This window comes from Thermosporothrix hazakensis (assembly GCF_003253565.1).
Classification (GTDB): domain Bacteria; phylum Chloroflexota; class Ktedonobacteria; order Ktedonobacterales; family Ktedonobacteraceae; genus Thermosporothrix; species Thermosporothrix hazakensis.
Map to the genome: position 1 here is coordinate 205,867 of NZ_QKUF01000001.1, position 115,343 is coordinate 321,209.

Below are 115,343 nucleotides of genomic sequence, written 5' to 3' on the forward strand. Positions count from 1 at the left end.
AGCAACCTTCCAGCCCTTCATGGTCTGGCTTCGAGCAGCAACCTGTTCAGGAGCAGAAGCAACCTTCCAGCCCTTCATGGTCTGGCTTCGAGCAGGAGCAGCAGCCAAAACAGCCCTCTTCTCCTGTCTGGAAGCCCCTTCAGGAACAGCCAAAACAGCCAGTAGAGCCGCAGTGGGCCGCTTCCTTTAACCCTGCATCTCAACCAATGCAGGAACAGCAGCCAAAACAGCCCTCTTCTCCTGTCTGGCAGCCCCTTCAGGAACAGCCAAAACAGCCGACAGAATCTAAGAGGAACATACCAGCACAGGAACAACCAAAGCAGCAACCGCAAAGAGGCGACATCCGTCAGCCAGCAGCGAGATCAATACAGGATATCGAGGCGACTGTCAAAGCGTCACCGATTCAAGCAGCCCGCATGAAAGCGATGCAAGAGCAGCGTACTGGTAGCATGTCTGCAATCCCGTCACGACCGGGAGTGACAAAGCCTCAAGCCTCGCAGTATAATCCGATGCTCGACCAGCTTGAAGCGACCATGAAGCGCCCGGCGATCCGTATTCAGCCAACGCAGCAGCGCGGAACCCCAGCACCGCAGTCGAAGGGACGCTCACTGGCAAATCAGGGGAACGAGAACAACGGAGCGAAAGCGAAACTCCTGAAAGGCTACCAGCATCAGCTTGTCGGTGAATACGACTCAGCCATGAAAGAATATCGCTCTATCATCCGCAACTCACCAGAATTGTTAGATGAGGTGGTCAGCAACGTACGTGCGTTACTGAAACTGGCCCCGAAATACGCGCCAGGCTACCGCGTACTGGGTGATGCCTACATGCGACAGGGCGAATATCTCCAGGCAATGGAGGCCTATAATAAAGCCCTTATGTTAACAAACAGGCCTCGTCCCTAGTCGAAGGCAGCTAGCTGAAAACATCTACAAAGGAGTCACAGCGTGGAAACGATCCTACAACGGTTGACTGACCTCGATGAGGTATACAATGCGATTCTTGTTGCTAAGGAAGGCTTGATTGTTGCAGGTACGTTGCACAGCGAGGATGAAGAGGTCATCGGTGCAATGTCCGCTGCTGCTTTCGGTTCCATCACCCATTTTACTGGTCAGGTCAGTAATAGTATTGCAAAGCATATTATTATCGAAACCGAGCGCAATACGATCCAGATGGAAGAAGCTGGAGACCTTATCCTGATAGTGATCACCCAGCGCTCTGGCGGGAACATGGGTCGTGTACGCACCGAAATGAAAAAAGCCTGTCGGCAGCTCACAGAACTGGTCGCCTCAAGCTTTTAATCGGGTTACATCCTGAAGAAAGTACAGGCAGGTGCGCTCTTGTAGCGTATCTGCCCTTGCTTTTGCCCTTACAAGCGTAAACCGACTTTCCCCCTGCACAGCGGACCTCTCTCCGGTGTGTAGAGGAAAAGCCAGTTGCAGCGGCTCCCTGGGGTCGCTGGAGGTTGGAATAAACAAGCAAGCAAATAAACAAACAAGAAAACACAAAAAAGGAGAAAGTTATACAGATGGAACGCACACTCGTTCTACTCAAGCCCGACGCCATTCAGCGTGATCTCGTCGGCGAAATCCTGTCCCGCTTCGAGCGCAAAGGCCTGAAGATTGTTGGTCTCAAGATGATGCAGTTGTCAGATGAGCTGCTCAACGAGCACTACAGCCATCTGGTCGGGCGCGACTTCTTCCCCGAAGTCAAATCTTTCATGCAACTTACCCCGGTCATCGCATTGTGCCTTGAAGGCACCGACTGTGTGAACACCGTGCGCGCACTCTGTGGCGTGACCAAAGCCCGCGAGGCTGCACCTGGAACCATCCGCGGCGAGTTCGGCATGAGCGTTCAGGCTAACCTGATTCACTGCTCCGACTCCCTGGAAACCGCTCAGGTTGAGGTTCCGCGCTTCTTCAAGGCAGAGGAGCTCTTCGAGTATCCCGATGCCCTCATCAACTACGTCTACTCCGCTCGCGAGCAGGAATAAAGCCAGATCCATAAAAAAAGAAGGGGTACTCAGATTCTTCGAGTACCTCTTCTTTTGCTTTTTGAGAGACCGCTTCTAAAAGACAAATTTCGGGCATACGTTCCCAGCACTTTCGTGAATACAGGAAAAACACGAAGCTTCCATTCTTCTTTGAGCAGGAATCTGGAAAGAAAACAGAGAGGAATAGATTGTGTTTATTCCCTACTACATCCCGCCAGCAACAACACGGACCCACTGAATCAATTACTTGCTGTGTTCAGATGTGTGTCCTACTTTTTCAGCTTTCCGTCTGGTGCTTTCAGCCAGACGCCAGCAGCGGCTTTTACTGCGAAAGCATTTGTCCTGCTCTTCTAATGTGACCGGCGGCGTACCCTTCAAACAGAAAACCTGATACATTGGTTCACCCACAACATCGTTACAGGGAAACCAGCGCTCCCGATAAAAAGGGCAGGCGTTTTTATGTCGTCGCCAATTACAATTCTCCGCCGGATGTGTATGAATCTGGCCTGCCACGAGTCGTCCTTCCTAACTCTTCAGAGTAAACAACTAGATGCAACGATACAAGGTAGTATATTGTACGACACGAACAGGGGTCAATCTTCCCTCTCCGCTCATCTCCTCTTTTTACCACCATAGCCACCCTTGCAAGCCTGCTGAGATAGATACACTACACCCCTCTCACAAAGGAGACAAACACACTGGATAGGTATCCCTCGGCCCAGGTTGTACATAGAATACCTGAAAGAGCGGGGGAGATACATCGGTCATATGGACGGTGCATTTTGGAAGCAAACATGTTATAATAGAGGCAAGATTGAAGTTTAATCCTTTCCCTTGCATCCCCCCGAAAAAGTCCCCACCCGGTTCAGTCCTCCTGTATATCAAGCGAGATAGGCATTTCTAGCATTTCCTGTTCTATTTCTTGCCACACCCGCAACAGCGCCACCGGATAGGATAGCTTCTGATCGAACATCATTTGTGAGACCCGTTGCGAGAAGTTACGAAACAGCGCCATCTGAAGAGTATATGGAGGCAATACACGCAGTTCGATATCCTCCAATGCATAGAAGGCGTCCGACTCGAAGGCCAGCGCCAGCAGATTCGCATATTGCTCGATCAGGTTTAGATGGGCAACCGTGAAATACTTTGGCAGAGCGCTGGATACCAGTAAACAGCCAAAGATACGCGTTCGGCGCATGATGGGAAAGGCAGCCGCACTCTCCTCGTTCTCTGCCCAGATCGCAGGAAACAGCATAAACTGTTCCGCACGGCTCTGCACAAACACCAGCCGGCAATTCATCACCGCAGCGCCTGCTAGCGAATCCGCACCCAGAAACATCGTCTTCTGCCCGAGATCCCCCTTCCAGGGACCTGATCCTTTGCTCCCTATCTCGCGCAAGCTCCGCACCTTACCGCCCGGTTGCGCTGGCGGCAGGCAGGCCATCACACTGACAGAAAGCCCCAATCCGTCCGGATCCAGATGCTTCAGCGCCTGCTCTAGAATCACCCCTTGTAAATTGGTCGAGAGGGAATTCGCCGTATTGGCGTAGTTCTGCAACATCTGCGCATAAAACTCCGCCGGGATCTGTTGCACTATCGAAGATTGGGCGACCATATCCTGTAAACCAGGAAATTCTTTCGCTGCAAGCCAGGTAAACTCCTGTACATGACGGGAAGGAATGGCACGAAGTAACGCCCGTAGATTCTCTTCCTGGGGGCGTGTCCCGCCCTTAACCCACCGCACTAATGTCACCTCAGTGACCTCAACAGCCGAAGCGATCCGTTTCTTTTCTGCCTTATCCTGGATAATTGAGCCAAGCAATTCACGCCAGGTTCGTTCTTCATGCTCGTTGTGCATCTCTTTCTCTCAATCATCAAACTGTATCGCCTCAAGGGGCCCCGGGATTGAGCCGCAGGAAGGGAAGACACATTGCGGCCCTTTTCCCCAAACCTCCGCTTGCACACACAATAGCTGCCTTGTTCATGGCCTGGAGCGGTTCCCATAATCCACAGCGCTGACATTGACCCCTCTCCACCGCCTTTGGCTATGGACCCGTATCGTAGTGAGAACTGACAGGCGTCATCCCTCTACACGTGCTCTGAACGCAAGCCCGTAAACCGGTCAGGTTGAAACCGACTCCTGACTACAAGCTTTCACACCTATAATAACATTTATACAGAAAAATATCAATCTTCTTTTTCTCACACAAGAAACAAAACATATACAAATAACTTTCGTTCCCTATCAAAACAACAAACATGCATGTAACAGCGTGTCATCTTCCCTTGCCAGGCCGTATTACGTCTGTTTCGCTTTTCACAGGAATGCCGCATCACCGAACGTATCTTTCGGCTCCAGAAAACCGTTTCTACTAATAAGAGAGCATACTAAAATCAAAAGAATTGGAGCGATTCATTGCTACAACATCATCAAGACGAACACATCACCGTAAGCGAGCAACTCGCAGAGAAAGCCCCCTGGACCCTGAAGCAGACCATCGCGGGCATGGTTCTTACCCTGGTTCCGTGGTTTCTGCTCAATATCGCCTCTTCCCTCAGCAGTAGCGGAGCACCAACAACGCAGACGCCACTCTCGCCCGGAACGGACCTTGCCAATGCCATCGCCACGTTCATTGTGACGGGCTTCATTCAGAGTATATTTCTCCTGGTCCCGATTTACTTTGCCTTTTTCCGCACCAGGCCGACAGAAGTGCCACGCAGAGAATGGGGGACACAGGCGCTTGGCTTCAGGCGCTTTCAGCCGCGTGTCATTCTGACGGTTATCGGGCTACTCGTGCTTATCTATATCATCAATGTGCTCTATCAGCTTTTCCTGCAAGCCATGCACCTGGATCTCAAAACAAATGATCAGGTTATTCTCTCGTTGGGGAAACGAGCGCCGATCACATTCTATGTGACGCTGTTTTTGAGTGTTTTTGTTGCGCCCGTTTGTGAAGAAGTTTTTTTCCGGGGATTTGTCTTTAGCGGATTGCGGCGGGGTATGCCGGTCTTCTGGGCAATTCTACTCAGCGCAATCATCTTTGCCCTGACCCATTTCGACCCCGCCTCATTTCTGGTCCTTCTCTGTCTGGGAATTGCCTTTGCGTATCTACGCTGGCGTACCGGCTCAATCTGGCCGGGCATCTGCCTGCACTGGCTGAACAACACACTGGGAACGGTGTTGATACTGGTCAATCTCTATGGGCATCTCTCACTTTAATCAACGCAATGCATAGGCGGCTCTTCTGCCTATGCATCACTGCTTGAGCTCACCCTGGATCAGACGCAACTGGCCAAGCAACATTACAAGGTAGACGGTCTGCTGAAAGAAGAAGACCAGTTCTGGATGACTGTGAATCTTGCCAACCATCACGGTTAACACGGCAACCATTCCGAAAAGCAGCGCCGGGCCGGGCTGAAAACGCCAGCAGGAGGGCCGCAACCACCAGACACAGATAGAAAGATAGATGGCAAGTGTCGAGACAACCGCCTCCATATTCTCCAGCGTTCGCGCCTCCTCAGGAAACTTCCAGAAACGATAGAAGAACAGGAGAATACTTCCTATCAGCGCCAGCCCAAAAAAGATGGTGTCCCATCGACGGACAGGCACACGATTCAGCGAGAGACAGACAAAAGCCCCGAGCAGCGCAACCGAGGACATCGTGTCTAAATAGATACCGACCGATCCATCAACAGGGAGAACGAAATATTTGATCGCCGCGCCCGCAACAAGAAACGCGCTCCAGACAATTCCGAAAACAGCCGCCAGCTTCCCCCATGAGCGCCGCGACACAAAAAAGAAAACCGCCCAGACCACCAGCAATAGAGCGGTCTGCCCCAACAAAAAGCGATTGTCCGAACGAAAAAAACGATAGCCATTGAGCCAGCTATGCGCGATGACGCCTGCACAGCTCAACCAGAGAATAGCAATTACGCTAAAAGAGATAATAAAGCGCGGTGTCCAGATAATGCCCGTTCGACCTGAACCCCTTGAGGTCCCGCGCGACGCAGCATTCTCTTCCAACTGAGCCGCCGCTTCCTGTTGCTGATACCGATTGGAATCTAAAATACTATCAGCCATGCAGACACTTCCTCATAATAAAAAAATAGTGACAAACCAGGGCCGATACCCGAAGCATACGTTCAAGAGTAATGTGTTTTCCCTCACATACCAGGCATGCGTATTTTTCTTTTTCCCCTTCATTATACCAGGATATAACCAGAGAGGAAGTACAACAGTACCAGAGGCCTCTATCATGCACAGCGCAAGGAGGAGTTTCAGGGGAGAGAGGATGTGGGGAAAGACATCCTCTCTGCTTTTCGTCTAAGGCACATTCTTGCCAATTAACTGGGCCGCCTGCTTCCGCAGAGAGAGCAGCCCTTCGCTAAAGCGCACCGGGAATGGTCTCTCGGGCGAGAGTGCACGATACTCAGCAGGCAACTGCTCAAGGTTCTGCTGTGCCAGCTCGCGAATCTCAGACAGCGGAGGCAGGCTGCCAGGAATCACTTCACCATTCCGCATCACCGGACGCAACAGGCGATGATAGCCATCCGGGCGGGGCTCATGCGCCAGTTGAACAATATCTTCTTCCCAGTTTGGATGACGATAGATCTCCTTCTTGCCAGGCCAGGTACTCTTGGCGCCCGCAATCTTGATCTTGGGGTATTCCGTCCCCGAATCATCGACATACCAGACTTCTTTATAAACCGCGCCAAGCGAGCCGCCATTGATGCCGCGCTCAACCGAACCAGCTCCGCTACCCAGGGATGTACCAATACCAAAGGAATCAACCGCAGCGCCCTCAGCCAGTAACTCTTCAATTTTCCACTCATCCAGATCACCACTGACCAGAATCCGCACGCTATGCAGCCCCGCATTATCCAGTTGCTCACGAATATATTTGCTATCGGCAACCAGATCACCGCTATCAAGACGCACCGCCGCTAACGTATGGCCCAGTGTCTCCTGCGAGCGCAGCGCGACCTCAATCGCGGTATGAATAGCCGAGCGAACATCGTAGGTATCCAGGAGCAGTGTATAACGGTTGTACGCCTCCGCAACAGCCTCAAATGCCTCCTTCTCAGATGGATAAAGCTCTATCAGGGCATGAGGCACAGTGCCAGTAGCAGGAAGGCGATATTCATACGCCGCATTGAGCAAAGAGGTACTGGCGCATCCACCGATGTAGGAGGCCCGAGCGACGGTCATTGGCTCCTGCGCACGCCGGAAAGCAAACTCCGAGATTCGGCGCGTTCGTCCTTTATTGGCGGCATAGGTAATACGTGAGGCTTTTGTGGCAATCAAGGTTGACAGACTGATCGCCTGCAACAGCCCCGCCTCAAGTAGCAATGCCTCACGAAAGGGCGCTGTCACCCGCATAATTGGCTCGTTCGGAAACGCAATCGAGCCTTCCGGCAAGGCCAGAATCTCGCCAGTGAAACGCACTTCGGCCAACTCGTCGAGAAAAGCGGAATCATAGTCACGAATCCGCGCAAGGAATTTCAGATCTTCAGATGTATAGCGAAAGGATTGTACAAATTCAAGGGCCGATTCCAGACCTGCAACCAGCAAATACGCCCCACCGAAGGGAGCTGTCCGCGTGTATAAATCAAACGTGGTCAGACCGTTACGACCCGTCCGCCACGATACATAAGCAGCGTCAGGATGATACATATCCGTCATTAATCCTGGATGAAAGCTAGGCGCACGACGATTCATAAGTTTCTTCCTCTTTAGTCAAATTCGCCTCCATGTGAGTTAGTGTACATTGTACCATATTTAGGCAAGGAAAAGACAAGAGAAGGGAGAGTTTACCCGTGCTCTAGAGATAGAGTACAATAGAAGAAAGGGCAATTTTTCATATCGGCACCTACCTGAAAACAATCTCCTTATTTCATCGGGGAAATTCCCCACCTACACGAATAACAGAAAACCGACCTACAGGCACACAAGGGATGTTCTAAAGGAGGTTGCCATGTCCGGGCGACATCGTTGGGCCATTGGAGTTGCTACCAGTACCGGCATTCTGGGCCTCACCATGACCAGTGGTTTAGCCATGTTAGCCAACCATTTTGTGAAAGAGCTTTCTCGTCCGCATGCAGTGTTGAATGAAGCCGAATTTAGCTGGATCACCCCGGCTCCATTACCAGAACCACCGTATACACTTCAACGTCCGCTTCTTTTTCAAACCACCGATGGAGCGCTGATTAGCGGCGAGTTCTGGGCGCAGCCCGAGCCCGCACCAACCATCGTCCTCTGTCACGGTTATCGCATCTCCCGGCTTCACCTGCGCTCGGTCGCCAGCCTGGAATACGCACGCGGCTACAATGTTCTGTGTTTCGACTTTCGCGGCCACGGAACCAGCGATAGCGTGATTACCAGCGGAGGCAATGCCGAGGTGCGCGATCTGGAAGCCGCAATCATGGCCGCCAGCCGTCAACCAGAAACAATCCCCGGACGCATCATTCTGCACGGCTTCTCAATGGGGGCAGCCGTCGCGCTACTCACTCCACCGGGACCAGAAGTTGCAGCCATCATTGCCGACAGTCCCTATGCTCGCTCCGATGATATTATCCGCAGAATCGTTCAATTTCAGCTTATGGAGCATAGCAATCACTGGCCCACCCTTGCCCGAAGGCTGAACGCCCTGTTCTCTCCGCTGGCCTGGGCAACCGTCGCTATGAGCGCGGTCGTGTTTCGGCTCCGTTTTGGTTATGGCTTTGTGGCGCGTCCGCGTTTTAAGCGCTGGAAGGCTCTCCTCGAAGGCGCTACACAGCCGCGCACCACGCCCATTCTGCTGATCCATGCTCGCGGGGATCAATTAATCCCCATTCAACATGCCTATCGTCTCGCGACCGAGGCAAAAGCGAATGATATTCCACTGGAAACGTACTTCGTCGATGCAATCGGCCACTGTAGTGCGTATGGCTACAATCCAACACAGTATGACATGGTATTACGAACGTTTCTTGAAAGACATCTACAGAGTGATTTTCCTGCCAAACATCGGAATATGAAGATACCCGAATAGAAGAAAGACTTGCATCTTTCCACCTTGAAGTGCAATAATTTTGAATAGGAGATCAGGTAGCTGCGTTAACTGTATTGCCTGAAACACATTTTCGTGGCGCACAGAATATTGGAGGAGACCACGCCATCGGCCATCTGCTGCTGGTGGCGTGGGCAAGGAGTTTTTGCACTATCCCGAGGAGAAAGCATGATACAACGAGACGAGATCTCTCCTGCGACCGATGCACTGGAACGTCTGCCTCGTACAAGCGGACAGCGGAATGCGATCATTACTCGTAAAGCGAGTGGCCGTCTCAAACAGACAGATGCTCTTCCGTATTACGGCTCGGATGGCCCCGGCACTCGCGCCGCCTGGAAACAGGTCGCACAGCTTCGGGAAGAGAATCGCCATCTCCGCACTCTGCTGGAAGAGCAACGCACCACCTACCAACAGCTACAAGAGGAACACACTACCCTCAAAGCCGAATTTGAAAACCAGCTCGCTCAGCTACACAACGGCTATCAACAGGAACTGGAATACTATCAGCAGCATTTGCACGAGGCCACCACCGAACGGCAACGGCTTCAAGAGACCGTGGAGCTTCACACGCAGGAACTGCAAACAACAGCCCAGGAAGAGGCCCGCAAGCTGATTGCCGCCGCCACGCAAGAGCTGGCCCGTTCGCCAGAGAACCCCCCGGAGCTGTTGCAGGAGGTGAAAGCGACCATCGAAACCCAGATCAAGCAGCAGGAAGAAAAGCACCTGGTCGAACTGCTCTTGCTCAAACGCGAGGTGCAGCATATGGCTGATGTGCTGGACAAAGAGCGCAAGCAGCTCGCCGAGGAGCAGAAACGGGTGCTGACCCTTCAACGAAGCTCGCGTGAGCAGGCACACCTGCGCCAGCGCCTCCTGGAGCAGCGTATCAAAACGCGCTGGAAAGTGACTTCACTTCTGACAACTATTGTGTTCCTGTTTTGTATGATTGCCTTTCAATTTCTGTTTCTCCTGCTTTTCCACATTCCACTTACAGCCGGGATCTCATTCGCGCTTCTCACCCCCATCTTGCTCTGCATCCTCGGGGTATTTGCGTTGAATGGGCCTCTGGCAACGGCCTGGACCATCTATACAGGTGCCCCCCATAAGAAAAAAGTACAGGAATAGCCTCTCTGCCCGGATTTCCTCGCGTGAATCCGGGCACTCCTTTTTTGCCTCCAGCCGGAAACCTTTTTGCTTTTTCGCCAGTACCTAAATAAGAGCAAGCACAATCATAACCCATACACAACTTCTTTTTTGGGAGGCAGTATGCAACAACTCCAGCCCCATAAGCTCTGGGCAGAGGGAAGAGTACCCGATCCCAGTACCATTGTGATTTTCGGCGCAACCGGAGATCTGGCCCAACGAAAACTGTTACCCACGCTGGCCCACATTATGTACGAACATCCCATGCCAGAGCCATTCTGCATTGTGGCCTTCGCCCGCCGCCCGATGAGCGATGAGCAATGGCGCGAGATGGCTCTGAAGGCAATTGATACCTATCTGCCAGAAGATGACCGCCTCGATAGCCAGGCAAAAGAACAGTTCGCCAGCAGGCTCTTCTACTGTCAATCCACCTTTGAGGACAGCAGCGGCTATCAAAAGCTGAAAAGCCTGCTGGAGCGGCTGGATAAAGAGTATGGCACAGAGGGGAATCGCCTGTTCTATCTGGCAACGCCCCCTGATACCGATAACGAGATTGTCCGGCATCTCGGTGCAGCGGGTCTTGTCTACAAGCCGCTGGAAAACGGGGAGAAAGGGCCCTGGTCCCGCATCATTATTGAAAAGCCCTTCGGACATGATCTGGCGAGTGCCAGGCAGCTTAATCGCGATCTGGCGCGCGTCTTCCACGAGCAACAGATCTACCGTATTGACCACTATATGGGCAAAGAGACGGTTCAGAATATTCTGGCATTTCGCTTCGCCAACGGCATCATTGAGCCGCTCTGGAATCAACGCTTTATTGATAACGTACAGATCAGTGTTGCCGAAACATTGGGCATCGGCACGCGCGCCAAATTCTACGAGACAGAGGGAGCTCTGCGCGATATCGTTCAAAACCACATCATGCAAATCCTCTGCCTGACAACAATGGAGCCTCCCGTCAACTTTGAACCTGCGTCCCTGCATGATGAAAAGGCAAAGGTGCTCAAGGCAATTCAGCCCCTGACACCCGATGAGGTAGCCCAGCAGGTTGTGCGCGGACAATATACCGCCGGGCAAATCGACGGCCAGAAGGTGGTAGCCTATCATGAGGAAGAGCACGTTGCCCCCGATTCAACAACGGAGACCTTCGTTGCTCTGAAACTCTTCATTGAAAACTGGCGCTGGGAAGGAGTCCCGTTCTATATTCGCACAGGCAAGCGCCTCCCCGTTAGAAATTCAGAGGTCACCATCCAGTTCAAGCGTGTGCCGCATCAGCTCTATAAGCCAGCCGAAACGGTCGGCCTTGAGCCCAATACGATGACGCTGCGCATTCAGCCCGACGAGGGCATATCGCTCAAGATCGCGGCAAAGGTGCCGGGGGCGGCTCGTTACCTGAAATCGATGGATATGAGCTTCTCATACAGCGACTTCAAGATTGAGCTCCCTCGCGCCTACGAACGCCTGATCATTGATTGTATGCTCGGGGACTCAACACTCTTCATTCGGCGCGATGAGATTGAAGGCGCATGGCGCATCATTGACAGCATTGAGGAAGGCTGGCAACAGATGTCAGCAACCAGCGTGCATCCCTATGAGGCGGGAACCTGGGGGCCACCGGAGGCAGATCGCTTGCTGGCACGCGATGGCAAGAGCTGGCATAATCCCGAGTAGAAAAGAGAAAAAGCGCGGGGCGCCTCTCAAGGCTCCTCACGCTTTTCCAGTGGAGACACAGAAGACCCTATTCGGGCTCATTTTCTCGCTTTTCCTGCTCCTTCATACGTCCACGAATCACATCCGCCGCCTCATCAACCTTCTGCTTGCCCTTCCCTACCGTAGACTGCACAGAGCCGCCAAGCTCTTTCTCTTTGCCTTTGGCCTGCATCTCCTCGTTACCGGTCAGTTCGCCGACCTTGTCCTGTACTTTTCCGACGGCCTTCTTCATCTTGCCTTTGAGCGTATCGGCAGTTCCCTCTGCACCAAGATCTCTCTTATTCTCGTCCATACCATTCTATCCTTTCTTTATGAGAAACGCGTGATGCATACAAGACATCTCTCGTACTGAAGCCAGTATGTACTGTTGTGTCAATGAGAAGTTGTGCTATATCCTTCCCTGAACACTGGCCTCTGTATATGACACTGTCAAAAGCTCCTAAACGAATACAGCTAACCACAGCGATACATAAAAAAGATCGGACACCTCGCGAAGAGATGCCCGATGGATGCTACTTAGCCGAGCAGTTGTTCCATCTGCTCCAGATACGTCTCGAACAGCTTAAACGCTTGCTGGACCGGCTCGGGTTTCGTCATATCGACGCCCGCCTTCTTCAACAGTTCAATACTGTAGTCAGAGGAGCCAGAGCGCAGGAAGCCGAGGTAGCGATCAACGGCGGGCTGGCCCTCATTGAGAATCTGCTGCACCAGCGCTGAGGCGGCAGAAATGCCGGTCGCATACTGATACACATAGAAGCTCTCATAGAAGTGCGGAATACGCGCCCACTCGATCCCGATCAGATCATCAACCGTGGCAACGCCGCCATAGTACAGCTCGTTCAGATGCTTGTAGATCTCACTGAACACGTCGGCAGTCAGCGGTTCACCCTGCTCGGCCCGCGTGTGGACCTTCAGCTCGAACTCGGCAAACATCGTCTGACGATACAGCGTGCCGCGCATGTCTTCCAGCGCATGGTTCAGGATCGCCAGCCGGGTCGCGGTATCTGAGGTATGCTTCAGAAGATAGTTCGTCAGCAGGCCCTCGTTCAGCGTGGAAGCCACCTCGGCCACGAAGATCGTGTAGTCACCATAGGCATACGGCTGCGTGCTCCGCGTGAAGTACGAGTGCAGCGAGTGTCCGAGCTCGTGAGCCAGCGTGAACATGCTATCGCGGTTGTTCTGATAGTTCAGCAGAATGAAGGGGTTGGTGCCATACGCGCCACCACTATATGCGCCACTGCGTTTACCGGGCGTCTCATAGACATCGATCCAGCGCTGTGAGAGACCCTGCTTCAGCGTGCTGACGTAGTCATTGCCCAGAGGAGCGAGCGCCGAAACGACGATATCACACGCCTCCTGATAGGACACGCGATCCTCTTTCTCCTCAACAATCGGCACATATAAATCGTACATGTGCAGCTCGTTCAACTTCAACACCCGCTTGCGCAGCTCAAGATAGCGATTCATCAGCGGGATATTCTCGTGTACGGTCTGGATCAGGTTGTCATAGACGCTTACGGGAATATTGTAGCGAGACAGTGCCAGCTCGCGGCACGTCTCGAAATTGCGCTGACGAGCATAGAAGATGTTTGACTTGACCTGAGAGGACAGCGTAGCTGCGATGGTATTGCGCTGCCGATAGAACGAGCCATGCATCCCCTCAAAGGCATCCTTACGAACACGGCGATCCTTGTTACGAATATAGAGGATATAGTTTCCGTGTGTCAGCTCAACATCCCGGCCCTGCTCATCTTTGATAGTCGGCAGCTTCATATCCGCATTGTTAATCATGGCAAAGATGTTGTCCGGCGCATGGCTCATCTCACCGGCAGCAGCTAGAATTGCCTCGATCTCAGCGGAACGAATATGGGGACGCGTGCGGTTGATATCGTCCAGATGATGTTTGTAGAGGTCCAGGCCTGGAGTCTCGGCAACATAGCGGTCAAGCGTTTCCTGCGGAATTGAGAGAATTTCGGGGTCAATAAAGGAGACCGCCGTTGAGAACTGGACAAACAACTGTGTAGCCCGGTCCGCCAGCCCCTGATAGAAGCTGTTCGTCGTATCCTCATCCTTGCGCATCGACGCGTAGACATACAGGCGTTCCAGACGCTCGGCGACCGCATCATGCTTGCGCAGCACACTGAGCAGCGCTTCCCCACTGCGAGCGAGCGTGCCTTTCAAAGCAGCCAGCTCGGGAATACGCTTCTGAAGCTCCTGGTACTCCTGTTCCCATGCATCATTGCTTGTGAAAATGCTTTCGAGATTCCACTTATAGTCCTGGGGAATCTCGGTACGATTCTTGTATGTCTGTACCGTAGTCATGCTTCTCCCTTTCAGCGGAAAATAGAGCACAAAAGAAATAAAAGGTGTGGAGCCAGCCATAATGAATCGAGAGAGCTGAGAAGGCTCAGCTCATTCTGGCACCCGATAGAAGAGAGACGGTATCATATGCTCTCTTTAGAGATGATACCGCCTCGGGCAAAATCTATTCTTCTTCCTCTTCCTCTAGCAAGAGATCATCGCGCTCGCCCCACTTGCCCAGAAAGCGATAGAAGTTTCGCTTGGTCAGGCGGGCCTGCTCAGAGTCCGAAAAGCCGGAGTCAAGCTGTTCCGCATGATCCTTGAGGGGAAGATCTGACACAACAACAGCTTCAAGGCCCAAATCGCGAACCGCGAAGCTGAAGTCGATGTCCATATAGCGAGCAAAGCGATAGCGCTCGTCAAAGAAGCCGATCTCTCTGACCAGCTCACGACGGAACGCCATGCAGGAGCCGTCAACCGCTTCGACCTGCTCTTCCTGACTTGCTTCAAAATGGCGCAAATCATCGGTACGGAAGCCACGCGCCCCGACAATACCAACCTCTTCATCTTCCAACGCCCGGGCAAGCGGGGTGAAGATATCGCCGGTCAGTTCAAGCGTCGGGTCAAGCAACAGGATATAGCGTCCCCGACTCAACTTCAAGCAGGCGTTCTGTGCGTCCGCCGCCCCCATTGTGCGGGTGGCACGCAACACATGCAAACGGCTCTCCTGTTGCCGCGCAGCATCGGCCCAGAGATCCAGACCATCCTGCGAGGCATTGTCGAACAGCAATATTTCGATGCTCGCATCGCCCGCGTAGCGCAACACGCTTTCAACACAGCGCCGCGCCTCCTGAAAGGCGTTTCGAGCAAGAATATGTATCGAAAATGTGCAGGTATCCGGTGCCTCTACCTGTGATGGGATATCCCGGGCAACGCGATAGAGTCTACCATCCACCTCGACACCGGGCAGCATAATCAGGTACGCGCCGTGGGGGTTGTCCTTTACAACAAAGCCAGCCTCTTCAATACGTTGCTTGAGCAGGTCAGCACGAGCATACTGACCACGCCTTCGCAAGAGATCGCGTTCCTGAGAGAGGGCAAGAATTTCAGGTGGAATGGTTTGACGATATGGACGAGTAGACATGGTACGATCCTTCCTTCGCTACAAAAAACGCTACCCACAAACTCCCGCTACCAGCCAAGTGCGAGACCGTCGCACCGGGGATCGGCAGCACCAGCAAAAACGTGAGTTTCGGGGTGAATCGCGATCGCCTGCGCATGTCCCATACGATCCTCATACGGCCCCAGAACGGAGACATGATGACCGCGAAGATCAAGTGCAGTGGGAACATCAGCAGGGAAGCGTCTTTCAAGCTCGACAGCTTCGATTATAGAGTGATCCTGGTAGTCATCAACACCGCTTTGCCCTCCCAATTCGTATTCTTTGCCGGACTGATCCAACTGGAAACGTCCGCTTCTCCAACGAGGGGCCGCTATAGCCTGTTGGATATTCAACTGAAAGTCTATCACAGCGGTCAGCAATTGTACATGGATTTGCGGTTGTGCATCGCCACCCATAGAGCCGAACGCGAGATAGGGCTGTCCGTTCTGTAATACCATTGCAGGGGCCAGGGTATGCATGGTACGCTTCCCCGGCTGCAAATAGTTTGCGTGTCGCGGATCAAGCGAGAAGTAGGAACCGCGATTATGTAAAAGAATGCCGGTATCACCACCAACCACACCACTCCCAAAGCCATAATAGAGGCTTTGAATCAGCGAGACGACATTCCCGTAGCGGTCAGCGGCACAGAGATACGTCGTGTCTCCCGGCGGCTCAGGCGGGCCCGCGATTCGGGACGCCCGCTGGATGTCAATGCGTTGGCGTAACTCGGCTGCATATGCTTTACTCAGTAAACGTTCCAGTGGAATCTCTACAACATCAGGATCAGAAATAAAGCGATCACGATCGGCAAAAGCCAGCTTCTTTGCTTCGAGCAGAAGGTGAAGGTACTCGGGCGATTGATAGCCCAGAGCAGCAAGGTCATACCCTTCCAGAATATTCAACATCTCCAGCGCAGTCAGCCCCTGCGAGTTTGGCGGAAACTCATAAATCTCATAGCCGCGATACGTCGTCTTGATCGGCTCCACCCAGTTTGATTGATGCTTCGCCAGATCTTCCATACTCAACACGCCACCGCAGCGCTGGACATACTCTGTAATACTCTGTCCGAGTGGCCCCCGATAGAACACTTCTGGCCCCTCGTGCGCCAGCATCTTATAGGAACGGGCCAGGCGCGGCTGTCGAAGAATACTTCCAGCGGCAGGGGGAGCACCTCCCGTCAGATAGACCTCGGCGCTGCTACTCCACGGTCCAAGTACTCCTTCAGCGGCCTCAGTAAACCATGTATGCAGTTTGGGACTGACCGGCATGCCCTCTTCCGCAAGCTGAATAGCAGGCGAGAAAATCGCTTCAATGGAGGCCGAGCCAAAACGCTCCCAGGCCTCAAACCAGCCATCAACAGCGCCCGGAACATTGATCGAGAGCGGCCCCCGCAAGGGCAACTTCCGAAGCCGACGAGCGGCACACAGTTCCGGCGTCAACCCCCGTGGTGCCCGCCCGCTGGCATTGAGCGCATGAAGCTGTCGCGTCTTCGCATCCCAGATCAACAGGAACAGATCACCACCGGCAGAACAGGTAGAAGGATAGACGACCGTCATGGCAAGGTTGGCAGCAAGAGCGGCATCGAGTGCATTTCCTCCCTGTGCAAGGAGCTGTACACCAGCCTGAGTAGCAAGGTAATGAGCAGTCGCAACCATTCCCCGTGTAGCATAAACAGGACTATCGGAGAGCATTTCAGGAGACCCCGTTTCTATTGTTAAGGCACGGACGAACGTTACTGGTAATTATATCACAGGTCCCGATTCATCTATGCACGAGCGCTTTTTCGTTGCAGCCATTTTTGCCGACCTGCCTGTTTGCCAGATTGCGACAAAGGCATAAGAAAATCAGGACGGCTCTAGCGCTATTGAATGAAAAACATGCTACACTGAGAAGCAGGGGGAAGAACTCAGCAGCATTTGAGATGTCCGTCTGAATTCCACTAAATTCATTTATAAGCTTCGTTTAAGCTATAGAACGCTGGTGCAATGAAACAATGTATAGAACGCGCTTTCTACCATTTCAAAGCGTTCAAGAAGGCACAGCTCTATACAAGGTGGAACGATCAAAGGTATACCACAAGAGAAACAGGAAACTAAGAAGGAACGAAGGAGTACGTTGGAGGATGAACAAGGAAGACAGAAAGAAACACATTACCGTTCAGGCAGGACAGCATGTTCTCTATGAAGGCGAGAATATAGAAAAGGCACGCAAGATCTTTTTCGAGGCAGCCGATCAGCCAGAATATTACGGCGATCGAATTATCTTTCTTGTTGACGGCAAGGTCAGCGCTGAGTTCCGTGAACGCATCGGCTACCGGCAGCAGCAGGATGATCCTTCTACTTCAGATGCAGATCCCGACGCGGGGAACGCCTGAGCAAGAAGCAAGCCCGGTATACCAGCCGGTGGCACAGGATCGCAAAACGCGAGGCAGGCAGCCGGGCTTCCGTCTTTCCGCTTAGCAGTTTTTATGATGGTGTTCCGCCAGTTCTCTGACCCGCTGCACATCTTTCTTGTGACAGATCACGGTCATGTCATCCATCTCGACCACAATCAGGTCTTCGACTCCGATGGTATAAACCCGGCGTCCTGTATTGTTGTAGACCACAACATTCTGACTGCCAAAGCCCTGATGATGACCGACAGAACGCACGCCCTGCTCGTCTGCCGGGAAGAGCATTCCATACTGCTCCCAGTTCCCCACATCACACCAACCGAGATCGGCCGGAATCACAACCAGATTCCGAGTTTTCTCCAGAATACCATAGTCCACAGTGATATTCTGAAGCGTCGGCCAGAGTTCCTCAAGCACATGCTGCTCGTTTGCCGTGCCCATTGCATCAGCAATCGCTTCCAGCTTGCGAGCAGAATCGGGAAGGTGCTCATGCATCTCAGCCATAAACGTCGATGCTTTCCAGATAAAAATACCGGCATTCCAGACATAATGCCCGTCGGCAAGATAGCTTTTTGCCGTTTCGAGATCGGGCTTTTCAACAAAGCGTTCAGCTCGACAGGTCGTATGTCCATGCCCCTCGCCCAGTTTCTCGGCAAAGCGAATGTAGCCGTAGCCGGTCTCAGGCTTGGTCGGCGTAATGCCAATCGTAACCAGTGATCCCTGCAAGGCCCACTCATAAGCCAACTGCAACGACTGCCGGAAGGTCTCAACATTGGCAATAACATGATCGGCACTAAAAATAGCCAGCACCGCATCAGGATCTTGCCGTGCCAGCACCGCAGCAGCCCAGCCAATCGCAGCGGCCGAGCCACGGCCCATAGGCTCACGCAATACATGCTCTGGCGGAACGCTCGGGAGATGCTCCTGAGCCAGATCAGCCATACTCTGTCCGGTAACAATCCATGTCTGATCCGCGCAGGTCAGCGGCGCAACGCGTTCCAGCGTTTCCTGGATCATGCTGTTTCCATTCGGCAAAGGCAAAAACTGCTTGGGAAAACTAGGAGTACTGAGCGGCCAGAGTCTGGTTCCGCTTCCGCCGGCCAGAATGACGGCGTTAAAGTGTTCCATCAAGAAGACGCCTCCTCGCGATGTATCTCAAAGGTTTTTTTCGATTCGCCACAGTAACCGTCTTTGGTTCATTAATACAAATTGATTGTATCGGGGTTATGAGGTAGTGTCAAATAGGTAAGCTCGACACTGGCCCTTTCAGGCATATGCCAGCGACGATGAGAAGGCGTTCTTCGCAAAAAAAGAGCGAAAGGGAAACCCTCTCGCTCTTGATCTGCAACTACAGATCAGCAGTCACCGGAACCGGTGGCTGAGCCTCATCCTTTGAAACAGGGACAGACTTTGGAACAACCGGAGCAGTTGACACTGTCGCAACCGCTGTTTGACGCGCCAGACGCCGCTGCATCATCTCAGGCGAGACACGATAGACATCACGCACCAGCCCGACTTTCTCCATGAACGAAATGATATATCCAGAGATGTCAACCTGCCACCAGCGCAGCCCATGAAAAGCCGAGCGCGGGAAGGCATGATGATTGTTATGCCAGCCCTCACCAAAGCTCAGCAGGCCAATAACCCACTCGTTGCGACTCTCATCATTGGTGGCGAAATCGCGCCGTCCAAAGGTATGGCAGATTGAATTGACGCTCCATGTGACATGATGCGTCAGGAAGATACGCACCAGACCACCCCAGAGCAGGCCTGTCCAGCCCCCGATCAAGAACGGGATAACAAGCGAGAGAACCACCCAGACAAAAAAGGTACGACTGACGAAAACAATCACAGGATCCTTGAGCAGATGGCGGCAATACTGGTTTGGATCGGCCATACGATCTTTAAAGAGCCAACCGATATGTGCATGAAAAAAGCCTTCAACCGGGCTATGTGGGTCACCCTCCCGATCCGAAACTGAGTGGTGCTTGATGTGGGTCGCGGCCCATTCCAGTGCAGCCCCTTCAAGAGCCATCGATCCCAGGACCAGAAAGAGAAACTTCACCACCGGGTGCGGAGTAAAACTACGGTGCGTCAGCATCCGGTGATACCCCACTGTAATACCAAGCGCAGTCAGACTATAAAACGTCACCAGCAGCACAATATCGAGCCAGTTTACCGCCCGCTGCCAGAGTAGTACCATCGCGAAAATGGTCGCCACCAGCGGCACCACCACAACTATAAGAATACCTGCTTTGTAAAGAGGGCTATGTTTCAACGAAAACCTCCAAAACTTCTTCATTCGTCAGCCTGACCGCATGGTGGCAGATTCTGCATGCTCTCTCTGAGAGATGAATACATTCCTGGCACGGGTAAGAGTATCTTCTTTTGCTATCCCTGGCCCTGCACAGCCGATCGGTGTTACAGGCAAGCGGACGGCTACTTCTCAGTAGAACTCTTTCTGGGTCAGAAGGACTGCAATCCGGCTTTTTACCGGGTTTCTACTCGAATTTTTCCCATTCTGTGGGTACAGTTAATAAGAGAGAGGTTTTTGCATTTTTGTTTCACGACTTTGAGCACATTCTTTTTTTGTTGCTCTGTGTAGTCTGAAAACAGAGAAGCGAACCTCCCTCATCAGGAGGAGAGGAAACAGTTTATCCACCTGATTTTTACGCTGATTCCGACCAGAATACATGTGAGAAACAGGAGGAAGTGACCTGCATGGGTATCTCCCCCCCCTTTTCTCCCGGAAACGAAGGGGCTGGTGCAGAGCAACAAAACGAAGAATTTCAACGTATCATACAGTGAGTGCATCTCGACTAAACGCAAGCAGGGAGCCGCATGGTGCTCCCTGCCCGATCGACTGACTTAAAAAACTCTCTATGAAGTTATTTCTCTACTCTCTTTTTAGTGCCAGAAGGGCTATAGTGTATGAAGAAAAACAAGAAGAGACGCACAGAAAACGCGCAACTTCCGGTAGAAGATGAAGGCACACTGGGATATGGGCAGGGGCTGGAATATGGCAGCTTCCACTACACACAGCCGATCAAAATTCCTGAAGAATGGAGAGAAGAACGCCGCAGGAAGCTTGCCGCAGCACGGGAGCGTCGCCAACAGGCTCAGACTCAAGAGGCATCTGTCTCCAAAGCGGGCAGCATCGGACGCGCAACGATTATTCTCACGGTCACACTGATTGCCAGCCGCTGTCTGGGCCTGCTCCGTTCCTCCCTTTTTCTGGGTATTATTGGTGTCAATCTGTATTCTGACGCCTTTAATCTGGCCTTTAAACTTCCCGATCTGGTCTTTAATATCATTGCAGGTGGAGCACTGAGTTCAGCCTTTATCCCCGTTTTCAAGCTCTACTGGGGCCAGAACAAGCACAAAACGGCCTGGCACATTGCCAACACCGCGATCAACGTCGCGACCGCCGCCCTGATCCTGCTGGCCCTGCTTGGTATTCTTTTTGCCGAGCCCTTACTGCGCCTCTGGTCGCTCCCGCTCTCAAATGAGCAATTGCAGCTGACAGTGACATTGATGCGGATTATGTTTCTGCAATCGGTCATTATGGGTACGGGCGTCATTATCACCTCTATTTTGCAGGCCCACGAACAATTTTTGCTTCCGGCGCTCGGAAATGTGCTCTACCCGCTCGGGATCATTATCGGCCTTCTGCCCGGTTTTCTGCTCAACGTCACGCATCATCGCAATGACTATCTGGCGGTGCTCTGTGCGACCTGGGGGGTCGTTCTGGGCGCTCTGCTGATGGTGCTCGTACAGCTTCCCGGGCTGCATAAAGTGGGCATGCACTATCGCTTGAGCTTTGACTGGAAGCACCCCGGCATTCGTCAGATTGGCCGCCAGATGATCCCACGCTTTGTGAACACGCTCATGTTGCAACTGGCAACCTGGGTTGACCTCTTCTTTCTGACCTTCCTTGCAGCGACCACGGTCAGTGGAGTGATCAGCATGTCACAGCAGGCGCTGGCAATTACAACGATCCCCTTGAGCCTGGTAGCGCCGCTGGCCGTTGCTTCCTTTCCACGCATGGCCGAATATGCCGCGCAACGCAACCTGACACGCTTAAAAGCGTTAGTCATGGAAGCGCTGGAAAGCGTGATCTTTATCACCATACCGGTTGCGGTAGGGATGGCCTTTCTCAGCCTGCCCATCGTGCAACTGCTCTACGAACACGGGCGCATGACGCTCGATCAGGCATATATCATGTCTATTCCGCTGTTCTGCTTTACGCTGGGCATCCCTGGAATGGCACTGGTCGAAGTGCTGGTCCGCCCCTTTTACGCGCTCCGTATGAACAAGATTGCCGTCTTTATCAGTGCCTGTCAGTTCATCCTCAAGATCTGCCTGAGCATTCTGCTGATCTATCCGTTCGTCTGGTTTGTGCAGACGGGGATCATCACGTCAGAGTTGCCCTCGGTGGAGAAACTGCCGCTTGAGGGGGCATGGGGCATGGGTGCGCTGGCGCTGGCAACCTCCATTGCCGGGCTGATTGAAGCATGTGCCTTGCTCTGGGTGCTGCATATCCAGCTTCGCGGCTTTCAGATGCGTGTATTCACGGGCTTTGTCGCCCGAGTACTTCTAGCCACTCTGGCCCTGGCCCTGACGATTGGCGTGACGAAGTGGCTGCTTGATACGTTTATCCCTACAACGAATCATGCAGGAAACAGCACTCTGTCCCTGGTGGGCATGCTGTTCGTCATACTCAAACTTGCCATTATTGCCGGAGCAGGGACGTTTGTCTATCTGCGCTCGGCCCGTTTCCTGCATCTGCTCGGTGGCGGACAGCTCCAACCGGTGAACCGATTGCTTATCAAGCTGAAACTGGCATGGATTTGAGAGACAACCGATGCCAACGTTTCTTTCAGTAGACCGTTTCCCCTCCGAAGCGTACTAGTACCTTCTGGTAAGCGACAGAAGAGGTACACCGCCCTTCTGCCGGCCCGGAGGCGGGAGTGACAGCCCCTCTCGGGCCCGAAACGATGCGGGAAGCAGGTTTCATAAGTATCCTCTCTTATCAGGGTAGAAAGAAATGCATGAGTGTGGTATGCTTGACAGGCAAGAATATATCAAAGGCGGCAAAAAACACCCGTTATACATTGATTTGTCATGAAATCTTATAAATAAAGAGTACAGTTTGAATGAACGTGGGAAATCAAGGACAGCAACCATCGAGGCCAGGACAAGGGCTTCCGGGACAACAGGGAGGTTTTTACGGCTGGCAATATGATCAGAGTAATGCGGCACCAAACGCGGCACCGCCTTCTCCGCCGTATTCGCCTCAGCCCACACCGCTGCCACAGGGATACCCCCCACAGCAGCCTTCATATCCACCTCCAATGCCCAGTCAACCTGGCTATCCACAACAGCCTGGCTATCCCCGGCAGATGCCGCCCGTTCAGCGCAAGCCACAGGAACCGACACCTGATATTTTTCAGGATACGGTGTATGATATGGGCTCAACGCTCGGGTATGGACAGGCCACAACTGAGTTTCAGTTCTTTGAGACGCCGCAACCATCACAGCCCATCGCGCAATTGCGTCAGGAGCGCCTGCAACAACTGCGCGAGGAGCGCATGCGTCGGCAGCAACGCCGCATGCAAGGCGACGTCACAACAATAGCGCCCTGGTGGCAAAAGAAGTCACCCAGTGGTTTGCCCCCCACACTCAGGCCAAACGCTCCCGGCGTTACCGGGATGCCGCCACAGGTCGCGCCGCCTCCGGGAATGCAGCCCGCACAGCAACCGCCCTCGATGGAATCCACCGCACGTGGATTTCGAGGTGTCATCGGGGAGCAGGTTGAGCGCATTTCAGAGAAGCTGAAAGCTGCACGGGTCCCCTCGCAAGACACGGGAATGATCCAGCGTGTCAATGTGCGTCGGGCCACAATGCTCCTTACGTTCGCCTTCGTGGCAAGCCGCGCCCTGGGTATTATCCGTACCTCTATGTTTGGTGCCGTCTTTGCCACCAGCAACGTTTCAGATGCATATGTACAGGCATTCCTGGTACCTGACCTTATCTTTAACATTGTCTCAGGCGGTGCGCTGAGCTCGGCCTTTATCCCGGTCTTTACCAAGTACATGATCGGAGACAAAGACGAGAAGACAGCCTGGCATATCGCCAGTACCGCGCTTAATCTGGTAACCGTCGTGATGATGGTCCTGGCAGGCCTGGCGATTCTCTTCGCGCCCGTGTTGGTGCCGCTCTACAACCCGGGCATCAAAGATGCAAAGCAGCTTGCGCTCATCACCGACCTGACCCGCATCATGCTGCTTCAGGCGATCATCCTGGGCTCTGGCGTAATTGTGACTGCGGTACTGAACGCAAAGCAGGACTTCCGTATTCCAGCCATTGGCACCGTGCTCTACAACGTTGGCCTGATCGCGGGCCTACTCCCGGGCCTCATTATCTCCTTCTCCGGCCATCGGAGCGATGCCAATGACCTTGTCGCCATTCACTGGGCAAGCTGGGGCGTGGTCCTGGGAGCGCTGCTACAGGTTGGTGTGCAGGTCTATGGCCTGAAAAAAGTGGGCATGCAGTATTCGTTGACGGCCTTTAGCTGGCGACATCCCGGAGTCGTCCAGATCGTTCGTCAGATGCTTCCACGCATGGCAAACTCCATCATGCTCTACTCATCGATCTTCGTCGACCGCGGTTTGATCCAGATGCTGATGGGCGATGCAAAAGATGGAGCCGAAGGTCTGATTACGCAGAACTATCAGGCGTGGCAGCTCGTTCTTCTTCCGCTTGGTATTTTCGGTGTAGCCGTCTCAACCGCCGCCTTCCCGACGCTGGCCGAAAACGTTGCCAAAGGCCGCCTTGACCGGGTTCGCAATACCATTTCCGAGACGTTGCGGAGCACTCTGTTCCTCTCGATCCCCTCTGGAATTGGCTTGATGGTCCTCGGTCTGCCGGTGATTCAGGTCCTGCTGCAACATGGGCGCTATTCGCTCTCGATGGCACAGGCAACAGCCGTTCCACTGACCTTCTTTGCCTTTGGTCTGGCGGGACATGCGGCAATTGAGATCCTGACACGTGCGTTCTATGCGATGCGCGACAGCAAGACACCGGTCATCATCAGTATTCTACAGTTTATCTTTAAGATCGCGCTCAGTATCGTACTGATGACTGTCGCGGTTATCGGTGGCACCTCGTGGGGTATGGCCGCGATTGCCTCCGCAACCTCGATCGCCGCCCTGCTGGAGGCATTCGTGCTCTTCTGGCTGCTACATCAGCGTCTCGGCGCGCTGCCACTCAAAGAGATTGGTAGCTTCATTCTGCGCACGCTGATCGCGTCGGCAGTCATGGGCGTTGCACTCTTCTTCCTCCAGTTCATTATCAACTTCCTGCTGACGATAGTTGGCAAGGTCCCGTTCTTGCGCTGGATGGATACAATGGCAACCCCGGCGCTTGGCCTGCCCGGAACGATCATGGCCGCAATCAAGCTCGGCGTGATGATCTTCCTGGGACTGATTGTCTATGTCCGTATGGCACGCCTTCTCGGTATCCAGGAACTGGGACCGTTGAAGAAGGTACTCGATCGCCTCAGACTATCCTGGATTTAAGGAAGGCAGTATGAAACAGGTACGGCTTATTATTGTTGGCTTCGGCACCGTCGGTCAGGGTCTGGCTGAACTGCTCCTGACCCAGCGGGCAGTATTACAAGATCAGCACGCCCTTGATATCCGCCTGGTAGGGGTTGCCAACGCCCGCCACGGCTTTATCTATCGGGAAGACGGACTGAACATCGCCACAGTGCTGACCCTGGCAAAAGAGCGCAAACCGCTGACCGAGCACCCAGACGTTCAGCACTGGGGAACCGTCCTTGAGGGCATTCAGGCAGCAGACTATGATGTCATGGCTGAAGCGACCCTGACAAACCTGCGCGACGCTGAACCCGGTCTCAGCTACATTCGTGCGGCCCTCAGCAAAAAGGCGCATGTCGTCACAGCTAACAAGGGACCAATGGCTCTCGCAGCCTATGAACTGCTGACACTGGCACAACAGCACGGCGTGCAGCTCCGCTTTGAGGCGACCGTGATGGCTGGCACTCCCGTTATCAGCACCGCTCGTGAGGGCATGAGCGGGAGCCGTATTCAGACCATGCGTGGTATCCTCAATGGCACAACAAACTACATTCTGAGCGCGATGGAAGCCGGTCGGGACTACGCTGAGGTGCTGACCGAAGCTCAGGCAAAAGGCTATGCCGAAGCCGATCCGACCGCTGATGTTGAGGGCTATGATGTCATGGCAAAAGTGCTGATTCTGGCCGCCACGGTCTTCGGGCAGCCACTTCAGCCCGCACAGGTCGCGCGGACTGGCATCACCGGTGTCACCCGCACGCACGTGCTTCAGGCGCAGCAAGCCAATCAGCGTATCAAGCTGATCGCGGCCCTCAACAGAGAAGGTGATCACCTGAAGGCGAGCATCGCACCAGTCGCGCTGCCGCTGAGTGATCCTCTGGCCCACGTTGAGGGAACCATGAACGCGATCACGCTGCATAGCGATACGCTCTCGGCAGTCACGATCATCGGTCCCGGCGCGGGTCGATGCGAGACCGGCCAGGGATTGCTTGCGGATCTGATAGCGGTAAGCAGACACCAGGCCAAATAGGTACTACTGCAACCCGAAGCATGCATATACGTAAACCCAGGATAGAACCCTTTTATCCTGGGTTTTTCTCTTTTGAATGCATAAGCGCCAGTTGAAAGGAGCTTACATGGTCTACCTGCCTAATGGTATCGCACTTCTGGCGTTTCTTTTCTGGATCTTCGTCCTGATCGACTGCGTGACGAAAGAGCCGTCTGAAGGAAACGACAAAATTGCCTGGATGCTCTTTATTCTCTGGGTTCCTCTAATTGGAGCCATTCTCTATTATGTCATTCGTCGTCCTGAGCGCATCAAAGCGGTAGGGCGCTAAGGCGTTCACATGCGAAGGGGGGCCTTTACTGCTCCTCTTCCCGCTTCTCCGGCTTCAGGGCAGACATTCCCGGGATCTCAAAGCGCAGCCGGACGCTTCCAAAACAGATCCAGTCTCCATGCTGCACCAGCTCTGCCTTCAGTGGGGCAAGCGTCAGTTCTCCAAGCCGAGTCTTATTGCGACTCTTGAGGTCTTCGATATAGAAAAAGGTCTCCTCGAAGCGAATGCGGGCATGCTGGCGTGAAACCGTCATCTGTGGATCGAGTCGCGTCAGGTCAATATCGGGAGTAAAGCCACGCTTGGGATCACGCCGCCCAACAATCACATTCTTTTGCCGTATGGGGAGCCGCAGCAACACCTTGCCATCTCGCTCATAACGCAGGTTGGCATAGACTTCTGAAGCAGAAACCACCGACATCGCACCAGATGGCTGACCGAGGTTCTTAAGCGCCTCTTCGTTTGGCAGCACCCTGGAATCGAACGTCTTCATTTCACGCGTAAAGCCGCCGATCTGTTTCGGTTCCAGGATCGTGTTCTGAATCTCAACCGGGTTTACTTGAATTTGCGCCTTCACATTTTGCAGCGCGTTCAAGAGTGCAGTGGCATTGCTGAAACGCCGTGCCGGATCTTTTGCCAGCATATAATTCAGCACATCCTGAAGCATCGCTGGCGCGTTATGGACGTACTGTCTGAGTCGGGGAATACTCCCGGTCGTTTGCAGAATACCCGTTTCCGCCATATTCTGTCCAACGAAGGGCAGGCGGCCAGCAATCAGCTCAAAGAGCACCAGCCCGGCCTGATACAGGTCGCTGGCAACGGTGATCGGCTGGCCTGCAATCTGCTCTGGCGAGGCATATCGTGTATCGAAAGCCCCCAGATCTTCGACGCTCGTTGGTTCCCCATATCCAAGCGCTTTCAGCAGGCCCCGCAAGCCAATATCATCGAGCTGGACACGATCTTCAATGCCAATCGTTTCTACTTCCATCGAATCAACAGTCACCAATCGGGGACGCAAATCAAGCCCGACAAAGCCCCGCTCGTGCAAGGCCTTAATCCCCATAACCATCTGTTGCGCCAGGCTCAGTGAGCGCTCGATCCCCACGTTCTCATTATCCATCACATAGCGTAAGGTCATGCCACGAGGCGGATCTGTGGCAATGTAGATACGATTCCCCTCAATTCCCCAGTCGTATACTCGCAGCACATGGGGCGATTCCAGAGCACGCCGGCTGGCAAGAGGTTGAAGAAGGGATTGGACCGCTTGTGGCTGCATCTGGGGAGGGAAATCAACGATCCACAGACCAACCACATCATTATTGTTGCGGTTATAGGCCGTATAGAAAGCATAGACGCCATTCTTCTGCACAAGCTGCCCGAGACGATAGACGCCCCCGACCGTTCGGTTATCGCGCGATACCATGCCTGCTCTCTCCCTGCATCAGAAAATAATCAGCATCTCTATTGTATAACGGTTGTCCAGTGGCTCTTTAGACAATACATCTGTGATGGGAGGGGCACCATAATAAAACAGGAGCAATAACGCGCCGCGCTATCGCTCCCACTCCGTCTTCTTCGCTTTACTTGTATAGTTGATCCTGCACGTATTGTTTCACCAGGTCCCAATTGTTCTCGCGTGCAGTCAGGATATAGGCCCCGTCATCGGCAGTGCCTTCCGCAAGCACATTTTGCGTGCTCAGGCCGATACGCGCGGTTTTGGGGTCGTTCATATCCATCTTCATGGTAAACAGACCAAGATCAGTCAGCGACATGTTCGTATAAACGGACTTTTCCAGCGCATCCATTGCCCCATAGAAGTTCGGCCATGTCGACGCGGACTTTAACTTCGCAAGCGTGGCTTTAATCACCGTCTGCTGGCGTACCGAACGAGCGAAGTCGGTTCCCTCAGCCGGATTATCCAGCACGTAGCGAGCACGCGAATAGCGAATCGCCGTTTCGCCGTTCATGTGCTGATACCCCTTCTTAAACGTCACCTTGATCCAACTGGCGTCAATATTTGGATCATCGTTCTTGGGATAGTTCGCGGTAAAGCCTTCCGGCACATTGATATCCACGCCGCCGACCGCATCGATCAGCTTGCGGAAGCCGTTGAAGTCAACCATCATCCAGTATTTTACATCCAGTCCGGTGATCTCAGAGATCTTCTGCGCGGCCATATTTGCGCCCGCAACGCGATCTCTGCCATTATTTGAGCCAACCTGATAGACAGTGTTAATCTTGCCATATTGCCCGGACTGCGGCGGCACCTGTACCCACAGGTCGCGCGGTACCGAGACCAGCGACGTGTGTTGTGTTGAGGGAATCATGCTGATTGTTACCAGCGAGTCCATCAGGTTCGCGCCATCATGATCGCCGCCACCATAGCCCATGACGAGCAGGTTGACCCGGTCGCCAGTCGACATAAATCCGGTCTCGGTGGTCAGCGGGGCTTTCGTGGAGATCGCAGAGCCAAAGGCCAGCACCCGAGGGACCACAAAAAGGCTGGCAATGATAAGAACAGCCAGTATGACCAGCAGGGACAGACAACCGATACGCCGAATGCGTCCCTTCTTTGGAGGCTGATTCCTCGGTGACGGGCCTGGACGCTGTGCGCTGGCAGGAGGAGTATAGACAGGTCCGCCGGGAGATTGGCGCACATGCGATTGCTGCACAGGAGGGGCATAATCGTGCCCGGGTGCCTGAGGCGGATACTGGTACGGCTGGCGCTTCTGTGCTCCCTGAGCACCGCCACCAAGTACCAGCTTCCCCTGATTCTGGTGATGCTCTTGTGAAAATGACCTTACTGTTGGATCATCAGAACCATACTGGTATTTATCCGACATAGAGTATCTCTTTCCTACCGTTTTGAAGAAAATGAATAATTATAAGACAAGCATAATATGTTCGCATTCTTCTTACAACCTACCTGCCAGTTTCTCCCACCCAGAACAAAATGAAAGAGCAGGGCAGATAGTTTTTTCAGCCCTACTCACTTTAACGCTTTAACAGCCGAGAAGTTGCACGCTATTTCTTGCTCCAATCAAGCATGGCTTTCCCGTCCTTTCCGTAACGGGTCGCCACAATTTCGGCCATAATTGCCAGCGCCATTTCTTCAGGAGAGACGGCCCCGATGTTCAGGCCGATCGGGCCATGAATACGACCGACCTGCTCTTCGCTTAACCCTGCTTGCTTCAGGCGTTCAGCACGCTCCGCGCTGGTCTTTCGGCTCCCGATCGCGCCAACATAGCCCACATTGTGCTTCAATGCTACCTGTAGTGTTGGCTCGTCAAACTTGGGATCATGCGTCAACACCGCCACCGCCGTTGAGGGATTCAAGCCAAGTTTGGGCAGCACCTCATCCGGCCAGGCCACAATCAGCTCATCGGCATGAGGGAAGCGCTCCTTTGTGGCGAAGGCGGCCCGCGCATCCACCACAATCACGCGATAATTGAGCGTTTTGGCAAACGTGGTCAGCGGAATGGCAATATGTCCCGCTCCCACAATGATCAGCGTAGGAGGCGGTGCGAACCCTTCAATAAAGACCTGATAGGTCGCGTCTTCCAGGGTATACGTATAGACCTTTGCATCACCATTCCAGAGCGCCTGTTCAGCGTCGGCGCGTACCAGAGCTTCAAGGCGTGGCTCCCCGAGTGAGCCATGCGCCTCCTGACCGGGCAGAAGCAGCCACTTGGCCCCGACATGAGCCGGTCCCGTCACAACAGTCGCCAGCGCAGCGCCCTGCTCACGCGCCAGTTGCTCCTTAAGCGCTTCATACACTCCACTCATACGTTCTCCTACCAGTCCAGCCGTTCAACAAACACACGAATAGTCCCACCGCAGGATAGGCCGATCTGCGCAAGGTTGTCTTCCTCGCTGATCCCAAATTCCAGCAATTGCGGCTTCCCATGCTTGATAACCTCCTCAGCCGCATGGATTACGGCAGGCTCTACGCAGCCACCGCTTACTGAGCCCGCAAGCTCACCCTTCTCGCTGACCGCCAGCTTCGCCCCCGGCTTGCGTGGAGCCGAGCCAATCACGCTGATGACCGTCGCAACGGCTACCTGTTCGCCACGCGCGCGCCACTTCTCAATATCTGGGAGCACATCACGCATTGATTTTGCCTCCTTTTACCAGTCCTGTGGCACCTTGCGTCTTGTCCAGGCTTCCACGGCTTTGCGTCTGGCATACGCGTTGCGCACAGGACGACTATCATCAATGGTTGAAAGGATATTCCCCAGGCTAATCAGGCTATCCAGATTGTGAGCCGGAAGAAAATCATCGATAAAATTGAGCGCCGTTTTCATGCCCATTGTCAGCGGGCGATAATCGGGCGCGCCAAGCAGAGGATTCAGCCAGATCAAACGGTGGCAGCTATGTTGCAGACGATCCATCTCAACCTGCAACACCTCCGATTGTCCGCGATCCCACCCATCGCTGATGATCAAAACCACAGCGCCCCGTCCAAGCACGCGCCGCGCCCAACGCTGGTTAAAGATGTGCAGCGCGTCGCCAATGCGCGTCCCGCCGGACCAGTCCTGCACGCTCTTTGAGACATCGCGCACAGCCTCATCCACATCGCGGCGCTTGAGCTGATGTGTGATCCGGGTCAGGCGCGTGCCAAACACAAAGGCCTCTACGTTCTGGAGTCCATTCGAGATTGTATGGATGAAGTGGAGCAGCAGCCGTGAATAGAGGCTCATCGAGCCGCTGATATCGCAGATAATCACCAGGGGACGCGGCTTGTACTTGATCTCACGCCGGGTCAGCTCGACCATCTCCGCGCCGTACTTCAGATTATGTCGAACCAGGCGGCGCATATCCAGATACGAGCCTCGGCGAGCAGGCGCTTTACGTCGCGTGCGGCGCATACCCAGATTCCAGCGCATATCGGCCATCAGGCGCTTTGCTTCCTGAATTTCTTCCCAGGTATAGTGCTCAAAATCCTTCTGCCGCAGCCGCTCGATAGCACTATAGGCATATGCCTGCGGATCCCCCAGATTGTCATCTTTTGCCTTCGCCTCAGACAGCTCGCTACGCTGCTTCTGAGTTGGCTGCGATGCACGTTGCATATCGCGGCGCGCTTCGCTTGCGTTCATATGCTCGGCAAGACGCTTCCGCTCCGAGGGGGGAAGCCGAAACGCCTGCTCCTGCTTGCGAACCTGTGAACCCGGTTTCTCCTTCTTCCGACGCGGATTGTCACGCACAAACCAGAAGTAGTGATACATCTGCTCGAAGACAGGTTCCAGCTCGTGCTTGTTCAACAGGCTGCATTTCAGGGTATAGTAGAAATCTTCCTTGCTGGTAATATCAATCTCGTTCAGGGTCTCAGCCAGATCGAGAAGCTGCTGAGGCCCGACAGAAATTCCCGATTCCCAGAGTAAACGGCCAAACTCGGTCAGGCGATACAGCAGCCGTTCTCCGCGCTCTATATCCAGCGGACGCAGCGCTTTGTGACCATTCTCTCCGGGCTGTTCAGGCGGGATCGAAGTCATGAGCGAAAGGCTCCCTTTATCTTTTGAATCAACTTCCCCAGATCACTGCCACCAACCTTCAGCACATCATCCTGATATTTCAGCAACGCACCAAGCGTATCGCGCACCGGTCCCTCAACCAGTTCCAGTTGATCGAGCGCCAGCAGCGAGCTAATCCAGTCAAGCGTTTCCGCGACGCCTGGCGCTTTATAGAGATCCATACTGCGTAGCTCGCTCACAAAGGCACACACCTGCCGCGCGAGCTGTTCGGGTGCCTGTGGCTGACGCGCCAGCAGAATTGAGAACTCTTTCTCGATCGTTGGATAATCAATCCAGTAGTAGAGGCAGCGACGACGTAGCGCATCGTGAATCTCACGGGTGCGATTCGAGGTGATAATCACAAACGGCGGCTCTTTTGCCTGAATCGTACCAATTTCCGGAATCGTAATCTGAAAGTCAGAGAGCAGTTCCAGCAGATACGCCTCAAACTCTTCATCACTGCGATCAAGCTCATCGATCAAGAGCACAGGAGGTTTTGCATTTGCCGGGTCAATTGCCTGAAGCAGCGGCCTCTGAATCAAGAAATCGGGGCCGAAAATCTCCTTCAGTTCCTCCTGATGCTGAGCCGCACCACTGGCCTCCATCAGGCGAATATGGAGCATCTGGCGGGTGTAGTTCCACTCGTAGACAGCCGTGCTGACATCAATGCCCTCATAGCATTGCAAACGAATCAAATTGGTCTGCAAGATGCCCGCGAGCACTTTCGCCACCTCTGTCTTTCCTACTCCCGGTTCGCCCTCAAGTAACAGGGGCTTGCGCCGCTTCAACGCCAGAAAGATAGCCGTAGCAAGTGGACGGTCAGCAATATAATCCAGGGCATAGAGTGCCCGCTGTACATCTTCAACAGTTGCAAACGTAGGGAGTTCCTGCACGAACAAGGACCTTTCCAATCTAGCAATCGTCTTTCAGAAATACCGAGTATCTTATTCTAAGCTATACAAAGAAAAGTTAGCAAGCAGAGACAGAACACAAAAACGGGCGCATACCTCATGACAGCCCATGAAAGACGCGCCCGTTTCTCGTCGTTTAGAATGATATCTATCTATTCAGCCAGTAATGCCTCTATCTTTGCCTCAATATCAGTAGCGTCAGGATAGAAGGCAGCCTCTTCCGCCGCACTATAGGGAGCAGCCGGAGCTGCCACGGCTGAAATGAATGCCGGGGTACAATCCAGGTCGTAGAAGCAGTTCTGCACAATCCAGGAATGGATATGACGACCAAAACTGGTAAGATCAGCTTCCTCTGTCACAACAATGACCCGATTTGCTTCTTTCACGGCAGCCGCAATAGCTTCTTCGTCGAAAGGTGCTAACGTGCGCAAGTCAACGACTTCAATCGAGCCGCCTTCGCGACTGACAACGTTTGCGGCGGCGGTGCAGGCTTCTAACACCATCGTTCCCCAGGCAATAATTGCCATCTGTGAGGGGCCTTGACCGATACGCAGGCGTCGCGCTTTACCGATCGGGAGCGTGTAATATCCTTCAGGTACAGACCAGTATTCCGCTATTTCCGCAATGCTATTTCCTGCGCCATCCTTTGGCGGCTCCGAGCGATACAGACGCCCGCGCTCCAGAAATGCCACTGGAGATTTCGAGCGGGCAGCTTCCAGCAACAGTCCCTTTGCGTCAAAAGGAGTCGCGGGACAAATGGTAATCATTCCCGGAACATGCGTAAACCAGAGTTCGCCGGCATTGGAGTGACCATAGGCCCCGCCACCAGAACCACTGCTGGAGATCGGGCCACCACCACCGCTGCCAGATTTTGTCCGAATAATCAGGGGCACAGACCAATCACCGAAGCTCTGATAGGACATACGAGCCGCGAGCCGGATGGTCTGCGTTGCTGACTGATGATAATCGACAAACTGAATTTCAGCACAACGCGCTTTTCCGTCATGCATGCCAGCGCCCGCAGCAATTCCCACAATCAATTGTTCGTTGAGGGGACTGCTAATAGCATGTCCGGGATATTTGGAAACCAGGGTAGCGGTCGCCCCAAAGACGCCACCGCGCGGGCTCCCAACGTCCTGGCCATACACAAAGAACTGGGGATCGCGTTCGGCCAGTTCACCGAGCGCCTCATTAATGGCTCCAAGCATTGTCATGCGACGTTTTGCGCCACGAGGAATATTCTCGCGCCACTCAGGCACATAGACAACGTGCTCCAACACGCGGTCACCGGTCGGTTCCTGCTCCTTGAGCACTTCTTGCTCGGCGCGATCCAGTTCAGCACGGATCTCTTTGCGGAAACATTCAAGATCTTCTTCTCGGGCATGCCCGTTCTCCACAAGCCAGCGCCCGAAGTTCTTGACGGGATCTTTTGTTGCCGTGGTCAGCGCAATCTCCTCTTTCGAGCGATAGGCCTTAATATCGGTGCTGCTGGAGTGCGGGTCAAGGAGTCCGAGATGAAGGTGCATCAATGCCGGTCCGTTGCCAGAGCGAATCTGCTGGACAAGACGTGCGGTCGTTTCATAGGTCTGGATAATATCGTTTCCGTCGACCTCTTCGGCGTACACGCCAGCGCCTTTCGCCCATTCAACAAGGGACCCGGCCCATTGGACAGAGGAAGGAGTGGTAATTGCCCAGTTATTGTCTTCTACGATAAGCAACATCGGTAAACGATGAACGGCAGCCTGCCGAAGCGCAACACTGAAATCGTTGGTAGCTGAACTGCCCTCCCCGGTTGAGCACATCACAATGGAGTTTTCGTTCTGCCGTTTGACAGCGAATGCCACACCGCCAGCAAAGGGAGCCAGACCAGACACCTCACTGACACCAGGGAGAATACGATGCTGCTTGCTGCTATAATGTGCTGGCATATTTCGTCCGGCACACATCGGACCGGTCACACGCGAATACGCTTCACGCAGAGGGCCATAGATATCGCCAGTTCGCTGAAGCCATGCAGCCAGATCGCGATAATACAGCGCAAGCCAGTCCTCTTCATCGAGGGCGGCGACGACGGCTGCCATAGTTTCATGCCCGGCGCAACCGATGTAGAAAGGAAAGCGTCCTTGAGTCTTGCGGACCTTGAGCAGGTCGTTCATAAGTCGCGCAGTGAGCATTGTTTTATAGAGGGCAATGACATCTAGCGGCTGTGCTAGTGTATTAGCTCCCGTAGCTTTGATATCGACTGTCATTTGCAAAAGCCTCCAATAGTCTGCGTTGACGCCCTGGGCATTCTCTACTTCTCCTCACAAAGATTTATTTTTTCCAAGTTCATTATAAGGTTGCAAACGTCGAAAAGCAATGGTACCGCAAACTTCACGCCTGACTCATTGCAACAACAATGGAAGAAGGCTTATAATGATAAAGCCTGCTAACGGTCTATCCAAAACAGGTATAATACCGATTTTCTCCCTTTCTTCTAAAAAAGGATCTTAATACAGTTCAGAATTTTTCGCTGTAATAGAACGGAAAAGCAGTAGTAATGACGCCGACATCAGCATTGTTACAGGAACTCTACACGCGCATGCTCCTGACGAGAGTCGTCGATGAGCTGGCCTGGCACCTGCACCTACAGGGCCATATCGACTTTGTGGCAAGTTGCCGAGGGCATGAAGCCGTTCAAATTGGAAGCGCGGCTTGTATCGAGGTAGGAAAGGATTTCACACTTCCTTATTACCGCAACCTCGGCGTCGTACTGACGATCGGCATGACCCCCTACGAGGTTTTCCGCACGTATCTCCAACCTCAGTACAACGGGAGCAAACCGCGAGCTATGTTGCACTGGGGCTATCATAAACATAATACAGTCACCGGCACAACCTCGATCGCGACCCAGATTCTGCACGCCGCAGGCATCGCTTTCGCCTGCAAACTGCGCAAGGATACGGTCGCTGCTGTGGCCTACTGCGATCATGCTGCCCATCAAGAGGCCGATTTTCAGGAAGGGCTGCGTTTCGCGGCACAACACCGCCTTCCGCTGGTAATCGTTTGCGAGAAAGAACGTACAGATCAGACAGTGATCTCCCTTCCCCCCAATGTCCAGCATATTGAGGCAGACGGCACAAACGTGTTACAGGTTGCAGAAACCATGCGCCAGGCCTTGCAGCAGGCACGTGATGGAGCCGGTCCAGTCTTTCTGGAATTTTCCGTTGTCCGCTTCCTGCCCGATTTCGCCCCGACAAAGCAGGGCATCTTTGCGCTGGAAGGCCCCCCGGACTGTGATCCTCTCGTTCAGAGTCGGCTCCAGTTGCAACATCTGGGCCTCTGGGACGAAGAACGCGCCCAACAGCTCTATCGTAGACTGCGCCACGAAGTGGAACGCGCACTTGAGGAGGCGCTACAGGAACAGCCTGCTCGCCTCCCCTGAGGGACTACACCAGCCCTTGATCTTCCGCTGTTGTCGTCAATTGGTCGCGCAACAGGGCCCGCTCCTGTTGAAGCAGAGCATCCTCAATGCGCTGGCGATGCTTGGGAAGCGTTTTTTCAGGCAAGGCATCGACCGCAAAAAAACGGCATTCGCGCGACTCCTCTGTTTCATGGAGCGTTCCCCCTACCACGCGGCAGGCAAAGGAAAGGACCACCTCACGCTTTTGCGGCTTGGAATAGACGCCTATCAGCCGCTCAATGGCAACCTCAAGCCCGGTCTCCTCTCGCACCTCACGCAGTACCGTTTGTTCCACTGTCTCACCGGGTTCCATGCCCCCTCCCGGCAAGTTCCACCACTCAATATCACGCCGCAACGCCAGCAGGACACGCTTCTCCTGCATGATGACAGCGGAAACCCCGATCCGAAAATATGCCGCATGGGTTTCTGAAAGAGATGAACTCTCCATGCACTTCATCCTCCCGCTTTTTGTTTCTGTTTAGACTCCATAGAGCTGAGCCGCGTTCTTGTACAAGACGAACTCAGCCAGATCATGGGCCTGTTGCTCATCCAGTTCGTCGGCATCGATCATTTCCTGCAAGACCTGTGCAAGGACCGCACGTCCCCGCAAGGCAGATGCCCAATGCATCTCAGGAACATAGATACCATCCGAACTATACGTCAGCTTGCTTGCTGGCGCAATACTCAACGCCTGCCGGGTAAAGGCCAGCATTTCCAGTTTCTCCACAAAAGGAATAGTATACGATAGATCGAAATAGACATGCGGGTAAATCGCCGCCAGATAGGCCCCTAACTGGCTGTAAGGGTAGCTCTCATGCAGCAAGACAACCGACATCTCCTGATACGCTTCCAGCACCGGACGCAGGTGTAAGGGATTGCCAAGCAGCATATCGGTATCGCTATCCCCATAGCCGGTATGAAACTGAACCGGTAAGCGCTGCTCACAGGCGGAGGCAAATGCGATATGCAGCAAATAGTCAATCAGCGGCTTTGAACGAAGCTGGATACTGCCTCGCTGTGCCACCTCCGTCCGGGCCACCTGAAACGCAAGCCGCGCCTGCTCTTTCGACCATTCCGCAATGTTCAGGCCAGCACGATAGGCCACGATACTCTTAAAGCCGCAATAGCCCTTTTCACGCACATTGCTGATTGCCTCGCGATAGCGCTCAAGATACTCGTCAAAATCCGCACAGGTCTGCAACAGATCCTGCATCAGGACTTCCAGCCTCAAGAGCGAGACCACGCGCACCCCGCTAAGTGCCGCAAGCTGTTCCGCCGAGTAACACTGCTCGGGCGGAGGATAGGCCCCATCGAGTACCAGGCCCTTGATATTACCCGCCCGCAACAGGCGCTGGACCAGTTCATCACTACTTATCTGCTGACGCGCGGCAATAACCGCCTCCTCCGTGCTCTCACAGTCCAGAAATCGCGCCAGATGACGCACCATCCAGAGATAGTACACCGTGTGCTGCACATGTTGTTGGGCGAAAACGGGAGCAGTTGCCTCCGTGAAATACGAGCGATAGGTAACGGTATCCAGATGCTGGTGCAATAGCATTGAATGACAATGGTTATCGATTACCGGAATATCTGTCAGATCAAGCATAGTTCCCCCATTCATGCAACGCCTACAGGCAGGCTATCATACACGTAATCTCTGTCGCAATAGTTTCACTCTCTATGATACAGTACTCAGGCGGATATCTCCGCTTTGATACACCGAATGGAGAAAATATATGTACAGAGGCCGCGTTTTTTGACGGAGAGCGTCGAATAAAAACGCGAGATGCTCTAAGAACACAGCGCTGAAAAAAGGGGAAAGACGATGCTGGTTGCCTGTGGTCCCGATGGACAGCGCCTCACGGCCCGCGAAATATCGCCAACCCAATTACGGGAGTGGTCACACGCCCGCCTGCTCACCTGCCCGAACTGTCACGCCCTTGTTCATCTGCGCGGCGGCGCGGAGAAGCGCCGACAGCTCCATTTTGCCCATCAAAAAGGCGAATGTGCGTGGAGCACCGAACCCGAATCCGAGCGTCATGCGCAGGGAAAAGTGACGCTTGCTCACTGGCTACAGCAGCAATATCCTGCTGCTACGATTACGCTTGAGCAGCGGCTTCCCGAGCCAAACCGCATCGCTGATATCTTTGTCGCTCATCCCGATGGGACGCAATGGGCCATCGAGTTCCAATGTGCTCATCTGGAACGCGAACGCTGGCAGAAGCGCCACATTGCTTATCGCAGGGCTGGAATCATCGACATCTGGATCATCGGGAACAATCGCCGCAACAAACACGAAGCCTTCCTTGAGGCAATCTTCTCCCATACGCACGAGTTGCTCTTTCTCGATCCGCTGGTAACGCCAGCATGTAGCTGGCTCCGCTGGCCCGTCTCACCTGAACTCATCCAGGATAGACAGCTTCTGAACTACGACGGCGCCCATGCAACCCTGACGGCACCGCTGAACGAGTTTCGCCTGATCCAGGAGGGCAGCCTGCGTCACCCGATCCGGGATGAGATAGACGAACGCGCTCGTCTGCTTCGACTGATGCACGCCAGGTTTGACCCGCGCCTGCTGCTGGCCTACCTGCGTTCCCGGGTGGAGCAAGACGTTCTGACCGATGTCCTGCGTCCGCTGTTGAAGGCCTACCTGCTGGACCCCCATCTGTTGCAGCGCTATAACTATGGGCGCGGCAGGCTCACACCCGCTGAGCAAGAGCGGATTGACAGGGCCCGTGACTGGCTGGTCTCACTCGACGCAAAAGGCTACACGCGAGAACGGCTACGCGCCCTTGTCAGAGAGATTCCCTTTGTCAATGCATACGCCGCTTTCGCCACGTATTTTGAATTGTTACTCTCTCTTCCCTGAACAAGGCCTTCTCAATAAGAAAAGCGATACCGACGATTCCCGGATTGAAACTCAATGATAGAGCAGTGCGTTATCCTAATAGTAAGGATCAGATACATAGTCCAGCCAATACCTCTGTACCAGGAGAGGAAAGGATAGAAAGAGATGAATAACTTCTTCAAAGGTCTACTCGTCGGCGTCGGTGTTGGCATGCTCATTGCTCCTATGCGCGGCGAAGAGATGCGCAAGATGTTGAGCGAGCGCTTTGAGGAGCTTCGAGGACAGCTTCCCGAAAATGAACAGATCGCACTGTACAAGCAACGTGTAACCGAACGCGTCTCACAGACTGCGGATAATCTCAAGAGCTATGCCAAACAGGCCGGCTCCACTGTGAAACAGACAGCCAGCAACCTGAAGAACACCGCACAGAAAGCCGGCGAGGATGTAAAAAGCACAGGCAGGGACGTGACACAGGAAACCAAAGAGACCATTAAAGCAACACCCAGTCAGCAATAGGGCCTTGCCTGCTTCCCATTCTTCAGACGTAAAAAAGAGACATGGCACCTGATATCGGGTGCCATGTTTTTTTGCTGCCGAATAAAAAGAATTATGAGACCTGCACACGCTCTATCTGAAGATTCAGCGAGGTCAGGCGCGGCACAATATCGCCGTAACCACGCTCAAGGAACTCGATACCTGTAATCATGGTCGTACCTCGTGCGATTGCCGCCGCGATCACATAAGCAAGGCCAGCACGGAGATCAGGGATACAGAGATCTGCTGCCGTCAACGGAGTCGGCCCCATAATAATCGCGCTGTGCTCGTAGTTCTTGTCGCGGAACCGGCAGGGAGTCCCCCCCAGACAATGCGTGGTCAACTGAGTATGAGCGCCCAATTCCGCCAGATCCTTCAGATATCCAAAACGCTTCTCATACACCGTCTCATGCATAATCGAGATACCATGTGCCTGCGTCAGCAGCACCGCGAAGGGCTGCTGCCAGTCGGTCGAGAAGCCAGGGTAGACGTCGGTTTCGATGACAGCCGGACGTAGCTCTCCATTGCGGAAGAAACGAATGCTCTCCGCTCCTTTGAGCTCTACACCGCCGCCGATCTGCTGATAGTAGGAAAGGAAGTTGCCAAGCGTATCGGGACGAATTCCGTGAATTGTCACATCACCGTCCGAGGCACAGGCCAGACAGGCCCACGAAGCCGCCTCAATTCGATCACCAAACACACGCATATTCACCCCATGCAGGCGCGGCACACCCTCAATGCGAATCTCGCGTCCCGACGAGGTAAAAATAATCGCGCCCATTGCACGCAGCATGGTGATGAGTTCCATGATTTCGGGCTCAACAGCGGCATTGGCAATGACCGAACGCCCTTCAGCAAGCACACTGAGATACAGACAGGTTTCCGTCGCGCCCACGCTGGGATAGGGAAGTTCGATATATGCTCCCTTGAGCGACTTCACACGCCGCGCAACGTAGCCATCTTCGCCCTCTTCCACAATACCGCCAAATTTACGGATAGCTTCAAGATGGAAATCGACGGCACGAGCGCCAATCTTACAACCTCCCACAACCGGCACCGAGACTTCCGGGAAACGATGCAGCAGGGCCCCAAGCAGCAGGATAGGGATGCGGTTACTACCTGAATGCGGGACCGGCACCGTCGATGTATTAATCGTGGTCGGATCAATGCGCAATTCAAGGCTCTCTGTCTTCTCAACGGTTGCGCCGATTGAGGTGAGCAACTCTGCTGTGATATCAACATCTCCAATAGGAGGAACATTTGTCAATACAGTGGGGGTTTCGCCGAGCAATGCAGCAACCATTGCTTTCGTCGCGAAATTCTTTGCACCGAGGCAGTTTATCTCACCCTTCACGGGGTATCCGCCCTCGATACGATATGCATACGGACTCTTCACAGCTACCTTACCTTTTTTGAATAGAGTTTTGAAAAATCAGGTACGCAGGGAGGAACAATTGTTATGCTATCCTCCCTTGCCATTATACAGGTATACTTCCACCTCACGATATATGACAAATCCGGCCATTAACGCAAGTATCTGGTAGAAGAGGAGCGTAGATATAGGCAATTTGGGGGATACAGAACAGGAAGAAAAGCAGACCAAAAGAACGAGCACGCCGTCACATGGTATAGTATTATTGCGTTCAAATGTTCAAGCATTGAACGTGACCTTCTGGCCGATCACCAGCGCACCGCATTCGGCGTACACACAGAGCCAGTTCGTTCTGTGAAGGAACGCCACCTGCCCTGTGCGCCCTCTGATCGCGCAGAAGCAAGGCGTGCACGCTGTTTTCTGTCATCGTGCACCTTCAGTTCTGTCCGAGAGCTGCAACGCGAAGGGCATCCGCTCATCATGGGCCGATGCCCTTTCTCCTCTCGATCAGGCACGCATACACAACTCGCCCAGTAATTAGAAAAGGGCAGGCATCAGAGCTCAGTACTTAGAAAAGTGGCTCAGAGCCTCCTCTTCAGGCGTCTTATCTTGAAAATAAGCCTGCTCGCTCCACTTCACCGCGAGATACGATTTCAGCAACAGTGGGCCAAGCGCCTCGCGTAATACCGCATCCTGTTCCAGCGCGTTGAGCGCCTCATCCAGCGAGGTAGGCAGGCGCCGTATACCAAGCAGCTCGCGCTCCTCATTGCTATAGTTTGCCGGGTCCATCTCCAGAGGTGCGCCCGGATCGAGCCGCTTCTGAATACCATCCAGCCCCGCAGCGATCATCCCCCCAAGCGCCAGATAGGGATTGCCGCTGTGATCCGAGCACTTTAACTCAATGTTGGCCGATAGCACCTCGCGCCCTTTGAAAAGCGACGGTATCCGCACCGCAGCCTCGCGATTGTCATAGCCATACACGTTATAGGCCCCGCTCCAACTGCGAGGTTGAACCCGCTGATAGGAGTTCGGACAGGCACAGGTCAGCGCCATCAACCCACGCATGTGTGCAAGCAGCCCGCCAACGAAATACCTCCCTACCTGACTGAAGCCTCCCCGCTCTTCGGGATCAAAAAACAGGTTCTTGTGCGGCTGTCCCTTATCCCAGAGACTGAAGTGAATATGCGCACCGCTTCCCGCCTGATCCAGAAACGGCTTCGGCGCAAACGAGGCATAGAGATTGAACGTCCGCGCCACACCACGCACCGTCTCACGTACCAGACAGATCGTATCGGCAGCCTGCAATACGGGCGCATTGCTGACCGAGAGTTCCTGCTGAGCCGGGCCGAGCTCGGTATGATAGAGCTCAATCGAGATGCCCTGCTGCTCAAGCGCCTCCAACAGCGCATTGATATAATCGGCCTGTTCATCCAGACCCGCGCTGCTATAGCACAGGCTTTGATCCGCCGGGGTAAACTGCCCGATATCGCGCCGCGCCAGATAGAACTCGTGCTCAACACCGGCCTCAGCTCGTATCCCATGTTCGGCCAGACGAGCAATCATTCGTTTCAGAAAGGTACGCGGGCACGCCTCCCAGGGCACTCCATCCAGCCGCACCATATCGCAAAACATGCTTGCGGTTGCCGGAACATAGGGTAGGAGAGTGAACGTCTCTGGATCAGGGATCAGGCGAAACTCGCCAATCGGCCCCATGCCCTCAACCGGCACCAGTTGTTCCATCCCACTGAATGCCTGCATTGCCAGTGATTGCCCGATGCCCGCAACCATCCGCTCAAGCAGCTTACTGGTATGCGTTGCCTTGCCACGAATAATCCCGCCATTATCACAGTACAGGAAGCGAACCAGGCGTATATGTTCTGTCCGCGTCAGGCGCAGCACGTCTTGAACATCCATCACCAATCCCCTTTCAGACCGACAAAAAGAGCGAAACAATACCCAAAGGTCCTATTCAAGTATAGCGCCCGGCAAAAAGACAGCGCTCGGGGCTCTGTAGCGCAATTCTCAAAAAACCGCTACACTATGGAGACAGCAATTGCACAGCGCTCAGGTGGTCAAAGAAGCCACCTCGCTGGGTATGCTTGAAAAGCCGATAAAAACGGCATTCTATCAGGAGGCTCCCCATGTTTGAGACACTTCCGCGCGACTTTGTCGCCGATTTACAGCACCCTTACTACTATCGTGATATCCATAGTCGCTGGTTCCAGTGGAGCAGCCCCGCAATTCTGGACCAGAGCGCCCGAGCAACATATTATTTTGTCAAAGATTGGCTCCCGGAGGGTAACGAGCTGCATATCCTCGAAGTCGGTTGTGGCACCGGGTTTCTGACACTGGAACTGGCTCGTGATGGTCATACCGTCATCGGAGTCGATAAAATCGCCGACAGCATCGAGATCGCTGAACGCACACTCGCCATTCAGGGAGCAAACGCGCTGCCAGTGCGCTATTTTCAGCAGGATTTTCTGGACTGGGACGCGGGAGAACTGCGCTTCGATGCTATCATCTTTAACCGGGTGCTCCACCACCTTGAGGCGCTGGAACCCACCATGCAGAAAGTTCATCATCTCCTGAAAAATGAGGGGCGCATCATCTGTTATGATTATGCCTACGATTTCTTCGATAAGCAGTGCGCCCTCTGGGTCTACCAGACACAGCGCCTCCTTCAGCTTAGCGGTCATTTCGAGCCCGAGCACCCCCAGGAGACTGACGACGATGCACAGGCAATCGAGCAGATCTATCAGGCATGGGAAGCACGTGGCAGATATCATCAGTTGCAAAAAGGGGAGGATCTGCTTGCAGGGCTCAAGGGCCACTTTACTGAACTCCTGTTCACAGACGCCCCCTGGATCTTTCTGTCTATCGCGAACGGGCTGTGCAATGTCACCCCCGAACAGGAAGAGCGGCTTGTGCGTTTCATCAAGGAGATGGAGCACTATCAGACGGCACAGGGAATAATGCCCGCTGTTGGCTTTCACTTTGTGGGGAAGCGCTAGCAGGGAAGCGCGGGAAACACCTGTTTGCTTTTTTGAATGGTATTTCGGTATACTTGGATCTACGAGAAACGGACAATAGGAAAATCAACAAGGAAAGTTGCTATCTATGCTGCGCAAAGAGAAGGTTCTTGAGGCATTGCGCTATCTCTGTACGCAACAAATGCCACAGCATAGTGTACTTCGCCGTCATGCGGGATTCAGTGCGGAAGAAGTTGCTCTGCAAGCAGGAATAGACCGCAGCAATGCCAGCCGTGATCTTAACCAACTGGCACACGAGGGGATGATTCTTCGTATACCCGGCAGACCGGTCCTGTTCACCCTGAAAACTGAGACGAGCACACCACAAGCCGTCCCACCAGAGGGAACGCCACCAACAATTGTGGCTTCCGTGCAGGTGGGCGCGGTCATTACCAGTTTTGATACGCTCATCGGGAATTCTGAGGGCTTAAAAAGTGCCATTCAACAGGCTAAAGCAGCTATCCTTTACCCACCACATGGCCTGCATACGCTGCTCTGTGGCCCGAGCGGCGTCGGTAAAACCACGGTTGCACGCCTGATGCACGATTTTGCTATTGAACAGGGAGCCTTCCCGGAAGATGCGCCGTTTGTCAGCTTTAACTGCGCGGACTATGCGGGTAATCCTCAGTTGCTCATGGCGCACCTGTTTGGTGTCGTGCGCGGTGCATATACAGGAGCAGATCGAGATCGAAGTGGTCTGGTTGAACAGGCACATCGCGGCATCCTGTTCCTGGATGAAGTGCACCGTCTGCCACCAGAGGGGCAGGAAATGCTTTTCTATTTAATGGATAAGGAGCGCTTCCGGCGGCTTGGCGAGGTCAAGGAGCGGAGCGCCTCCGTGCTGTTGATCGCCGCAACCACAGAGGACCCACATACCACGCTGCTGCCAACCTTTCGACGCCGCATTCCAATGGTCATCAGGCTACCCGGGCTGAATGAGCGTCCGATTATGGAGCGCTATGAGCTGGTTCGCGCCTTCTTCACTGCGGAATGCAGCAGTATCGGCGTCAATATTCAGGTAACTCCCCAGGCGATACAAGCCTTTTTACTGTATAATTGTCCCGGGAATATAGGGCAATTGAGGACTGACGTACAATTAACCTGTGCCCAGGCATATCTGGAATATCGCACCCATAACCGCCATGAGCTCTCTGTCCACATCGATACGCTGCCCGATCATGTGCGCAATGGCCTGCTCCACATTGCCAAGCTGCACCAGACGCTCGAAAAAGAGACCCATTACCATCTCAAAGCCAACCATATCTTTACGCCAACCGGCCTGAATCTGGATAGTGATATAGACTCTGGCCGCAGTCTCTACGACATTATCAATACTGAACTGGCTTTTTTGCGCAAAACCAATCTCTCCGAAGCCGAGATCCATTCCCTGGTACGGCTCTCGATTCAGCAGTATTTTCAGCACTTTGCCCAGAGCATCGACCAGGAAACGAATGAAGCCACAGCCAGCCTGGTAGACAAGCGCCTGCTGAAGCTGGCACAGACCATCGTGCATCATGCGGAAACACAGCTCGGACGCACTTTCCCCGAAAAGTTGCCGCTCGTGCTGGCACTCCATCTGTCCAGCGCGATTGAGCGAAGCAGCCAGGGGCACCCGCTCCATGTCCCGGGGATTCAGGCCGTCCGTCAAACCTATCCCATTGAATATGAAATCGCTCGCTTTGCCTTGCAGCATATTCAGACAGAGATGGGCGTCACCTTGCCCGAAAGCGAGGCAAACGTGCTTGTCGTGCTCTTTAACCACGCGGATACGCTGTTGAGCAACGGGCATGTCTCTGCGGGCATTGTGATTGCAGCACACGGCCATGGAGTGGCACAGGGGCTGGCTGAGCTGGCAAATACACTGGTTGGAGCAACCAGCGTCTCCCCTGTCGAGCTAGACCTTGAGCAGACCCCGGAAGAGATTCTCAATCTGGTGGAACAATGCGTTCGTGACGCCGATCAAGGAAGTGGTGTCCTGCTCCTCGTCGACTTTGCGTCGCTGCTCTCCCTGGGCGAGATCATCGCCCATCGGACCGGAATCGCGATCCGGGCCATCGCGAACATTTCGGCGCCGCTGGTCATCGAGGCATCCCGCAAGGCTCAACGCGCCGAAGGCTACACACTCGATGAGCTGGCCACCAGTCTGGCATCAAACACCCGGGCATACGCCCCCCCCTCTAAAACAACGCAGACTGGCGGTCACCTGCTTCGTGAACAGACAACTCCATACACTCCCACATCAACAAAGAGAGTCATTCTCTCAATCTGCCTGACAGGATATGGCAGCGCAACCAAGCTAGCAGAAGTGATTACCGAGCGCCTGCCTGAGATCTGTGAGCAGGATGTTGAGATTATTTGTATGGATATCAGTATTACAGGGAAAACCGAGGATGAGCTCCAGCGGCTGGTCAGTTCACGGCAGGTCGTGGCAGTCGTGGGGACCATCAATCCACACCTGAAGAACTATCCTTTTATCTCGCTCTCCGAGCTGCTTTTTGGCGATGGCATCACCCGTTTACGGACACTGCTCGGAGGTACCTTCATCGACCCGGCTCTGCTCAATCCACCAACGCGCCGCCTGCGCCCGAGGCAGGCCCAACGCGCCGCCCTGATGCGCGAGATCGAGCATACGCTGCGACAACGCTCGCTTTTTCTAAATCCAGCCCGGGTGCTACCGCTGATAGAACGAACTATCGAAATGATTGAAATTGAGGTCGGAGAAAGCTTTGACACAGAGGTGCTTGCCGGGTTGATTCTCCATCTCGCAACACTGCTTGAACGCAGTCCCTCGCACCCTCCAATGCTGGTCAGCGACGCTATTCGCGAGCAGATTCATCAGCTCTACCCGCGGGAGCTCGCGATCTGTCGCCACGCCTGGCAGGCATTGAGTTTGCAAATCGGGCATCCCTTGCCAGAAGAGGAGGCATATAACATCGTCAGTATTCTCAGGCAAGTTGATATCTTTATCGATCCACCCGCAACACCCTGACAGCAACACTGGAAGCCCCTGCACGCAAAAACACGCACGTTCCAGTGCAGGCAGAGGCAGCCTGCAGCGCTTCCGTCACCCGCGGTAACCATCGGCAGCCGACCAACGTACGCAACAATCGTTCGCGCGGCCTGCCGATCCTTTCACACCCACTTGACTTATCTGAGGCCGGGTCTCCGCTCAGAGCGGTGGTGACCGTATCACATCCCTGAAATAGAGCGGCAGATAACCGGACGTCTTCTTCCATACGGGCTACACAGAACAGAAATAACACACTGAGAAACACACTTCTCCTTCCTCTCCCTGCACCTGATTACCACCTCACTCATTGCTCAAACGGCATAGAGACTTCTTCGAGAAAGGGGCTTTCTCCAGAGATATCCGACGAAACGGCCACCCGGTACTCGCACACAAGAAACACAGTTACAGGGAAGATACGCAGGTAAACCAGCCTTTCCGGGAAAAGAGAGAAAAGCAGAAAAGCAATTAAAAGATTGCTTACTACGCTTCTCTGGCTTCTTCAGCATGTACAGATTCATATGATTCCACAGTGTGTCATCTGTGTAGCACACATCCTGGCATAGAATTTGCAAGAAAGGAAGCAGCAGGGAGAAATCTCCTGACAAAGAGAACGAAGAAGAGATAGTGTGGGAAAAGGGAAACATGATTCGAGTCCTGATTGTCTGTAGCTGGGGCATGTCGACCAGCTTGCTCGTTGATAGCATGATGACGGCGGCCCGGGTAAAGCAGCAAGATCTCCTTGTTGAAGCACTCAGCGCGGGTGAGTATATGGAGCGTGTTGAGGATTTCGATATTATCCTGATCGCGCCTCAGATCCGGCATCTGCGCAAGAATATTGCAGCGATCGCAAGTTCGCTGCACAAGCCGGTCGCCATGATCGAACCCTTTCATTATGCAACGATGAATGGCGAGGCCGTACTTGAGCAGATCGAACACATCTTTCATGTGACTAAAGGGGAGTAACGAAAACGTGATCGAACGCGTCGGCAACTGGTTTGAACGCTATCTCGTCCCACCATTGGGAGTCATAGGCAGCAGCATTTATCTGCAAGCCATCAGGGACGCGTTCATCATTTTCACGCTCCCTCTGATTATCGCGGGCAGTGTCTTTCTCATTATCGCGAACCCGCCATTCTGGAGCCCGGATGCAATACCGGAGTCCTACAAGGCCTTTCAGACCGCCGTCGAGGTACCATTTCAGCTCTCGTTCGGGTTGATGGCGCTCTTTCTGGCGTTTGGAGTTGCGCACAGCCTGTCGCAGTATCGGCGCACCGAAGCGGTACAACCCGGGATTCTGGCAATAGTAGTCTTTCTGGTGGTCAGCATCCCGGTCGGGGATCTCGACACGTTGCGACTCGGGGATCTTCTACCTTATTTCGGTGGGCAAGGGCTTTTAGTCGCGATTCTGGTTGGCATCGGCACAGGTGAAGTAGTATATCGCTTCCGGCAGTCGCGCCTGACGATTCGCCTGCCCAAAACGGTCCCCCCCAACGTCAAACGCGCTTTTGAGGCGCTGGTGCCCACGCTCATTTTACTGACCGTGGCATGGCTGCTTGAGTGGTTTATCAGCGCACATACGTTTATCAATGCGGATGGGAAAGCGCAACCCTATACCTTGCCGATCCTGCTCATGACGGTCTTTAAGCCGCTCGTCGTGGTCCAGGACAGCTATCCTGCTGCCGTATTGGAGATCATTCTGATGATGCTTCTCTGGTCAGTCGGCATTCATGGCATGAACATTGTAACCGCAATGGCAGCGCCATTCTGGTTTACGACGCTGGCAAACAATGTTCACGGGGGACATGGTATCGTCACCGAACCATTTTTCCATATTTTCGCCCATCTTGGTGGCTCGGGAGCCACATGGCCGCTGGTCATCTATATGTTGCGGTCGCGCTCCTCGCAGTTACGCACTGTGGGGAAAGTCGCGCTCGGTCCTGCGATCTTCAATATCAACGAACCAATCACATTCGGCATCCCGATGGTGCTTAACCCGATCATGATGATTCCCTTTGTCTGCGTGCCATTGGTGATTGTCACAATCAACTACATCGTCTTTTCGCTTGGATGGGTCCATGTCCCGGTCATCATGCAACCGTTCACCGTTCCCGTGGGGATCAGTGGCATTATCGCAAGTGGAGGAGACATCCGAGGCGGTCTGCTTCAGTTGTTTGATATTCTGGTCTCCGCTGTTCTATATTATCCGTTTTTCAAGGCCTGGGAACGCATCTTGATGAGTAAAGAACAGCAGGCAGCTCAGACCAATGAGGGTCCCAAAGAGCAGCTTGTGGGTGCTCATCACCAATCCAACTGAAAGGAGGTACCCTTTTTCATTCAGGAATGATCCAAAGAGGGGAATCATACACAATGTCAGGTATTTGTTCAATGACGAACAGGCTTCCATCACTTCTGGTTTTCTGGAACACCCAACCACTGGAATATTCATAATGAGCATGGAGGAAGTTTTCAGCGATGAAACTATTTAAGAAACATCGTTCGTTACAAGCCATGTTTGGCGCATTGTTAATCGCCATGCTGGTCGTGGCATGTGGCAACAGCGGTGCCAACACCGGCAATCCCGGTAATACCAACACGCAGCAGGCAAACGGCAAAGGCTGTAAAAAGGTCGGCGTGCTTCTTCCCGAAACCGCCTCATCGGAGCGCTGGGACAAAAAAGATCGCCCCTTGCTCGAAGAAAAACTTAAGGCGCTTGGCGTTGAAGTCATGATCTCGAACGCCGAAGGCAACGCCGATACGCAGCAGACACAGGCAGACACCGCCCTGACAAAGGGTGCCTGCATTCTGGTCGTCGCTCCGTTCGATGCCGATAAAGCGAGCGCGATCGTGTCTAAGGCGGCTTCTCAGGGCGTTCCCGTCGTTGCTTATGACCGCCTGATCCAGTCCGATGACCTCAACTACTATGTCTCCTTCGATGGCGTCCGCGTCGGTGAGGTACAGGGTCAATACATCGTGGATCACTACAAAGAGTATGTGAAGGGCGATAACAAGAATCTGGTCATGATCAATGGCGGCGAGACCGACAACAATGCCAAGCTGTTCTACAAGGGTGCAATGAACAAGCTACAGCCACTGATTGACAAAGGCGAATTGAAAAAGGTCTACGACCAGTTTACCCCCGAATGGAACAACGATACCGCCCGCACCGAGATGGATGGTGCCCTCACCCAGAGTCAAGATAATGTCCAGATTGCCTATGTCGCAAATGATGGTATGGCCAACTCGGTCATTGCCGCACTGAAGGCCAAGAAGCTGAACGGCAAAGTGCTTGTCACCGGACAGGACGCTACTGCCGCAGGCATTCAGAACATCCTGCTTGGCGATCAGATGATGACGGTCTATAAGCCTATCGTCCAGGAAGCGCAGGCAACCGCAGACATCGTGAAAGCCCTGATTGACGGCACCGACCCCAAGACAGTTACCAAAGGCACGACCGAGAAAACAGCATCTGGTAAAGAGATTCCCTCAGTACTCCTTGAGCCAATCGCTATCGACAAGTCGAACGTCAAGCGCGTCCTCGACGACAAGTACCTGACCAAAGAGGAAGTGTGTCAGAACGTGCCAAAGGGGACCGGCGGCATCTGTTAAGCAGTCATTATCAGGCGGTATCCTGTTCTACACAGGGTACCGTCCTGCCTGTCTGTTCGGACATCTCTTTCAATCAGGAGGACATATGAGTGTAGAAAAGACAGCAGCCCCACAGGACGCGGTACCTCTTCTGCAACTCCGTGGCATCTGCAAAAGCTTCGGAGCAGTTCGCGCACTTGACCACGTTGACTTTGAGGTCTATGCCGGAGAAGTCGTCGGGCTGGTTGGCGATAACGGTGCCGGAAAGTCAACGCTGATCAAAACGATCTCGGGCGTTGGTCCCGCCGATGAGGGCGAAGTATTTGTTGAAGGCCAGCCAGTGACGCTGAACTCACCCCAGGCGGCAACGCAGCTCGGGATCGAAACGGTCTACCAGGATCTTGCCCTCTGTGACAACCTGGATGTCGTTTCAAATCTCTTTTTGGGCAGGGAGAGCACACGGTTTGGCTTCTTATCAGATATCGAAATGGAGCGCCGCAGCTTGCAGGTGTTGCGCACGCTTGATGTCAAGCTGCCCTCAATTCGATCGGTCGTCTCGACGCTCTCAGGCGGGCAGCGCCAGTCGATTGCGGTAGCGAAGACCATTCTACGAAACGCGAAGGTGGTACTTCTTGATGAGCCAACCGCAGCCCTCGGTGTGGCTCAAACGCGCCAGGTCTTAAACCTGATCAAGCGCTTAAAGGTTCAGGGCCTGGGAGTTGTGGTTATCTCTCACAATCTGGCAGATGTTTTTGAGGTCGTTGACCGCATTATCGTCTTGCGTCTGGGTAGGCGTGTCGGTACCTTTGATGTCAAGAATGCCTCACAGGAGCGCGTCATTGCCGCGATCACAGGCGCAGAATTTGGCGAGATTCTTCATACGAATGGAAACGAGACGGGAGGGAAGTAAGCTCATGAGTCAGGTTATCCCATCTGACGACAAACCCAGGGTGGGCAGTGTCGAGCGACCGGAATACAGGCAAAAGCAAACCTTTGCACAGCTTTTGCGCAATGATCTGGGCTTTCTTCCGGTACTGCTGACACTCCTGATTATTGCCATCTACTTTACGATCACTACAGAAGGTCTCTTCCTGCAACCCCGCAACATCTCGGACCTCTTACAGCAGATCGTTAATATCGGTATCGATGGTCTGGGAGTCACATTTGTGCTGCTCCTGGGCGAAATCGATCTCTCCGTTGCAGCCGTGGGCACCTTTGGTGCGGTGGTAACCTCGGTGCTGGCCGTGCGTATGCATGTCGATCCCTACGCAGCAATGGGGCTCGGGCTCCTTGCCGGGGCGCTCGCCGGTTTTATTAACGGGTTCATTGTCGCAGTCTTGCGCGTTCCCTCATTTATCGTGACGCTGGCCGCATCAATCTTTTACTCAGGCTTTCTGCTGAACCTGCTGGCCGGTCAATCAACTCTCAAAGTCAATGACGTTGATCCGCTGGTTGCGCTGGCCGGAACACCATATAGTTTCCTGCCCGACTGGCTGGCCTTCGGTCTACCGACACTGCTCCTCGTCATCTATGCCGCAATGGAGATTTACGGCTGGGTTCAGCGCCGTCGTCTGGAACTACGTACCAAACCGCTCTGGGTGTTGGTGACGCAGATCGCGGCAGCCGTAATTATTGTGGAAGGCATTGTCTTCGTTATGGAGAGCACACCAAGCCCGGTGAAAGGACTCTATCTCGGCATTCCGAACGGGGTGGCGATCTTCTTCGGCTTGATTTATGTCTTCTGGGCGATCAGCACACGAACTCGCTTCGGGCGCCACATCTATGCTGTTGGCGGTAACGCAGAGGCCGCACGCCGCGCCGGTATCAACGTTACCACACTGCGCATTGCAGCTTTTACCCTCTGTTCAACGCTGGCCGTTCTCGGTGGTCTGCTCGCAACTTCACGCTCCCTGGGTGTTGCCAGCCAGATCAACCCGACACTCCAACTGAACGCGATCGCAGCAGCGGTGATCGGCGGTGTCAGCCTGTTTGGTGGCCGGGGTTCCTTCTGGGCGGTTGCCCTCGGTGCGCTGGTCATCGGTAGTCTGGAAAATGGTCTCTCTCTGCGCAGCCAGGGAACAGATATCAAACAGATGGTTGAGGGCGCGGTACTGGTCATTGCCGTTATTGTCGATGCGCTGGTGCGCCGAATGCAGGCCCGTCAAGGACGCTAGTTCCTGCTTGTCCGCCCCGGGTCTCCCTTCAGGCCCGGGGCATTCGTTTCGCTTTATATTGATCTGCATCGCATTGATGAAATCCGCTTGCATCGATTGAATACACTCACTATACTATCTCAAAAGAAAAATAGAGAGAAAGACAGGCAGATAACACAGTGCTTTATCTTCTACTCAAGAGAGCGGTTGGCGTCTTCTTTAATCTCCTGAATATCCTTCTGGGTGGAAACCTGCCGCCCTTTGCTTGCGTCTGCATCCTGGTCGAACAAGAGGGCCGTTTTCTTGCGATTGAACGCACCGAGGGCGGACTTGCCTTCCCGGGCGGCTTTATGCGCTGGCACGAGCAACCAGAAGAGGCAGCACGTCGCGAATGTGAAGAAGAAACCGGGCTCGAAATCGAGGTCAGCGACGTTATCGGCTATGAGACAGGCAGCAGTACAGGCATCACCCGTATGAGCACCATGACATTCCTCTTTGCCGGGAGGGTGCTCGGCGGCTCGCTTAGAGAAAGCATTGAGGGACAGCCGCGCTGGCTTGAGCCTGAAGAGGTCGCTCAGATGGGCGGATACTATCAGGCTCTTTTTGCCCGCTATCAGCAATACCGCAGGGCAGAGCATGCACGCGTCTAAACAGCAAGAAAGCCCGCTCCTTTCAAACGGAACGGGCATCTCCCTGGCTCAGGGCAGATCCGGGCGCAACACCACAGCATCACGCAAATACACATGCCGCAGCTCGCTATTCGAGAGCTCGGTGTTGATATGCACCAGTACACGCACACACTTCGGCAGACTACCCGGTACAGGAATCTCGCGGGCACACATCAGGGGAACCTGAGTCCACCCCATTTCACGCGCCGCCAATGCAGGATAGACCGCATCCAGATCCTCCGTCAGCGTAAAAATGATACTGGCAATATCGTCAGGTTGAAGCTTATTTTGCTCTTTTATTGCCTGGAGTAGCTCAGTCGTCGCCGAAAGAATCGCCTCCCGGTCATTGTGTTCAACTGTAATTGCGCCACGAATACCACGACAGTACACGATCCTGCGCCCCCCTTTTCAAGAGATTTTCCCTAACCCCTTCTTGAACACAAAGAGGATAGATGGCTTTATTGTAAAGGATAGACGCAAGACCGGATAGCCATTCTATAGCATACTCTATAACAAACTACTGCCGCTCTACCGGCAAATCCGCAGCGTTGCGCAGGCGACTGATATACTCGCGAATCGTCCCGGGCTGTTGAGCCTCCTCAGCGCGCTCGATCAGCTTCACAAGCGCGCTCCCGATCACCGCCCCATCAGCGAAACCGGTCACCGCCGCGATATGTTCGGGCGTCGAAAGGCCAAAGCCAACCGCCAGCGGTACATTCTTGGGCTCAGTATAGGTCTGCACACGGGCAATAAACTCGCGTAGGTGAGGTGGTAATTCGCTCCGCGAGCCAGTCACGCCACTCAAGGAGACACAGTAGAGAAAGCCACCAGGCCCCTGAGCCACAATGTCAGCAATGTGTGCAATGCGCTCATCAGGCGTTGTAGGCGGCACCAGGAAGATAATTGCCAGCCCGTAGGCGTAGGCGGCTCGTTGGAGCGACTCGGCCTCTTCAGGCGGAAGGTCGGGAATAATCAGGCCACAGATACCGCTATTACAGGCATCACGACAAAAACGCTCCAGCCCATAGGCAAGGATCGGGTTGTAGTAGCCCATAAAAACCAGCGGCGCATCACTTTGCGCGGCAATCCGCGAGGCAATCTGCATGCAGCCCTTCAAGGTCATTCCCTGTTCCAGCGCTACATGGCCAGCCTGCTGAATCGTCGCGCCATCGGCCAGCGGGTCGCTGAAGGGAATCCCGAGCTCGATAATGTCAGCGCCGCCCTCGATAGCTGCCAGAATAATCTTCTCGCTTTGCTCTGCCGAAGGATAGCCACACATAAAATAGGGAATCAGCACCCCGCGCCGCTCGCGACGGGCTCGCTCAAACACCTGTGAGATTCGTGTTGCAGGCTGCTCAGCCACGACGTCTTTCACTTCCATTATAGCTTTTTCTCCTCGTTCTTTGATCCCTTACGCGGAAAAACCGGGGTGATCTTTATCCAGCACAGCACTTTCATAGGTTCCGCCGGCATATTTGCTCAACAGTTCGCGCAGATCGGTCAGCGCCGCAAGCACATCGCGCCGGGCGTCGGCATGATGGCCCTCAACCGTGATAATCGCATCGGTGGTTGTGCTTTTCGCAGCGCTCTGCTCACTCTGTCGCCAGCACCAGCGTCGTGCATAGACAAGGCCGGTCTCATCAGAGAAAATCACCTCGCCAGGCTCAGGATGCTCCGCTTCGACCTCTCCCAGAATTGTAAAGCGTTCTTCACCTCGCGCGAAGTGAACCGTAATCGCTCCCTGTGCCGCCTGCATATCACAGACCGCAATCGGCAACGCATACCGGATACTGATCAGATTCCCAAGATCAACCAGCAGATTGATACTCGGGATATCGCCTTTCTTCGTCAGACGCCGTAAAAGCGCCTCAGCAGCGCAGCGATACTGTGTCGGCTCAACGCCAAACCCGCGAAACGCCTGCCGCCAGGCCGCAATAGACTCAAGACGGCTCAGCGGTGTCGTCCCAAGACGCTCGATAACAGCCTGCTGTTCGGCGGTATAGGTTGCCAGCAAGCTCTCGGGCGTGGGTCCATTGTGCATCCCTCGGGCTACGATCACCCCCCCGACAACGGTTGGGTAGCGCTCGAGGATCTCCGCACTGTACTGAAAGGTATACATCCTCTTTACCTCCTTATAAAGAGACACCGAGCGCCTTCGCGACCGTTTGCATATCCTTGTCGCCACGCCCTGAAAGGTTCACAATCACAATTGAGCCGGGCGGCACTTTGCCCTGTTTACCCATCTCCAGCAGATGGCCCAGAGCATGAGAAGACTCCAGCGCGGGAATAATGCCCTCTGTCTGGCTCAATACCTGTAAGCCGTTAAGGGCAACGGCATCACTGGCCGGAACATAGGATGCTCGTCCCGACGCCTTGAGATAGCTGTGTTCTGGCCCGACGCCGGGATAATCCAGTCCCGCCGAAATGCTGTGCGTATCCAGCACCTGTCCATCCTCATTCTGAAGCAGGTAACTATAAGCTCCATGCAGCACTCCCGGCGTTCCAGCCGCAAGCGAGGCCGCATGTTCGCCCTCCTTCATCCCGGTGCCGCCAGCCTCAACCCCGATCAGTTGCACACCTTCATCTCCGGCAAACGGGTGAAAAATGCCAATAGCGTTGCTACCACCGCCAACACAAGCCAGAATCATATCAGGCAAGCGCCCTTCCAATTGAAGAATCTGCTCACGCGCCTCCTGCCCAATCACCGACTGATAATCACGCACAATCCGCGGATAGGGATGCGGACCAGCCGCGGTGCCGAACAGGTAGAAGGTATCGTTCACATTCGTCACCCAGTCGCGGAAGGCCTCGTTAATAGCGTCCTTCAAGGTGCGAGAGCCAATATCAACCGAGCGTACCTCAGCTCCGAGCAGCTTCATCCGGAACACATTCAACGCCTGCCTCTCAACATCGACGGAGCCCATATAGATAACGCATTTCAGGCCAAGCCACGCACACACAGTCGCGGTCGCCACACCATGCTGACCGGCTCCGGTCTCCGCGATAATACGCTGCTTTCCCATATAGCGAGCAAGCAGGCCCTGGCCGACGGCGTTATTGATCTTGTGTGCACCGGTATGGTTCAGATCTTCGCGCTTCAGATAGACCTTGACGCCCGGCCCGACCCGCTCTGAAAAGCGCGGCGCATAGTAGAGCAGGCTCGGTCGTCCCACATACTCCCGCAGTGCACGCCGCAACTCTTCTTGAAAAGCCTCATCATGCAGAGAGCGCTCATACGCCTCTTCTAGCTCGGCAAAGACTGGAACAAGGCTCTCGGGAATGTACTTTCCGCCAAAGTCGCCAAAACGGCCACGCATATCAGGATAGAGACCATGCTGATAGCTGGATTTCTGATGTGATATCTGTTGTTGCTGCATAAACGCTTTCTTTCTACTGGCTACAAGGTGACTACAGGGAGAGAGTGCGAACGAACCTGCTGTAAGAAGGCGCGAATCTTCGCGGGATCTTTGCGCCTCTCAGTCTCAACCCCGCTACTGACATCAACACCCCACGGTCGCACCTGAGAGAGCGCTTCCTGTACATTCTCAGGTGTAAGCCCACCTGCAAGAAAGACCCGCTGACGCTGTGCGGCCTTCGCGGCAAGCGCCCAGTCGTGTGGGACACCGGTTCCACCCCACTGCTGCGGCGCAGGTGTATCGAGCAAGAGCCGCCATGCCACATCATGATAAGCATCCATCAGGGCCAGATCTGTCTGATCGTTGAGATGCAGCGCTTTTAAAACAGGACGCTGAATCCGTTGGCAGAACTCGGGGGACTCGGTGCCGTGAAGCTGCACAAAATGCAGGCCCGCCTGCTCCGCTATCTCATTAATAACCTCTGCATCCTCATTGACAAAGACCCCGACGAGATCGGGTGCGGGCTTCCCATTTACATAGGAGACATAGCCAGCAGTAGCCTCTAGCAGCGAGCGAACACGCTCTGGCGCCACATAGCGATGACTCGGCTTGTAGAAGATCAGACCGAGAAAGTCAGCCCCGGCCTCAATCGCTACCTCGACATCCTCCGCGCGCTTCAGCCCGCAGACCTTCACCTGCATGCCCTCATTCGCGCCCTGAAGCAGCGTCCGCATCTGCGTCGGCACGTCACCGGAGACGACCAGCGATTCACCAACCAGCATCGCCTGTACGTCATATCGAGCGACACGCCGCGCATCATCAGCGGTATGAATGCCGCTCTCAGCGACGACGACCCGGTCAGCAGGAATAAAACGACGCATATCGCGAATCAGATACGGGTTCATCTTGAAGGTCACCAGATCACGACTGTTAACCCCGATCAGCTTTGCATCAGCTGCTACCGCCCGCCTGACCTCTTCAGTGGTGTGCGCTTCTACCAGCGAACACATCCCAAGACTCCGGGCCAGCTCCAGCAGATAACGCAGTTGCGCATCATCCAGCAACGCACAGATCAGCAGAATGGCATCGGCCCCCCAGGCCCGCGCCTCGTAGACCTGATATTCGTCAACAATAAAATCTTTGCGCAGCACCGGAACCTGCACCGCCTGCTTGATCGCGGTCAAAAACTCTGGCGCTCCCAGGAAAAAGTGTGGCTCGGTGAGCACAGAAATAGCCGCCGCCCCGTTGGCCTCGTAGACCTTCGCCAGCGCTACTGGATCCAGATCAGGCGCGAGCAGGCCCTTTGAGGGCGAGGCCCGTTTGACCTCCGCGATCAAATTGACCCGGGTACGAGGCGTGAAAGCCGCGAGCATATCACGAGGAGCAGGCTGCGCCAGTGCCCGAGCCCGCATCTCCTCAAGCGAACAATCCTGCTTCCGCAGGATCAGATCCTCACGTGTCTGTGCAACAATTCGATCAAGAAACATATCTCACCTGACTACCAGACGCAACCTGCGTAGATTCGATAACTTCAGCTAATTTCTGTCTGGCCTTGCCCGCTTTTAAGGTGGCCTGCGCCAGCTTCACCCCTTCCTGCAACGAGGGGACCAGATCGTTTGCCAGCAGCGCCGCCCCGGCATTCAGACAGAGCATATGTGTCTTCGGCGAATCGGTATACTCGCTCAGGACCATGCGGAAAATGGCCGCGTTCTCCTCAACGCTGCCCCCACGGACTGCATCGCGATCAGCGACACGGGGCAGGCCCAGTTCTTCGGGCGTAATTGTATATTCGCGCAGTTCCTCACCTGCTCGCACCTCACAAATACGGGTGGGAGCGCTTAACGAGCACTCGTCAAGGCCATCTTCGCCATGCACGATCAGCGCATGTTTACAGCCCAGACGCAGCAGCACCTCACCCATTTTGCGCATCAGCGACGCCTCAGGTACGCCCAATACCTGATATGGCGTGTAGGCCGGATTGGTCAGCGGGCCAAGAATATTAAAGACGGTACGAATTCCGATCTCGCGCCGCGTCGGGCCCACATGTCTCATCGAGGGATGGAAGGCCGGAGCATACATAAAGCCGAAGCCCGTTTCCTGAATACAATAGGCGACCTGCTCAGGGGTCAGTTCAATCGTGGCCCCAAGCGCTTCCAGTACGTCGGCACTACCGCAATGACTGGTAGCCGAGCGATTCCCATGTTTAGCAATCGTGGCACCAGCCGCCGCCGCCAGAATGCCGGCAGCCGTTGAGACATTGAACGTGCCCGCTCGATCGCCGCCTGTGCCGCAGGTATCCATCGCGCGCGTCGCAAACGCTTCGTCCAGATGTACCCGCAGGGCCTTCTCACGCATCACTCGGGCCAGACCGGTAATCTCTTCGGTGGTCTCGCCCCCCGGGCGCAGGCGAAGCGCAGTCAGGAAGGCCCCCATCTGAGACGGGGTCGCCATTCCGGTCATAATTTCTTCCATCACAGCGGCAGCTTCGCTCTCGTTCAGCGTTGCCCCGGCGCTGACCTGTACAATAGCCTCACGGATCGTCATGCTTTACTCCTCTCACGCTGCCCTCGCTCGCAGCGCGTTCCTAGCAGCTCAATGCAACTGATTGCTGTAGAAAATTGCGTAACAGGCTTTTTCCAACCGGAGTCATAATCGACTCGGGATGAAACTGAATCCCTTCAACCGGGAACGCACGATGACGTATCCCCATAATCAGACCATCGGCGGTCGTTGCCGTCACTTCCAGCGACTCCGGAAGCGTCTCCAGCTCAACAATGAGGCTATGATAGCGACAGGCCTCGAACGATTGGGGCAGCTCACGAAACACCCCCTGTCCGCTATGCTCAATGGACGATACCTTCCCGTGCACCGGCTCCGGCGCTCTGATGACACGTCCCCCGTACACCTGCCCGATACACTGATGACCCAGACACACACCGAGGATCGGGGTGGAAGAGCCAAAACGCTCAATCACCTGACACGAAATCCCTGCCTCGTTCGGCGTACAGGGCCCGGGTGAGATCACAATGTGCTCGGGGTGCAAGCGCTCAATCTCCTTCAGCGTGATTCGGTCATTCCGGTAGACCTCAACGCTGGCCCCAAGCTCGGAAAGATATTGATAGAGATTGTAGGTAAAGCTGTCATAGTTATCGAGCAAGAGCAGCATTGCTATCCCCCTTTTCCGATACATCAACGGCCAGTTCGTCACGCGTCATTTGCTCCGCCTCGTCCAGTGCTCGCATCAACGCCATTGCCTTGTTCACGCTCTCCTGATATTCAAATTCGGGGTCTGAGTCGGCCACCACACCACAGCCAGCCTGTATATAGGCGATGCCGTCCTGCATGACCATCGTGCGTAGGGCTATGGCAGTCTCCTGATTGCCGGTGTGTCCAAAATAGCCAACAGCACCCGCATACACGCCTCGCTGCTCGCCCTCAAGCTCGCTAATAATCTCCATTGCCCGCACTTTTGGCGCACCGGAGACTGTGCCAGCCGGGAAGCCTGCACGCAAGGCGTCAAACGGAGAGAGCTCCGGGCGCAGCGTGCCCGTGACATTAGAGACCAGATGCATCACATGCGAGTAGCGCTCGATGGTCATAAACTCATCCACCTGAACGGAACCCGGCACGCTCACCCGTCCCACATCATTGCGAGCAAGATCAACCAGCATCACATGTTCGGCTCGCTCCTTAATATCGGCCTGCAACTCACGCCCCAGCGCCTCATCACTGGCTGGATCAGCGCCACGCTTGCGGGTTCCCGCGATCGGGCGGATCGTGACCTGCTCGTCCTCGTAGCGCACCAGCAACTCGGGCGATGCCCCAACTATATGAAAATCCTTAAGGTCCAGATAGAACATGTAGGGAGAGGGATTAATAGTCCGAAGCGCCCGGTAGACCGTAAAGGGTGTGGCCTTCACCGGCCGACTGAAGCGCTGTGACGGCACAATCTGGAACGCATCGCCGGCCTTGATATACTCAACCGAGCGGCGCACCATCTCCATAAACTCAGCTTTCATGCGATTGGAGGTCAACGGAGCGGTTGGCTCATCCACCGTTCCCTCATAGCGCGGCGTACGGAGTGGTTGCCGCAATTGCAGCTGAATCTCGTCAATCAAAGCACAGACGCGCTGATACTCTGCCTGCAAATCAGGCGCATCAAGATGCAGATGCGTCATAATGCGCACGCGATGCCGCACATGATCGAAGACCAGCACCGTTTCAGTAAAACACTGAACGGCCAGCGGCAGGCCAAGCGCGGTCTTCTCCGGCACCGGCACCCGCTCAAAACGGGCCACAGCCTCATAGCTGACATACCCGACGGCCCCCCCAAAGAACTTCGGCAACTCGCTGGCAGACAGGCCGGACGGCATCACCAGGCGGTAGCGTCCAAGCTCTTCTTCGATCAATGTCAACGGGTCATGACAGGGCACCTCTTCAATATCCGGCGTTTCACTCGCGTGGGAGTATTTGAGCAGGCGGGCCGTCTGTCCTCGATGAATCATGACCATATAGGGTTGGATACCAATAAATGAGTAGCGGGCCACCTGCTCCCCACCGGTCACGCTTTCCAGCAGAAACGTAAACGGCTTGAGCGCAGTCTTGCAGTATGCAGAAACCGGTGTCTCCATATCGGCCATGACATCGCTATAGATGGGCATGATTGGCCGCGTTTGTCCGACAACCTGACTACCGGCCTCGCGGTCATACGCTTGTTGTATTTCGGTAAACGATGGATAATACATCTTTCAACCTGCACTTCTACCGTCCGGGAAGTGCCCGGAAAGGCGACTTCCACAGACAGGCGCATCAAACGATATGCATAACATGCGCGTTTCTTCTGGTCCCGAGACTAGCCCAGACCAACCACTTCTTTGACCCGGCGAACCGTCTCTGCCGCGAGCGGGCGAGCTCGATCAGCGCCCTCCTTGAGGATACTTTCGAGCATTGGCAAATCATTCATATACTCATGATACCGCTGCTGGATTGGTTCCAGTGTCGCGACAATGCAATCGGTCAGCGCGGCCTTGAATTCGCCATACCCCTTCCCCTCGAACTCGGCCTCGATCTCCTCACGCGAGCGTCCGGTCAACGCCTGATAGATCGAGAGCAGATTCGTGATGCCAGGGCGCTCTGGATCAAAGGCGACCAGCCGGAGAGAGTCCGTCGTTGCGCGTCCGATCTTCTTCTTGATAGCCTTTGGCGTATCCAACAGCGAGATGCGAGAGCCCTCATCAGGATCGCTCTTACTCATCTTCTTCGTCGGCTCGGTCAGCGACATGATACGCGCAGCCACCGAGCGAATCTGTGCTTCGGGGATCGTAAAGATCTGCTGCTTATACCGATTGTTAAAGCGGATAGCGATGTCGCGAGTGAGCTCAACATGCTGGCGCTGGTCGTCTCCCACAGGAACATAGTTCGTGTGATAGAGCAGAATATCACAGGCCATCAACACAGGATAGCAATACAGCCCGGTGCCAACGGAATCGAGATTTGATCCCGCTTTCGACTTGAACTGCGTCATGCGATTGAGCCAGCCCATCGGCGTAAAGCAGTTTAAGATCCAGCTTAATTCAGCATGTTCATGCACGTGGGACTGGACGAAGAGTCTGCAATGCTTCGGATCAAGTCCACAGGCCAGATAGAGCGCGGCCAGTTTGCGTGTATTGGCATGGAGCTCCACAGGGTCAATAGGAACCGTGATAGCATGCAGGTCGACAATGCAAAAGATATTGTCGTATTGATCCTGAGTTTCCACCCAGTTACGAATAGCGCCCAGATAGTTCCCCAGGTGAATATTTCCGGTCGGCTGCACTCCTGAGAAGGTGCGCTTCTTCGTAGCCATTTTCTCGGCCCCGGGCGCAGTCGCCTCATGCGTATCAACAGTCATAATCTTCAAACCTCCATTTATGCGACATCAAAGAGAAGGAGCCCAAAAACAAAAACGCCTCTCATCCCCCAGGGACGAGAAGCGGCAAGCTTTCCGTGGTACCACCCTTATTCAGATTATCTCACACTGAAAGATAATCCCTCATTTCCAGATACGACCAGAATTCTGGTATATCCTGTCCTCGATAACGGGGGACATTCCGAAAGAGTCCTACTGACTGTACAAACAGCGTTCGCTCTTTAGCTTCCAGGCCCATTCCATAACTCCGCTGTACCGGTTTCCACCAATCCCGGCTCTCTGGACCAGAGGTCAGTTATGTACTCTTCCTGTTCGTCGCTTTTTTGATTCGCTTGTACTTGAGTATCAGTATAAGAAGAAAATCGTCTGCTGTCAAGTGGCAAAACGAAGCTCATTTCACGCGCTGAACCGCTTCATCAGAGCCAGGACAGTGTGGACATACTGGTTATTCCGTACGCCATGCTTTTCCAAAGTGCCAGGCCCCTGATTATACGCGCTGATCACCTTGCGCAGATCTCCATGATAGCGCTCCCAGAGATAATGGACATAGAGAGCGCCGAGCTGGATATTATCGCGCACCTTATAAGGATCGCGTTTTTTTCCCTCTCGGGAGTTCAGTTCGTCAACCGTCTCCGGCATCAACTGCATGACGCCGATGCCGCCATCCTCTGCAATCAATTGCTGCTGCCAGCCACTTTCCTGCCAGGCCAGCGCCCGAAGCAAGGCGGGCGGAATATGGCGGGTCGCGGCCTCTGTTAACAAGAGATCGGAGACCTGTTCAAGGGTTGACGTTTCCAGCGCCTCATAGGCAAAGCGACGAACCGAGCCATCAGGCTGTAGTCCCGAAGGTCCCTGTTTCTCCGGTGCAACAGCGATGGTTCTTCCCGCCTCAGTAGCCGGGATACAGAGCACCTGACCTTTCAGGTTGCCGTTTCTCTCATGCAGACCATTCGCCTCCATCAGATCGATCACAGGAAGTTGAAAGCGCCGGGCAAGCAGTTCCGGCGTCTCTCCCTCGCGCCCCAGATACCAGGCACACGGTCGTTCAGAGAACGAAGCCGCCGTTGCGAACGTCGGACAGAGAAAGAAGAGGAGACATACAAGCAGAAAAGGCAGAGTTAAACGGTACCTTCCCCTATTGTAGCGCGTTCGTTTGCAGTTGGGTGTCCTGAAAACTGTACGGAATAAGCAGTGCATGAAAGATGTATGCCTCCTCTTTCCTTCACTATATCCGATCCCTGAATTGACACATCCCTATCCACTGTCTTGCCGTTCGATCATATGCAGAATAGCGCCCACTCCTTTCCCTTCTGAAGGGCTCTGCGAGGCAGAGCAGCAATTGTGCTATTGCTTCACGGTTCGCCTTGACGTATCTTGTACAGATGTGCTAAATTGTATGTGTAAGAGTGCGTGATATCTAGAAAAGAGGATAGTTGTCATATGAAAGCAGGCGAGGCATTAAGCGCAACTGTCGAAGAGTATCTTGAGGCAATATACAATATGAGCGTAGAGGGAGATACGGTTATAGGGGCGAGACTCGCGGAAAAGTTCGGTGTTGCAGCACCTACCGTCACAGAAATGCTCAAGCGTCTGGTCAAGTCTGGTTATATCGAGATGGACAACAAGCGGCACATCACTCTGACCGAGGAAGGAATTCAGGCCGCTGAAGCAGTGCTCCGTCGCCACCGTCTCACCGAGCGCTTTCTTGTCGAAATTCTCGGCTTACAATGGCATCAGGTGCATGAAGAAGCCTGCCGACTGGAACACTACATCTCGGGCGCGGTTGAGGAAAAGGTCATTGCAACGCTAAGAAATCCGAAGACCTGCCCTCATGGAAATCCCATTCCCGGCCTGGTCCCCAACGCGCGCAACTACTTGAAGGATAATAACGCTGTGCGACTCTCCACAATCCCCGAAGGTGATACCGCGCGAATCCTGTGCATCTCCGAGGTCGTTGAGGACGAGGAGGCACTGATTATGTATCTGCACGAGAAGGGCCTGACACCTGAAATGCAGGTGAAGGTCATTTCTGCCAGTGGAGACGCACCGACTGATAACTTTACACTCTCGGTTGATGGACGTGAGGTAGTGATCAGCAAGGGCTCAGCAGCAAAAATCTGGGTAACCAGATAACAGGCAGCCATCGCTTCAATGCGACAATATCCATTTCGTGGGCGCCTTCTTTCCACAAAAGGATATTGCCTCGCAGAAGCGAGTGGCTTTTTCTTTTTTTGGAACGCATGCCATCCTGCACAGGCTCGAAAATCGCCATTTCTTCTGAAAGATAGACGGCTCGGATACTCATTTGCTATACTCAAACAGGCTGACTCTTTTGGGAGGGGCTCTTTCCAGAAAGAGTGTAGAACTGTATACACAGAAAAAAGCAGAGCCATGTAAGATCCATATGAAAGATGAATACAATGCTGGTGTAAATAACTGATGGAAAAGTTCGACGAAACGCTATCTACAATACAAGGTAAGCAAAACAGCGTAGAGCATATGGCAAGCGATCCACCCGAGCGCCCGACCAGAGCGACAGCACGATCTCTCACCTTCTGGCAGCAACGCCTGTATGAAGGCGGATTGATCCTCTCACTGCTCCTCTTCTACCTGATCGGGAATCAGCAAACCGGGCTCGGTCTTTTTCCTGCTGCTCCGCCGCTTCTCGCCTTCCTGTTTCTCGCCATCTTTACCCTGTTGAGCTGGTTTCGTCTCTCTGTCGCTATCACCCTATTTCCGATCACCTTCCCTTTCTATTTGCCCTACTATCAGAAGGTGATCGAGATCGGACACTCGAAACTCAGCTTCAGTCTGGCAGAAATCACGCTCGGTATCCTGTTTGGGATAGCGATCATTCAAGTGCTGCTCTACAAAGAGAACCGAAACCTTGCCACCCTGCGTCTGCTCTGGGAGCGGATCAAGCCATTTCTTCTGCCAACGCTGCTATTTCTCTTCGCCGCCTGCATGTCGCTGACCACCGCGCTGCAAAAACATTATGCCACCGTGGACCTGCGGAAAGAAGTGCTTTTCCCGTTGCTCTATGCGATACTGGCGCTGCTCTTCCTGCGAACGCGGCAGGATCTCAAGCGCCTGCTGCTGGCCCTCAGCGGTATCGGCCTTTGTATTGCAGTTATGGGGATCATCCAGTTTACGTTTTTCAAAGAAACGATGGTCCGGGAGGCCGAGGGCTTCCGCATTCATACAGTCTATGGGAACGCGAACAGCATTGGCTTGCTGCTTGATTATACGCTGCCGCTGCTGCTGGCATGGCTCTTCAGCAAGAAGAACACCTGGCTGGCGCGCCTATCACTGCTGGTCTGCTGTGTCCTGATGCTGATCGCGCTCTACCTGACACAGTCGCTCGGGGCATGGCTGGCAATCGGTGTTGCGTTGCTCTTCTGTGGCGCGTGTGCATTGCCCAATCGCAAGGCACTATTGATTTGCGCGATTGCCTTTGGCGCGGCGCTGGCGCTGCTGCTTCTCATCTATCATCAGGCGCTCCTCTCCTATGTCTTCGAGCGCCACAACAGTCACATAGGTGTAGGAACCGCGGAAAAGCGCATTTATCTCTGGCAGACAGCATGGAACATGATTCGGGATCACTTCTGGTTCGGTGTGGGGCTGGATAACTGGCTCTGCCACTACAGCCGAAACTCGATCTGTGAGCTGCCAACATACCATTACTGGATTCTTCGTGATCCGCTGACCGGCAAATTGACCGGCCTGAGCGATGAGCCAACCCTTTCACACCCGCATAACGTGTTCCTGCACGTCTGGGTCAGTATGGGTATTTTTGGCTTGCTTGCCTTTCTGGGACTGCTTGTCCAGTTCTTCCGCACCTTCATCAGAGGCCTGCTCGCGGTTCACAAGACGCGAGATATCGAGCTTCGCTGGCAGCTTGTAGGTGTCGCGGGCGCGATGCTGGCCGCCATGACACAGGGATTGATTGACAGCGCCTTTCTGGAACAGGATCTCTCCTATTGCTTCTGGACGCTAATTGTGGCAATGGGTATCCTCTTTGTCTTCGCTCGTGGCAGACTGATTCAGCCAGCAACAGCATAAAAAGATACCGGCTTCCTCATGAGAGGGAACCGGTATCCTTTACAGGAGATTTTCAGCACTACTCAAGCGGTTTTCCAGATCCTAGCTCTCTGTGTTTGACTCTGACTTTGGCTCTGGTGTCTCCTCGGGATAGATCAGCGAGGTAAGATCTCTGCGGGTGCGACCGAGAATCTCGCGCACCTGCGCCAGCCGCTCGGGCTTCTCAATCGCTTCCCAGCTCGCGATCGCAAACAGCCGGGCAACCTCAGAAGCTTCTACGCGCAATGCCTGCACCTCGGGCGATGCCCACCGATCGCGATAGGTATGGAAGCGCTCACGCCACTGCTCCCAGGGATTTTCCTGGTGGCTGCTCTGTGCCTCCAAATGAGCCTTGCCGGCATCGGTGATGCTGTACACCTTTTTGCCATCGGCAACGGTAGCGGTGACATAGCCCTGATCTTCCAGCATCTGCAAGGTGGGGTAAACCACGTCTACGCCCGGCGCGGCAAAGCCAAACTGTTTCTCTTCAAGCAACTTCAGCAGCTCGTAACCCGTCATCGGGCGCTCACGTAGCAGGGTCAGGACAGTAGAGCTGATATCCTCTCGACCGAAGTAGCGTGCCATTACCAGGTTACGCTTCATCTGCTTCCACATCTGGCGTCTCTCGTGATGGTGATGCGGTCCACAATGCTCAAAATCCGGACCGAAAAACGACTCCGCAAACTGTCTTCCAAATCGTCCACGCATTTTTCTGATACTCCTTTTCGCATTCTCAATATATCACGATATATCGTTATCAGTAATATAAACGATATATCGGAAACTTGTCAAGGCTTTTTGGGGTCAAATCCGGGCGATTTTTCACCCTTGTTCAGATATTCCCGTGATTTGCCCGAAAAAGAACACCGTTTTCGTTTACTCCGTATGTTAGCGGGAGAGCAAGAGTAGAAGGCAGGGAAAGGAAGAACAGATGCATTTACTCAGCAGAGGAGAGATCATGAGCGATCTGACAGGAAGACAGATCAGTAACTATCTGCTCTTGCATCGCATTCAGCGGAGCAAGGATAGCCATCTGACAGAATCTTATCGAGGATGCCATATCGCGGTCACGGGCGAAGAGGTTATCATCAAGCTCCTACGCACACGTCATCCGCTCACGCGCCAGCGAATGCTACAGGCGCTTGGCACCATGTCGACATTCAGCCACCCGCATTTATTGCCGATGCTGACCTATGGGGAAGAGCCAGACTTTCTGTTTATCGTGTATCCCTGCATTCGGAGTGGCTCATTGAATGATCTACTGACGCGGGTAGGCGGGCGCTTCTCGGCCATCCAGGCCCTGCCGCTGCTGCTTCAGATATGTAACGCGCTTCACTATCTCCATACAAAGCAAATGCCGCATGGCAATATCCAGCCCGAGAATATCCTTGTCACCGACAGCGGACATCTTTATCTCACGGACCCAGATCTGTGGCGCAACGCTCCCGAGGCGCAATACTCGACCACCAATCTCAGCCGAGGGACAGCGGAATATAGAGCGCCGGAGCAATCGCTAGGACTGCTCCGGCCCGAAAGTGATATATATGCTCTTGGAGTTCTCTTATTTCACCTGCTGACAGGGCATCCGCCCTTCACAGGGACGAATTCAACTGAAATCCTGCTACAGCACATAAGAGAAGAGCCGCCATCGGCGCGACTCTCTGTCGCCTCTCTCTCAGAGGCAGTCGATCAAGTGATTCATTGCGCCCTGCAAAAGCGAGCGGCCGACCGTTATCCGTCAGCGCTGATGCTGTATCAGGCCTATCAGACAGCAGTTCTGACCTCACCTGTTGCCAGCCCATTGCGCACCGCTTCGGCAAGCACAACATCACTTCTTTTTGATACAGATAATGGAGCTTCCCAAACCCGCAACACTGCGGTTGAAACCAATCAGGAGCGCGTGCAGCAGCCACGCGTTGTCCCTGACATCGATACGATACCTACAAAACCATATCCATGTCTGGTCCCCTCGCCAGTTGTACCAGACTCTTCGCCGCCCGCGGATAGATTGCCCACCTCTCAGGCACAAGAAAACCCTCAGAAAAAGGCCGCCAATCACTGGTTCGCAATGCTTGCGGTTCTCTTGCTCCTGCTCGGGCTACTGGGCGTACTCCTCTCCACCTTCTTCTTTCCGAATGGATAAGCCGGAGTTTCATCTTCCTTTGTAGCGGTTATTCAGAGTAGATACTTTAGACGGCGTAGCGGATCGTGTGTGTCTCTTTGACACTTCCCGACAGATAAGCCAGACGAGTATAGTAGCTATGATTTGCCAGAGTCCACAATTCCTGGAAGAAAGCTGGATTACGCCATTCCAGTTGCTTGAGCAAGCTTTGCTGCTTCTCAGGGCTGGCCCGGCAGAAATCACCTCCCGCAGAAATATTCAATTCATGTAAAAGCAGGCGTAGACGCTTCACAGTGAGCATGCGCGGGGCCTGACTCTTCTGGCAAGGATGAAGATGAATTAACAGCTCATCAATAAGATGGAGGCTGGAAGGAGGGGGGAAATCCCCGTCAGACGGGATTAACAGATCAATCACCGCATTCAGTTGCGCCCGCTCTTCAAAGGAAAGTTCGGCGTGACGCCGCTGCAATGTCGGTGTACCCCTGTACGTTTCTCTCATGGGTGCTCCTCTTCGGACTCACATGGCGGCCTTTTTACCTCTCTAATAGTATCATATGTCATAGATGAACATCAACCCGAGGCAAGGTGTTCGTCCCTCTTCAGAAAAACCCAGACTTTTTTCTCTGGTAACGCTCCCCAGGCGCCTCGACGCCGTTTGAGCACCCTCATCTGATCGCTCTGCCTTTCCCTGCTCTCCTTCCGCTTGTAGAGCCACTCGGAGCTAGAAAACCAGCGTTTTATTTCGATAGACAAGCACCCGAGCTTCTGTGTGTAACCGGACCGCCTCGGCCAGGACCCGTCGTTCCACGTCTCGCCCCTTACGCACCAGATCCTCGGTTGAGTCACGATGATCGCAATGAATCACATCCTGTGCGATAATCGGGCCTTCATCCAGTTCGTCGGTGACATAGTGCGCTGTCGCTCCGATGAGCTTTACACCACGCTCAAAGGCACGCTGATAGGGATTAGCGCCCACGAAAGCAGGCAAAAAACTGTGATGGATATTGATAATACGATGTTGATAGGCATGGACAAAGAACGGTTCCAGAATCTGCATATAACGCGCCAGAATCAGAAAATCGACCTTCCCTTCGAGAAAGGCAAGCATACGCTCCTGATCCTGTCGACGCGTTTGCTTCTGTACCGGGAAATACTCGTAAGGGATCTCATACATACGCGCCAGCGGCTCCATGTCGGGATGGTTGCTGATAATACAGGGAATGTCCATCAGCAGCTCACCACTCTTCCAGCGCCAGAGCAAATCAACCAGACAATGATCTAAGCGAGAAACAAAGATGGCCGCTCGCATGCGTTGCCGTGAATAGTGGACGCTCCACTTCATCTGAAACTCTTTGGCAATTGGCGCAAACGCTTCCTTCAGCGCCACCTCATCAAGCTGAAAGCCCTCTTCAGCAAAACTGACCCGCATAAAGAAAGAGGCTTCCCCCTGATTGGTCGAATGCTGGTCCGATTCAACGATGTTCCCATTATGCATAAAAATGAAACGCGAAATAGCAGCGACAATCCCCGGCCTATCAGGACAGGAGATCAATAACGTGATAGTTGGTTTCTTTACAGGCATACAACCGCTCTCCTCTCAGAAACACCTACAAGTCCACATGCGCCCGCAGTGCTACAGATCAGCTTCTTTTAAGTGCGTATACTAAACCTCCCGGCCCAATGAGTCAAGAGGAGCGGACAAAAGGCACAAACAGGTAGAGTGTTTCAGGAAACAATCGGCGCTGACTTCAAATGCTCGGCATCAGCCTTCAGCAGATCGAGCGGCACCATGACCTGCACAACCGTTCCCTGGTCCGGGGCACATTCCAGCCGAAATAAGCCACCAACCTCACGCGCCCGCTCCTCCATCGACACCAATCCAAGCCCTTGCTTCGTCAAGGCCTCTCGCTCAAACCCGCGCCCGTTGTCGGCAATTGAGAGCAAAACCGATTGCTGCCAGCGCCCGAGCCGAACATAGACCTGCGTTGCCTGACTATGACGGGCAATGTTGGAAAAGGCCTCCTGCATCACCCGATAATACGCCTCCTCAAGAAAGCGTGGGAGCACAAGGTCCTGCTCCAGCTCAAGCCTGACCTCGATCCCATGCTGTATCTCCCACTGCCGACAGAACTGCTCGACAGCCGCCACCAGCCGCTTATCAGCCAGCGCATGAGGACGCAATTGATGAATCAGCGTTTTGAGCTCCTCCTGTGCCTGCTCAAGTAAGTGCTCCATCTCGTCAAACCGCTGCTCAACCTGTGCGGGATCTCGATGCAAGACCGTTCGCGCCCCGCCAATCAACATACCAAGCGCAAATAACTGCTGTTTTAAGCTATCATGCAGATCACGCGCAAGACGATGCCGCTCCTCCAGTGCTGCCAGTTGCCGCCGTGCCTGAAGCAACATTTTCAACTGCACAGCCATACTGTTCAGGTGGCGCACCAGCGAGCCAAGTTCATCACGGGAACGGTCCTGTACCTGCGCAGTAAAATCGCCCTGACTCCACTTCTCGACCGCCAGCCGCACGGGCAAAAAGCGCCCGACGAACCAGTGTGCCAGTGCAAAGCCAAAGAGCCCCCCTACACAGGCAACAACGCCGGTCGCCCACAGCAGCGTTTGCCCCATCAAATGCAGAATCCCGGGCAATACCGTCCAGGTATCCGGGAGACCCTGTTTGGTCAGCAGGAAAAAGGTTTGCTGTGTGCTCTCATCTCGTATTTTGATCGCACCGACCAGCACGCTATCAGTATCAGAGATCTGCGCCTGTACGTTATCCTGCTTCTCGTGAAGCACATGCTGCCAGACGGCGCGTTCGGTAGAGGAGAGACGGGGAAGAATCAAGCGCCGTACCGTGAACTGTCGAGGATCGCTTGAGGCAAGCACTTGCCCTCTGCTATCCAGCAGGACGACAAAACCAAAGCGGGTATAGAGGCTCACATCAATACTGTTACACTCTTTCTCATCAACATCGGAATAGGCAAACGGCTCATCCGGGGGAATATTTGCCAGATCAATACGCACCTGCGCACAGGCATTCTTCGCCGTCGAATGTTGCAGGACCAGGTTAATCGAGCGCATGTAATCATCCTGATCCTCCTGGGGAAGACTTTTCACTTCTTTGAGCACACTTTCCAGCATCGACGCTTCCTGCTTGAAGTGTTTCAAGACACGCTGCGGATACTTCGCAATCGCCACCTGTGCAACAAGACAAATTGCTAACGTCTCAAAAATAAGGAGAGAAACAATAGTAATAACCAGATAGGAAAGGGCCAACTTGACCTGTAAACCGAGGAAAAAGTGTCCTATCCGTCGCAACACGCTATAGATCAGCTTCATTGCTCACCATCCTATCCGGCACTGCCACAAATCTCTTTATCAGAGAGCGTTTTCTTAGAATGCATTTTGCCGAACCTGCCTTTATCATTATCATTTTTCAATATTCTTGCGAGCAAAAAACAGAGATTATTGAGGACATAAAGCCACCTTACAGTATAGGATCTATCCTGAACAATAGAACGCGACTATGGAGGGGTTTGTTCTCCCTCTTGAGAGCTGTTACCTGAATACCTGAAAACGTGCTATACTCACAGCCAAAAGAGAACATTATAAGAGCAGGAGAACGATAATGGCGGACATGTACCAGACAGAAGTAATCCCCCTTGATCCAGCACAGCCAGACGCGGCAATCATCGAGCGAGCCGCCACCATTCTACGTGGAGAAGATGTTGTTGTCTTCCCGACCGAAACCGTCTATGGCCTGGGAGCAGACGTTTTTCGGCCCAAAGCAGTCGAGCGCATCTTCGCGGCAAAAGAGCGCCCGTACAGTGACCCCTTGATTGCGCATATCATTGATGAACAGATGCTTGTTCGGCTAACAGCCAGCATTCCCCCTCTGGTGCACGAATTGGCCCGACATTTCTGGCCCGGTCCACTCACCCTGATCCTTCCAGCCGCGCCCGAGGTCCCTCGCACCGTCACGGCTGGCCTCGACACCGTTGCCGTGCGTATGCCAAGCCATCCGATCGCCCGGGCCCTGATTCGCGCGATGAACTCACCGATAGCTGCCCCGAGCGCAAACCGCTTTATGCATGTCAGCCCAACCACGGCACAGCATGTCTACCAGGACCTCGCAGGCCGAGTGCCGCTGATTCTGGATGCCGGACCATGCGCGGTCGGCGTTGAGTCAACCATTCTTGATCTCTGCGCCGAGGTGCCGACCATTCTACGTCCCGGTGGCGTCAGTCTTGAAGCATTACAAGCCGTCCTGCCTGATGTACAGGTCGCAAAAAAGCGCCCGACGGCTGACGAAGGGACGGCGATGAAATCTCCGGGACAGATGTTGATCCACTATTCGCCGCATGTGCCCGCATATCTTTTTGAGGGGAGCGACGAGCAGGTCCGAGCCGCGATGCAGCGCGAAGCTGCACGGTATAGCGCACAGGGGAAACAGGTTGGCGTCCTCATCGCAACCGAGGATATCGTAACCTTTCAACACAGCGGCCTCCATAGCTATGCGGCAGGCAGCCTCAAGGCTCCGGAAGAGGTCGCGGCGCGGCTCTTTGCCGGACTGCGCACGCTGGAAGATGCGGGAGTGGATGTGATTCTCTGTCGGAATTTTCCAGAAAAAGGCCTGGGACGTGCCGTGCGGGATCGGCTGTTGAAGGCAACAGGAGGGAAAATCATTTCAGCCTGAAAGCAGGAAGAGTGACAGAGGCGTATGGGAGTCGAACCCACCGAGGACCGCGCCGAGCGACCCTCCAGCCGTTTTGAAGACGGTGAGGCCCACCGGGACCCCTACACCTCCCTGTTTGTGTTGTCTATTGTGCCACTCTGCCCTGCTCCTGTCAAGCCAGTTGCTGAATGCGCTCAACGGAGACTTCGGTCAAATCCCGGACAACCAGATCTGCGGCCCGCAAGCCGGGAAGATCGCGCTCACCCACCACCGCGATGCAATACATGCCTCCGGCCCGAGCCGCCTGCACTCCGGCAACTGCATCCTCAATAACCAGCGAATGCGCAGGCGCGGCCCCCAGTTCCTCGGCGGCCTTCAGAAACACATCAGGGGCGGGCTTCCCATGCGGGACCGATTCGCCAGAGACCAGCGTGTCCAGGTAGCGATGAAGCCCAAGCACCTCACTGATCAGCTCGATATTCTCCATCGGGGTTGAGGAGGCCAGCGCCTGCCGGAAACCAGCCTCGCGTAGTCCACGCAGAAGCTCCTGTGCTCCCGGCAGAAAGGCGAGCGTTTCGCGGGCAAACTCGCGGAAATAGGCCTCCTTTTGATTGCCATAGGCCCGCACCTGTTCAGGGGTCGCCCCCTTGACCATCCGGGGAATAATGGCATCATTGCGCTGGCCGAATGTAGCCCAGAACTCCTCATCACTGTACGGGATTCCCAGATCTTCAGCCAATTTGTACCATGCCTTGCGATGAGCGTCTGCGCTATCTATAATCACGCCGTCCAGATCCCAGATAACGGCCTGTATCGTGTGTGACATGACGTTGTAAGCTCCTTCGCAGCTTTTTTCCCCATGATATCATATCCTATTCCTTCTGGGCCTCTTCATAGACGGTCACGCATTGACCATGATAGAATGGAGGCAGCTTATTTCCGAAAATCGCCCCCTCCTATTTGGTGGCAAACTTTATGCTATATGCTGAGTAGATATCAGATCTGTTTTGTCAGACACGTGCCTAGCATCTCGTCTGTCGGTTGCCCATAGCAGCCTGCTCCAGACGCTCGACAAACACAACCGTGTTGTGGCAAGAAACAAAAAATTTACTCACTACTTATTCTGAAACAAAAAAGATCGTATGCTCGCTGCATCCAGAGATGTGAGTGGGGTCATACAATCTGGAGGACTTTCTTTACTATGAGCAGCCGTCGTTTCTTTAATGAAGAAATAGAAACGCTCCCCAAAGAGAAACTGAAAGCCTTGCAGTTACAGCGATTACAGGCAACCGTTGAGCGCGTCTATCACCAGAATACCTTCTATCGTAAGCTGTATGATGAGGCAGGGGTTAAACCATCCGACATCCGTTCACTTGAAGACATTCAAAAGCTTCCCTTTCTGGAAAAGAAAACGGTTCGTGCCGCCTATCCCTACGGCGTGGCAATGAAACAGCCGGGAGGCGAAGACGGGGCCGTCGAACTGCATGCGACCAGCGGCACCACCGGAAAAAGTGTCCCGGTCTTCGCGACCATGAAAGACATTGAGCACTGGGCCGAACTGAACGCCCGCGAACTGTGGATGACCGGCCTGCGCCCCGGCGACGTCCTGATGAACTGCTATGGATATGGCCTGCCAACGGGCGGCTTTGGTTTCCACTACGGCGCGATGAAAATGGGCGTCATGGCAATCCCGATGGGTGCCGACGCACGCCAGTATGAGCGCCTGATTGACTTTATCTACGATTTTGGCGTTGCTGGCATGTGTATGACGCCCTCGGTAGGCCTCTATGTTGGCAACAAGGCCCGCGAAATGGGCATCGACTTCACCGACACGAAACTGAAAGTTGGTATCTTTGGCGCGGAGCCCTGGCCCTGGGAAACACGCCTCAAACTTGAGGAGTATTTCAACATCAAGGCCTACGATGAATTTGGCATGACCGAATTTCTTGGCCCTGGCATGACCTGCGAATGCGAGGCCCGCGACGGTATGCACGCCTGGGCTGATACCTTCCTGGTCGAGTGCATCAATCCCGAAACAGGCGAGCCCGTCCCCGAAGGCGAAGAGGGTGAGCTTGTCTGGACGTGGCTAGAGTCCGATGGCACGGCTATGATTCGCTATCGCAGCCGCGACCTCTCGCGCCTGTGGTGGGAAGAGTGCTGTACCTGCGGACGCACACATCCTAAAATCGGCTCGATTAAGGGACGTACCGATGATGCCGTGCTGATTCGCGGTCTGGTCGTCTTCCCGAGTCAGGTTGAGGCGGCACTGCTCCGCTTCCCGGAGACCGGCGTCAATTTCCGCATCGTCGTTGATCGCAAGAATGACCTTGACACGTTTGATCTGCTGGTCGAGGTCAAAGAGCCAACCATGCTCGCCAGCGAGGATCTGACCCGCCGTCTGCAAAAAGAGATGGCAGCCGCCGTCAAATCCGTGACCGGCAATACACCACATGTCCATCTGGTCGGGCCTGATACGCTGCCACGAGCAACCGGAGGCGAATCGAAAACCGCCAGCGCCCGTGTGGAAGATCGGCGAAAATAATCTGGTTTTATTCCAACGGGTTCAAAAACACACGAGAGAAGGCAGGGAAGACGCTGCCTTCTCTTTATCTGGCCGCCAAAGAGAGAAAGGGGAACTCTATGCAAACACCGTCATTTCTCCCATTGCGCCCACTCGGCAAGACAGGCTTAGAGGTCACAGCACTTTGCGTGGGCTGTGCACCGCTTGGGAACATGCCTGAAACCTTCGCCTACAGTGTCGCCGAAGAAACAGCTCTGGCAACCATTCGCGAGATTTTCCGCAGCCCGATCAATTTCCTGGATACCGCAGCCTCCTATGGCGATGGCGAAAGCGAGCGCCGCATTGGCATTGTCCTCAAGGAGCTTGGTGGGGTGCCGCAAGGATACGTTATCGCGACGAAAGCCGACCGTGATCTGAAAACGAATGAGTTCACGGGGGATCAGATGCGCCGCAGCGTTGAGCGTAGCCTGACCCTGCTCGGTCTGGAACAGTTGCCTCTCTGCTATCTTCATGATCCGGAATGGATCGGTTTTGAGGCGGCGATGGCTCCCGGAGGTCCGGTTGAAGCGCTACGCCGCTGTCAGGAAGAGGGCCTGATCCAGCATCTGGGCATCGCAGGCGGGCCCATCGACATGATGCAACGCTTTGTCGAAACCGATCTGTTCAGCGTTGCTATTTCGCACAACCGCTATACCCTGCTGAACCAGGAAGCCGGGTCGTTCTGGGATGTCTGCGTCAGGCATCAGGTAGCCGCGGTCAATGCCGCCCCATATGGAAGCGGGATGCTTGCCAAAGGCCCAAGCAACTACCCGCGCTATATGTATGGCGAAGCCTCTCCCGAGCTGATCGATCGCGCGATCAGGCTTGAGGAGATCTGTAAACGCTATGGCCTCCCTCTGGCGGCGGTTGCACTTCAATTCTCCCTGCGTGATTCGCGGATCGCCAGCACAATTGTCGGGATGTCAAAACCGGAGCGGCTGCATGAAACGATCGCACTGGCTCAGCTCTCGATACCAGATGAGCTCTGGTCCGAAGTGGAAGCACTGGGCCCCGCTCAGCGCTAGCCGTGCCAGCAACAGGCGAGTCTGGGATTTCAGACTCGCTTCCCTGCTAGACATGCTCTTCCAGAAATGCTTTCAGTTGAGCACTCCGCTTCAGCCGATCCAGCACATTGCGCTTCACCCGATAGACATCTTCAATCGAGGGGAATAAATCGGCATACCGCTGCTGGATATCGCGAGGAGTCAAGCCCTGCACATAGACACAATGAAGGATGATACACTCGTCACGTCGAGTTAACGAGGCCAGCAAGTGCCAGAGTCCCTCCGCGTCCAACCGCTCAACCACACCCTCCGCCGGATCTTCAATGCGCGGCTCCGCCACCACCTCATCAATCTTCAATTCATACATATTGCGCACCTGCTGACGCCGCAATTCATCCAGAACCGTGCTGCGCACACACAGCTTCAGGTAGGCCATTAAAGCGGGAAGTGAGGCAATAGAGGTGAATTTCTGCGCTCCACAACTTCGGGCAAAACGCGCAAACGTCTCATTGGCCAGCGATTGCGCATCCTCCCGCGAGAGCAAAAGCGCAGGCGCACACTGATGTATCCAGGAAATGACCAGGTGGTTATACAGTGTCAGAATATATTGCCATGCCTGTTCATCCTGCTCCACGATTGCCCGGCGGAAAAGCTCCCAGGCATATCGATTCTCAGTCAGCCGTGAATGCAGCAGGCTCCGGCTTTCGCGATATGCTTCTTGAGCCAGCACAGCTAAGGAGAGATGCGACGGCTCCATACACGCTCTTTCACGGCATAAACAGGAAGGCTCAAGAGAAATGGCTTGTTTCATTCGGCTACTCCCCCAAAAGCAACAAATCCGCCCACGTTCATAGAGCTTTATTTCTCCTGGTCAAGTAACAGCGAGTTCAGGGCCGACCGCCTGATACGATGACGACGCCGCACGCCTCCATCTTTGAGAGGCAGAGGCACCGCTTCCAGGCTCCCCTGTCTGATCCAGCGCCTGACCGTCGTTGGATCAACCTTCAAGATTTTCGCGACCTCACCAACGGTAAGGAATTCGTCTTCAAACTTCTCTTCTGCATACTCCTGCATTATATGTACTCCTTTGCACCAATAAAAATTCTGTCTGACGCCACTCAGAAAGAATGTCGTCAGTATGTCGGGTTGTAAAGTAGTCATATAAGAAACGCCTGTGACGTTCCTTCCTTCCATCTACACGTCTGCTTTTCGGAGAAAGAAAAACATTGCTGTCTCTTATTGTGTAAGAACTTTCCCCTTGAATACTCTGCAATATTAGACACGTAAAAGGATGCTACATTGCTTCAATACGCCCTATTTCTCCCATCAGTCAGCTTCACTCCTCTCAAACGTTCCTCATAAAGCTACCTATCAGACACGAGTGAATAGAAGTAGCAACTTTTGCACCTTTCTCCACAGTACAGACGGGATCGCCAGCAAAAAGTCACAGTTTTTTCACAGAGATTCAAAAAAGACAGAGAAATTCAGGAGGACAAGAAGAGGAGAGCAGCGCTCTCTCTCTTCTTCCAGCGCTAATGCTGCGTCTCTGGAGGCGGTACGTCTCGCTCTATTCCTGTTGACACCTGTTGTAACAACAGGGAATTTCGGGAGTGAAATAAGTTTGCGTTCGCCGTTTTCCTGTTTCGCTTCCAGCAGGGTAAAGGCTCCGACGACCGAATGAATCTCGCCCTGGTACTCACCCACGCGTACCCACTGCCCGGGACGCCAGCGCTGCCGCACATAATAGCCAGCGATCACATTTCGCGCAGCCTCACGCGCTCCCCATGCGAATGTCAGCGCAATAGCCAGACCGATCGCGGCGATCAAGATGGTAAAGCTGGTCGTCAACACGGTAGTATCGACCCCGATGGTTGAAATGGCGAGCACCACAACCAGCGTCATCAGCAGATATTCCAGGAAGCGGCCCAGAGCGCCCCCATAGCTGATATTGGCTCCCCTTGCGACCGTTCCAACGGCGGTCCCGACGAAACGTGCCAGCATCGAGCCGAAAATGATAATCAGCCCGGCGCTAATGGCAACCGGAATAAACTGCAACACGCGCTGAAGCAGATCGGCAACCGTTGAAAGCCCCATTAATTGCACAGCCGAGGTGGCGAAGCTCAGCAGGAGAAAGAAGAAGACTATCTGCGCCAACAAGCGCGAAAGCGGCGTCCGAATGCCCAGGCCTTGCAGCGCCCCGGTAATTCCCGCCCGCGTCGCGAGCTGTTCCACACGCAAATGCACCAGCAGAAAGGACAAAAATCTGCGCACCGCCCAACTGAGAAGATAGCCAACAAGCAAGATTACCAGCCCATTGACCATACGAGGGAGAAAGTCGAGAATCTGGGTCAAAATCTGGTACAGCGTCTTGAAGATAAGCTGCGGGTCCATCTGTGATCCTTTCTTGCAACGATCAGGCCAGACCCGGCGTGCCAGCAGCGGGATCAATCAGCCCAACAAGCAACCGCACCAGTTCAAGTAGCCAGAAAAGCAGCCCCTGAGACGAGAGATCTACCAGCTCGCGCCCGGCATACGACGTGAGATCAAGGAACTCGCGTCCGGTATGCACGGTTCTGAGCCGGGCAAAGACAGCCTTCTCAAGCCCCATTGGAACCTGCACGGCCTCTGCCTGAAAGAAGCGAAGCAGCTTCCGTACTTCCCAGGCACGCTGAATCACCTCGGGTATGTCAGGGTACGCACGCAACGCGGCATCAAGATCCTCATCAGCAAAATCACGAAGTAAACGTTCTATCCACAACAACACTTCTTCATCTCGCATACAAACCCCTATCCTCCTTAACTACATTGTGGAGAGCGAAAGACGCTGACGCGCCTTTGTTTTCACTTTTTCACACATTTGAATAAACTTTTTCTGAAAAGCTAATCGGGCACGATGAATGCGCATTTTAACCGTGCTTTGTTTCTCCTCTTCCACCTCCAGCACCCGCGAAATCTCTTCATATGGCCGCCCCTCAAAATCGCGCAGCACCAGGGCCACGACCTGCTCGCGTTTGAGCTGACACAATACCCGTTGGATGCACTCGCGAAGCTCGGCCCGTAACACACTATCCTCCAGGCCCGCGACAGCTACCGGCTGGGGCTCGGGGAGAGAGATTTCATTTGACTTGCGACGCTGCATCTTTTCTAGAGCGTCAAGTGCGGTATTGGCGGCAATGCGATAGAGCCAGCCAGGAAACGAGGATGCTTTTTCCAGTCGAGGCAAACCGTTGTAGACCTTGAGAAACACTTCCTGGGTGATATCCTCGGCATCTTCCCTTTGATGAACGACCCCATAGACCACACGATACACCTGGTGCATATAGCGTTGAACGAGTAGCTCATAGCTTCCTGTGCTGCCCGGTAACTCCTGTTTACAACGAGCAACCAGCTCCTTATCAGAAAGCGTAGAAAGAACCATCTTTCACAACCCCCACAAAAAAGCATGCACAATACATTTTGATATATCTACTGGAATCAGTATACGCTTCTATAGAGAATTTGTCCAGATATATACTATTTTAGCTTAAATTCCATATCACCAGAAACGAACATTTAGGACAAATATGATTCTGACAACTCGAACCCTGCACTCGCCCCCCAAAAAAGAAAGCAAGGAAACGCGCTCACCGAGAACAGTTCCCTTGCATTCTTTGTCGATATTGCCTGACTACATATCTCCCCGCACAACATGAGCGATACTGGAAGCATGCGACACAACCCGGCTCATCGCATTCAAGAATTCCAGGTGCAGAGCGCTCGACTCCACACTAGGCGGTAGTTTCGACTGAAGCCGCTGTAAATGTCGCAAGCGGAACTCGCGTTTCATCTGGCTGAGCTGCGCCTTACGCTCAAAGAACTCGTCCGCCAGCGTTGGATCTTGAGCCGCCAGCGCCGCCAACGCTTGCTGGAGCGCCGTAGTGACCTCGGAATGGTAGGTCACAAGCTCATTCCATCCCTCCTGTGAAAACGAGATCTGTTTGCGCCACTTGCGCCGTGCGACCCGCATGCACTGTCGGTCGATAATATCGCCGATCGCCTCCAGATCGGTCACGATGCAGAGCAGCGCGATCTGCCGCCGCTTCTGTTCGGGCGTCATCTTATCCTCAGCCAGTTGCGTCAGATACCGCTTGACGGCATCCTCCATTTCATCAAGCTGATCGTCCATCTTCCCGATCAGTTGCGGCTCCTCATTGCCATTCCGCACAAAGGCGCGAATACTGCGCCTGAACATGTTCGTGACAATGTCGGTCATGCGCAGGATTTCACGCGTCGCCTGTCCCAGAGCCAGCGCCGGCGACTGAAGCGCCGCCGGATCAAGCCCGGGTTGCGACTCCTCAACGGAAGCAGGCATCAGCTTTGTCGCCAGCGAGGCCAGCGGCTGCGCCAGCGGGACAAAGACCACAGCCAGCAGCACATTAAAGAAAAGATGTCCCAGAGCGACCTGCATCCCTGCATGCACGGGCAACATAGCCAGCAAATCAGTCAGAGGGGTCAATGCAACCAGCGCGACGACAGCCGCGAGTGACTTGGTGCCGGTGTGAATCAGCGCGAGCCGCCGCCCTTCAATCGCCTCGTGCCCCATCGATGTTAACAGGGCAATGATCGTCGTGCCAACGTTCGCCCCGAGCATCAAGGCAACCGCCCCATCTAAAGGCAGCGAGCCATTAGAAGCCAGCACCAGCACAATACCGATCGTGGCCGTACTTGAAGAGAAGATGACAGCAAGCACAAGCCCGATCAGCGCCAGCACAATCGGCGCGTCTGTTAACCTCTGCAACAGTTCCGCAGTGATCTCATTCGATGTAATGGGCTTACTTCCAGCCTGGAGCGCCGCCAGCGCCAGCAAAATCAGGCCGAAACCAACAAGTGCCCCTCCGAGTTCCCGCTTCGATGTCTTGCGTGTCAGCAAGGCGATAGCAGCAGCCAGACCAACAATGATCAAGGCATAATCGGTAATGTGAAAGGCGAGCAATTGAACCACCAGGGTAGAGCCGACATTGGTTCCTAAAAGCATGATAATAGCGACACTGAGAGGCATCAATTGCGCCCCCACCAGACCAACTAGCAAGGATGAGGTGGCACTTGAGCTCTGCGTTAACGCGGTTGTCAGTACCCCCACACCGAAAGCCGCAAGCGGCTGTTTATAGAGCGCCATTGTCGCGCTACGTAGCCGGCTACCGGCCAGCCGCTGCATCGCATCGGCCATTTGATGAACCCCATAGAGCAACAAACAGACGCCACTCACCAGCAATCCCAGAACTGCCGTAGGATTTGCGGTGTTGAACATGACCCCCTCCCTTCCTGAGATAAGGCGACCCGCCAAACAGTCGCAAACGTCACATCATGTGAATCTGGAAACAGAATTTGCTGAAATACCTATTCCAGCCGAAGTAGCAAGAGGCAACGATCACACAAAGGGGAAGCAGCGATCCCCGGGAACCCACAACCACAAACCTACAAAAACCATCCGGTCGATGCCACACTGTGTTAAATCAATATTAAGAGAATGTTAAGGCAGTGTTAAATATACTATACCATGTTGCCTGTCCTTTGGCAAGCAGAGGCGCGCTTACCCGGCTGCCAGGAGACAGAGAGCAGCCCGGGAGAAGGCGAAAGGAAAGAACGCCTCTGAAAAACATGCTCCCAGCATGGGAAAAAGGAGTCTCATTCCCCCCGAGAAACCCCCATTGTAAGCCACCTGGACAAAGCACGGACGACAGTATATAATACCGTCTCTAGAGATAAGGTCCCGGAGAAAGTTTCTATTTCCTTATGCATAGTTCAAAAGTAGATCAGCAAATTGGACTCGAAGAGAGGCGTTAACGATGACCACGACGAATATTCCGCGCGGTAAATATCATATTTGGACGGTCGGCTGCCAGATGAACCAGGCCGACTCGCAGCGCATCCAGGCCATATTAGAGGATTTGGGCTGGGAAGAAACGGGTATGGATCAAGCAAATCTCGTGGTCCTCAATACCTGTAGCGTGCGCCAGGCTCCCGAAGAGAAGGCTCACAACCTGCTGGCACAGCTCAAGCGAGTCAAGGAGAAACGTGACGACCTGCTTGTCGCGCTGATGGGCTGTATGATTGGCAAACAAAAAACCATTGATGAGCTCAGCAAGCGATACCCACATATCGACCTCTTTATGAAGGTAGAGCAGGCCGACATTTTGCCGCGGTTCCTGGAAGAACGCTGGACCCCTATCTCTGGAGCAGGCTGTCTGGATATTGAATTCATGGACAACGAGCAGCCGGCCGCAACTCCTGTAGCACCCGCACAGATCACACCGACATTCGCAACTTCCTTTAATAGGACCGGAAAACGCACTGTTCTGCCGATGGCAATCGTGCCTAAACCTGGCGAGCGCGTCGCACACTATCCGACCAACATTCCACCACAGGCGCACGCCAAGCCAACCGCATGGCTCCCGATTGTGCTCGGCTGTAATAAAGTCTGCACCTATTGTATTGTTCCCTATCGCCGAGGCCGCGAGCGCAGCCGGCCGATTGATGAGCTGATGGTTGAGGCCCGTACTCTGGTTGACAAGGGAGCGAAAGAACTGACCTTGCTTGGTCAGACTATTGAGGCATATGGGCTTGACCTGCCCGGGCAGCCAAATCTCGCCGACTTGATGGAGAGCCTTAGCGAGATCGAAGGGCTGAAGCGCATCCGCTTTATGACCTCCTACCCGCGCCATATGACAGACGACATGATCCGCCGTATGGCCGCTATGCCGAAGGTCTGCGAGCACCTGAACATTCCCGTTCAGGCCGGACATAACGATACACTCAAGCGTATGAAGCGCGGCTATACTATAGAGGAATACTGCGAGCGCATTGACCGCGTACGCGAGCTATGGCCGAAAGCCTCACTCTCAACAGATATTATTGTCGGTTTCTGCGGAGAGACAGAGGAAGAGTTCCAGACAACCCTTGATATGCTGGCAAAGATCCGTTTCGATGTCGTCCATGTTGCAGCCTACTCTGTACGCCCCGGCACTGTCGCGGCACGCTGGGAAGATGATATCCCGCTGGCCGAGAAGAAGCGCCGCCTGCATGCAGTGGAAGAGCAACAGGCCAGAATTGCCCTGGAAATCAATCAACCGCTGGTAGGCAGTATCGAAGAAGTGATGGTTGAAGAGATCAACACCTCTCGTGGCCTTCAGCAATGGAAGGGACGCAACCGCACGAACAAACTGGTCTTCTTCCCCGCACCTGACGATAGAGATATCAAGCCGGGAGATCTGGTCAATGTGCGTATTGAACGAGCGACAGCCTGGTCCCTTCAGGGGTGCGCGGTTGCTGAACCTTCCTTCACGTAATCGGGACTACAAATAATAACATCATGGTGATGATGGAGGTGTCGTTCGATGACGCAAGCCCTTTCAACCGAAGATAAAGCTCGCTTAAAGAAACAATGGACTGAAATCGCCATCAAGCAGGCGCAAGAGGGACAATGGGAAGAAGCGATCCAGACCAACAAGAACATTCTGGGCTTCTTCCCCAGCGAACCAGATGCGCTCAATCGTCTCGGCAAAGCCTATAGCGAGCTAGGCATGTACGCCGAGGCACGAGATGCCTATAACCAGACACTCAAATTTAGCCCGAACAACACTATCGCGAAAAAGAATCTTGAGCGTCTGGCACTGCTTCAAGACACCCAGGAACGCAAACCTACCCCGGTGACAGACAGGATTGATCCACGGCTCTTCATTGAGGAGACCGGCAAGACCGGTGTGACCGATCTGATCAACCTCGGCCCTGCCTCCATTCTCGTGAAAATCGGGGTGGGAGATCGTGTGCAGTTGCGCGTCAGCGGCCATTCTCTGCTGGTATATAATGCAGCAGGTGACGAAATCGGACAGGTTGAACCCCGTCTGGCAAATCGCCTGATTACCTTCATGGAACATGGGAACCGATACGCAGCAGCTATTCTTGGAACCGAGAATAACCAGGTCCGTATTATCATTCGCGAGGAGTACCAGCATCCCAGTATGTTCGGTCGCGTCAGCTTCCCCTCCCAGGGCAGCAGCGATACGATCCGCGCATATATTCGTGGCTCTGCGGTTCGCTACGAGCATGATGATGATGACGAGCTTGGCAATGATGACGAGTACTATGATAGCGGAGACGAAAGCGACGAGCTCAGCGACGCCGATTTCGATTCTTCGCTTGAAATAGAAGATTAATGCAGTCAGAGGAGGTTTCTATATGAATAAAACGAAAAAAGTTGCCTGGCATAAACACTTGAAGAAAAAACGGAAGATGAAAGAGAGACAGCAACAGCAAAAAGCCGCAACAGCAACCCGCCGCTAGTCGGCTTTCCCTTATTTTCTCGCATTGCTGTATCACAGCAACCTTTTGAGTGTGCACAGAAGAGTGTGAAGGCAACATCACTCACGTTTCTGGAACTACACACGCTCCATGAACGAGGGATGAAGCCTGCACTCCTCTCTCGTAGGGGTGGCCTTCCACGGCTGCCGGGGATGAAAGAAACAGTGGGAATACAGTGTGAGCTATGAGCAGTCTTCCACCTTCCATCTCATCGGCCTCAGTCCGCAATATTCTCACGCTGCTCGCCTCACGCGAAGCCCAGCTGGTGGCGGGGTCAGGCGGGCTGGAACGCCGCGTTACCTGGGCTTGTCGCATGCGCGTACGCCTGCCAGCCTTTGAAAGCGTGCAGGGGGGCGAACTGGCCCTGCTCGCCCTTTCACAGCTACGACGACTGGATGAAACACTTCCCCGCCTGCTCAAAAGCTTGCAGAAAGCAGGCGTCGCAGCGGTCGGAGTTGCCGCCCCCGATCTCTCAGCCCTCGACCCGGAAGCCATCTCCTTTGCCGATCAGCAGAACTTTCCCCTGATCCTCCTGCCTGCCAACAGCCACCTCGAAGAGATTGAGCGCGAAGTCATTACCTTTGTTGTCAGCTTCAGGGGCGAAATCGAGCGCAAAGCCACCGAGATTGCTCATCATCTGATGCAATTGAGCGTTCAGGGTGCCGGCATTCAGGGCGTCTGTGATTATCTGGCGCAGAGCCGGGAAAAATGGGTCATTGTTCAGGACTCAAGCGGCGAGGTTCGGGTTCAAGCCACGCCCGACTCAGCGCGACCGCTTGAGCTTCCAGCCAGCTTCTCCGACGATTTTCTGCATCAGCGCTCGCTGACCCGCATCACAGAACCGATCCAGATTCGGCACGAGGTGGTAGGCTCGATCTCATTGATCGGCCCCGAAAGCGACTTCGACTTTCTGGAACGCATTATTCTCGGGCAGGTTGTCCCGGTGCTGGCACTGGAAGTGGCCCGGGAACGCGAACGCAGCGAGGTCGAGAATCGTTATCTTGTCGAGGCATTCACCAATATTATTCGCGGCACCTACCAGAGCACAGAGGAAATGCTGGCTCGCGCTCGCATTCTTGGCTACGATCTCGCCCAACCAGAGGTTGTTGCGATTTTCGAGCTTGCCGAGGAGATCCCCGATTTTCGCCCCGGCGATCCGGCAGCACTGTGGGGACGCCGCATCCGCGAAGAGCTACAACGCGACTGGCGCGGCTGCTGGATACTGGTCGAGCGACGGCGCGTGCTGGCCCTGCTCCCTGCCAGTGTGGCAGACGAGAATGAGCGCGAAAAGACAATCTATACCCGGCTGGAGCGCATCTTCACCCGCACCAATAAAGGCACTCCGCTCTCGTGCGGCATCGGGCGCATCGCTAACACGCTTGAGATGATCCCGCAATCGTATCGAGAGGCTCAACGAGCGCTGGAAATAGGCCGCCGACTCTTCGGAGAAGGGAAAATCCACTCGTTCGCACGGCTTGGCATCTATCGCCTGCTCTTCCACCTCGATGGACACAGCGAGCTAGACGCCTTCTACCGTGAAACGCTTGGTCCTCTGCTACAGCATGATAGCCGGCAGGACGAAACCCTGATCGAAACCCTGGACTCCTTCTTTCACTGCAATGGCAACCTCAGCGAAACAGCCCGGATGATGCACTTGCACCGCAACTCGCTGCTCTATCGCCTCGGGCGCATTGAAGAGCTTCTGGGCCACTCGCTTGAAGATGCAGACTTTCGCCTCTCACTCCAGATCGCGCTTAAGATTCATCAGGTACACAAGCGCTAAGACCTTTCTCCTCTACATTGTTTGTTCCTTCCATTCCGGGTACCACTTCAATACACAGATAGTTCACCTTTCACAGGCAACTATTCCATAAAAAAGAGGCTAGAATCCTTTACTTTCAGAAGAGACTGAGATAGTATTACCTGTGGAAGACATTCTCAAAAGAGATACCTATTCCCCCAAAGTAAGGATGAGATATGCAGCAGCAACAACTGTGTGATACTGTGCTTGCCAACGACTGGCATGTTGTCGCACGTTCTGAAGACGTAACAAGTGAAAAACCGCTGGCAGTCAAACTGCTCGGAGAAGATATCGTGCTCTGGCGGGTGGGCGATCAAGTGTGTGCCTGGCGTGACCTGTGCATCCATAGAGGTACCCGGCTTTCGCTTGGCCGTATCGAGAACGAGACCATTATTTGTCCATACCACGGCTGGACCTACAATGCAGAAGGACGCTGTGTCCGTATTCCCGCGCATCCTGAGCAGATTCCCCCCTCGAAGGCCCGCGCAAAAGTGTATCGCGCGACCGAGAAGTATGGTTGGGTCTGGGTGACGCTCGGAGAAACCACACAGGATGTTCCCATATTTGAGGAATGGGATGACCCCTCGTTCCGTAAGATTCATTGCGGTCCCTACACCTATAAGGCAAGTGGGCCACGAGCAGTTGAAAACTTCCTGGATGTCGCCCATTTCCCCTTTGTCCATCAGGGTTATCTGGGCGATCCCATCGACCCCGCGATCAACGACTACACCGCCGAGATCACCCCGGAGGGTGTCATTGCTCGTGATATCTCTGTCTGGCAGCCGAATCCAGACGGCACGGGAGAAGGGAAACGCGTTCACTATACGTATAAAGTACCTCGCCCCTTGAGCGCCTATTTTATGAAAACCTCAACCGGGCCGCGCTTTGCAATGTTCTTTACGGTCACGCCGGTCTCCGAACAGGAATCAATCGCCTGGGCCTATGTCGCCATTGATCACACTGATCAGACCGATGAAGAGGTACGCGAGTTCCAGAATATCATCACGCTACAGGATATCCCGGTCGTCGAATCACAGCGCCCGGAGCTTCTGCCGCTTGATCTTCAGGCCGAACTCCATCTGCGCTCTGACCGCACATCCATTGCTTATCGTAAATGGTTGCGTCAGCTTGGCCTGAGTTTCGGAACCGCATAATTCAATACAGGAGCGGAAAGCACCACCTGTTGAGATATGCTATAATCCATTGAGGTTGTTTTCCGCTCTCTCCTTTTTCCCCTTTAGAAGAGCCTCGACCTGGCCGATACAGAGATTCAGGAAAGCTTCCCCCGGGGCAGCAACTGGCGGGCCTGCATATTGTTGACATAGTTGATCAACTTTGTTATAATACCGCCATTCTTCGTATTCGCTTGCTTCAGACGAAGAAGATGTTTTTGAGATGGAGAGGTACCTTATTTATGCGGTTGTTCAGGACTCGTTTTCTTCTTTGCTTTGCCGCGCTCGCTCTGCTTCTGGTCGGATGCGGCGGCAGCGGTCAATCCTCATCGAATTCTCTTTCCATTAAAGTTGGAGCCTCGCCCACCCCACACGCAGAGATTCTCAAATATGTGAAGGATCATCTTGCGGCAAAAGAGGGTCTGGATATCCAGATAGTGGAATTTACTGATTATGTACAACCAAACCTGGCGCTTCAGGATGGGCAACTCAACGCGAACTATTTCCAGCATGTCCCCTATATGGAGGATTTTGGCAAGGAACATCATATTGATCTGGTTTCTGTCGGTGGGGTGCATATCGAGCCGCTCGGCATCTACTCGAAGAAAATCAAATCGCTCAAAGAGGTTCCCGACAAAGCGGTCGTCGCCATTCCGAATGATGCCACCAATGGCGGTCGAGCGCTGCAACTGCTCGCAGCACAGGGCCTGCTCACCCTGAAAGAGAATGTGGGCACAAAGGCCACCGTTCACGATATCACCGCCAATCCCAAGAATCTTCAGATTAAAGAGCTGGAAGCCGCCCAGCTTCCGCGCTCACTGGATGACACCACCATTTCCGTAATCAACGGCAACTACGCCATGTCGATCAACCTCAAGCCCTCAAAAGACGCGCTGGCGCTGGAACAGGCAAAAGGCAACCCATACGCCAACGTACTCGCCGTGCTGAAGGGCCACGAGAATGATCAGGCGGTACAGAAGCTGTATAAGCTCCTGACCTCCCCGGAAGTGAAAAAGTTTATTGAGGAGAAGTATCAGGGCTCGGTCCTGCCGGCCTTCTAAGCCGCCCGAAACAACTGTTTGCTTGCTTCTCACATCTGCGGGCCTCTCTGGCGAGAGGCTCCGCTTTCACATTTCTAAAGGTTCTGTCGCACATGATAACCATTCGCAATCTTCGTAAAGTGTATGGCAAGAAAGATCAGGCGGTTGTCGCCCTTGATGACATTAACCTTGACGTGCCACGAGGTTCGATCTTTGGGGTTCTGGGCCAGAGCGGCGCGGGCAAAAGCACGCTGATTCGCTGCGTCAACATGCTGGAACGCCCGACCTCTGGATCGATCATCGTCAATAACCAGGAAATGACTACGCTATCTGGAGCCGCGCTACGCAAGGCACGACAGCGTATCGGTATGATCTTTCAGCATTTTCACCTGCTCAATTCGCGCACCGTTGCTGAGAATGTCGCGTTTCCGCTGGAAGTGATGGGAGTGCGAGCCTCCGAACGGCGCTCGCGCGTCGAAGAGCTGCTTGGCCTTGTCGGGCTCTCCGATAAAGCCAAAGTATATCCCTCGCAGCTTTCGGGAGGCCAGAAGCAGCGGGTGGGCATTGCCCGAGCGCTGGCGGGCTCCCCTGACGTTTTGCTCTCGGATGAGGCCACCTCGGCCCTTGATCCCCAGACCACGCATTCTATTTTGCAGCTTCTTCGCGATCTGAACAAACGAATGGGCCTCACCATTCTCCTGATTACGCATCAGATGGACGTCGTACGCGAGATCTGTGATCGCGTCGCGATTATTGAGGCCGGACGGATCGTCGAGCAGGGAGAGGTCAGCGAACTGGCAGCGCAGCCTGATACCCGCCTTTCGCATGCTCTCTTCCCACGCCCTCAAATCCACACGCCACAGCCGGGGGCTGCCGTCGTATCGATCGTCTTCGCGGGCAATTCGGCGGAAGAGCCGATTATCTCCACGCTGGCTCGCCGTTTTGAGGTCGATGTGAATATTCTCAGCGCACAGCTTGAACTGCTTGGACAGCAGCGTATCGGACAGATGCAGGCCGAATTGGTTGGGCCGCAGGTTGAGCAGGCCCTGGCCTATCTGCAAAATCTTGGACTACACGTGGAGGTACAGCGGTAAATGGATTGGTCTTCGCTTACACCTGATCTGATTCAGGCCACACTCGACACGCTTCTGATGGTCATCACCTCCACCATCTTTACCGTGATCCTCGGGATACCGCTTGGCGTCCTGCTGGCAACCACCGACAAAGGGGGACTGCTCCGCGCACCGGGGCTCAATCAGGTACTCGGTATTATCGTCAATATTGGCCGCTCGCTTCCGTTTATCATCCTGATGGTTGCCATCTCGCCATTTACCCGCCTGATCGCCGGAACGACAATCGGAGCGCCCGCCGCTATTGTTCCGCTGGTCGTGGCTGCTGTGCCGTTCTTCGGACGTGTTGCCGAGACCTCATTGCGCGAGGTTGATAACGGCGTCATCGAGGCCGCGCGGGCCATTGGCTGCAATAACTGGCAGATTATCTCAAAGGTGCTGATCCCGGAGGCATTACCCGCGCTGGTCCGCGGCATCACGATCACCTTTATCAACCTGCTCGGGTACTCGGCTATAGCGGGCGCGATTGGTGCGGGAGGTCTGGGAGATCTGGCGATTCGTTATGGCTACATGCGCTTCGAGACCGGCGTCATGATCGTCACCGTTATCCTGCTGATTATTCTGGTGCAGGGTATCCAGTTACTTGGCAACTTCCTCGCCAGCCTGTTGGAAAAGAAATAGAATATGTCGAGGGGCAAACTCGTTTGCCCCTTCTTTATTTTGCCTGAGATTAAAACAAACCGCTATAAATCCAGCACTATTGTCGCAATCAGGCACGCCCCTCATAGAGAGTCCCCATTTGAACTGCCTGTATTTTCCCCGCCTATTCGAGGGAGAAAGAGCTTCTACACGCCCATTTTCCACAGCGAAGCCAGGATGCCCTTGACAAATCAGTTAACGATCAGTTATATTCTGTATAGCTAATCGCAATATAAAGAACATCGAAAAGGACTATTAAAAATGACGACATTTCCGCAGCAAGACTCAATGATACCACAATCTGGGAATCCATCTGAATACGCAGTTTACACACAAGATCTGACCCAGGTTTTCGGCCAGAAGGTCGCGGTGAATCATCTGAACCTGGCAGTTCGACGCGGCGAATTCTTCGGCTTTCTGGGGCCAAACGGCGCAGGCAAATCAACATCCATCAAGATGATGGTTGGCCTGTTGCGCCCGACCAGTGGGACAGTTCTGGTCAGTGGAGTTGATGTCTGGCAAAATCCACTTCAGGCCCGTACCCTGATGGGAGTGCTTCCCGAGCACCTGAACCTGTACGAACGGCTAACCGGGCGTGAATTTATCGCTTTTGCCGGGCATATGTACGGAGTTCCTGCTGCGGACGTACGGCGTCGCACAGAAGAGCTCCTGGAGATTCTGGGACTGAACAACGATGCCGATAAAATGGTTGTTGATTACTCGGTTGGTATGCGCAAAAAGGTTGCCCTTGCAGCAGCGATTCTTCATCGCCCACAGGTCATTTTCCTTGACGAGCCTTTTGAGGGCATTGATCCGGTCAGTTCGCGGGTCATTCGTGACATCCTGCAAGATCTGACGCGGCGAGGAACGACCGTTTTCTTCTCCTCACACATCATGGAAGTTGTTGAGCGTCTATGTACGCGCGTGGGGATTATCAACCAGGGCACGCTTGTCGCTGAAGGCACTCTTCAGGAACTGCGCGAACGGGCCAGCGGCGAGGACAAAGATGCAACACTGGAAGATATCTTCCTCAATGTGATCGGCGTGCGGAATGAAGCTCATAACCTGAGCTGGCTAGAATAGGAGAGCTGCTGTGCTTATTCACGGGGATAAATTGCGCTGGCTGCTCTGGCTGCGCTGGAAACTCTTTTTACGCGCCTTTACGCGCAAAGGCAAAGGGCAGGGGGGACAGATTATCGGCATGGCCATCTTTCTCATCTTCCTGCTGATCATCGCATTCGCATTCAGTGCGCTCATCTTTAACACAACTCGTTTTCTGCCTGCCCCGGCAAATATCGAGGTTCTCTTTCTGGTTCTCTCGTCCATCTATGTATTCTGGATCATCTTTCCCTTGCTGGAATTCAATATGAACGAGGGGCTGGACCTCTCGAAGCTGGCAACCTTCCCGCTGACACGTTGGGAACTGATGTTCGGTCTTCTGGCTTCAACGCTGCTGGATCTCCCCACATTCGGGCTCTTGATCCTGCTCGGAAGCGTTATTGCCGGTATGGCAACCTCACTGCCAATGGCGCTCTTTACGCTACTGGCAATGATCGTCTTCTACTTCCAGTTAATCGGGACCAGTCAGTTCGTGCTCACCGCCCTGATGCGAGTTCTGCAAAGTCGGCGCTTTCGTGATCTGGGTGTGCTCCTGATTGTGCTGGTCTCATTCACAGGATACTTCGCGCAATTCCTGTTTCGCGGGCTGGCATCCAGTTCATTCCTGAACCTGCTCAATCAGCAGACCTTCTCGCCCTACCTGCAATGGCTTCCATCCGGGATGGTGTGCCGGGCTATCGAGCAGGCAAACGCAGGAAACTGGGGAAGCGGGTTCCTCTGGCTGCTTGCACCGCTTGCGATCGGCTTTGTTGCCCTGTATCTCTGGCAGAGCGTTGTTGAAAAGGGACTGGTCGCGCCAGATGTTGAGAAGCAGCGCAAACATCAGCATAAAGAGGTAGATACGGTCCCTGCCGGTGGTCTCCTTGGCCGTCTGGTTCCCGGGCAGGCCTATGCAGTGCTGTTGAAAGACATGCGCTACATACGACGTGATCCGCAGATTACGGCGCTGCTCCTGCAAGCCATTCTGTTACCCATCTTCGCGATTGTGGTTTCGTTTCTCAATATCGGAAACAATCCGACCGGACTCAACGTCTGGCTGATGATCTTCACGCCCCTCGTCATCGCCCTGACCCTCTATCGTTTCTCATATAATGCGCTTGGCTTTGAGCGAGCCAGCCTGACCACGCTGTTTCTGTTTCCGCTTCGCCCCATGCAATTGCTCTGGGGAAAGAATCTGGTTGCCTTTGGCATCGGTCTCATCGAGCTGCTGATTATGCTCCCGATTGCAACCTTTCTCACCAGGAACTGGGATCTGTTCGTGCCCTCACTTGTATCGGGCATTGCTGCAATCCTGATTATCGTCGGCTGTGGTAACGCCTCCTCAGTCTTCTTCCCGCAGAAATGGAAAGAGCTACGCCGGGGAATGCAGACCTCAACTGGAACCACATCTGAGGCGGGCTGTCTGCGAGCCTTGATGTCGCTGGGCGCGCTTATCGCAATGGTAGCGCTGACCGCGCCAGTCGCCCTGGGTACAGCGCTTCCGGTGCTCTTCCATGCCCAATGGATCCTGGCACTCAGTGTACCGCTCGGGCTTGCCTATAGCATGATCATCTATGTGGGTGTCACACGCTTTGCCGGCGCCCGGCTGGTGAAGCGAATGCCCGAGATTCTGGAAGCAGTCACCAAATAGCCCAAAAGCAGGGGAGTCAGACGGCTCCCCTGCTGCTGTCTGACTTGACGCCTGCAAGCAGCATTCGCTACCATGAAAGGAAGATTCAAACATTGTAGAGGAGTAGAAAACCTATGGTAGCGATTTCTCTTATGGTAGAGGGGCAGATGGGGCTGACATGGCAACGCTGGCAGCGCCTCATAGAAGCAGTCGACGGACAGGGATTTGCCGGCCTCTTCCGCTCAGACCACTTCACCAATCCCAATCCCCCCGACTACGAATCCCTTGAACTGGTCGTCTCCCTGACCTATCTGGCTGCCCAAAGCAAGCACATCCACTTCGGACCATTGGTCGCGCCGGTCTCCTTCCGTGATCCCGCGATGCTGACACGTCAGGCCGCAGCACTGAGCGACCTTTCAGGCGGACGCATGATTCTGGGCATGGGTTCCGGCTGGCAGGATCGCGAACATCACGCATATGGCTATCCGCTTGGTGATATCCCGACGCGTATGGCACGCTTTGAGGAAGGGCTGGAGGTGGCAACACGTCTGCTGCATAGCGAAGGGCCGGCAACCTTTGAGGGACGCTTCTACCAGCTTCACGACGCGCAGCTTCTTCCACGCCCACAGCAGAAGCTTCCCTTGCTGATCGGCGGCAATGGCCCTAAACGCCTGCTTCCACTGGTGGCACGCTACGCGGATATCTGGAACGCGGTCTTCCTGCGCCCCGATGAGTTTCGGGAGCGCTCAACTCTGCTTGACACGCTGCTGCAAAAAGAGGGACGTCAGCCTGCTGATGTTAAGCGCACAGCCATGCAGGGCATCTACTTCGGCAAAGATAGCGCCACCCTTGATCGCAAGCTGGAGTGGCGTCACTCCGTCCCTGAGCTGAAAGACAAGTCGCTCGATGCTGTGGTGCATACGCTCCATACCGAGAAGGGGAACATTGTTGGCACCGCAGAGCAGGTCATTCAGCAGATTAAGGCCTATGAAGAGGCAGGAGTTGAGGAACTGATGGTGCAATGGCTCGATATCGATGATATTGAGGGGATTCAGGCCTTCGCAACCGAGGTTCTGCCACACTGCACAAAGTAGAACGGAGAGCAAACAAGACGGGCACCACGTGTTTCTGTGTGCCCGTCTCGCTCGGTAAAGCAGCAAGGCCACTTTCGCCGAGGATATCTGAGCTCTGAAAAGCGATACGGCAGGAAAGCTGTGCCCTCCTGCCGCTTGTTCTGCGTTTAGCTCTGAGAAGTAGGGGTCTGCTCGGTAGCGCGGGCCTCGGCCAGAGCAGCGCGGGCCTTGCGGTCGTTGCGAATATGCAGCCAGAAGTAGAGCACAACCAGTGCCACCACAGCCAGCACCACGATGATCTCAGCGCCACGATAATAGGGCTCAATCACATCCAGATTATCGCCGACAACATGGCCGAGATAGGCCAGACCCAGACACCAGGGGAACGAGCCGAGGAAGGTATAGACACAGAACTTGATAAAAGGCATTCTGGTAATTCCCGCGGGCAGGGAAATATAGGTACGGACAATGGGCAGCAGCCGGGAGAAGAAGGCAGTCGCAGAGCCCCAGCGCTTAAAGAAGGCGTCGGCTTTATCCGCGTCATGCTGCGAAATTAACACATAGCGTCCATATTTCAGCATCAATGGGCGCCCTCCCTTATAGCCGATCCAGTATGCCAGCATCGAGCCAAGCAGGCAACCCAGAGCGCCAGAAAGACCAACCAGCACCACGCCCCACGGATCAGGTACGCCACCAAGCAAGAGACGCCGCGAAACCATGATGCCAGCGACAGGCATAACAATTTCACTTGGCAATGGTATACAACAGCTTTCAATCGCCATAGCAAGAATAATACCTAACAAACCCGTTTGAACATAAAGATTGGTTATAAACGTTTGCAGTATTTCCATTAAAGGTCCAAGCATAAAAAAAGCCTCCTCAGCGAAACCGGTCTTTTTGATTTGATAGTACCACAGTCCGCTAAAAGAGGCTAGCTAACAGTACCAGAACTATACTTCTTCCTCATCATCAAGCTGATGAGATAGACGAAGAGAGGAGCGACGCCGAATCGGCCGCTGCATCTGCTGTGAGAGCTCCTGCTGAACAGAGTCATCCTCATAGACATACGGAGCCCTCCTGACAAGCGGCTTCTGGAACACTTCTGTTGAGGGATCTGCTGGCCGAGACGGCAACGCACGCGACTGACGTGAAAGCTGCGTTGATGGAAGGCGACGTGATTTCGTCGAAGGATATGGGTCCTGTATGACCTCTGTCTGAGGCTCCTCATCTTCATACTGGTCATAGGAAGACCGAGCAGGAGGCAACTGTTGAGGTGGAATAGAATCGACAACTCGACGTACTCGATGACGGCCCGTTAACTCGCGGGAAGCACGCCCACGCTGAATCCGGCCGGAACGCGTCGAACGGCGCTGTGGGATCGGCTCCTCATCATAGTAGTCGTTCTCGTACAGATCATTGGCCTCCATTGAAGCATCACGCAACGCGGCAGAACGCAGATTCTTTTGCGTCACATTGGTGGCCGAAGCAGGGAGACCGGGATAATACCGGCGTTGTGGACGCCGTCCATTCGTGGCCTGACTACGAGTTTCGGCAGGAAGGGCAGGCGTGCTACGCTTTGACGGAGCAGGAAGCCGCTGAGAAGAGGGTTCCGGCAAGTAGTAACCAGAATATCCTCGCGAGAGCGGAACATATTCCGTATCATCAACGTCGTCATCCGCGTACTCGGTGACCGCGTAGCTTTCTATCGTGCGGCGCCCTCGGCCGGTCGGCAGCTCGGCATACTCAGCAGTATACATTTCAGCTTCATAGAATGCTTCTTCTTCTTCAACTTCAAGCCGCAAGCGCTCATCATGACGACGAGCGAGATGGGAGAAGATCATCACAGAAATGGGGATACTGAGAACTAAGGCAGCGAGACCACCGATTAACCCACCGAGGATCCAGGAATTGAGCGTATTACCAAACCAGAGCATAAGAGCGGCACCGAGAACCAGTACCAGGGCTGCGGAGACAGCCTTCATAACTGCTTGATATCCTTTCTGAGCAACCGGGGCCTTCTGAGGCTCTCTATCAAGCACGCACTACCATCAAAACAGTAAGAAATTCCATATAAAGTCCTTTATGAAGTATACCAGACCTGGCGGGAGAGTACAAGGGTAAAAAACTCATGCGGTAAAAGAACAGGGGACAGAGAATGAGGTTGGAGACGTGAAAAAGGCAGCAAGTCAGCGGACCCCGCAGAGAGGTATTTCTTGCCGAGAAAAGAGTCCACATTTCCTGACTGCCTTCACCGTTCAAGCAAAAACGATGTCCCGAGACAGTGACCCTGTCTTCGAGCAGAAAAGCACCAACCAGCGGACACGCCCTACGCGGCCGAGTTGCACTGACGAATAATCGCCACCACGCGTCCCTGAATCGTCCACTCACGATCCCAGACGCTCTTAGGAATAAAGATAGGCTCAAGTTCTGAGTTGGCGGGTTGGAGGCGAACGCGGTCGTTTTCTTTTTCCTGGAAGAAGCGCTTGAGCGTCGCACTTCCCTGCACACCTTCCTGTGTGTGCAACGCGACCACGATATCACCATTTTTACAGGTGCTCTGAGGCTTAATAATCACAAAGTCGCCATCACAAATGTGATCTTCGATCATCGAGTTGCCCTTGACTTCGAGGGCATAGCAGTTATCACGAGCAAACGCTTCAGTCCCAACATCAACGCAGCGGTCCACGGAGTCCGGGTAGATATCAAGCGGTCGACCAGCAGCGATAGCGCCCTTGACAGGCACCCCATTCAGCGGGTTGGTCAACTTAATGCCGCGACTCTTTTTCGGAGTGCGAACGATATACCCCTTCTTTTCCAGCATCGTCAGATGATAATCAACGTGACCGGTGCTGGCAATATTCATCTCACGGCCGATCTCACGATTAGTCGGGGGCATCCCCTCACGCTTTATGTAGCCGACAATAAATTGATACATCCGGCGTTGTATCTCGCTGGCTTGCTCTAGTGACATAGAACAGTCCCCTGCCTTTCTGAACAAATGAACATCTCCACACCACCCTTGAACCTATTGCATATAGAACGGCCATTCAAAAACATAATACCATAACGGTCCAGGCAATACAAGTAGGTACTCGAACGAATTTCTAGAATTTTCTTTCTGATAAGCAGCTAAATAGAAGTGGTTGGAATGCTGAATAGATTTTGTTATACTCATAAGAAAGGGGAAGGGTAGTCAAGACCAACAGTACAGCCTGTCTGCATCAGGTGGCAGGCAAAGGGGGGCCCGCCCGGCATTTGCGCAACAAGTTAGGATAGGTGTACAATAAAGGCGTAATGTATTCGACGGACCCCGGCCATGAAAGAGAGAGTCAAAAGCCTATGGTAGAGATGACAGTTGAAAGCGTACGTATCAGCCTGGCGACGCAACAGCGAGTGGTCATCTTAAAAGCAGTCGATCAAGAGCGGTATCTGTTCATCTGGATAGCGCACGCTGAAGCCTATGCTATTGCCGTCGAGTTACAGGGGGCAACCTCAGAGCGACCACTGACCCATGACCTGCTGAAAAACGTTATCCGTGAGCTAGGCGCTACACTCGTCAGTGTAGAGATCTCTGATCTGGTAGATGAAATCTTCTACGCCCGGTTGATTCTGGACGTGGCAGGACGGCATGTTGAAATTGACTCTCGACCGAGCGATGCGATTGCTCTGGCCGTACGCACCAAAACACCAATCTACGTTGATGAAAGCGTACTCGAACGGGCAGGTGTGCCCATAGAGCAAAGCGAGGAGCCGCAGCCTCCTTCTCTGCTCCGCGAGCGAGACGAAGAAAGCGAAGAGGAGGACGAAGACGACAACCTCTCCGCCTATCGCGATTTTATCAACAGCCTGGATGTCCTGGACGAATTCGGCAAAGACTGATCCTACTACCCGGGCCAGCCCTAGTACCGACGCGGCTTCAAAAGCAGCCTCAACAGGCCCGCAAGAACCCGCGCCAGCACTCCATAGAGCAGGATCGTCACCAGGGTGTAGATCTCGACATCTAGCTTTATGGGAACAGGTATCAGCAGCAATAGCGACCGTACAGGCATGATAAACACTTCGCTGACCTGATAGATAGCCACAGCCCATACGACCGTCTCTGACACTGCCAGTATTTTGAGCAAGAATCGTACAAGTAATAGCAGTTGTACAAGCACAAAGAGCAGCGTCACCAGACCGGGAAGTGGACTCGCTTTCACCGGACGCACTGGTTGAGCGGGCACCGGTTCATAGGTCCCGGCAGCAGGAGGATACTCCTCAGGCTGATAACCCCGCCTAGCTCCATTTGAGAAAGGCGCTGACTGCTGATGTGAAGGAACGGCCACCGTCCTATCATCGTAGGAACTCCGGGATGTCACGCTTTCACGCGCTATAGGCTCGGTTGGTAGGTCGTGCTCATCCATATAGTGTTGCTGTTGATCTTGCTTCCTTCTCATCTGCTCTTCCTTCCACAATGAAGCACTTTACACTTCTCAATCACAATAACGAGATAGAAGGTCGTCGTACGTTTCACGCCTTTCCATCACATGTATTGTCTCTTTGTCTACTAACAGTACGCCCGGACGAGGGACAAGGTTATAGTTGCTTGCCATTGGCAGGCAGTAGGCTCCCGCTGTGGGCAAGAGCAACAGTTCGCCTTCCCGCATATCCGGTAACCTGACCTCTTCTATCAGCATATCCCCCGACTCACAATAGCGCCCTGAGACACAGAAAGAAACGTCATGCTCCCGCTCAAGCTGCTCTACAGGCAGCGCGGTATACAATGCTCCGTAGAGTGCCGGTCGAATGTTATCTGCCATGCCGCCATCAACGAAGAGATACGTAATCCCACCCGGGGTCGCTTTGCGGGCACCAATACGATAAAGCGCTATCCCGGCACGTGCGATAATCGAGCGTCCCGGCTCTATTATCAGCATCGGCAAGGGCTGCGAGATCTTCAGTGTATCGACACAATGCAGTATACATCTCTGCAAGGCGGCTGCCAGTAGTGCAGGGTCGGGTCTGTCGGGAGCGTCCGGTGTGGCAATCGCCCATCCACCACCCGGGCTGAGTTCCTGCGGCCACCAACCCGTCTCTTTATGGAGCAATACAGCCAGTTCCAGCAGGCGCTGCAAACACTCTTCATAGGGTCGCGTCTCACGCAACATGGTTCCCGAGTGCGCGTGCAGTCCCAACAAGTGAAGCTGTCCCTCACGCAAGATTGTTCGTACCGCCTCCGCCGCATCTCCTGTACTGAGGGGAAAACCGAATTTAGCCGTTGCATGCCCCGTCTGCAAATAACGATGGGTGTCGGTCTCGACATCGGGCGCGACCCGCACCAGGACACCAGGATGCATCTGCATCTCTCGTGCGATCTGCGTCAGCCGCCGAAGCTCGCTCCAGTTATCCAGCACGATTCGCCCCACTCCAAGCCGCAACGCAAGCCGCAATTCCTCCGCTGACTTATTGTTCCCATGAAAAGAAATACGCTCCATCGGAAAGGCCGCCCGATGAGCAACCAGCAATTCCCCCCCGGAAACCACATCCAGCCCTAATCCCTCTTCAGCGATCAGCCGGGCTAGCATGGGCGAAAGATATGCCTTAGAAGCATAAAGAATCTGGACCGACGATGCCTGATACTCTCTGCGAAAAGCCTCTCGATACTGTGCACAGGCGTTCACGATGGTCGCACGATCAAAAATATACAATGGCGTTCCATAGCGCTCTGCAAGCTGTTTCAGAGAGTGCCCAGCCAGTTCCAGAGTAAAAGGATCGGATGCAGAAACGGACATCGTGTCCGGTAACAGCGCTCGTTGCGCGGGCGAAAGCGATACAGCCATAAAAAAGGAAGACTCCCTTCTACCGTAGAGAAAACAATTCTATAGCTGCTATTATATGGCCTGTCGCTCCTTTCCGCGAGTGGTCCTTATCATCTAACTTTCCCCACCTCTATCGTACCACAGAAGTACCTTTTTCTTGCCAGAATCCACTATTGACAGATTTACATCCATCACCCTATACTATTGCAGAGTTTTTCACTCTTTTATTTTCTTCCTTTATGGAGTGCTTGTATGCAGGACACTTATTTTTCGCTTATGAACCTGGTAATCTACGCATGCTATGGCTTCCTCATCGCTTGCACCTTGCAAATCATTGTCGTTTTTTTTGTCCACTCACTTCGGCGCTTTCAGGCATTCAAACTCATTATCACGCTTTCTAGCATTATGATTACGCTTCATATCAACCGCTTGTTCTTCTATGGAGAACGCGCCTTTGCATACACCCAACTGTGCCAATATCAGAAAGCGCTGGCAGATCTCGATAAGGCGATTGCACTGAAACCAAAAGCAGTGTGGCCCTATCGAGATAAGAGTATGAACTATGTTGCGATGGGAAATATACAACAAGGTCTTTCTACTTTGGAACTTCCCCTACAATTCCACCCCAATGAGCCTGAGATCTACTACGTTCGCTCTTTCATCTATCGATACATTCAGGACTACCAAACAGCGCTGTTCAACATTGAAAAGGCCCTCTCCATTAACCCCAGAAACCCTACCTACTATGGCGCAAAAGGCTATATACTGACTCAACTGGAGGAGTATCAGGCAGCGCTTGCGGCCTACGATCAAGCTATTGCACTCCCGAACACAAGAAAGAATGTTGCCTTACTCTATCATGACCGAGGACTCCCCTATATCGCAATGGGAGATATGGCAAACGCGATCGCCAATTTCGAGATAGCAATAAAGCTCTCTCCCAGACGATGTTGTCTTCAATGGTGGCTGTTCTGGCTGCTACTCTGTGTTGATCCCTTCAAGAGCTCACAAGAAGATTACATCCGCCAGCTTCAAAACATCGTAAAGCTTCCCACCGATTTCCAAACACGTATCAGCACCAGTGCTCTGTACTGGTTTCGCGGTCAGTATCAACAGGCATTGCAGATTCTCAGCACAGTACCAGGCCCCCGATTAGGGGAGGCGGACTACTGGCAACTGATGTGCTATGTCGCGCTGCATCGGGATGCCGAGGCACTTGAGACCCTTGTATACCTGCGCACACAGACACCACTGCCGCCGATCTTCTATAACGGGCTGCGTCTGCTGGAGCCGCTTAATCCCGCTTTCTATCAACAACACCTTGTTCCCGTTCTGCAAGAGCTTCAATTGCTTTAAATACAAAAAAGCAATGCAGCAAGTATTTCATCTCGCTGGATTGCTTTTTATCTCTCGCCGGTACCGCTTTATCTAAAAAGTGCACCGCTCACTGCTCAGACTCGGTAGCGGTGCGACTCCTTTCCAAATAGCTACTGAGCAGGCCCCCAAATAGACCAAGCCCGACCCCCAGGACAACCCAGAGTGCAGCATGTTGCACCATATGGAGGAGAAAAGGGGACCAGATTTCTCCCATCGTATCAGAGCCCTCGGGTAAAGGATAGGCATACTGTGCGACCAGCAAATAGAGAGCACCTGTCACAAAAATAATCACTTGCGAAACACAGCCAGCCCATACCCCGGCAATACACCCGGTGCCCGGGCGAGCGGTACGCGACGAAGCAAGCCACCCCGCCAGAAAGAAAAGAGCAAACGAAAAACAATCCTGTAGAATATCAAGAGGGAAAACAAGCGCCGGGGAGTGAACACGAACAATATTATTCAACATCCCAAAAAGAAAACAGAACAGGCCCCGTATCAGACCAAAAATCATGCCATAACGTCGTGCAATATGCGTGATACCAGACTTCACACGAACAGATCCAGGTTGCATAACGCTGGGTGACTCCTTCACAATGAAAAGAAATACGTCAGAAAGCTGCCATTGTGATCCGGGAAAACAATGCATACCATCTTCAAAAACAAAAGAAAAGAACAAGGTGAAGACGAAAAATAGCTCATCCCCTGACAATTATTTTTCTCTGCTATTAATTGTAACACTCCAGGCCCGACTTTTCCGAGAGCGCAGCGCCCAAAAGAAAACTCGCCCCTACTCAAGCTGGCACATCAAAGGTAGATGGCACGTGTTCATCTGAAGAAATGGTCGACGATGGCAAAACAGCGGAGTACAGGAGAAACAACAATGAAACGCAGTCGGGGACAAAATCTTCTGTTCATCGGCGCAGGTCTTGGCACAGCGCTGGCCCTGCGTCAGCTCTGGAAATGGCGCAACGCCCTGGATCTCCAGGGACAGGTCGTCCTGATTACCGGCAGCTCCACCGGACTGGGTCTGGAAATGGCCCGCGAGTTCGCCCGGCAGAAGGCGCGTCTGGTCATTTGTGCCCGTGAGGAAGCGCCGTTAGAAAGCGCTCGTCGCGAACTTGAAAGCATGGGAGCGGAGGTACTGGCCACCACTTGCGATGTCAGCAAACAGGAGCAGGTCGAGCGTATGGTGCATGAGGCCCTCGAGCACTTCGGGCAGATTGATATTGTCGTCAACAATGCCGGAATTATCACCGTGGGGCCGCTGGAAACGATGGAGCTTCAGGACTTCCAGGAATGCATGGATATCATGTACTGGGGCATGGTGTATACAACGCTGGCCGTGCTCCCGCATCTGCGGCAACGGAAAAGCGGGCGGATCGTCAACATTACCTCTATTGGCGGTGTCGTACGTTTCCCGCACCTGTTGCCTTACAACTGTGCGAAGGCGGCAGCGGTTGGCTTCTCCGAGGGCCTGCACACCGAGCTAAACAAGGAAGGAATCAAGGTTGTAACTGTAATCCCGGGCCTGATGCGTACCGGTTCTCACGTCAACGCCTTCTATAAAGGGAACAGATCAGCAGAATATGTCTGGTTTGGCCTGGGAGCAACTTCACCCTTCTCGGCGATCAATTCGACCAAAGCCGCCAAACAGATCGTACGCGCGACCCGCCTGGGACAAACCGAGAAGATTATCACGCTTCGCGCCAAACTTGCCACCCGCATACATGGCCTCTTCCCGGGCCTGACCGTCGATGCGCTCAGCCTGGTCGCACGTGGGCTTCCGTCGACGGATGAGCGTCCCGAGGCGAAGGAGAAGGCAACCGGGAAGGAGAGCAGGACCGAAATTGGCAAGAAGCTCACCGCAATGGGCGAAAGGGCCGCCAACCGGAACAAGCAATATATCCGAACCTGAAATGATCTCGATCAGGGGCTATCCGTGAGCAGGGCGGATAGCTCTTCATTTTCCGGGGAAAAAGCTACACAGCCAAGGGGAAACTATGCTAAAATAGCCGGGACTAGTAGTTTTTGTAAGCAACAGGAGATTTTCTGGGATGACACAGATCGACAACCGGACACAGGAGCAGGTGACGACGCCAGCCAATCGCCCGCCCCGTCTGCGCTTTGCTCCCAGTCCCACTGGCTTTCAGCATATTGGTGGGTTCAGGACAGCGCTTTTTAGCTGGCTTTATGCACGCCACGGTGGCGGACAATTTATCCTCCGCATTGAAGACACCGACACAACCCGCACAGTGGAAGGTTCGGTTGAAGACATTCTGCAAGGCTTCAAATGGCTAGGGATGGATATTGATGAGGGTCCAACAATAGGCGGACCCTATGGCCCCTACTCCCAGTTGCAGCGCAAATCAATCTACCAGTATTACGCGCATAAACTGATAGAGTCCGGACATGCCTATAAGTGCTACTGCACCCCCGAGCGCCTTGATCAGATGCGCAAAGAGCGCGAAGCCAAAAAACTGCCGCCGCGCTATGACCGCCGGTGCCGCTATCTGAGCGCCGAGGAGCGAGCCGCAAACGAGGCCGCAGGACTCAAATATACGGTGCGCCTGAGCATGCCACTTGAGGGCAAGACCGTTGTGCATGATGAGCTGCACGGCGATATGGTATTTGAGAACAGCAACCTTGATGATATCATCATTCTCAAGTCAAACGGGCTGGCCCCCTACCACCTCGCCGCCATCGTTGACGATCACCTGATGAATATCACACATGTGTTGCGCGGTGAGGACTGGATCTCCACCTCGCCCTATCACATTACCATTTATCGCGCACTCGGTTGGGAGCCACCCAGGATCTACCACGTGTCCAACGTACTCGGCAAAGACAAAAAGAAGCTCAGTAAGCGGCGCAATGCTCCTTCCTGGTCCGACTTCAAGCGGCAGGGCTACCTTCCCGAAGCCGTGTTCAACTTCATGGCACTGATGGGCTGGTCCTACGATGACAAGACCGAGTTCTTCACGAAAGAAGAGCTGATTCGCGTCTTCACCCTTGACCGCATCAGCGTGGCATCTGGTCTCTATGACCCGGACAAACTGCTGTGGATGAATGGCGTGTATATCCGGAAGCTCTCGCTTGACGAGCTCGTAGATCGAACAATCCCTTATATGGAGCGCCCGGAGGCCGAAGGGGGACTGCCTGATAGCGTCGCTCGTCCTCTCGATCGTGAATATACGAAACGTGTGCTAGAGCTGGAACAGGAGCGCATGAAAACGCTCAGCGATGCCGCGGAAAAGACCTCCTTCTTCTACCTGAAGGAGATCAACTATGATGCCTCTATGCTGATTCAGAAGAAGATGGACGCAGAGAGCACCCGCAACGCGCTGCAACATGCCTATACGCTGTTGTCCGGGCTGGAAAACTGGGATCATGAGATCATGGAGCAGCCTATGCGAGACCTTGCACAGCAGCTTGAGTTGAAGCCGGGACAGCTTTTCGGCGCGGTCCGTGTCGCGGTGAGCGCCAGTAACGCCACCCCTCCACTCTTCCAGATGCTCGAAGTGCTCGGGCGTGAAGTCAGCTTGAAACGCATTCAGGACGCCATCAACAAACTAGCCTGATCATTCAACTCGTGGGGAGAAACAATTGTTTCTTCCCACCTTCCTGGAGGAGCCTTCTTATGATGAACCGGGATTATATCCTGCGCATTGCGGAGCAATTTGGCCGCATGCTGGCAATTGTCCTGCGCCTGCGCAAATTCAACCGTCACGAAGAGGCGCTCATTGCCATCGATGAATATCTGATCAAAATGACCGGCTTTTCCTCCAGTCTGATCAATTCGCTGAGTGAAAGAGATCTGATCAAAGCCCTCTCCCCGCTGGGAAGCCTCAATATTGAGGCCGCCCTATGGGCCGCCGTCCTGCTGAAAACCGAAGGAGAAACCTATGAGGAGATGGGCAACACGACTGAGAGCTATTACCGTTATGTAAAAGCACTGCACCTGATGCTCTATACCCTGTTCGAGGAACCACGAAGCGCTGAAACAGAACTCTTTGAAGATGTGGAGGCGCTGCTGAAAAAGCTTGACGAATACGATATCCCACAGGAGACAAAGCAGCTTGTCTTCCGCTATTTTGAACATCAGGGCCACTATTCCAGAGCAGAAGATCTTCTCTATGAGATGCTGGATGCAGCCCCTAATGATCCGATCATACGGGAAGAGGGAGAGCAGTTTTACCAGCGCCTGCTGACAAAAACAAACAGCGATCTTCAGGCCGGGAACCTTGCCCGCGATGAGGTCGAAGAGGGATTGCAACGTCTCCGCACTATGCAGTAGCCGAAAACCTGAAGGGGGCATGTGAGTGAGCACAACAGAGAGAAAGCTTGTTCGTTCAACGGTTGCCAGTTCATGGCGCTGGATGTGGCCCGATATCCTGATGCGCATACTTCCCCTGACGCTGGTCCCCTTGCTCTATATCTGGCTCTTGAAACTTCCGCCATCATTTCTGGGCCTGACCTTCACTCATGTACCGCTTCATCTGTGCGTCGGTATACTTGTGGGGGCCGGGATGGCGGTCTTTGCCATTCTCTACCGTATGTTTATCGTCGGTCCCTGGTTTCGCTGGCCGACCGTTGGCGATCATTTCTTTCAGGGTTTCTACTATCTGGTTATCAATGGCCCGGTTGAAGAGTTTTTCTTCCGGGGCTTTCTCCTGGCAGCAGTCACCCAGTGGACGGGCTGGATAGGTTGGGGCTGGCTGGTCAGCACGGCGGTGTATACGCTCTATCATCGGCTTGGACGCTGGAACTGGCGCAGCGTTGCCGGGGTTGGACTGGCCGGGATCGTCTTCAGTCTGGTCTACCTCTGCCTGCCGGGGCCGCACTCGCTGCTTGCCGTCTCCATTGTGCATGGTTTTACGACCAGCGGCTTTTTGAGCTGGGGAGATGAAGCGCTCTATCGAGTCTGGAAGCGCCGACAGGGCCACACGCCTACCATACAACAGCAGCCAGTAGAGGTCTGAGCAAGAAACGGTATCGAAATATCAGGCGTGTTTCCTTACAGAGCCGAGATGACCCTGACATGAGCGGGCCATCCTTCGGCACTCAACTGGCGATACCAGGCGAGAGCAGCTTAGAGCTCGACGTTCACACCCAGGTTCTGTTCACAGGCACGTTGATAAATAAGCTGAGCAATTGCAGCATCCTGAACTGCGAGACCGACAGATTTAAATACGGTGATATCTTCCGGTTGCAGGCGCGTCAGGCATTGTCCCGTCAGCAACTCTCCAAGCTCAGTCCAGGTATCAGCGGCAGGGATCAGACCTCGGGCAAGCGCCTGAAGGAGATCACCAGCCTCAGCAAGCGCGGCCTCTCGCTGATCGACAACAATACGCGCCTGCTGCAATAGTTCGGCGTCAAGCTCGCACATTTCAGGTGTAAAGGCTCCGATCGCATTGATGTGCGTACCCGGCTCAACCTCTGATGCCGCGAAGAGAGGCGAAGATGCAGTGGTCGCACAGGCAACCAGGGAGGCACCACGCAACGCTTCAGCAGAGAGCGCGACATGCTTGATAGGCGGACAGCCAGAGCCGATCAGCGCTTGAATTGCCTGGCAACACCTGTTGAAATGGTCGGGGTTACGATTTACAATACGAATCTCGCGAAGAGGGCGTACGGCATGGATTGCAGCCGCCTGAAAAGGGGCCTGTCCGCCAGCGCCAAACAATGCCAGAATATCGGCATCGGGGCGCGCCATGAGATCGGTTGCCAGACCGGAGACGGCACCGGTACGCATCGCGGTTAGCCAGCCCGCCGAAAGGACGGCCAGTGTTTGCCCTGTCTCCGCATCCAGCAGCAGCATCGTTGCACTGGTTAATGGAAGCTGGCGGGAAAAATTCTCGGGAACAACTGTAATACATTTCACGACAAAAGAGGGGGGAGTTTGCGTTCTAAGAAGAGAGGGCATAAGCAGTGCCACGCCATCACCGATCAGCGGGGCAGCACTCCGCTGCGAGATCAGGGCGTGCCCTTCGGCAAGAGCCTGAAAAGCGGTGCGCATCGCGGCGATCGCATCCACCATGCTCACGCATTGCTTCACTTCGTTCTGGGACAGAATAAGAGCCATATCTATCACCTTTTTCTTGAAACTTGACGACACAGAGCCCGGGTGGACGTTGCAATAGCAATATCGCAACATTGCTACATTATAGTGTATAGATCAAAAGGGTAGCTATTCGGGCAATTTCGTTACTCTACAATGTACGGTTCGTCTAGCCTTTAAGAGTACAATAATAAGGGTAAGGTACCTAAAAGCGCATCTTCAATAAGTGGAGGTTTATCCTTTGAAAGTTGTTGTCACTGGCGGAGCGGGGTTCATTGGCTCCCATGTATGTCAGCGCCTTCTCGAAGAAGGTCACGAGGTTCTCTGTGTTGATAACCTCATCACCGGGTCCACCCGCAATATTGAGCCTTTATTTCCAAATAATAGATTCCAATTTTTAAATCATGATGTGACTGACCCATTTGAATATGAGGCCGATGCCATATTCCACCTCGCCAGCCCTGCCAGCCCCATTGGCTACCTGTCTCACCCCATTGAAACAATCATGGTGAACAGCCAGGGAACCTATCGGATGCTTGAACTGGCGAAAAAGCACAATGCTCGCTTTTTGATCTCTTCCACCTCGGAAATTTACGGAGACCCGCTGGTCCATCCGCAGACCGAGGAGTACTGGGGAAATGTGAACTCCATCGGCCCACGAGCCTGCTATGATGAGAGCAAGCGCCTGGGTGAAACCCTGACAATGGAGTACTACCGTCAGTATGGGCTGGATGTGCGTATTGTCCGTATCTTCAACACCTATGGACCGAACAGCCAGATCCACGACGGGCGCATGATTCCCAATTTCATCACCCAATCCCTGAAAAACGAAGCTCTGGTTATTTATGGTGATGGCAGCAAGACCCGCAGCATCTGCTATGTCAGTGATCTTGTCGAGGGACTGATGCGCGCTATGTTCCAACCCAATACGACAGGAGAGGTCTTTAACCTCGGCAACCCGGATGAACATACCGTTCTCGAATATGCGCAGGCGATCATCAAGCTCTGTAACGCATCCTCGTCTATCGTCTATGAGGCAAGCCGCGTTGATGATCCAGAGCGCAGAAAGCCAAATATTGACAAGGCACGGCGCGTCCTTGGTTGGGAACCAAAGGTAGGAATGGAAGAAGGTCTGAAGCAGACAATCGAGTGGTTCCGCACGCAGATCCCGGATCTCTCGACTGTTTCCTGAAGTCGTCTGCTCATGTATCCTGGAAAGCGCCTTGAAGCGTTTTTCCCACACGACAAACGTTAAAAGAAAAACGGACCGGTATGCATTCTGAATTGCACAATTTTGAGCGCAATGCGCAGGAAAGTAGCCAGATACACACGCAAGGGGCGTTCTGGACACACATACAACGGTTTGGAACTCTGGCAAATGTCATCGGAGGAATAGGGAGCCTCCTGACACTGTGCTGTTTGTTCTTTCTGCCAAGCCCGCTCAATCTGCTGGTGCCACTCTACGCGGCTATCGGCATCTGGGTATTCATTCGGCCTGAAGCCGCGCTCTATATGCTTCCAATCGCTGTCCCCTGGGGATCGCTGGAAGGACTTTTGCCAGCATCATTGAACGTCTCGGGCGCTGATCTCCTGGTCTTTTTACTGGGGGCAAGCTGGGCATTACAGCACGTGCTGCGTACGAAGGGCAAAACGGAAATCTCTACCGGTCCTGTTGGTTTCCCCTTTCCCCGCGTTCTCCTGCTTACACTGCTTGGTCTCCTTTTCGCGATGCTGCTATCTATCCCCGGAGCACAGGATCTCAAGCTCTGTCTGAAGGAGATCATCAAGTGGGTTGAAGTGCTTCTGATCTGCCTGATCGGAACGACGTATCTGCGAACCCGCAGGCAAATCTGGATATTGATGGCGATAGCCTGTCTGGCGGCCATTTCACAGGCCGGTCTGGGCTTTTTCCAATACGCATTTCAGCTTGGTCCAACATCGTTTATTCGTGGTGATAGCCTGCGCATTTACGGCTCCTTCAGTCAGCCCAATCCCTATGCAGGTTATCTCAATATGACACTGGTTCTTTCGCTGGCCCTCCTGCTACTAGGAAACAGTCTGAAGGTGCGGGTCCCGGCGGGGATCGTAAGCCTGATCCTCGGAATCGCTGTTTACCTGACTGACTCGCGTGGTGGGATGCTGGCGCTGGCGGCTGGCATCGGGCTCCTTATCCTGCTAGGGCTACCAAAAAAGTGGAATATCCTTATCCGGCTCGCCCTGATCGGTGCACTGGCAGGAGTTGCCGCCTATTTTGCCGGCCTGATACCTCAACACCTCCTTCTTCCACTGTTTAATAAGCTCGGTCTGACTGGTATCTCATTGGTAGCGCCACAGGATGCTGATTTCGCGACTGCCGAGCGGCTGGCCCACTGGATCGCAGGAATCAATATGTTTCTGGACCATCCGCTGACGGGCGTTGGCATCGGCAACTATCCAGCAGTCTATGATCGCTACTTTATCACTATTTTTAATAATCCACTCGGACATGCACATAACTATTACATAAATATCGCGGCAGAAGCAGGCATACTGGGATTAGGAGCATTGCTTCTCTTCCTCACCACCATCTTTCTGACAGGTGGATACATCCTGCGCAACACTCAACGCGCTATCGACAACAGCAAGAAGCGGTTTGCAAGCGCGCAAGGAGCCAGCTTCGCGAGCAAGCTGTTGGCGCAAACGAGTATACTGGCTAATGATCGAGCGCTGGTAGTAGGGCTACTGGCCTCACAAATGACAGTATGTGTACATAACCTGGTGGATAACCTGTATGTGCACAGTATGACATCGCTCATCGCATTGTACCTTATTATGCTTCTGCGTCTGGGGCACAATGTGGCGCATGAGCAATCGGAGGCAGTCAGTGGCTAATCATAATGCAAAGAGTAACAATATGGCAACGAATACGAATGCAAACACTGAAACAATATTACAGTCTAATATTGAACTAAATGCAACAGCAGAAGCAGTTCCCGTAGCGGAAGCGGGTGAAATTACACAGGATCAGCTTTCACTGAAAAAGCGCTTCTTGAACTGGCGCACCCTGCTCCCACTTGCCATTGTTGTCGTAGCCCTTGCCATCTTCGCTCAGAGGATGAATATCGAGCCGCAGAAAATCGGCGCAGCACTGCAAAAAGCGAACCTGCTCCTCTTTGTGTTGGCCTTCGTCATCTACTATGTCTCGTTTGGCCTGCGTGCCTGGCGCTGGCGTATCCTGTTAGAGAATGTCGGCTACACAAAAGAAGCGGGTATACACCTGCCCGGGTTCTGGAAGCGAGTCGAGATTATCTATATCTCTTTCTTTGCTAATGTTGTGGTACCGGCCAAGCTTGGCGACCTGTATCGCGCCTATCTGCTCAAAAAAGAGATCTCCGTCTCCACAACGCGCAGCTTTGGCACTGTGCTGGCAGAGCGCCTCCTGGACCTGATTGTGCTGCTGGTCCTGTTTATTCCGGCGGTCTTAATCAGCCTTCGCGAGCATATGCCAGCGCAGTTACAACTGAGCCTTGAACTGCTGCTTGGCGCGGTCATCGCGGGCATCATAGGTTTGATCGTGCTGCGCGTGGCGCGTGAACCAATAGCGAAACTTGTTCCAGCCCGTTTTCGTGAACAGTACTACCATTTCCAGGAAGGGACGCTCGGCTCATTCAAGCGTTTGCCCACCCTGGCTATACTGACAGCAGGAGTCTGGGTCTGTGAGTCGCTCCGCTTTTTCTTTGTGGCGCTCTCACTCCAGCTCATTACAGGCAGCCTGCTGCACATTACAGCCGCAGCCATTGTGATTGGTCTGGCAGAAGCGCTCCTTACCGCACTGCCAACGACGGGAGGTGGTATCGGCGTGGTTGAAGCAGGGATGGTAGGAATTATCTCTCTGTACTCATCCGGTACTGACATCGTTAATCAGGCTGCGGCCGCGATCCTGCTCGATCGATCGATCAGCCTGTTCAGCGTGCTTATCATCGGCCTTATCGTGTTCCTGATCGCCTTCGGGCGGAAAGCAGCGCAGCAGAAAGCCTGAGAACTTGACATCGCCTGAGAACTTACATATAATTTTGGGCGCAGGTCGAGAGGCAAACAGAAAATAATTTTTGTTTCCTCCAAAACAGGCCACGAGAGGGGGGATTACTGGTGTCTGAAGTGAAAATCGGCGAGCACGAGTCGTTCGAGACAGCTCTGAAGCGATTCAATCGCAAGATTCAGCAGGATGGCATCCTTGCAGAAGCCCGCCGTCGCGAGCACTTTGAGAAGCCGAGTGTGAAACGTAAGCGAAAGGAAGCCGCGCGCCGCCGTAAGACGCAGCGTCGAGGCTAAAAAAGTGCATTATCAGTATACCTATCACCTCCATTTCTGTTGAATGTTATTCTATTCGGTAGAGATGGAGGTTATTTCTTTGTGAAAGTTGAAGAAAGCGTAGAGTAACGATGCAAGATCATCCTCTTATTGATCTGTACGTCAATACAGGCGATAACGACCTGAACGCGAAGCTAGAACAGCAGCTTGAAACCCTTGATCTTGATGGCACCGTACAGCGGACGCTTGCAGTAGCAGGCATTCAGCAGCGGGTGATGTTGACGCTGATGATCACCGACGATGAGGATATCAAGGAGATGAATCAGCAATATCGCAACATCAATAAGCCGACCGATGTGCTTTCCTTTCCCCTGCTGGACAAGCCACTTGTTGAGGCTCCACCCGAGCTGCTCTGGCAGAAACCAGAAGAGGAAACAGCAGCAGAAGAAACTCCTCCCTTTGTCACACCCGAGAGCGAGGTCACCAATCTGGGTGATATCGTGATCTCCTGGCCGACCATCGAGCGACAAGCCGCAGCCGCAGGTCATAGCGTTTACTATGAACTTCTGTATCTGCTTGCGCACGGGGTGCTTCATCTGGTGGGCTATGACGATCAGACCGAAGCGGGCTATCAGAAAATGATTCAACTACAGCAACAGGTTATGGAGCACGTTGGAAAACAGGTCTGACACTTCCGCCTGGCGAAAGTTTATCGCGAGCTTTGGCTATGCCTTTGAGGGGATCTGGTACGGGTTACGCACACAGCGAAACCTCCGGATTCATGTCGTGATTGCAGGTATTGCCGTTTTGCTGAGCTTTCTCCTTCGCCTTTCACTGGCGGAATTCGCACTTATTCTTCTTACTATTGCCCTTGTTATTGCAGCAGAACTGGTAAATACATCGATCGAGTGTTGCATTGATCTGGTCTCACCAGAGCATCACCCGCTGGCAAAACGAGCCAAAGATTCCGCCGCCGGCGCCGTACTCGTCTGTGCGCTGCTCGCGGTCATTATAGGATGCCTGCTCTTTGGACCACGCCTCTGGAATCTGATGATTCAGCAGAGGGTTTTCTAGCCATAAAACAAGCCACCCGTTTTTCACAATGGGTGGCTTTGTTGTCTGTCTCCTTTTATGCGTTCTTCTTCGCTCGTTCCGCGACAAAGATCGTGGCGGGCTGCCCTAAGACCGTGATCACCAGTTTCTTGAGCACATGCCAGCCATTCGCTCGCAGCAGACTTCCCCATAAACGCTCTTCACTGGTTAACGTCACCATCAAGCCATCAGGAGTCAGCACACGATGGAACTCCTTCGCCAGATCCTCATAGAGCTCCCTGTTCTTCTCCGGCGTTCCGATCTGTTTGCCAAAGGGCAGATTGCTGATAATGCGGGTCACGCTTTCAGGATCCAGCGGCAAATGACGCGCATCCCAGGTGCCATACTCAACATCGACCTTTGCGACCCGAGCATTCCGTTTCGCCATCGCGATCGCCTCTTCACGGATATCACCGCCGAGCAGCTCGTCCGCTGGAGCCATCAGCCCACGCTCAACCAGAATCGTGCCCGCGCCACAGAGCGGATCAAGCACCACATCATCTTTCGTCGGACGCGACAACCAGCAGAGTGCCGCCGCCACAGTCGGGCGCAGCGAGGCCGGGAGGTGTTCCTGCTTGTACAGGCGATGTCGCATGGTTGCATCGCTCAGACGAAGCCCCACCAGCGCTTCATTGTTGTTGATCCACAGCCAGAACTCCATGTCCGCGTTCTCTTTGACAGGATGCAAATACTGTGGCAGGCTCTTGCGCAACGCTCCACTGACTGCATCGCCCGCATCGACCCGACGATACTTTCGCTCACCGTACATCTGACTGACAAGACGCCATGTACGGGCTCGCTTCCCTTTATGGATTCTTCCCCAGATCGAGAGCGCTGGCGCACAATCGGCCTTGATGGTTGCCGCATGCAACGCCTTCAGAGCCTCGCGTTTCGCACTCACTCCATGGATATGCGCGATTACAAGAAAGACATCCTCCACCGTGCGTAATGTCAACAATTCAGCCGGGGGAGTGCTGGTCCGAAACAGAGTCAACCCACGCGAGTATTTCACCAATTCTGTACCGGGAAAACGGGCACGAATTTCACTAAAGGCCAGGGTCTCTAATCCCGGCATCGTCATGACATAACAAAGATACGCCATCCGCCTTACTTCTTCTTTTCCAAATTATTAAATGCTAACTCTCAACTGGGAGGCAATCATACCATAAACGGCGTAGTGAGGCAACGACAACCCGAGAAAGAAAGGGTGCCCCACGCTGAGAGCACCCTTTCTTTCTGTCTCTTTATTCAAGCAGGCGTGCCACTTCCCGAGCATCATTGGCATATTTCGCCAGTCGCTTCTTTTTCAGATTTTCCCGTAAAATCCAGGTAATCACAGCATCATGCCACGACGCACACTCGCGC

Annotated in this window: 101 protein-coding genes, 1 tRNA gene and 1 other annotated feature (1 of these 103 running past the window's edge); of the genes, 51 read left to right on the top strand and 51 right to left on the bottom strand. The window is 53.8% G+C overall.

The features are described 5' to 3' along the window. The 3 genes from EI42_RS33030 to ndk all read left to right on the top strand — a co-directional run. A partial coding sequence (locus EI42_RS33030; RefSeq protein WP_211325982.1) for a tetratricopeptide repeat protein occupies window positions 1-905 on the top strand: 905 nt, incomplete at its 5' end. Window positions 906-947: 42 nt separating this feature from the next. Further along, the gene (locus EI42_RS00840) at window positions 948-1,301 is read left to right on the top strand and encodes a roadblock/LC7 domain-containing protein (protein ID WP_111317738.1); all 354 of its coding nucleotides are present in this window, start codon (window positions 948-950) and stop codon (window positions 1,299-1,301) included. Between the two features lie 227 nt (window positions 1,302-1,528). After that, the gene (gene ndk / locus EI42_RS00845; protein ID WP_111317741.1) at window positions 1,529-1,993 is read left to right on the top strand and encodes a nucleoside-diphosphate kinase; all 465 of its coding nucleotides are present in this window, start codon (window positions 1,529-1,531) and stop codon (window positions 1,991-1,993) included. An 865-nt stretch (window positions 1,994-2,858) separates the two neighbouring features. Here ndk and EI42_RS00850 read toward each other — a convergent pair. Further along, window positions 2,859-3,851: a GAF domain-containing protein gene (locus tag EI42_RS00850; protein WP_111317743.1), complete on the bottom strand. Its 993-nt coding sequence runs from the start codon at window positions 3,849-3,851 to the stop codon at window positions 2,859-2,861. A gap of 558 nt (window positions 3,852-4,409) precedes the next feature. Between EI42_RS00850 and EI42_RS00855 the strand changes: the two genes are divergently transcribed. Next, entirely contained in the window at window positions 4,410-5,213 is an 804-nt protein-coding gene (locus EI42_RS00855; RefSeq protein WP_111317746.1) for a CPBP family intramembrane glutamic endopeptidase, read from the top strand. A 36-nt stretch (window positions 5,214-5,249) separates the two neighbouring features. Here EI42_RS00855 and EI42_RS00860 read toward each other — a convergent pair whose 3' ends face one another. Then, the gene (locus tag EI42_RS00860; protein WP_111317748.1) at window positions 5,250-6,074 is read right to left on the bottom strand and encodes a hypothetical protein; all 825 of its coding nucleotides are present in this window, start codon (window positions 6,072-6,074) and stop codon (window positions 5,250-5,252) included. Between the two features lie 243 nt (window positions 6,075-6,317). Beyond that, window positions 6,318-7,712, bottom strand: a complete 1,395-nt coding sequence (locus tag EI42_RS00865; protein WP_111317751.1) for a nicotinate phosphoribosyltransferase — start codon at window positions 7,710-7,712, stop codon at window positions 6,318-6,320. 256 nt (window positions 7,713-7,968) lie between these two features. Between EI42_RS00865 and EI42_RS00870 the strand changes: the two genes are divergently transcribed. The 3 genes from EI42_RS00870 (at window position 7,969) to zwf (ending at window position 11,853) form a co-directional block, all read left to right on the top strand. Continuing rightward, complete coding sequence (locus tag EI42_RS00870) at window positions 7,969-9,024, top strand: alpha/beta hydrolase (protein ID WP_111317754.1); 1,056 nt, start codon at window positions 7,969-7,971, stop codon at window positions 9,022-9,024. Window positions 9,025-9,210: 186 nt separating this feature from the next. Beyond that, on the top strand, window positions 9,211-10,164 hold the full coding sequence (locus tag EI42_RS00875) for a hypothetical protein (RefSeq protein WP_111317757.1): 954 nt from the start codon (window positions 9,211-9,213) through the stop codon (window positions 10,162-10,164). A 141-nt stretch (window positions 10,165-10,305) separates the two neighbouring features. Further along, a complete protein-coding gene (zwf, locus tag EI42_RS00880) occupies window positions 10,306-11,853 on the top strand; it encodes a glucose-6-phosphate dehydrogenase (protein WP_111317760.1) in 1,548 nt (515 codons plus the stop codon). Between the two features lie 67 nt (window positions 11,854-11,920). On the opposite strand, the gene EI42_RS00885 is transcribed toward zwf, so the two are convergent. From EI42_RS00885 to ggt, 4 genes are all read right to left on the bottom strand, one after another. Continuing rightward, on the bottom strand, window positions 11,921-12,184 hold the full coding sequence (locus tag EI42_RS00885; protein ID WP_111317763.1) for a CsbD family protein: 264 nt from the start codon (window positions 12,182-12,184) through the stop codon (window positions 11,921-11,923). A 224-nt stretch (window positions 12,185-12,408) separates the two neighbouring features. Next, on the bottom strand, window positions 12,409-14,214 hold the full coding sequence (gene pepF, locus EI42_RS00890) for an oligoendopeptidase F (RefSeq protein ID WP_111319513.1): 1,806 nt from the start codon (window positions 14,212-14,214) through the stop codon (window positions 12,409-12,411). A 163-nt stretch (window positions 14,215-14,377) separates the two neighbouring features. After that, window positions 14,378-15,337 (bottom strand): glycosyltransferase, encoded by a 960-nt coding sequence (locus EI42_RS00895; RefSeq protein WP_111317766.1) that lies wholly within the window; start codon window positions 15,335-15,337, stop codon window positions 14,378-14,380. Between the two features lie 47 nt (window positions 15,338-15,384). Next, window positions 15,385-17,046: a gamma-glutamyltransferase gene (ggt, locus tag EI42_RS00900; RefSeq protein ID WP_111317769.1), complete on the bottom strand. Its 1,662-nt coding sequence runs from the start codon at window positions 17,044-17,046 to the stop codon at window positions 15,385-15,387. A 431-nt stretch (window positions 17,047-17,477) separates the two neighbouring features. Here ggt and EI42_RS00905 point away from each other — a divergent pair, with 431 nt between their 5' ends. After that, window positions 17,478-17,729 (top strand): hypothetical protein, encoded by a 252-nt coding sequence (locus EI42_RS00905; RefSeq protein WP_111317772.1) that lies wholly within the window; start codon window positions 17,478-17,480, stop codon window positions 17,727-17,729. Window positions 17,730-17,810: 81 nt separating this feature from the next. On the opposite strand, the gene EI42_RS00910 is transcribed toward EI42_RS00905, so the two are convergent. Together EI42_RS00910 and EI42_RS00915 are read right to left on the bottom strand one after the other, a co-directional pair. Beyond that, the gene (locus EI42_RS00910) at window positions 17,811-18,875 is read right to left on the bottom strand and encodes a mannose-1-phosphate guanylyltransferase (protein WP_111317775.1); all 1,065 of its coding nucleotides are present in this window, start codon (window positions 18,873-18,875) and stop codon (window positions 17,811-17,813) included. Between the two features lie 220 nt (window positions 18,876-19,095). After that, window positions 19,096-20,025, bottom strand: coding sequence for an acyl-CoA desaturase (locus EI42_RS00915; RefSeq protein ID WP_111317778.1), 930 nt, complete (start codon window positions 20,023-20,025; stop codon window positions 19,096-19,098). 653 nt (window positions 20,026-20,678) lie between these two features. Here EI42_RS00915 and murJ (EI42_RS00920) point away from each other — a divergent pair. The 4 genes from murJ (EI42_RS00920) (at window position 20,679) to EI42_RS00935 (ending at window position 26,682) form a co-directional block, all read left to right on the top strand. After that, window positions 20,679-22,601, top strand: coding sequence for a murein biosynthesis integral membrane protein MurJ (gene murJ, locus EI42_RS00920; RefSeq protein ID WP_111317780.1), 1,923 nt, complete (start codon window positions 20,679-20,681; stop codon window positions 22,599-22,601). 302 nt (window positions 22,602-22,903) lie between these two features. Further along, entirely contained in the window at window positions 22,904-25,327 is a 2,424-nt protein-coding gene (gene murJ / locus EI42_RS00925; protein WP_111317783.1) for a murein biosynthesis integral membrane protein MurJ, read from the top strand. Between the two features lie 10 nt (window positions 25,328-25,337). Continuing rightward, on the top strand, window positions 25,338-26,375 hold the full coding sequence (locus EI42_RS00930) for a homoserine dehydrogenase (RefSeq protein ID WP_111317786.1): 1,038 nt from the start codon (window positions 25,338-25,340) through the stop codon (window positions 26,373-26,375). Between the two features lie 106 nt (window positions 26,376-26,481). Next, a complete protein-coding gene (locus EI42_RS00935; protein WP_111317789.1) occupies window positions 26,482-26,682 on the top strand; it encodes a PLD nuclease N-terminal domain-containing protein in 201 nt (66 codons plus the stop codon). Between the two features lie 25 nt (window positions 26,683-26,707). Here the strand turns inward: EI42_RS00935 and EI42_RS00940 are convergent, their stop codons facing one another. The 7 genes from EI42_RS00940 to EI42_RS00970 all read right to left on the bottom strand — a co-directional run bounded on the left by EI42_RS00940 (window position 26,708) and on the right by EI42_RS00970 (window position 35,349). Further along, entirely contained in the window at window positions 26,708-28,102 is a 1,395-nt protein-coding gene (locus EI42_RS00940; protein WP_111317792.1) for a protein kinase domain-containing protein, read from the bottom strand. A gap of 157 nt (window positions 28,103-28,259) precedes the next feature. Further along, window positions 28,260-29,522: an LCP family glycopolymer transferase gene (locus EI42_RS00945; RefSeq protein WP_111317795.1), complete on the bottom strand. Its 1,263-nt coding sequence runs from the start codon at window positions 29,520-29,522 to the stop codon at window positions 28,260-28,262. A gap of 181 nt (window positions 29,523-29,703) precedes the next feature. Beyond that, entirely contained in the window at window positions 29,704-30,465 is a 762-nt protein-coding gene (locus EI42_RS00950; RefSeq protein ID WP_111317798.1) for an XdhC family protein, read from the bottom strand. Between the two features lie 8 nt (window positions 30,466-30,473). After that, window positions 30,474-30,791, bottom strand: coding sequence for an XdhC family protein (locus EI42_RS00955; protein WP_111317801.1), 318 nt, complete (start codon window positions 30,789-30,791; stop codon window positions 30,474-30,476). 15 nt (window positions 30,792-30,806) lie between these two features. Further along, window positions 30,807-32,171 carry a vWA domain-containing protein gene (locus EI42_RS00960; protein WP_111317803.1) on the bottom strand — a complete coding sequence of 455 codons (1,365 nt, stop codon included), beginning with the start codon at window positions 32,169-32,171 and terminating at the stop codon, window positions 30,807-30,809. Continuing rightward, window positions 32,168-33,082, bottom strand: a complete 915-nt coding sequence (locus EI42_RS00965; RefSeq protein ID WP_111319515.1) for an AAA family ATPase — start codon at window positions 33,080-33,082, stop codon at window positions 32,168-32,170. The genes EI42_RS00960 and EI42_RS00965 overlap by 4 nt, the downstream gene beginning before the upstream one ends. Window positions 33,083-33,252: 170 nt before the next feature. Beyond that, window positions 33,253-35,349, bottom strand: a complete 2,097-nt coding sequence (locus EI42_RS00970) for an alpha-ketoacid dehydrogenase subunit alpha/beta (protein WP_111317806.1) — start codon at window positions 35,347-35,349, stop codon at window positions 33,253-33,255. 290 nt (window positions 35,350-35,639) lie between these two features. On the opposite strand from EI42_RS00970, the gene EI42_RS00975 reads away from it, so the two are divergent. After that, a complete protein-coding gene (locus tag EI42_RS00975) occupies window positions 35,640-36,524 on the top strand; it encodes a thiamine pyrophosphate-dependent enzyme (RefSeq protein ID WP_111317808.1) in 885 nt (294 codons plus the stop codon). Between the two features lie 4 nt (window positions 36,525-36,528). Here the strand turns inward: EI42_RS00975 and EI42_RS00980 are convergent, their stop codons facing one another. Together EI42_RS00980 and EI42_RS00985 are read right to left on the bottom strand one after the other, a co-directional pair. Further along, complete coding sequence (locus EI42_RS00980; protein ID WP_111317811.1) at window positions 36,529-36,990, bottom strand: NUDIX domain-containing protein; 462 nt, start codon at window positions 36,988-36,990, stop codon at window positions 36,529-36,531. A gap of 30 nt (window positions 36,991-37,020) precedes the next feature. After that, window positions 37,021-38,148 carry an amidohydrolase family protein gene (locus tag EI42_RS00985; RefSeq protein WP_170142264.1) on the bottom strand — a complete coding sequence of 376 codons (1,128 nt, stop codon included), beginning with the start codon at window positions 38,146-38,148 and terminating at the stop codon, window positions 37,021-37,023. 219 nt (window positions 38,149-38,367) lie between these two features. On the opposite strand from EI42_RS00985, the gene EI42_RS00990 reads away from it, so the two are divergent. Next, window positions 38,368-39,411: a competence protein CoiA gene (locus tag EI42_RS00990; protein ID WP_111317816.1), complete on the top strand. Its 1,044-nt coding sequence runs from the start codon at window positions 38,368-38,370 to the stop codon at window positions 39,409-39,411. Between the two features lie 144 nt (window positions 39,412-39,555). Further along, window positions 39,556-39,906, top strand: coding sequence for a YtxH domain-containing protein (locus EI42_RS00995; RefSeq protein WP_111317819.1), 351 nt, complete (start codon window positions 39,556-39,558; stop codon window positions 39,904-39,906). A gap of 91 nt (window positions 39,907-39,997) precedes the next feature. Here EI42_RS00995 and murA read toward each other — a convergent pair whose 3' ends face one another. Together murA and EI42_RS01005 are read right to left on the bottom strand one after the other, a co-directional pair. After that, a complete protein-coding gene (gene murA / locus EI42_RS01000) occupies window positions 39,998-41,320 on the bottom strand; it encodes a UDP-N-acetylglucosamine 1-carboxyvinyltransferase (RefSeq protein ID WP_111317822.1) in 1,323 nt (440 codons plus the stop codon). Between the two features lie 537 nt (window positions 41,321-41,857). Continuing rightward, entirely contained in the window at window positions 41,858-43,210 is a 1,353-nt protein-coding gene (locus EI42_RS01005; RefSeq protein WP_111317824.1) for a glutamine synthetase family protein, read from the bottom strand. A 227-nt stretch (window positions 43,211-43,437) separates the two neighbouring features. Here EI42_RS01005 and EI42_RS01010 point away from each other — a divergent pair, with 227 nt between their 5' ends. The 8 genes from EI42_RS01010 (at window position 43,438) to EI42_RS01050 (ending at window position 53,723) form a co-directional block, all read left to right on the top strand. Beyond that, window positions 43,438-44,307 (top strand): class I SAM-dependent methyltransferase, encoded by an 870-nt coding sequence (locus EI42_RS01010; RefSeq protein ID WP_111317827.1) that lies wholly within the window; start codon window positions 43,438-43,440, stop codon window positions 44,305-44,307. 106 nt (window positions 44,308-44,413) lie between these two features. Beyond that, complete coding sequence (locus EI42_RS01015) at window positions 44,414-47,314, top strand: sigma-54-dependent transcriptional regulator (RefSeq protein WP_111317830.1); 2,901 nt, start codon at window positions 44,414-44,416, stop codon at window positions 47,312-47,314. A gap of 663 nt (window positions 47,315-47,977) precedes the next feature. After that, complete coding sequence (locus EI42_RS01020; RefSeq protein ID WP_111317833.1) at window positions 47,978-48,298, top strand: PTS sugar transporter subunit IIB; 321 nt, start codon at window positions 47,978-47,980, stop codon at window positions 48,296-48,298. A gap of 7 nt (window positions 48,299-48,305) precedes the next feature. Continuing rightward, window positions 48,306-49,649 carry a PTS sugar transporter subunit IIC gene (locus EI42_RS01025; RefSeq protein WP_111317836.1) on the top strand — a complete coding sequence of 448 codons (1,344 nt, stop codon included), beginning with the start codon at window positions 48,306-48,308 and terminating at the stop codon, window positions 49,647-49,649. 158 nt (window positions 49,650-49,807) lie between these two features. Beyond that, on the top strand, window positions 49,808-50,941 hold the full coding sequence (locus EI42_RS01035) for a sugar ABC transporter substrate-binding protein (protein ID WP_111317842.1): 1,134 nt from the start codon (window positions 49,808-49,810) through the stop codon (window positions 50,939-50,941). 85 nt (window positions 50,942-51,026) lie between these two features. After that, window positions 51,027-51,830, top strand: coding sequence for an ATP-binding cassette domain-containing protein (locus EI42_RS01040; RefSeq protein ID WP_111317844.1), 804 nt, complete (start codon window positions 51,027-51,029; stop codon window positions 51,828-51,830). A gap of 4 nt (window positions 51,831-51,834) precedes the next feature. Further along, complete coding sequence (locus EI42_RS01045) at window positions 51,835-53,094, top strand: sugar ABC transporter permease (protein WP_111317847.1); 1,260 nt, start codon at window positions 51,835-51,837, stop codon at window positions 53,092-53,094. A gap of 158 nt (window positions 53,095-53,252) precedes the next feature. Then, entirely contained in the window at window positions 53,253-53,723 is a 471-nt protein-coding gene (locus EI42_RS01050) for an NUDIX hydrolase (RefSeq protein ID WP_111317850.1), read from the top strand. Window positions 53,724-53,771: 48 nt separating this feature from the next. On the opposite strand, the gene aroH is transcribed toward EI42_RS01050, so the two are convergent. The 10 genes from aroH to EI42_RS01100 all read right to left on the bottom strand — a co-directional run bounded on the left by aroH (window position 53,772) and on the right by EI42_RS01100 (window position 64,202). Next, window positions 53,772-54,131 carry a chorismate mutase gene (aroH, locus tag EI42_RS01055; protein WP_111317852.1) on the bottom strand — a complete coding sequence of 120 codons (360 nt, stop codon included), beginning with the start codon at window positions 54,129-54,131 and terminating at the stop codon, window positions 53,772-53,774. Window positions 54,132-54,258: 127 nt separating this feature from the next. Then, window positions 54,259-55,122: a tryptophan synthase subunit alpha gene (gene trpA / locus EI42_RS01060; RefSeq protein ID WP_111317854.1), complete on the bottom strand. Its 864-nt coding sequence runs from the start codon at window positions 55,120-55,122 to the stop codon at window positions 54,259-54,261. A 30-nt stretch (window positions 55,123-55,152) separates the two neighbouring features. Then, entirely contained in the window at window positions 55,153-55,860 is a 708-nt protein-coding gene (locus tag EI42_RS01065) for a B3/B4 domain-containing protein (protein ID WP_111317857.1), read from the bottom strand. A gap of 13 nt (window positions 55,861-55,873) precedes the next feature. Then, window positions 55,874-57,118: a tryptophan synthase subunit beta gene (gene trpB, locus EI42_RS01070; protein ID WP_111317860.1), complete on the bottom strand. Its 1,245-nt coding sequence runs from the start codon at window positions 57,116-57,118 to the stop codon at window positions 55,874-55,876. Window positions 57,119-57,138: 20 nt separating this feature from the next. Next, window positions 57,139-58,584, bottom strand: a complete 1,446-nt coding sequence (gene trpCF / locus EI42_RS01075) for a bifunctional indole-3-glycerol-phosphate synthase TrpC/phosphoribosylanthranilate isomerase TrpF (RefSeq protein WP_111317863.1) — start codon at window positions 58,582-58,584, stop codon at window positions 57,139-57,141. Next, window positions 58,574-59,641: an anthranilate phosphoribosyltransferase gene (gene trpD / locus EI42_RS01080; RefSeq protein WP_111317866.1), complete on the bottom strand. Its 1,068-nt coding sequence runs from the start codon at window positions 59,639-59,641 to the stop codon at window positions 58,574-58,576. The genes trpCF and trpD overlap by 11 nt, the downstream gene beginning before the upstream one ends. 40 nt (window positions 59,642-59,681) lie before the next feature. Continuing rightward, on the bottom strand, window positions 59,682-60,263 hold the full coding sequence (locus tag EI42_RS01085) for an anthranilate synthase component II (protein WP_111317869.1): 582 nt from the start codon (window positions 60,261-60,263) through the stop codon (window positions 59,682-59,684). Next, entirely contained in the window at window positions 60,244-61,842 is a 1,599-nt protein-coding gene (gene trpE / locus EI42_RS01090; RefSeq protein WP_111317872.1) for an anthranilate synthase component I, read from the bottom strand. The genes EI42_RS01085 and trpE overlap by 20 nt, the downstream gene beginning before the upstream one ends. A 107-nt stretch (window positions 61,843-61,949) precedes the next feature. Beyond that, on the bottom strand, window positions 61,950-62,987 hold the full coding sequence (gene trpS / locus EI42_RS01095) for a tryptophan--tRNA ligase (protein ID WP_211325984.1): 1,038 nt from the start codon (window positions 62,985-62,987) through the stop codon (window positions 61,950-61,952). A gap of 67 nt (window positions 62,988-63,054) precedes the next feature. Further along, window positions 63,055-63,330: a binding site (T-box leader), on the bottom strand. A 71-nt stretch (window positions 63,331-63,401) separates the two neighbouring features. Beyond that, a complete protein-coding gene (locus EI42_RS01100) occupies window positions 63,402-64,202 on the bottom strand; it encodes a transglycosylase SLT domain-containing protein (RefSeq protein ID WP_111317875.1) in 801 nt (266 codons plus the stop codon). Window positions 64,203-64,445: 243 nt separating this feature from the next. Between EI42_RS01100 and EI42_RS01105 the strand changes: the two genes are divergently transcribed. After that, the gene (locus EI42_RS01105) at window positions 64,446-65,138 is read left to right on the top strand and encodes a metal-dependent transcriptional regulator (RefSeq protein ID WP_111317878.1); all 693 of its coding nucleotides are present in this window, start codon (window positions 64,446-64,448) and stop codon (window positions 65,136-65,138) included. Between the two features lie 366 nt (window positions 65,139-65,504). Further along, on the top strand, window positions 65,505-67,067 hold the full coding sequence (locus EI42_RS01110) for an O-antigen ligase family protein (RefSeq protein ID WP_170142265.1): 1,563 nt from the start codon (window positions 65,505-65,507) through the stop codon (window positions 67,065-67,067). Window positions 67,068-67,148: 81 nt separating this feature from the next. On the opposite strand, the gene EI42_RS01115 is transcribed toward EI42_RS01110, so the two are convergent. Further along, a complete protein-coding gene (locus EI42_RS01115; protein WP_111317884.1) occupies window positions 67,149-67,793 on the bottom strand; it encodes a PadR family transcriptional regulator in 645 nt (214 codons plus the stop codon). Window positions 67,794-68,043: 250 nt separating this feature from the next. Between EI42_RS01115 and EI42_RS01120 the strand changes: the two genes are divergently transcribed. After that, entirely contained in the window at window positions 68,044-69,228 is a 1,185-nt protein-coding gene (locus EI42_RS01120; protein ID WP_170142266.1) for a serine/threonine protein kinase, read from the top strand. A 46-nt stretch (window positions 69,229-69,274) separates the two neighbouring features. Here the strand turns inward: EI42_RS01120 and EI42_RS01125 are convergent, their stop codons facing one another. The 3 genes from EI42_RS01125 to EI42_RS01135 all read right to left on the bottom strand — a co-directional run bounded on the left by EI42_RS01125 (window position 69,275) and on the right by EI42_RS01135 (window position 72,543). Then, entirely contained in the window at window positions 69,275-69,706 is a 432-nt protein-coding gene (locus tag EI42_RS01125) for a gluconate 2-dehydrogenase subunit 3 family protein (protein ID WP_111317889.1), read from the bottom strand. A gap of 222 nt (window positions 69,707-69,928) precedes the next feature. Further along, complete coding sequence (gene purU / locus EI42_RS01130) at window positions 69,929-70,789, bottom strand: formyltetrahydrofolate deformylase (RefSeq protein WP_111317892.1); 861 nt, start codon at window positions 70,787-70,789, stop codon at window positions 69,929-69,931. 143 nt (window positions 70,790-70,932) lie between these two features. Next, window positions 70,933-72,543: a HAMP domain-containing sensor histidine kinase gene (locus EI42_RS01135; protein WP_111317895.1), complete on the bottom strand. Its 1,611-nt coding sequence runs from the start codon at window positions 72,541-72,543 to the stop codon at window positions 70,933-70,935. A gap of 289 nt (window positions 72,544-72,832) precedes the next feature. On the opposite strand from EI42_RS01135, the gene EI42_RS01140 reads away from it, so the two are divergent. Further along, the gene (locus tag EI42_RS01140; RefSeq protein ID WP_211325985.1) at window positions 72,833-73,900 is read left to right on the top strand and encodes an L-threonylcarbamoyladenylate synthase; all 1,068 of its coding nucleotides are present in this window, start codon (window positions 72,833-72,835) and stop codon (window positions 73,898-73,900) included. Between the two features lie 15 nt (window positions 73,901-73,915). On the opposite strand, the gene EI42_RS32240 is transcribed toward EI42_RS01140, so the two are convergent. Both EI42_RS32240 and EI42_RS01145 read right to left on the bottom strand, forming a co-directional pair. Further along, window positions 73,916-74,011: transfer RNA gene (locus EI42_RS32240), tRNA-Sec, on the bottom strand. Window positions 74,012-74,051: 40 nt separating this feature from the next. Beyond that, the gene (locus EI42_RS01145) at window positions 74,052-74,705 is read right to left on the bottom strand and encodes an HAD family hydrolase (protein WP_111317898.1); all 654 of its coding nucleotides are present in this window, start codon (window positions 74,703-74,705) and stop codon (window positions 74,052-74,054) included. Window positions 74,706-75,080: 375 nt separating this feature from the next. On the opposite strand from EI42_RS01145, the gene EI42_RS01150 reads away from it, so the two are divergent. Both EI42_RS01150 and EI42_RS01155 read left to right on the top strand, forming a co-directional pair. Next, a complete protein-coding gene (locus EI42_RS01150; protein ID WP_111317901.1) occupies window positions 75,081-76,421 on the top strand; it encodes a phenylacetate--CoA ligase family protein in 1,341 nt (446 codons plus the stop codon). Between the two features lie 98 nt (window positions 76,422-76,519). Further along, a complete protein-coding gene (locus tag EI42_RS01155) occupies window positions 76,520-77,464 on the top strand; it encodes an aldo/keto reductase (RefSeq protein WP_111317904.1) in 945 nt (314 codons plus the stop codon). 46 nt (window positions 77,465-77,510) lie between these two features. On the opposite strand, the gene EI42_RS01160 is transcribed toward EI42_RS01155, so the two are convergent. The 6 genes from EI42_RS01160 to EI42_RS01185 form a co-directional block, all read right to left on the bottom strand. Further along, window positions 77,511-78,200 (bottom strand): RNA polymerase sigma factor, encoded by a 690-nt coding sequence (locus EI42_RS01160; protein ID WP_111317907.1) that lies wholly within the window; start codon window positions 78,198-78,200, stop codon window positions 77,511-77,513. 101 nt (window positions 78,201-78,301) lie between these two features. Next, complete coding sequence (locus EI42_RS01165) at window positions 78,302-78,517, bottom strand: helix-turn-helix domain-containing protein (RefSeq protein ID WP_111317910.1); 216 nt, start codon at window positions 78,515-78,517, stop codon at window positions 78,302-78,304. 381 nt (window positions 78,518-78,898) lie between these two features. Beyond that, window positions 78,899-79,834 carry a mechanosensitive ion channel family protein gene (locus EI42_RS01170; RefSeq protein ID WP_111317913.1) on the bottom strand — a complete coding sequence of 312 codons (936 nt, stop codon included), beginning with the start codon at window positions 79,832-79,834 and terminating at the stop codon, window positions 78,899-78,901. A gap of 22 nt (window positions 79,835-79,856) precedes the next feature. Further along, entirely contained in the window at window positions 79,857-80,222 is a 366-nt protein-coding gene (locus tag EI42_RS01175) for a hypothetical protein (protein ID WP_111317915.1), read from the bottom strand. 21 nt (window positions 80,223-80,243) lie between these two features. Further along, a complete protein-coding gene (locus EI42_RS01180; RefSeq protein ID WP_111317918.1) occupies window positions 80,244-80,861 on the bottom strand; it encodes an RNA polymerase sigma factor in 618 nt (205 codons plus the stop codon). 249 nt (window positions 80,862-81,110) lie between these two features. Next, window positions 81,111-82,730: a Na/Pi cotransporter family protein gene (locus tag EI42_RS01185; protein ID WP_111317921.1), complete on the bottom strand. Its 1,620-nt coding sequence runs from the start codon at window positions 82,728-82,730 to the stop codon at window positions 81,111-81,113. Between the two features lie 538 nt (window positions 82,731-83,268). On the opposite strand from EI42_RS01185, the gene EI42_RS01190 reads away from it, so the two are divergent. The 10 genes from EI42_RS01190 to EI42_RS01235 all read left to right on the top strand — a co-directional run bounded on the left by EI42_RS01190 (window position 83,269) and on the right by EI42_RS01235 (window position 95,384). Next, window positions 83,269-84,768 (top strand): MiaB/RimO family radical SAM methylthiotransferase, encoded by a 1,500-nt coding sequence (locus tag EI42_RS01190; RefSeq protein ID WP_111317923.1) that lies wholly within the window; start codon window positions 83,269-83,271, stop codon window positions 84,766-84,768. A 48-nt stretch (window positions 84,769-84,816) separates the two neighbouring features. Then, window positions 84,817-85,635 (top strand): tetratricopeptide repeat protein, encoded by an 819-nt coding sequence (locus EI42_RS01195; protein ID WP_111317924.1) that lies wholly within the window; start codon window positions 84,817-84,819, stop codon window positions 85,633-85,635. 329 nt (window positions 85,636-85,964) lie between these two features. Continuing rightward, on the top strand, window positions 85,965-87,563 hold the full coding sequence (locus EI42_RS01200; protein ID WP_111317928.1) for a helix-turn-helix domain-containing protein: 1,599 nt from the start codon (window positions 85,965-85,967) through the stop codon (window positions 87,561-87,563). Between the two features lie 194 nt (window positions 87,564-87,757). Continuing rightward, the gene (locus EI42_RS01205) at window positions 87,758-88,735 is read left to right on the top strand and encodes an aromatic ring-hydroxylating dioxygenase subunit alpha (protein ID WP_111317931.1); all 978 of its coding nucleotides are present in this window, start codon (window positions 87,758-87,760) and stop codon (window positions 88,733-88,735) included. 260 nt (window positions 88,736-88,995) lie between these two features. Next, window positions 88,996-89,814: a MetQ/NlpA family ABC transporter substrate-binding protein gene (locus EI42_RS01210; RefSeq protein ID WP_111317934.1), complete on the top strand. Its 819-nt coding sequence runs from the start codon at window positions 88,996-88,998 to the stop codon at window positions 89,812-89,814. 92 nt (window positions 89,815-89,906) lie between these two features. Then, window positions 89,907-90,887 carry a methionine ABC transporter ATP-binding protein gene (locus EI42_RS01215; protein WP_111317937.1) on the top strand — a complete coding sequence of 327 codons (981 nt, stop codon included), beginning with the start codon at window positions 89,907-89,909 and terminating at the stop codon, window positions 90,885-90,887. Next, complete coding sequence (locus EI42_RS01220) at window positions 90,888-91,544, top strand: methionine ABC transporter permease (protein WP_111317940.1); 657 nt, start codon at window positions 90,888-90,890, stop codon at window positions 91,542-91,544. It begins immediately after the preceding gene. A gap of 279 nt (window positions 91,545-91,823) precedes the next feature. After that, on the top strand, window positions 91,824-92,645 hold the full coding sequence (locus EI42_RS01225) for an ABC transporter ATP-binding protein (protein WP_111317943.1): 822 nt from the start codon (window positions 91,824-91,826) through the stop codon (window positions 92,643-92,645). Between the two features lie 10 nt (window positions 92,646-92,655). Then, window positions 92,656-94,311: a hypothetical protein gene (locus EI42_RS01230; RefSeq protein ID WP_111317946.1), complete on the top strand. Its 1,656-nt coding sequence runs from the start codon at window positions 92,656-92,658 to the stop codon at window positions 94,309-94,311. 113 nt (window positions 94,312-94,424) lie between these two features. Next, the gene (locus tag EI42_RS01235; protein WP_111317949.1) at window positions 94,425-95,384 is read left to right on the top strand and encodes an LLM class flavin-dependent oxidoreductase; all 960 of its coding nucleotides are present in this window, start codon (window positions 94,425-94,427) and stop codon (window positions 95,382-95,384) included. Between the two features lie 146 nt (window positions 95,385-95,530). Here the strand turns inward: EI42_RS01235 and EI42_RS01240 are convergent, their stop codons facing one another. From EI42_RS01240 to lexA, 3 genes are all read right to left on the bottom strand, one after another. Beyond that, on the bottom strand, window positions 95,531-96,229 hold the full coding sequence (locus EI42_RS01240) for a DedA family protein (protein WP_111317953.1): 699 nt from the start codon (window positions 96,227-96,229) through the stop codon (window positions 95,531-95,533). Window positions 96,230-96,313: 84 nt separating this feature from the next. Beyond that, entirely contained in the window at window positions 96,314-97,345 is a 1,032-nt protein-coding gene (locus EI42_RS01245) for a hypothetical protein (protein ID WP_111317955.1), read from the bottom strand. Window positions 97,346-97,689: 344 nt separating this feature from the next. Beyond that, entirely contained in the window at window positions 97,690-98,334 is a 645-nt protein-coding gene (gene lexA, locus EI42_RS01250; protein WP_111317958.1) for a transcriptional repressor LexA, read from the bottom strand. A gap of 368 nt (window positions 98,335-98,702) precedes the next feature. On the opposite strand from lexA, the gene EI42_RS01255 reads away from it, so the two are divergent. Then, entirely contained in the window at window positions 98,703-99,242 is a 540-nt protein-coding gene (locus EI42_RS01255) for a bifunctional nuclease family protein (protein ID WP_111317961.1), read from the top strand. A gap of 20 nt (window positions 99,243-99,262) precedes the next feature. Here the strand turns inward: EI42_RS01255 and EI42_RS01260 are convergent, their stop codons facing one another. Then, the gene (locus EI42_RS01260; protein ID WP_111317964.1) at window positions 99,263-99,799 is read right to left on the bottom strand and encodes a hypothetical protein; all 537 of its coding nucleotides are present in this window, start codon (window positions 99,797-99,799) and stop codon (window positions 99,263-99,265) included. Between the two features lie 36 nt (window positions 99,800-99,835). Beyond that, window positions 99,836-101,182 (bottom strand): diaminopimelate decarboxylase, encoded by a 1,347-nt coding sequence (gene lysA / locus EI42_RS01265; RefSeq protein ID WP_111317967.1) that lies wholly within the window; start codon window positions 101,180-101,182, stop codon window positions 99,836-99,838. Window positions 101,183-101,413: 231 nt separating this feature from the next. Here lysA and EI42_RS01270 point away from each other — a divergent pair, with 231 nt between their 5' ends. Next, window positions 101,414-102,517 (top strand): tetratricopeptide repeat protein, encoded by a 1,104-nt coding sequence (locus tag EI42_RS01270; protein WP_111317970.1) that lies wholly within the window; start codon window positions 101,414-101,416, stop codon window positions 102,515-102,517. 88 nt (window positions 102,518-102,605) lie between these two features. Here EI42_RS01270 and EI42_RS01275 read toward each other — a convergent pair whose 3' ends face one another. Further along, on the bottom strand, window positions 102,606-103,109 hold the full coding sequence (locus EI42_RS01275; RefSeq protein ID WP_111317972.1) for a hypothetical protein: 504 nt from the start codon (window positions 103,107-103,109) through the stop codon (window positions 102,606-102,608). Between the two features lie 309 nt (window positions 103,110-103,418). Here EI42_RS01275 and EI42_RS01280 point away from each other — a divergent pair, with 309 nt between their 5' ends. From EI42_RS01280 to EI42_RS01295, 4 genes are all read left to right on the top strand, one after another. Next, window positions 103,419-104,453: an SDR family NAD(P)-dependent oxidoreductase gene (locus tag EI42_RS01280; RefSeq protein WP_170142267.1), complete on the top strand. Its 1,035-nt coding sequence runs from the start codon at window positions 103,419-103,421 to the stop codon at window positions 104,451-104,453. A 139-nt stretch (window positions 104,454-104,592) separates the two neighbouring features. Continuing rightward, window positions 104,593-106,116, top strand: coding sequence for a glutamate--tRNA ligase (gltX, locus tag EI42_RS01285; protein WP_111317978.1), 1,524 nt, complete (start codon window positions 104,593-104,595; stop codon window positions 106,114-106,116). A 59-nt stretch (window positions 106,117-106,175) separates the two neighbouring features. Continuing rightward, window positions 106,176-106,832, top strand: a complete 657-nt coding sequence (locus EI42_RS01290; RefSeq protein ID WP_111317981.1) for a DUF6483 family protein — start codon at window positions 106,176-106,178, stop codon at window positions 106,830-106,832. Between the two features lie 25 nt (window positions 106,833-106,857). Further along, window positions 106,858-107,517 (top strand): CPBP family intramembrane glutamic endopeptidase, encoded by a 660-nt coding sequence (locus tag EI42_RS01295; RefSeq protein ID WP_111317984.1) that lies wholly within the window; start codon window positions 106,858-106,860, stop codon window positions 107,515-107,517. Between the two features lie 110 nt (window positions 107,518-107,627). On the opposite strand, the gene EI42_RS01300 is transcribed toward EI42_RS01295, so the two are convergent. Continuing rightward, the gene (locus EI42_RS01300) at window positions 107,628-108,620 is read right to left on the bottom strand and encodes an ornithine cyclodeaminase family protein (RefSeq protein WP_170142268.1); all 993 of its coding nucleotides are present in this window, start codon (window positions 108,618-108,620) and stop codon (window positions 107,628-107,630) included. Between the two features lie 217 nt (window positions 108,621-108,837). On the opposite strand from EI42_RS01300, the gene EI42_RS01305 reads away from it, so the two are divergent. From EI42_RS01305 to EI42_RS01330, 6 genes are all read left to right on the top strand, one after another. After that, window positions 108,838-109,788: a UDP-glucuronic acid decarboxylase family protein gene (locus EI42_RS01305; protein WP_111317990.1), complete on the top strand. Its 951-nt coding sequence runs from the start codon at window positions 108,838-108,840 to the stop codon at window positions 109,786-109,788. Between the two features lie 80 nt (window positions 109,789-109,868). Further along, window positions 109,869-111,467, top strand: coding sequence for an O-antigen ligase family protein (locus EI42_RS01310; RefSeq protein WP_111317993.1), 1,599 nt, complete (start codon window positions 109,869-109,871; stop codon window positions 111,465-111,467). A gap of 22 nt (window positions 111,468-111,489) precedes the next feature. Then, window positions 111,490-112,614, top strand: coding sequence for a lysylphosphatidylglycerol synthase transmembrane domain-containing protein (locus EI42_RS01315; RefSeq protein WP_170142269.1), 1,125 nt, complete (start codon window positions 111,490-111,492; stop codon window positions 112,612-112,614). A 110-nt stretch (window positions 112,615-112,724) separates the two neighbouring features. Then, on the top strand, window positions 112,725-112,907 hold the full coding sequence (gene rpsU, locus EI42_RS01320; RefSeq protein ID WP_111317999.1) for a 30S ribosomal protein S21: 183 nt from the start codon (window positions 112,725-112,727) through the stop codon (window positions 112,905-112,907). A gap of 110 nt (window positions 112,908-113,017) precedes the next feature. Continuing rightward, window positions 113,018-113,575 carry an rRNA maturation RNase YbeY gene (ybeY, locus tag EI42_RS01325; protein ID WP_111318002.1) on the top strand — a complete coding sequence of 186 codons (558 nt, stop codon included), beginning with the start codon at window positions 113,018-113,020 and terminating at the stop codon, window positions 113,573-113,575. After that, a complete protein-coding gene (locus EI42_RS01330) occupies window positions 113,559-113,960 on the top strand; it encodes a diacylglycerol kinase family protein (RefSeq protein WP_111318005.1) in 402 nt (133 codons plus the stop codon). The genes ybeY and EI42_RS01330 overlap by 17 nt, the downstream gene beginning before the upstream one ends. 55 nt (window positions 113,961-114,015) lie before the next feature. On the opposite strand, the gene EI42_RS01335 is transcribed toward EI42_RS01330, so the two are convergent. Further along, window positions 114,016-115,080: a THUMP domain-containing class I SAM-dependent methyltransferase gene (locus tag EI42_RS01335; RefSeq protein ID WP_111318008.1), complete on the bottom strand. Its 1,065-nt coding sequence runs from the start codon at window positions 115,078-115,080 to the stop codon at window positions 114,016-114,018. A gap of 142 nt (window positions 115,081-115,222) precedes the next feature. After that, on the bottom strand, window positions 115,223-115,343 hold the final stretch of the coding sequence (locus tag EI42_RS01340; protein ID WP_111318011.1) for a hypothetical protein. It continues 677 nt past the right edge of the window; the window shows 121 of its 798 coding nt (coding positions 678-798); its start codon lies beyond the right edge, outside the window; it ends in the stop codon at window positions 115,223-115,225.

What these genes read in the sequence shown, in the direction of transcription:
- EI42_RS01045 (WP_111317847.1), top strand. Translation starts at nt 51,835, where the DNA reads ATGAGTCAGGTTATCCCATCTGACGACAAACCCAGGGTGGGCAGTGTC.
- EI42_RS01020 (WP_111317833.1), top strand. Translation starts at nt 47,978, where the DNA reads ATGATTCGAGTCCTGATTGTCTGTAGCTGGGGCATGTCGACCAGCTTG.
- EI42_RS01225 (WP_111317943.1), top strand. Translation starts at nt 91,824, where the DNA reads ATGACGACATTTCCGCAGCAAGACTCAATGATACCACAATCTGGGAAT.
- trpCF (WP_111317863.1), bottom strand. Translation starts at nt 58,584, where the DNA reads ATGTTTCTTGATCGAATTGTTGCACAGACACGTGAGGATCTGATCCTG.
- ndk (WP_111317741.1), top strand. Translation starts at nt 1,529, where the DNA reads ATGGAACGCACACTCGTTCTACTCAAGCCCGACGCCATTCAGCGTGAT.
- EI42_RS01240 (WP_111317953.1), bottom strand. Translation starts at nt 96,229, where the DNA reads ATGCTTGGACCTTTAATGGAAATACTGCAAACGTTTATAACCAATCTT.
- EI42_RS01255 (WP_111317961.1), top strand. Translation starts at nt 98,703, where the DNA reads ATGGTAGAGATGACAGTTGAAAGCGTACGTATCAGCCTGGCGACGCAA.
- purU (WP_111317892.1), bottom strand. Translation starts at nt 70,789, where the DNA reads ATGCCTGTAAAGAAACCAACTATCACGTTATTGATCTCCTGTCCTGAT.
- EI42_RS01150 (WP_111317901.1), top strand. Translation starts at nt 75,081, where the DNA reads ATGAGCAGCCGTCGTTTCTTTAATGAAGAAATAGAAACGCTCCCCAAA.
- EI42_RS00905 (WP_111317772.1), top strand. Translation starts at nt 17,478, where the DNA reads ATGAACAAGGAAGACAGAAAGAAACACATTACCGTTCAGGCAGGACAG.
- zwf (WP_111317760.1), top strand. Translation starts at nt 10,306, where the DNA reads ATGCAACAACTCCAGCCCCATAAGCTCTGGGCAGAGGGAAGAGTACCC.
- ybeY (WP_111318002.1), top strand. Translation starts at nt 113,018, where the DNA reads ATGCAAGATCATCCTCTTATTGATCTGTACGTCAATACAGGCGATAAC.
- EI42_RS01105 (WP_111317878.1), top strand. Translation starts at nt 64,446, where the DNA reads ATGAAAGCAGGCGAGGCATTAAGCGCAACTGTCGAAGAGTATCTTGAG.
- EI42_RS01315 (WP_170142269.1), top strand. Translation starts at nt 111,490, where the DNA reads ATGGCAACGAATACGAATGCAAACACTGAAACAATATTACAGTCTAAT.
- EI42_RS01275 (WP_111317972.1), bottom strand. Translation starts at nt 103,109, where the DNA reads ATGCAACCTGGATCTGTTCGTGTGAAGTCTGGTATCACGCATATTGCA.
- EI42_RS00865 (WP_111317751.1), bottom strand. Translation starts at nt 7,712, where the DNA reads ATGAATCGTCGTGCGCCTAGCTTTCATCCAGGATTAATGACGGATATG.
- EI42_RS01165 (WP_111317910.1), bottom strand. Translation starts at nt 78,517, where the DNA reads ATGCAGGAGTATGCAGAAGAGAAGTTTGAAGACGAATTCCTTACCGTT.
- EI42_RS01270 (WP_111317970.1), top strand. Translation starts at nt 101,414, where the DNA reads ATGCAGGACACTTATTTTTCGCTTATGAACCTGGTAATCTACGCATGC.
- EI42_RS00870 (WP_111317754.1), top strand. Translation starts at nt 7,969, where the DNA reads ATGTCCGGGCGACATCGTTGGGCCATTGGAGTTGCTACCAGTACCGGC.
- EI42_RS01140 (WP_211325985.1), top strand. Translation starts at nt 72,833, where the DNA reads ATGGCGGACATGTACCAGACAGAAGTAATCCCCCTTGATCCAGCACAG.
- EI42_RS00935 (WP_111317789.1), top strand. Translation starts at nt 26,482, where the DNA reads ATGGTCTACCTGCCTAATGGTATCGCACTTCTGGCGTTTCTTTTCTGG.
- EI42_RS00850 (WP_111317743.1), bottom strand. Translation starts at nt 3,851, where the DNA reads ATGCACAACGAGCATGAAGAACGAACCTGGCGTGAATTGCTTGGCTCA.
- EI42_RS01215 (WP_111317937.1), top strand. Translation starts at nt 89,907, where the DNA reads ATGATAACCATTCGCAATCTTCGTAAAGTGTATGGCAAGAAAGATCAG.
- EI42_RS00960 (WP_111317803.1), bottom strand. Translation starts at nt 32,171, where the DNA reads ATGACTTCGATCCCGCCTGAACAGCCCGGAGAGAATGGTCACAAAGCG.
- EI42_RS00930 (WP_111317786.1), top strand. Translation starts at nt 25,338, where the DNA reads ATGAAACAGGTACGGCTTATTATTGTTGGCTTCGGCACCGTCGGTCAG.
- EI42_RS00885 (WP_111317763.1), bottom strand. Translation starts at nt 12,184, where the DNA reads ATGGACGAGAATAAGAGAGATCTTGGTGCAGAGGGAACTGCCGATACG.
- EI42_RS01205 (WP_111317931.1), top strand. Translation starts at nt 87,758, where the DNA reads ATGCAGCAGCAACAACTGTGTGATACTGTGCTTGCCAACGACTGGCAT.
- EI42_RS00895 (WP_111317766.1), bottom strand. Translation starts at nt 15,337, where the DNA reads ATGTCTACTCGTCCATATCGTCAAACCATTCCACCTGAAATTCTTGCC.
- gltX (WP_111317978.1), top strand. Translation starts at nt 104,593, where the DNA reads ATGACACAGATCGACAACCGGACACAGGAGCAGGTGACGACGCCAGCC.
- trpB (WP_111317860.1), bottom strand. Translation starts at nt 57,118, where the DNA reads ATGCAGCAACAACAGATATCACATCAGAAATCCAGCTATCAGCATGGT.
- EI42_RS01300 (WP_170142268.1), bottom strand. Translation starts at nt 108,620, where the DNA reads ATGGCTCTTATTCTGTCCCAGAACGAAGTGAAGCAATGCGTGAGCATG.
- EI42_RS01245 (WP_111317955.1), bottom strand. Translation starts at nt 97,345, where the DNA reads ATGAAGGCTGTCTCCGCAGCCCTGGTACTGGTTCTCGGTGCCGCTCTT.
- EI42_RS01015 (WP_111317830.1), top strand. Translation starts at nt 44,414, where the DNA reads ATGCTGCGCAAAGAGAAGGTTCTTGAGGCATTGCGCTATCTCTGTACG.
- EI42_RS01200 (WP_111317928.1), top strand. Translation starts at nt 85,965, where the DNA reads ATGAGCAGTCTTCCACCTTCCATCTCATCGGCCTCAGTCCGCAATATT.
- EI42_RS01145 (WP_111317898.1), bottom strand. Translation starts at nt 74,705, where the DNA reads ATGTCACACACGATACAGGCCGTTATCTGGGATCTGGACGGCGTGATT.
- EI42_RS00975 (WP_111317808.1), top strand. Translation starts at nt 35,640, where the DNA reads ATGACGCCGACATCAGCATTGTTACAGGAACTCTACACGCGCATGCTC.
- murJ (WP_111317780.1), top strand. Translation starts at nt 20,679, where the DNA reads ATGAAGAAAAACAAGAAGAGACGCACAGAAAACGCGCAACTTCCGGTA.
- EI42_RS01280 (WP_170142267.1), top strand. Translation starts at nt 103,419, where the DNA reads ATGAAACGCAGTCGGGGACAAAATCTTCTGTTCATCGGCGCAGGTCTT.
- trpS (WP_211325984.1), bottom strand. Translation starts at nt 62,987, where the DNA reads ATGACTGTTGATACGCATGAGGCGACTGCGCCCGGGGCCGAGAAAATG.
- EI42_RS00945 (WP_111317795.1), bottom strand. Translation starts at nt 29,522, where the DNA reads ATGTCGGATAAATACCAGTATGGTTCTGATGATCCAACAGTAAGGTCA.
- EI42_RS01040 (WP_111317844.1), top strand. Translation starts at nt 51,027, where the DNA reads ATGAGTGTAGAAAAGACAGCAGCCCCACAGGACGCGGTACCTCTTCTG.
- EI42_RS00985 (WP_170142264.1), bottom strand. Translation starts at nt 38,148, where the DNA reads ATGCTTGATCTGACAGATATTCCGGTAATCGATAACCATTGTCATTCA.
- EI42_RS01260 (WP_111317964.1), bottom strand. Translation starts at nt 99,799, where the DNA reads ATGAGAAGGAAGCAAGATCAACAGCAACACTATATGGATGAGCACGAC.
- EI42_RS01190 (WP_111317923.1), top strand. Translation starts at nt 83,269, where the DNA reads ATGACCACGACGAATATTCCGCGCGGTAAATATCATATTTGGACGGTC.
- EI42_RS01290 (WP_111317981.1), top strand. Translation starts at nt 106,176, where the DNA reads ATGATGAACCGGGATTATATCCTGCGCATTGCGGAGCAATTTGGCCGC.
- EI42_RS01135 (WP_111317895.1), bottom strand. Translation starts at nt 72,543, where the DNA reads ATGAAGCTGATCTATAGCGTGTTGCGACGGATAGGACACTTTTTCCTC.
- EI42_RS01210 (WP_111317934.1), top strand. Translation starts at nt 88,996, where the DNA reads ATGCGGTTGTTCAGGACTCGTTTTCTTCTTTGCTTTGCCGCGCTCGCT.
- trpD (WP_111317866.1), bottom strand. Translation starts at nt 59,641, where the DNA reads ATGACGATCCGTGAGGCTATTGTACAGGTCAGCGCCGGGGCAACGCTG.
- trpE (WP_111317872.1), bottom strand. Translation starts at nt 61,842, where the DNA reads ATGTATTATCCATCGTTTACCGAAATACAACAAGCGTATGACCGCGAG.
- EI42_RS00990 (WP_111317816.1), top strand. Translation starts at nt 38,368, where the DNA reads ATGCTGGTTGCCTGTGGTCCCGATGGACAGCGCCTCACGGCCCGCGAA.
- EI42_RS00970 (WP_111317806.1), bottom strand. Translation starts at nt 35,349, where the DNA reads ATGACAGTCGATATCAAAGCTACGGGAGCTAATACACTAGCACAGCCG.
- EI42_RS01065 (WP_111317857.1), bottom strand. Translation starts at nt 55,860, where the DNA reads ATGTATACCTTTCAGTACAGTGCGGAGATCCTCGAGCGCTACCCAACC.
- EI42_RS01160 (WP_111317907.1), bottom strand. Translation starts at nt 78,200, where the DNA reads ATGGAGCCGTCGCATCTCTCCTTAGCTGTGCTGGCTCAAGAAGCATAT.
- lexA (WP_111317958.1), bottom strand. Translation starts at nt 98,334, where the DNA reads ATGTCACTAGAGCAAGCCAGCGAGATACAACGCCGGATGTATCAATTT.
- EI42_RS01235 (WP_111317949.1), top strand. Translation starts at nt 94,425, where the DNA reads ATGGTAGCGATTTCTCTTATGGTAGAGGGGCAGATGGGGCTGACATGG.
- EI42_RS00980 (WP_111317811.1), bottom strand. Translation starts at nt 36,990, where the DNA reads ATGGAGAGTTCATCTCTTTCAGAAACCCATGCGGCATATTTTCGGATC.
- EI42_RS01195 (WP_111317924.1), top strand. Translation starts at nt 84,817, where the DNA reads ATGACGCAAGCCCTTTCAACCGAAGATAAAGCTCGCTTAAAGAAACAA.
- EI42_RS00860 (WP_111317748.1), bottom strand. Translation starts at nt 6,074, where the DNA reads ATGGCTGATAGTATTTTAGATTCCAATCGGTATCAGCAACAGGAAGCG.
- EI42_RS01175 (WP_111317915.1), bottom strand. Translation starts at nt 80,222, where the DNA reads ATGCGAGATGAAGAAGTGTTGTTGTGGATAGAACGTTTACTTCGTGAT.
- EI42_RS01125 (WP_111317889.1), bottom strand. Translation starts at nt 69,706, where the DNA reads ATGAGAGAAACGTACAGGGGTACACCGACATTGCAGCGGCGTCACGCC.
- pepF (WP_111319513.1), bottom strand. Translation starts at nt 14,214, where the DNA reads ATGACTACGGTACAGACATACAAGAATCGTACCGAGATTCCCCAGGAC.
- EI42_RS01115 (WP_111317884.1), bottom strand. Translation starts at nt 67,793, where the DNA reads ATGCGTGGACGATTTGGAAGACAGTTTGCGGAGTCGTTTTTCGGTCCG.
- ggt (WP_111317769.1), bottom strand. Translation starts at nt 17,046, where the DNA reads ATGCTCTCCGATAGTCCTGTTTATGCTACACGGGGAATGGTTGCGACT.
- EI42_RS00950 (WP_111317798.1), bottom strand. Translation starts at nt 30,465, where the DNA reads ATGAGTGGAGTGTATGAAGCGCTTAAGGAGCAACTGGCGCGTGAGCAG.
- EI42_RS01220 (WP_111317940.1), top strand. Translation starts at nt 90,888, where the DNA reads ATGGATTGGTCTTCGCTTACACCTGATCTGATTCAGGCCACACTCGAC.
- EI42_RS01100 (WP_111317875.1), bottom strand. Translation starts at nt 64,202, where the DNA reads ATGCACTGCTTATTCCGTACAGTTTTCAGGACACCCAACTGCAAACGA.
- EI42_RS01005 (WP_111317824.1), bottom strand. Translation starts at nt 43,210, where the DNA reads ATGGATGTTCAAGACGTGCTGCGCCTGACGCGGACAGAACATATACGC.
- EI42_RS00995 (WP_111317819.1), top strand. Translation starts at nt 39,556, where the DNA reads ATGAATAACTTCTTCAAAGGTCTACTCGTCGGCGTCGGTGTTGGCATG.
- EI42_RS01010 (WP_111317827.1), top strand. Translation starts at nt 43,438, where the DNA reads ATGTTTGAGACACTTCCGCGCGACTTTGTCGCCGATTTACAGCACCCT.
- EI42_RS01310 (WP_111317993.1), top strand. Translation starts at nt 109,869, where the DNA reads ATGCATTCTGAATTGCACAATTTTGAGCGCAATGCGCAGGAAAGTAGC.
- EI42_RS01185 (WP_111317921.1), bottom strand. Translation starts at nt 82,730, where the DNA reads ATGTTCAACACCGCAAATCCTACGGCAGTTCTGGGATTGCTGGTGAGT.
- EI42_RS01035 (WP_111317842.1), top strand. Translation starts at nt 49,808, where the DNA reads ATGAAACTATTTAAGAAACATCGTTCGTTACAAGCCATGTTTGGCGCA.
- EI42_RS00910 (WP_111317775.1), bottom strand. Translation starts at nt 18,875, where the DNA reads ATGGAACACTTTAACGCCGTCATTCTGGCCGGCGGAAGCGGAACCAGA.
- EI42_RS01170 (WP_111317913.1), bottom strand. Translation starts at nt 79,834, where the DNA reads ATGGACCCGCAGCTTATCTTCAAGACGCTGTACCAGATTTTGACCCAG.
- EI42_RS00940 (WP_111317792.1), bottom strand. Translation starts at nt 28,102, where the DNA reads ATGGTATCGCGCGATAACCGAACGGTCGGGGGCGTCTATCGTCTCGGG.
- EI42_RS01155 (WP_111317904.1), top strand. Translation starts at nt 76,520, where the DNA reads ATGCAAACACCGTCATTTCTCCCATTGCGCCCACTCGGCAAGACAGGC.
- EI42_RS01120 (WP_170142266.1), top strand. Translation starts at nt 68,044, where the DNA reads ATGAGCGATCTGACAGGAAGACAGATCAGTAACTATCTGCTCTTGCAT.
- murJ (WP_111317783.1), top strand. Translation starts at nt 22,904, where the DNA reads ATGAACGTGGGAAATCAAGGACAGCAACCATCGAGGCCAGGACAAGGG.
- trpA (WP_111317854.1), bottom strand. Translation starts at nt 55,122, where the DNA reads ATGGAAGTGAAAGACGTCGTGGCTGAGCAGCCTGCAACACGAATCTCA.
- EI42_RS01180 (WP_111317918.1), bottom strand. Translation starts at nt 80,861, where the DNA reads ATGGTTCTTTCTACGCTTTCTGATAAGGAGCTGGTTGCTCGTTGTAAA.
- EI42_RS00875 (WP_111317757.1), top strand. Translation starts at nt 9,211, where the DNA reads ATGATACAACGAGACGAGATCTCTCCTGCGACCGATGCACTGGAACGT.
- EI42_RS01085 (WP_111317869.1), bottom strand. Translation starts at nt 60,263, where the DNA reads ATGCTGCTCTTGCTCGATAACTATGACAGCTTTACCTACAATCTCTAT.
- EI42_RS01335 (WP_111318008.1), bottom strand. Translation starts at nt 115,080, where the DNA reads ATGGCGTATCTTTGTTATGTCATGACGATGCCGGGATTAGAGACCCTG.
- lysA (WP_111317967.1), bottom strand. Translation starts at nt 101,182, where the DNA reads ATGGCTGTATCGCTTTCGCCCGCGCAACGAGCGCTGTTACCGGACACG.
- EI42_RS01110 (WP_170142265.1), top strand. Translation starts at nt 65,505, where the DNA reads ATGGCAAGCGATCCACCCGAGCGCCCGACCAGAGCGACAGCACGATCT.
- EI42_RS00955 (WP_111317801.1), bottom strand. Translation starts at nt 30,791, where the DNA reads ATGCGTGATGTGCTCCCAGATATTGAGAAGTGGCGCGCGCGTGGCGAA.